This window comes from Leifsonia sp. McL0627 (assembly GCF_058244615.1).
In genome coordinates this window covers 615,123-725,958 of record NZ_JBZCGM010000002.1, presented here as the reverse complement: position 1 = coordinate 725,958, position 110,836 = coordinate 615,123, and the positions used below count along the sequence as shown (strand labels likewise).

Annotated in this window: 119 protein-coding genes, 2 tRNA genes and 4 pseudogenes (2 of these 125 only partly in view); 81 read left to right on the top strand and 44 right to left on the bottom strand. The window is 67.3% G+C overall.

Annotated elements, in window-relative coordinates; genetic code table 11:
* Positions 1–475: the 5' portion of a peptidylprolyl isomerase gene (locus AC37TH_RS04055; protein ID WP_490763062.1), read on the bottom strand. The gene continues 65 nt to the left of window position 1, outside the view; 475 of the gene's 540 nt are visible here — the first part of the coding sequence; its start codon is at positions 473–475; its stop codon lies beyond the left edge, outside the window.
* Positions 476–576: 101 nt separating this feature from the next.
* Here AC37TH_RS04055 and AC37TH_RS04050 point away from each other — a divergent pair, with 101 nt between their 5' ends.
* Together AC37TH_RS04050 and AC37TH_RS04045 are read left to right on the top strand one after the other, a co-directional pair.
* The gene (locus AC37TH_RS04050; RefSeq protein WP_490763061.1) at positions 577–1,119 is read left to right on the top strand and encodes a hypothetical protein; all 543 of its coding nucleotides are present in this window, start codon (positions 577–579) and stop codon (positions 1,117–1,119) included.
* A 144-nt stretch (positions 1,120–1,263) separates the two neighbouring features.
* Entirely contained in the window at positions 1,264–1,458 is a 195-nt protein-coding gene (locus AC37TH_RS04045) for a PspC domain-containing protein (RefSeq protein WP_490763060.1), read from the top strand.
* Positions 1,459–1,518: 60 nt separating this feature from the next.
* Here AC37TH_RS04045 and AC37TH_RS04040 read toward each other — a convergent pair whose 3' ends face one another.
* The gene (locus AC37TH_RS04040; RefSeq protein WP_490763059.1) at positions 1,519–1,935 is read right to left on the bottom strand and encodes an NUDIX hydrolase; all 417 of its coding nucleotides are present in this window, start codon (positions 1,933–1,935) and stop codon (positions 1,519–1,521) included.
* Between the two features lie 47 nt (positions 1,936–1,982).
* Here AC37TH_RS04040 and AC37TH_RS04035 point away from each other — a divergent pair, with 47 nt between their 5' ends.
* Positions 1,983–2,846, top strand: coding sequence for an Fpg/Nei family DNA glycosylase (locus AC37TH_RS04035; RefSeq protein WP_490763058.1), 864 nt, complete (start codon positions 1,983–1,985; stop codon positions 2,844–2,846).
* A gap of 18 nt (positions 2,847–2,864) precedes the next feature.
* Here AC37TH_RS04035 and AC37TH_RS04030 read toward each other — a convergent pair whose 3' ends face one another.
* Positions 2,865–3,305 (bottom strand): rhodanese-like domain-containing protein, encoded by a 441-nt coding sequence (locus tag AC37TH_RS04030; protein WP_490763057.1) that lies wholly within the window; start codon positions 3,303–3,305, stop codon positions 2,865–2,867.
* Positions 3,306–3,397: 92 nt separating this feature from the next.
* Here AC37TH_RS04030 and AC37TH_RS04025 point away from each other — a divergent pair, with 92 nt between their 5' ends.
* On the top strand, positions 3,398–3,862 hold the full coding sequence (locus AC37TH_RS04025; RefSeq protein ID WP_490763056.1) for an Lrp/AsnC family transcriptional regulator: 465 nt from the start codon (positions 3,398–3,400) through the stop codon (positions 3,860–3,862).
* Between the two features lie 51 nt (positions 3,863–3,913).
* Here AC37TH_RS04025 and AC37TH_RS04020 read toward each other — a convergent pair.
* From AC37TH_RS04020 to dnaA, 10 genes and pseudogenes are all read right to left on the bottom strand, one after another.
* Positions 3,914–3,986, bottom strand: a tRNA-Ala gene (locus AC37TH_RS04020).
* Positions 3,987–4,030: 44 nt separating this feature from the next.
* Positions 4,031–4,107, bottom strand: a tRNA-Ile gene (locus AC37TH_RS04015).
* Between the two features lie 80 nt (positions 4,108–4,187).
* A complete protein-coding gene (locus tag AC37TH_RS04010; protein WP_402853152.1) occupies positions 4,188–4,601 on the bottom strand; it encodes a DUF3566 domain-containing protein in 414 nt (137 codons plus the stop codon).
* The gene (gene gyrA, locus AC37TH_RS04005) at positions 4,591–7,128 is read right to left on the bottom strand and encodes a DNA gyrase subunit A (RefSeq protein WP_490763851.1); all 2,538 of its coding nucleotides are present in this window, start codon (positions 7,126–7,128) and stop codon (positions 4,591–4,593) included. Before gyrA ends, AC37TH_RS04010 begins: the two co-directional genes overlap by 11 nt.
* Positions 7,129–7,159: 31 nt before the next feature.
* Entirely contained in the window at positions 7,160–9,133 is a 1,974-nt protein-coding gene (gene gyrB / locus AC37TH_RS04000) for a DNA topoisomerase (ATP-hydrolyzing) subunit B (protein WP_490763055.1), read from the bottom strand.
* A 124-nt stretch (positions 9,134–9,257) separates the two neighbouring features.
* Entirely contained in the window at positions 9,258–9,773 is a 516-nt protein-coding gene (locus tag AC37TH_RS03995; protein ID WP_490763054.1) for a DciA family protein, read from the bottom strand.
* Complete coding sequence (gene recF / locus AC37TH_RS03990) at positions 9,770–10,954, bottom strand: DNA replication/repair protein RecF (protein ID WP_490763053.1); 1,185 nt, start codon at positions 10,952–10,954, stop codon at positions 9,770–9,772. The genes AC37TH_RS03995 and recF overlap by 4 nt, the downstream gene beginning before the upstream one ends.
* A 6-nt stretch (positions 10,955–10,960) precedes the next feature.
* Complete coding sequence (gene gnd / locus AC37TH_RS03985) at positions 10,961–11,848, bottom strand: phosphogluconate dehydrogenase (NAD(+)-dependent, decarboxylating) (protein ID WP_490763052.1); 888 nt, start codon at positions 11,846–11,848, stop codon at positions 10,961–10,963.
* 34 nt (positions 11,849–11,882) lie between these two features.
* Positions 11,883–13,027, bottom strand: a pseudogene (gene dnaN, locus AC37TH_RS03980) (DNA polymerase III subunit beta).
* 516 nt (positions 13,028–13,543) lie between these two features.
* Positions 13,544–14,965, bottom strand: coding sequence for a chromosomal replication initiator protein DnaA (dnaA, locus tag AC37TH_RS03975; protein ID WP_490763051.1), 1,422 nt, complete (start codon positions 14,963–14,965; stop codon positions 13,544–13,546).
* 444 nt (positions 14,966–15,409) lie between these two features.
* On the opposite strand from dnaA, the gene rpmH reads away from it, so the two are divergent.
* The 8 genes and pseudogenes from rpmH (at position 15,410) to AC37TH_RS03935 (ending at position 21,819) form a co-directional block, all read left to right on the top strand.
* A complete protein-coding gene (gene rpmH / locus AC37TH_RS03970) occupies positions 15,410–15,547 on the top strand; it encodes a 50S ribosomal protein L34 (RefSeq protein WP_223693057.1) in 138 nt (45 codons plus the stop codon).
* 9 nt (positions 15,548–15,556) lie between these two features.
* The gene (rnpA, locus tag AC37TH_RS03965; protein ID WP_490763050.1) at positions 15,557–15,910 is read left to right on the top strand and encodes a ribonuclease P protein component; all 354 of its coding nucleotides are present in this window, start codon (positions 15,557–15,559) and stop codon (positions 15,908–15,910) included.
* A complete protein-coding gene (gene yidD, locus AC37TH_RS03960) occupies positions 15,907–16,218 on the top strand; it encodes a membrane protein insertion efficiency factor YidD (protein WP_490763049.1) in 312 nt (103 codons plus the stop codon). The genes rnpA and yidD overlap by 4 nt, the downstream gene beginning before the upstream one ends.
* Before the next feature lie 7 nt (positions 16,219–16,225).
* Positions 16,226–17,193: pseudogene (gene yidC, locus AC37TH_RS03955) on the top strand (membrane protein insertase YidC).
* Positions 17,194–17,206: 13 nt separating this feature from the next.
* Positions 17,207–17,839, top strand: coding sequence for a Jag family protein (locus tag AC37TH_RS03950; RefSeq protein ID WP_490763048.1), 633 nt, complete (start codon positions 17,207–17,209; stop codon positions 17,837–17,839).
* 29 nt (positions 17,840–17,868) lie between these two features.
* A complete protein-coding gene (rsmG, locus tag AC37TH_RS03945) occupies positions 17,869–18,498 on the top strand; it encodes a 16S rRNA (guanine(527)-N(7))-methyltransferase RsmG (RefSeq protein WP_490763047.1) in 630 nt (209 codons plus the stop codon).
* 1,453 nt (positions 18,499–19,951) lie between these two features.
* The gene (locus AC37TH_RS03940; RefSeq protein WP_490763046.1) at positions 19,952–20,869 is read left to right on the top strand and encodes a ParA family protein; all 918 of its coding nucleotides are present in this window, start codon (positions 19,952–19,954) and stop codon (positions 20,867–20,869) included.
* Positions 20,869–21,819 carry a ParB/RepB/Spo0J family partition protein gene (locus tag AC37TH_RS03935; RefSeq protein WP_490763045.1) on the top strand — a complete coding sequence of 317 codons (951 nt, stop codon included), beginning with the start codon at positions 20,869–20,871 and terminating at the stop codon, positions 21,817–21,819. The genes AC37TH_RS03940 and AC37TH_RS03935 overlap by 1 nt, the downstream gene beginning before the upstream one ends.
* Before the next feature lie 67 nt (positions 21,820–21,886).
* Here the strand turns inward: AC37TH_RS03935 and AC37TH_RS03930 are convergent, their stop codons facing one another.
* The 6 genes and pseudogenes from AC37TH_RS03930 to AC37TH_RS03905 form a co-directional block, all read right to left on the bottom strand.
* Positions 21,887–22,843, bottom strand: coding sequence for a D-alanine--D-alanine ligase family protein (locus AC37TH_RS03930; RefSeq protein ID WP_490763044.1), 957 nt, complete (start codon positions 22,841–22,843; stop codon positions 21,887–21,889).
* 50 nt (positions 22,844–22,893) lie between these two features.
* Entirely contained in the window at positions 22,894–24,216 is a 1,323-nt protein-coding gene (locus AC37TH_RS03925) for an aminotransferase-like domain-containing protein (protein ID WP_490763043.1), read from the bottom strand.
* A gap of 133 nt (positions 24,217–24,349) precedes the next feature.
* On the bottom strand, positions 24,350–24,676 hold the full coding sequence (gene trxA, locus AC37TH_RS03920) for a thioredoxin (protein WP_055897216.1): 327 nt from the start codon (positions 24,674–24,676) through the stop codon (positions 24,350–24,352).
* Between the two features lie 13 nt (positions 24,677–24,689).
* Positions 24,690–25,676: a thioredoxin-disulfide reductase gene (gene trxB, locus AC37TH_RS03915; RefSeq protein WP_490763042.1), complete on the bottom strand. Its 987-nt coding sequence runs from the start codon at positions 25,674–25,676 to the stop codon at positions 24,690–24,692.
* Positions 25,677–25,751: 75 nt separating this feature from the next.
* Positions 25,752–27,339, bottom strand: a pseudogene (murJ, locus tag AC37TH_RS03910) (murein biosynthesis integral membrane protein MurJ).
* 19 nt (positions 27,340–27,358) lie between these two features.
* Positions 27,359–29,698: a DUF6049 family protein gene (locus tag AC37TH_RS03905; RefSeq protein WP_490763041.1), complete on the bottom strand. Its 2,340-nt coding sequence runs from the start codon at positions 29,696–29,698 to the stop codon at positions 27,359–27,361.
* Between the two features lie 111 nt (positions 29,699–29,809).
* Between AC37TH_RS03905 and AC37TH_RS03900 the strand changes: the two genes are divergently transcribed.
* The 7 genes from AC37TH_RS03900 (at position 29,810) to AC37TH_RS03870 (ending at position 35,890) form a co-directional block, all read left to right on the top strand.
* Positions 29,810–31,240 (top strand): CCA tRNA nucleotidyltransferase, encoded by a 1,431-nt coding sequence (locus tag AC37TH_RS03900; RefSeq protein ID WP_490763040.1) that lies wholly within the window; start codon positions 29,810–29,812, stop codon positions 31,238–31,240.
* A 284-nt stretch (positions 31,241–31,524) separates the two neighbouring features.
* Positions 31,525–31,914, top strand: coding sequence for a 30S ribosomal protein S6 (gene rpsF, locus AC37TH_RS03895; RefSeq protein ID WP_490763039.1), 390 nt, complete (start codon positions 31,525–31,527; stop codon positions 31,912–31,914).
* 4 nt (positions 31,915–31,918) lie between these two features.
* On the top strand, positions 31,919–32,428 hold the full coding sequence (locus tag AC37TH_RS03890) for a single-stranded DNA-binding protein (protein ID WP_490763038.1): 510 nt from the start codon (positions 31,919–31,921) through the stop codon (positions 32,426–32,428).
* 60 nt (positions 32,429–32,488) lie between these two features.
* On the top strand, positions 32,489–32,752 hold the full coding sequence (gene rpsR / locus AC37TH_RS03885; protein WP_055897232.1) for a 30S ribosomal protein S18: 264 nt from the start codon (positions 32,489–32,491) through the stop codon (positions 32,750–32,752).
* 11 nt (positions 32,753–32,763) lie between these two features.
* On the top strand, positions 32,764–33,216 hold the full coding sequence (rplI, locus tag AC37TH_RS03880) for a 50S ribosomal protein L9 (protein WP_490763037.1): 453 nt from the start codon (positions 32,764–32,766) through the stop codon (positions 33,214–33,216).
* A 502-nt stretch (positions 33,217–33,718) separates the two neighbouring features.
* Entirely contained in the window at positions 33,719–35,092 is a 1,374-nt protein-coding gene (gene dnaB, locus AC37TH_RS03875) for a replicative DNA helicase (RefSeq protein WP_490763036.1), read from the top strand.
* A gap of 78 nt (positions 35,093–35,170) precedes the next feature.
* Complete coding sequence (locus AC37TH_RS03870) at positions 35,171–35,890, top strand: GntR family transcriptional regulator (protein ID WP_490763035.1); 720 nt, start codon at positions 35,171–35,173, stop codon at positions 35,888–35,890.
* 84 nt (positions 35,891–35,974) lie between these two features.
* On the opposite strand, the gene AC37TH_RS03865 is transcribed toward AC37TH_RS03870, so the two are convergent.
* Positions 35,975–37,327 carry a family 4 glycosyl hydrolase gene (locus tag AC37TH_RS03865; protein WP_490763034.1) on the bottom strand — a complete coding sequence of 451 codons (1,353 nt, stop codon included), beginning with the start codon at positions 37,325–37,327 and terminating at the stop codon, positions 35,975–35,977.
* 3 nt (positions 37,328–37,330) lie between these two features.
* A complete protein-coding gene (locus AC37TH_RS03860; protein WP_490763033.1) occupies positions 37,331–38,257 on the bottom strand; it encodes an N-acetylglucosamine kinase in 927 nt (308 codons plus the stop codon).
* Positions 38,258–38,603: 346 nt separating this feature from the next.
* Between AC37TH_RS03860 and AC37TH_RS03855 the strand changes: the two genes are divergently transcribed.
* The 12 genes from AC37TH_RS03855 (at position 38,604) to AC37TH_RS03800 (ending at position 51,026) form a co-directional block, all read left to right on the top strand.
* On the top strand, positions 38,604–39,956 hold the full coding sequence (locus tag AC37TH_RS03855) for an ABC transporter substrate-binding protein (protein WP_490763032.1): 1,353 nt from the start codon (positions 38,604–38,606) through the stop codon (positions 39,954–39,956).
* A 4-nt stretch (positions 39,957–39,960) separates the two neighbouring features.
* On the top strand, positions 39,961–40,935 hold the full coding sequence (locus tag AC37TH_RS03850; protein WP_490763031.1) for a carbohydrate ABC transporter permease: 975 nt from the start codon (positions 39,961–39,963) through the stop codon (positions 40,933–40,935).
* Positions 40,932–41,744, top strand: a complete 813-nt coding sequence (locus AC37TH_RS03845) for a carbohydrate ABC transporter permease (RefSeq protein ID WP_490763030.1) — start codon at positions 40,932–40,934, stop codon at positions 41,742–41,744. The genes AC37TH_RS03850 and AC37TH_RS03845 overlap by 4 nt, the downstream gene beginning before the upstream one ends.
* Positions 41,745–41,795: 51 nt before the next feature.
* Complete coding sequence (locus tag AC37TH_RS03840) at positions 41,796–42,602, top strand: 6-phosphogluconolactonase (RefSeq protein ID WP_490763029.1); 807 nt, start codon at positions 41,796–41,798, stop codon at positions 42,600–42,602.
* Positions 42,603–42,628: 26 nt separating this feature from the next.
* Positions 42,629–44,989, top strand: coding sequence for a beta-glucosidase family protein (locus AC37TH_RS03835; protein ID WP_490763028.1), 2,361 nt, complete (start codon positions 42,629–42,631; stop codon positions 44,987–44,989).
* A gap of 89 nt (positions 44,990–45,078) precedes the next feature.
* A complete protein-coding gene (locus AC37TH_RS03830; RefSeq protein ID WP_490763027.1) occupies positions 45,079–45,579 on the top strand; it encodes a hypothetical protein in 501 nt (166 codons plus the stop codon).
* A gap of 255 nt (positions 45,580–45,834) precedes the next feature.
* Positions 45,835–46,605, top strand: a complete 771-nt coding sequence (locus AC37TH_RS03825) for an amino acid ABC transporter ATP-binding protein (protein WP_490763026.1) — start codon at positions 45,835–45,837, stop codon at positions 46,603–46,605.
* Between the two features lies 1 nt (position 46,606).
* Positions 46,607–47,245: an amino acid ABC transporter permease gene (locus AC37TH_RS03820; RefSeq protein ID WP_490763025.1), complete on the top strand. Its 639-nt coding sequence runs from the start codon at positions 46,607–46,609 to the stop codon at positions 47,243–47,245.
* Positions 47,242–47,928 (top strand): amino acid ABC transporter permease, encoded by a 687-nt coding sequence (locus tag AC37TH_RS03815; RefSeq protein ID WP_490763024.1) that lies wholly within the window; start codon positions 47,242–47,244, stop codon positions 47,926–47,928. The genes AC37TH_RS03820 and AC37TH_RS03815 overlap by 4 nt, the downstream gene beginning before the upstream one ends.
* On the top strand, positions 47,925–48,773 hold the full coding sequence (locus AC37TH_RS03810; RefSeq protein WP_490763023.1) for a substrate-binding periplasmic protein: 849 nt from the start codon (positions 47,925–47,927) through the stop codon (positions 48,771–48,773). Before AC37TH_RS03815 ends, AC37TH_RS03810 begins: the two co-directional genes overlap by 4 nt.
* 109 nt (positions 48,774–48,882) lie before the next feature.
* Positions 48,883–50,316, top strand: a complete 1,434-nt coding sequence (locus AC37TH_RS03805; RefSeq protein WP_490763022.1) for a DUF6421 family protein — start codon at positions 48,883–48,885, stop codon at positions 50,314–50,316.
* A complete protein-coding gene (locus AC37TH_RS03800) occupies positions 50,313–51,026 on the top strand; it encodes an SDR family NAD(P)-dependent oxidoreductase (protein ID WP_490763021.1) in 714 nt (237 codons plus the stop codon). The genes AC37TH_RS03805 and AC37TH_RS03800 overlap by 4 nt, the downstream gene beginning before the upstream one ends.
* 12 nt (positions 51,027–51,038) lie before the next feature.
* On the opposite strand, the gene AC37TH_RS03795 is transcribed toward AC37TH_RS03800, so the two are convergent.
* Together AC37TH_RS03795 and AC37TH_RS03790 are read right to left on the bottom strand one after the other, a co-directional pair.
* The gene (locus AC37TH_RS03795; protein ID WP_490763020.1) at positions 51,039–52,016 is read right to left on the bottom strand and encodes a LysR family transcriptional regulator; all 978 of its coding nucleotides are present in this window, start codon (positions 52,014–52,016) and stop codon (positions 51,039–51,041) included.
* 17 nt (positions 52,017–52,033) lie between these two features.
* Positions 52,034–53,332 (bottom strand): amidohydrolase, encoded by a 1,299-nt coding sequence (locus AC37TH_RS03790; RefSeq protein WP_490763019.1) that lies wholly within the window; start codon positions 53,330–53,332, stop codon positions 52,034–52,036.
* A 104-nt stretch (positions 53,333–53,436) separates the two neighbouring features.
* On the opposite strand from AC37TH_RS03790, the gene AC37TH_RS03785 reads away from it, so the two are divergent.
* The 3 genes from AC37TH_RS03785 (at position 53,437) to AC37TH_RS03775 (ending at position 55,683) form a co-directional block, all read left to right on the top strand.
* Positions 53,437–54,363 (top strand): LysR family transcriptional regulator, encoded by a 927-nt coding sequence (locus AC37TH_RS03785; protein WP_490763018.1) that lies wholly within the window; start codon positions 53,437–53,439, stop codon positions 54,361–54,363.
* Positions 54,364–54,478: 115 nt separating this feature from the next.
* Positions 54,479–54,955, top strand: a complete 477-nt coding sequence (locus tag AC37TH_RS03780) for a Rid family hydrolase (protein WP_490763017.1) — start codon at positions 54,479–54,481, stop codon at positions 54,953–54,955.
* On the top strand, positions 54,952–55,683 hold the full coding sequence (locus AC37TH_RS03775; RefSeq protein ID WP_490763016.1) for an aspartate/glutamate racemase family protein: 732 nt from the start codon (positions 54,952–54,954) through the stop codon (positions 55,681–55,683). The genes AC37TH_RS03780 and AC37TH_RS03775 overlap by 4 nt, the downstream gene beginning before the upstream one ends.
* Here AC37TH_RS03775 and AC37TH_RS03770 read toward each other — a convergent pair whose 3' ends face one another.
* Positions 55,684–56,376 carry a Pr6Pr family membrane protein gene (locus tag AC37TH_RS03770; RefSeq protein ID WP_490763015.1) on the bottom strand — a complete coding sequence of 231 codons (693 nt, stop codon included), beginning with the start codon at positions 56,374–56,376 and terminating at the stop codon, positions 55,684–55,686.
* Positions 56,377–56,509: 133 nt separating this feature from the next.
* Here AC37TH_RS03770 and AC37TH_RS03765 point away from each other — a divergent pair, with 133 nt between their 5' ends.
* A complete protein-coding gene (locus AC37TH_RS03765; RefSeq protein ID WP_490763014.1) occupies positions 56,510–57,097 on the top strand; it encodes an HdeD family acid-resistance protein in 588 nt (195 codons plus the stop codon).
* Positions 57,094–57,396, top strand: a complete 303-nt coding sequence (locus tag AC37TH_RS03760) for a hypothetical protein (RefSeq protein WP_490763013.1) — start codon at positions 57,094–57,096, stop codon at positions 57,394–57,396. Before AC37TH_RS03765 ends, AC37TH_RS03760 begins: the two co-directional genes overlap by 4 nt.
* 97 nt (positions 57,397–57,493) lie before the next feature.
* On the opposite strand, the gene purB is transcribed toward AC37TH_RS03760, so the two are convergent.
* On the bottom strand, positions 57,494–58,873 hold the full coding sequence (gene purB / locus AC37TH_RS03755; RefSeq protein WP_490763012.1) for an adenylosuccinate lyase: 1,380 nt from the start codon (positions 58,871–58,873) through the stop codon (positions 57,494–57,496).
* A gap of 60 nt (positions 58,874–58,933) precedes the next feature.
* Positions 58,934–59,320 carry a phage holin family protein gene (locus tag AC37TH_RS03750; protein ID WP_490763011.1) on the bottom strand — a complete coding sequence of 129 codons (387 nt, stop codon included), beginning with the start codon at positions 59,318–59,320 and terminating at the stop codon, positions 58,934–58,936.
* 89 nt (positions 59,321–59,409) lie between these two features.
* Here AC37TH_RS03750 and AC37TH_RS03745 point away from each other — a divergent pair, with 89 nt between their 5' ends.
* The 14 genes from AC37TH_RS03745 (at position 59,410) to AC37TH_RS03680 (ending at position 72,012) form a co-directional block, all read left to right on the top strand.
* Positions 59,410–60,519, top strand: a complete 1,110-nt coding sequence (locus tag AC37TH_RS03745; RefSeq protein WP_490763010.1) for a pyridoxal phosphate-dependent aminotransferase — start codon at positions 59,410–59,412, stop codon at positions 60,517–60,519.
* A 4-nt stretch (positions 60,520–60,523) separates the two neighbouring features.
* Positions 60,524–61,663, top strand: coding sequence for a pyruvate dehydrogenase (acetyl-transferring) E1 component subunit alpha (gene pdhA / locus AC37TH_RS03740; protein ID WP_490763009.1), 1,140 nt, complete (start codon positions 60,524–60,526; stop codon positions 61,661–61,663).
* 473 nt (positions 61,664–62,136) lie between these two features.
* Positions 62,137–63,096, top strand: a complete 960-nt coding sequence (locus AC37TH_RS03735; protein ID WP_490763850.1) for an alpha-ketoacid dehydrogenase subunit beta — start codon at positions 62,137–62,139, stop codon at positions 63,094–63,096.
* A 57-nt stretch (positions 63,097–63,153) separates the two neighbouring features.
* Positions 63,154–64,674: a dihydrolipoamide acetyltransferase family protein gene (locus AC37TH_RS03730; protein WP_490763008.1), complete on the top strand. Its 1,521-nt coding sequence runs from the start codon at positions 63,154–63,156 to the stop codon at positions 64,672–64,674.
* Positions 64,675–64,730: 56 nt separating this feature from the next.
* The gene (locus tag AC37TH_RS03725) at positions 64,731–65,264 is read left to right on the top strand and encodes a VOC family protein (protein WP_490763007.1); all 534 of its coding nucleotides are present in this window, start codon (positions 64,731–64,733) and stop codon (positions 65,262–65,264) included.
* 116 nt (positions 65,265–65,380) lie between these two features.
* Positions 65,381–66,289, top strand: coding sequence for a metal ABC transporter solute-binding protein, Zn/Mn family (locus tag AC37TH_RS03720; RefSeq protein WP_490763006.1), 909 nt, complete (start codon positions 65,381–65,383; stop codon positions 66,287–66,289).
* Positions 66,286–67,170, top strand: a complete 885-nt coding sequence (locus AC37TH_RS03715; protein ID WP_490763005.1) for a metal ABC transporter ATP-binding protein — start codon at positions 66,286–66,288, stop codon at positions 67,168–67,170. Before AC37TH_RS03720 ends, AC37TH_RS03715 begins: the two co-directional genes overlap by 4 nt.
* Entirely contained in the window at positions 67,167–68,048 is an 882-nt protein-coding gene (locus AC37TH_RS03710) for a metal ABC transporter permease (protein WP_490763004.1), read from the top strand. Before AC37TH_RS03715 ends, AC37TH_RS03710 begins: the two co-directional genes overlap by 4 nt.
* 9 nt (positions 68,049–68,057) lie before the next feature.
* Positions 68,058–68,447, top strand: coding sequence for a Fur family transcriptional regulator (locus AC37TH_RS03705; protein ID WP_490763003.1), 390 nt, complete (start codon positions 68,058–68,060; stop codon positions 68,445–68,447).
* Positions 68,448–68,631: 184 nt separating this feature from the next.
* Entirely contained in the window at positions 68,632–68,868 is a 237-nt protein-coding gene (rpmB, locus tag AC37TH_RS03700) for a 50S ribosomal protein L28 (RefSeq protein ID WP_055857759.1), read from the top strand.
* Complete coding sequence (gene rpmG / locus AC37TH_RS03695) at positions 68,868–69,035, top strand: 50S ribosomal protein L33 (RefSeq protein WP_027692168.1); 168 nt, start codon at positions 68,868–68,870, stop codon at positions 69,033–69,035. The genes rpmB and rpmG overlap by 1 nt, the downstream gene beginning before the upstream one ends.
* Positions 69,036–69,039: 4 nt before the next feature.
* Positions 69,040–69,345 (top strand): 30S ribosomal protein S14, encoded by a 306-nt coding sequence (gene rpsN, locus AC37TH_RS03690; protein ID WP_085367413.1) that lies wholly within the window; start codon positions 69,040–69,042, stop codon positions 69,343–69,345.
* A 287-nt stretch (positions 69,346–69,632) separates the two neighbouring features.
* On the top strand, positions 69,633–69,920 hold the full coding sequence (locus AC37TH_RS03685) for an HU family DNA-binding protein (RefSeq protein WP_490763002.1): 288 nt from the start codon (positions 69,633–69,635) through the stop codon (positions 69,918–69,920).
* Between the two features lie 181 nt (positions 69,921–70,101).
* Complete coding sequence (locus AC37TH_RS03680) at positions 70,102–72,012, top strand: bifunctional copper resistance protein CopD/cytochrome c oxidase assembly protein (RefSeq protein ID WP_490763849.1); 1,911 nt, start codon at positions 70,102–70,104, stop codon at positions 72,010–72,012.
* Positions 72,013–72,024: 12 nt separating this feature from the next.
* Here the strand turns inward: AC37TH_RS03680 and AC37TH_RS03675 are convergent, their stop codons facing one another.
* On the bottom strand, positions 72,025–73,095 hold the full coding sequence (locus AC37TH_RS03675) for a hypothetical protein (RefSeq protein WP_490763001.1): 1,071 nt from the start codon (positions 73,093–73,095) through the stop codon (positions 72,025–72,027).
* A gap of 91 nt (positions 73,096–73,186) precedes the next feature.
* Between AC37TH_RS03675 and AC37TH_RS03670 the strand changes: the two are divergent.
* Both AC37TH_RS03670 and AC37TH_RS03665 read left to right on the top strand, forming a co-directional pair.
* Positions 73,187–74,477 (top strand): annotated as a pseudogene (locus AC37TH_RS03670) (ATP-dependent DNA helicase).
* 36 nt (positions 74,478–74,513) lie between these two features.
* Positions 74,514–74,867: an FHA domain-containing protein gene (locus AC37TH_RS03665; protein WP_490763000.1), complete on the top strand. Its 354-nt coding sequence runs from the start codon at positions 74,514–74,516 to the stop codon at positions 74,865–74,867.
* A gap of 37 nt (positions 74,868–74,904) precedes the next feature.
* Here the strand turns inward: AC37TH_RS03665 and AC37TH_RS03660 are convergent, their stop codons facing one another.
* The 4 genes from AC37TH_RS03660 to AC37TH_RS03645 all read right to left on the bottom strand — a co-directional run bounded on the left by AC37TH_RS03660 (position 74,905) and on the right by AC37TH_RS03645 (position 77,071).
* Positions 74,905–75,552 (bottom strand): biliverdin-producing heme oxygenase, encoded by a 648-nt coding sequence (locus AC37TH_RS03660; RefSeq protein ID WP_490762999.1) that lies wholly within the window; start codon positions 75,550–75,552, stop codon positions 74,905–74,907.
* Positions 75,553–75,640: 88 nt separating this feature from the next.
* A complete protein-coding gene (locus tag AC37TH_RS03655) occupies positions 75,641–76,261 on the bottom strand; it encodes a hypothetical protein (RefSeq protein ID WP_490762998.1) in 621 nt (206 codons plus the stop codon).
* Between the two features lie 13 nt (positions 76,262–76,274).
* Positions 76,275–76,688 (bottom strand): DUF4383 domain-containing protein, encoded by a 414-nt coding sequence (locus AC37TH_RS03650; protein ID WP_490762997.1) that lies wholly within the window; start codon positions 76,686–76,688, stop codon positions 76,275–76,277.
* A gap of 83 nt (positions 76,689–76,771) precedes the next feature.
* Positions 76,772–77,071 carry a DUF2470 domain-containing protein gene (locus AC37TH_RS03645; protein ID WP_490762996.1) on the bottom strand — a complete coding sequence of 100 codons (300 nt, stop codon included), beginning with the start codon at positions 77,069–77,071 and terminating at the stop codon, positions 76,772–76,774.
* A gap of 86 nt (positions 77,072–77,157) precedes the next feature.
* Between AC37TH_RS03645 and AC37TH_RS03640 the strand changes: the two genes are divergently transcribed.
* Complete coding sequence (locus AC37TH_RS03640) at positions 77,158–78,429, top strand: serine hydrolase domain-containing protein (protein WP_490762995.1); 1,272 nt, start codon at positions 77,158–77,160, stop codon at positions 78,427–78,429.
* Between the two features lie 15 nt (positions 78,430–78,444).
* Here AC37TH_RS03640 and AC37TH_RS03635 read toward each other — a convergent pair whose 3' ends face one another.
* Genes AC37TH_RS03635 through flgN form a run of 5 tightly spaced genes read right to left on the bottom strand, consistent with a single transcriptional unit; the run spans position 78,445 to position 81,642 of the window.
* Positions 78,445–78,828, bottom strand: coding sequence for a flagellar assembly protein FliW (locus AC37TH_RS03635; protein ID WP_490762994.1), 384 nt, complete (start codon positions 78,826–78,828; stop codon positions 78,445–78,447).
* The gene (locus AC37TH_RS03630; protein ID WP_490762993.1) at positions 78,825–79,169 is read right to left on the bottom strand and encodes a flagellin; all 345 of its coding nucleotides are present in this window, start codon (positions 79,167–79,169) and stop codon (positions 78,825–78,827) included. The genes AC37TH_RS03635 and AC37TH_RS03630 overlap by 4 nt, the downstream gene beginning before the upstream one ends.
* Entirely contained in the window at positions 79,118–79,708 is a 591-nt protein-coding gene (locus AC37TH_RS03625) for a flagellin N-terminal helical domain-containing protein (protein ID WP_490762992.1), read from the bottom strand. The genes AC37TH_RS03630 and AC37TH_RS03625 overlap by 52 nt, the downstream gene beginning before the upstream one ends.
* Positions 79,709–79,710: 2 nt before the next feature.
* Positions 79,711–81,135: a flagellar hook-associated protein FlgK gene (flgK, locus tag AC37TH_RS03620; RefSeq protein ID WP_490762991.1), complete on the bottom strand. Its 1,425-nt coding sequence runs from the start codon at positions 81,133–81,135 to the stop codon at positions 79,711–79,713.
* 12 nt (positions 81,136–81,147) lie between these two features.
* The gene (gene flgN / locus AC37TH_RS03615) at positions 81,148–81,642 is read right to left on the bottom strand and encodes a flagellar export chaperone FlgN (RefSeq protein ID WP_490762990.1); all 495 of its coding nucleotides are present in this window, start codon (positions 81,640–81,642) and stop codon (positions 81,148–81,150) included.
* A gap of 394 nt (positions 81,643–82,036) precedes the next feature.
* Between flgN and AC37TH_RS03610 the strand changes: the two genes are divergently transcribed.
* The 5 genes from AC37TH_RS03610 to AC37TH_RS03590 all read left to right on the top strand — a co-directional run bounded on the left by AC37TH_RS03610 (position 82,037) and on the right by AC37TH_RS03590 (position 86,035).
* On the top strand, positions 82,037–82,852 hold the full coding sequence (locus AC37TH_RS03610) for a sigma-70 family RNA polymerase sigma factor (RefSeq protein ID WP_490762989.1): 816 nt from the start codon (positions 82,037–82,039) through the stop codon (positions 82,850–82,852).
* 92 nt (positions 82,853–82,944) lie between these two features.
* Positions 82,945–83,778, top strand: coding sequence for a flagellin N-terminal helical domain-containing protein (locus AC37TH_RS03605; protein WP_490762988.1), 834 nt, complete (start codon positions 82,945–82,947; stop codon positions 83,776–83,778).
* 112 nt (positions 83,779–83,890) lie between these two features.
* Positions 83,891–85,279, top strand: coding sequence for a flagellar filament capping protein FliD (gene fliD / locus AC37TH_RS03600; RefSeq protein WP_490762987.1), 1,389 nt, complete (start codon positions 83,891–83,893; stop codon positions 85,277–85,279).
* The gene (locus tag AC37TH_RS03595) at positions 85,276–85,692 is read left to right on the top strand and encodes a flagellar export chaperone FliS (RefSeq protein ID WP_490762986.1); all 417 of its coding nucleotides are present in this window, start codon (positions 85,276–85,278) and stop codon (positions 85,690–85,692) included. The genes fliD and AC37TH_RS03595 overlap by 4 nt, the downstream gene beginning before the upstream one ends.
* A complete protein-coding gene (locus tag AC37TH_RS03590) occupies positions 85,679–86,035 on the top strand; it encodes a hypothetical protein (protein WP_490762985.1) in 357 nt (118 codons plus the stop codon). The genes AC37TH_RS03595 and AC37TH_RS03590 overlap by 14 nt, the downstream gene beginning before the upstream one ends.
* A 229-nt stretch (positions 86,036–86,264) precedes the next feature.
* Here the strand turns inward: AC37TH_RS03590 and AC37TH_RS03585 are convergent, their stop codons facing one another.
* Genes AC37TH_RS03585 through AC37TH_RS03575 form a run of 3 tightly spaced genes read right to left on the bottom strand, consistent with a single transcriptional unit; the run spans position 86,265 to position 87,994 of the window.
* Positions 86,265–87,035 carry a DsbA family protein gene (locus AC37TH_RS03585; protein WP_490762984.1) on the bottom strand — a complete coding sequence of 257 codons (771 nt, stop codon included), beginning with the start codon at positions 87,033–87,035 and terminating at the stop codon, positions 86,265–86,267.
* 21 nt (positions 87,036–87,056) lie between these two features.
* Entirely contained in the window at positions 87,057–87,701 is a 645-nt protein-coding gene (locus AC37TH_RS03580; RefSeq protein WP_490762983.1) for a vitamin K epoxide reductase family protein, read from the bottom strand.
* Entirely contained in the window at positions 87,680–87,994 is a 315-nt protein-coding gene (locus AC37TH_RS03575) for a hypothetical protein (protein WP_490762982.1), read from the bottom strand. Before AC37TH_RS03575 ends, AC37TH_RS03580 begins: the two co-directional genes overlap by 22 nt.
* Before the next feature lie 548 nt (positions 87,995–88,542).
* Here AC37TH_RS03575 and AC37TH_RS03570 point away from each other — a divergent pair.
* The 12 genes from AC37TH_RS03570 (at position 88,543) to AC37TH_RS03515 (ending at position 98,625) form a co-directional block, all read left to right on the top strand.
* Positions 88,543–88,884 carry a flagellar basal body rod protein FlgB gene (locus tag AC37TH_RS03570; RefSeq protein ID WP_055897377.1) on the top strand — a complete coding sequence of 114 codons (342 nt, stop codon included), beginning with the start codon at positions 88,543–88,545 and terminating at the stop codon, positions 88,882–88,884.
* On the top strand, positions 88,884–89,276 hold the full coding sequence (locus AC37TH_RS03565) for a flagellar basal body rod protein FlgC (RefSeq protein WP_490762981.1): 393 nt from the start codon (positions 88,884–88,886) through the stop codon (positions 89,274–89,276). Before AC37TH_RS03570 ends, AC37TH_RS03565 begins: the two co-directional genes overlap by 1 nt.
* A complete protein-coding gene (gene fliE, locus AC37TH_RS03560) occupies positions 89,276–89,590 on the top strand; it encodes a flagellar hook-basal body complex protein FliE (protein WP_490762980.1) in 315 nt (104 codons plus the stop codon). The genes AC37TH_RS03565 and fliE overlap by 1 nt, the downstream gene beginning before the upstream one ends.
* A complete protein-coding gene (gene fliF, locus AC37TH_RS03555) occupies positions 89,590–91,179 on the top strand; it encodes a flagellar basal-body MS-ring/collar protein FliF (protein ID WP_490762979.1) in 1,590 nt (529 codons plus the stop codon). Before fliE ends, fliF begins: the two co-directional genes overlap by 1 nt.
* Positions 91,176–92,195 (top strand): flagellar motor switch protein FliG, encoded by a 1,020-nt coding sequence (gene fliG / locus AC37TH_RS03550; RefSeq protein ID WP_490762978.1) that lies wholly within the window; start codon positions 91,176–91,178, stop codon positions 92,193–92,195. The genes fliF and fliG overlap by 4 nt, the downstream gene beginning before the upstream one ends.
* On the top strand, positions 92,185–92,781 hold the full coding sequence (locus tag AC37TH_RS03545; RefSeq protein WP_490762977.1) for a FliH/SctL family protein: 597 nt from the start codon (positions 92,185–92,187) through the stop codon (positions 92,779–92,781). The genes fliG and AC37TH_RS03545 overlap by 11 nt, the downstream gene beginning before the upstream one ends.
* Before the next feature lie 20 nt (positions 92,782–92,801).
* Entirely contained in the window at positions 92,802–94,118 is a 1,317-nt protein-coding gene (locus AC37TH_RS03540; protein ID WP_490763848.1) for a FliI/YscN family ATPase, read from the top strand.
* Between the two features lie 142 nt (positions 94,119–94,260).
* Entirely contained in the window at positions 94,261–94,551 is a 291-nt protein-coding gene (locus tag AC37TH_RS03535; RefSeq protein ID WP_490762976.1) for a flagellar FliJ family protein, read from the top strand.
* On the top strand, positions 94,548–95,405 hold the full coding sequence (locus AC37TH_RS03530) for a C40 family peptidase (RefSeq protein ID WP_490762975.1): 858 nt from the start codon (positions 94,548–94,550) through the stop codon (positions 95,403–95,405). The genes AC37TH_RS03535 and AC37TH_RS03530 overlap by 4 nt, the downstream gene beginning before the upstream one ends.
* Positions 95,402–96,904: a flagellar hook-length control protein FliK gene (locus AC37TH_RS03525; RefSeq protein ID WP_490762974.1), complete on the top strand. Its 1,503-nt coding sequence runs from the start codon at positions 95,402–95,404 to the stop codon at positions 96,902–96,904. The genes AC37TH_RS03530 and AC37TH_RS03525 overlap by 4 nt, the downstream gene beginning before the upstream one ends.
* 68 nt (positions 96,905–96,972) lie before the next feature.
* Positions 96,973–97,425 (top strand): flagellar hook assembly protein FlgD, encoded by a 453-nt coding sequence (locus AC37TH_RS03520; protein WP_490762973.1) that lies wholly within the window; start codon positions 96,973–96,975, stop codon positions 97,423–97,425.
* A gap of 30 nt (positions 97,426–97,455) precedes the next feature.
* Entirely contained in the window at positions 97,456–98,625 is a 1,170-nt protein-coding gene (locus AC37TH_RS03515; protein ID WP_490762972.1) for a flagellar hook protein FlgE, read from the top strand.
* 203 nt (positions 98,626–98,828) lie between these two features.
* Here the strand turns inward: AC37TH_RS03515 and AC37TH_RS03510 are convergent, their stop codons facing one another.
* Positions 98,829–99,236, bottom strand: a complete 408-nt coding sequence (locus AC37TH_RS03510) for an arsenate reductase ArsC (RefSeq protein WP_490762971.1) — start codon at positions 99,234–99,236, stop codon at positions 98,829–98,831.
* 215 nt (positions 99,237–99,451) lie between these two features.
* Between AC37TH_RS03510 and AC37TH_RS03505 the strand changes: the two genes are divergently transcribed.
* Positions 99,452–99,802, top strand: coding sequence for an ArsR/SmtB family transcription factor (locus AC37TH_RS03505; protein WP_490762970.1), 351 nt, complete (start codon positions 99,452–99,454; stop codon positions 99,800–99,802).
* Between the two features lie 89 nt (positions 99,803–99,891).
* A complete protein-coding gene (locus AC37TH_RS03500) occupies positions 99,892–100,224 on the top strand; it encodes a YciI family protein (RefSeq protein WP_490762969.1) in 333 nt (110 codons plus the stop codon).
* Positions 100,225–100,263: 39 nt separating this feature from the next.
* Here the strand turns inward: AC37TH_RS03500 and AC37TH_RS03495 are convergent, their stop codons facing one another.
* Complete coding sequence (locus AC37TH_RS03495) at positions 100,264–100,695, bottom strand: VOC family protein (protein WP_490762968.1); 432 nt, start codon at positions 100,693–100,695, stop codon at positions 100,264–100,266.
* Positions 100,696–100,750: 55 nt separating this feature from the next.
* Here AC37TH_RS03495 and AC37TH_RS03490 point away from each other — a divergent pair, with 55 nt between their 5' ends.
* Complete coding sequence (locus tag AC37TH_RS03490; protein WP_490762967.1) at positions 100,751–101,500, top strand: ABC transporter permease; 750 nt, start codon at positions 100,751–100,753, stop codon at positions 101,498–101,500.
* 16 nt (positions 101,501–101,516) lie between these two features.
* Here AC37TH_RS03490 and AC37TH_RS03485 read toward each other — a convergent pair whose 3' ends face one another.
* From AC37TH_RS03485 to AC37TH_RS03475, 3 genes are read right to left on the bottom strand one after another with little or no spacing between them, the layout of a single operon-like run.
* Positions 101,517–102,329: a flagellar motor protein MotB gene (locus AC37TH_RS03485; RefSeq protein ID WP_490762966.1), complete on the bottom strand. Its 813-nt coding sequence runs from the start codon at positions 102,327–102,329 to the stop codon at positions 101,517–101,519.
* Between the two features lie 2 nt (positions 102,330–102,331).
* Positions 102,332–103,138 carry a motility protein A gene (locus tag AC37TH_RS03480; protein WP_490762965.1) on the bottom strand — a complete coding sequence of 269 codons (807 nt, stop codon included), beginning with the start codon at positions 103,136–103,138 and terminating at the stop codon, positions 102,332–102,334.
* A complete protein-coding gene (locus tag AC37TH_RS03475) occupies positions 103,138–103,476 on the bottom strand; it encodes a flagellar FlbD family protein (RefSeq protein ID WP_490762964.1) in 339 nt (112 codons plus the stop codon). Before AC37TH_RS03475 ends, AC37TH_RS03480 begins: the two co-directional genes overlap by 1 nt.
* Positions 103,477–103,622: 146 nt before the next feature.
* Here AC37TH_RS03475 and AC37TH_RS03470 point away from each other — a divergent pair, with 146 nt between their 5' ends.
* The 8 genes in view from AC37TH_RS03470 to AC37TH_RS03435 are tightly spaced (at most 6 nt apart) and all read left to right on the top strand, a layout consistent with a single transcriptional unit that may run on beyond the window.
* Positions 103,623–104,516, top strand: coding sequence for a flagellar motor switch protein FliM (locus AC37TH_RS03470; RefSeq protein WP_490762963.1), 894 nt, complete (start codon positions 103,623–103,625; stop codon positions 104,514–104,516).
* Between the two features lie 6 nt (positions 104,517–104,522).
* Positions 104,523–105,245, top strand: a complete 723-nt coding sequence (fliN, locus tag AC37TH_RS03465) for a flagellar motor switch protein FliN (protein WP_490762962.1) — start codon at positions 104,523–104,525, stop codon at positions 105,243–105,245.
* A 6-nt stretch (positions 105,246–105,251) separates the two neighbouring features.
* Positions 105,252–105,872, top strand: coding sequence for a FliO/MopB family protein (locus AC37TH_RS03460; RefSeq protein ID WP_490762961.1), 621 nt, complete (start codon positions 105,252–105,254; stop codon positions 105,870–105,872).
* Positions 105,872–106,726, top strand: coding sequence for a flagellar type III secretion system pore protein FliP (gene fliP, locus AC37TH_RS03455; protein ID WP_490763847.1), 855 nt, complete (start codon positions 105,872–105,874; stop codon positions 106,724–106,726). The genes AC37TH_RS03460 and fliP overlap by 1 nt, the downstream gene beginning before the upstream one ends.
* Complete coding sequence (gene fliQ / locus AC37TH_RS03450; RefSeq protein WP_490762960.1) at positions 106,723–106,998, top strand: flagellar biosynthesis protein FliQ; 276 nt, start codon at positions 106,723–106,725, stop codon at positions 106,996–106,998. Before fliP ends, fliQ begins: the two co-directional genes overlap by 4 nt.
* Positions 106,998–107,759, top strand: a complete 762-nt coding sequence (locus AC37TH_RS03445; protein WP_490762959.1) for a flagellar biosynthetic protein FliR — start codon at positions 106,998–107,000, stop codon at positions 107,757–107,759. The genes fliQ and AC37TH_RS03445 overlap by 1 nt, the downstream gene beginning before the upstream one ends.
* Positions 107,756–108,847: an EscU/YscU/HrcU family type III secretion system export apparatus switch protein gene (locus tag AC37TH_RS03440; protein ID WP_490762958.1), complete on the top strand. Its 1,092-nt coding sequence runs from the start codon at positions 107,756–107,758 to the stop codon at positions 108,845–108,847. Before AC37TH_RS03445 ends, AC37TH_RS03440 begins: the two co-directional genes overlap by 4 nt.
* Positions 108,844–110,836, top strand: the 5' portion of a protein-coding gene (locus tag AC37TH_RS03435) for a flagellar biosynthesis protein FlhA (RefSeq protein ID WP_490762957.1). The gene runs 56 nt beyond the window's last position; 1,993 of the gene's 2,049 nt are visible here — the first part of the coding sequence; its start codon is at positions 108,844–108,846; the stop codon falls past the right edge of the window. The genes AC37TH_RS03440 and AC37TH_RS03435 overlap by 4 nt, the downstream gene beginning before the upstream one ends.

The following is a 110,836-nucleotide window of genomic DNA, read 5'->3' as shown; positions in this document are numbered from 1 at the left end:
TGGGCAGCTCGGCGAGCTTGTCGACGACCTTGCGGGACGCCTCGTCTTCGACAGCGCCGAAGATGGAGTGCTTGCCCTGCAGCCACGTGGTGGGCGCGACCGTGATGAAGAACTGCGAGCCGTTGGTGCCGTGGCCGCCCTGGATGCCGGCGTTGGCCATCGCGAGGATGTACGGCTGCGTGAAGTCGAGTTCGGGGCTGATCTCGTCGTCGAACTGGTAGCCCGGTCCGCCGACGCCCTGACCGAGCGGGTCGCCGCCCTGGATCATGAAGCCGGGGATGATGCGGTGGAAGACAACGCCGTCGTACAGCGGGTCGGTGCTCTTGGCGCCCGTGGAGGGGTGCGTCCACTCGATTTCACCGGTCGCCAGGCCGACGAAGTTCCTGACCGTCTTCGGAGCGTGATTGCCGAAGAGGTTGACCTTGATGTCCCCGTAGTTAGTGTGGAGGGTGGCGACAGCGGTGTGCTTAGACATGGCACCAATTCTTGCACAGGGGTTCTAGGCTCTCGGGCCATCCACAGGCCTTTAGGTGGCAAGATGGAGTGAGTTCGCTACACGACGCAATGGAGGTCCAGATGAACCTGACACGGAAGCGGAAGAAGGAACTCGAGCGCTTGCGCAGTAGCGCCGAAGAGCTGTGGGGTCAGCAGCAGGACGTGCTGGCCAATGCCAACGCGATCGCCGCCGAGGCCCGCAAGCAGGCTGCCTACTACACACGCGAGGAACTCGCTCCGCGCGTGCGCGATGGGTACGACCAGTACGTGCGCCCTGCCACGCAGTCCGCCGGCCGGGTCGCCGGTGCCGCGCGCGATCGGCTGGTGGGCGATGTCATCCCCGCCGTCGGCACGGTGGTCGGTACGGCCATGTCCGTGGTCGACCACGCTCGGGATGCACGCGCACGAGCCTTCATCGGCGAGGTCAAGAAGGCAGGAAAGGACGTGTCGAAGAAGGCCAAGGCTGCCACCGACTCGTCCGGCCCCGGTGCCGGAACGGTGATCGCGGTCGGTCTCGGCATCATCGCCGCCGTCGGCCTGCTCTACGCCGTGTGGCAGACCTTCCGCGCCGACGACGAGCTCTGGGTGGCCGACGAGGAGCCCACGGCTCCCGTCGCCGAGTAGCGACGACTTCGAAAGGGGTGGTGCCACAGGGCGCCACCCCTTTTCGCGTTCCCGCTGCACGTCGCGGCAGCGGGTGCAGGCATCAGGGTCGATTGGGGGGATTCCCCGATGGTCCGTTCCGTGAACGCCGCTCAGACTTGATTCATGAACACTCTTTATCGCCCCACCTCCGGCCGTGTCATCGGCGGGGTGTGCGCCGGCCTGGCCCAGCGGTTCGGCTGGAGCGCGACCACGGTGCGCGTCCTGTTCCTGCTGTCCTGTCTGCTGCCCGGCCCGCAGTTCATCGCGTACATCGCGATGTGGATCGTCATCCCGTCCGAGGAGCCCAGACGCGCTTAGCGTTGCGCGCGCCTAGCGTTGCGCGCGCCTAGCGTTGCGCGCGCCTAGCATTACGCCAAGCTAGGCCAGTCCGGCCATCCCGAGCGCGACGTTGACGAGTTCGACCCTGCGCGACGGGATGCTGTGCAACGGGAACCAGCGCGCCTCGTCCGTGGTCCCGTCGAGCTCGTTCGCGAGCGTCCCGCCGACAATGGATGCACGGTAGACGATCCGGAGCGCGTGCAACGGGCCGGCGTCCTCCGCGAACCGCTGCTCGGCCGGCACGATGTGCGAGTCGATCCCGAGAAGGTCTCCGGCGACCGCCTCGTAACCGGTCTCCTCCGCGATCTCGCGGACCACCGCATCCACAGGGTCTTCGCCGGGGTCGATACCCCCACCGGGGAGCGTCCAGCCGGACCGGCCGCCCTCGTTCCAGTGCGCGAGCAGGATCCGGTCGTTGTCGACGATGACACCGTAGGCCGCAACCCGAATATCCATGCCGCCACCATACTGCGCTTGTCGGTCGCACGCGGCACACTGGAGGTGTGCCTGAACTCCCAGAAGTCACGGCTCTCGCGGCCGATCTCGATGCGCGCCTTCGCGGCCGCGTCATCGACACGCTCAGCATCGTCGCCTTCGCCGCGCTGAAGACGTTCGATCCCCCTGTCACGGCCGTTCGCGGCACGACGATCGGCGGAGTCACGCGGCACGGCAAGTTCCTGGACATCGCCGCCGGCGACCTGCACATCGTCATCCACCTGGCCAGGGCCGGCTGGATCCGCTGGCGGGATGCGCCACCCCCTCCGCCGACCGGTCGCCCCAGTAAGGGTCCTCTGGCCGCCCGGCTGGTGCTGGACGACGGGTCCGGACTCGATATCACTGAGGCCGGCACCAAGAAGAGCCTGTCCATCTCCGTCGTGCACGCCGCCTCCGATGTGCCAGGCGTCGCCCGTCTCGGTCCCGACCCTCTCGCGCCGGAGTTCACCGAGGAGGCGTTCGCGCGCATCCTGGCCGACGCCGGGAGGGCGCAGATCAAGGGGGTGCTGCGCAACCAATCGATCATCGCCGGCATCGGCAACGCATACTCGGACGAGATCCTGCACACCGCGCGCATGTCGCCGTTCAAACCAGCGTCGATGTCGCCGGAGGAGGTCACGCGGCTCTACTCGGCCATGCAGACGACGCTCCGGGATGCGCTGGCTCGCGCCGACGGACTGGCCGCCTCCGAGCTCAAGGGCGAGAAGAAGCTCGGGATGCAGGTCCACGGGCGCACAGGCCAGCCCTGCCCGATCTGCGGCGACACTGTGCGGCAGGTCATCTTCGCCGACTCCACACTGCAGTACTGCCCCACCTGTCAGACCGGCGGCAAGCCGCTCGCCGACCGCGTGCTGTCCCGGCTGCTCAAATAGTGCGCGCCGGCGGCCCGCTCAGCAGTCGCAGCTGATCGCTCCCACTGCGATGGGCGCCGTGAGCTCATCGGTCGCCCGTTCGATGGGCCCGCCGTCGTCCTCGATGCCGAGGCCTTCCCGCGCCCAGTACTCGAATCCGCCGATCATCTCCTTCACGGGGTAGCCGAGCAGGCTGAACTGCAGCGCGGCCCTCGTCGACCCATTGCAGCCCGGCCCCCAGCAGTACACGACCACGGGCGTTCCCTCGGGGATCAGTCCACCCGCGCGCTCCGCGATCCGGGCGGTGGGGAGATGGACCGCTCCCGGAATGCGCGCCTGCGCCCAGGCGGCGTCGCCGCGGGAGTCGACGAGCACGAACCGCTCCCCCGCATCCTGTGCCGCCTTGACGTCGGACGGGTCGGTCTCGAAGTCGAGCTTCGCGGCGAAATGGCGGGCTGCCTCTGCGGCTGTGATGGTCATGACCACAGATTAGGGATGAGCGGAGCCGGTTTGAAGAGACGATCCGCGGCATTCGACGCGTGGAGCCGTGGATCTGCTGACAGAATCGCCCCATGACCGCGAATTCCCCATACGTGACCGATTCCGTCGACGACACCCTGCTCGCCGAGCTGCAGCGCGACGGCCGCCAGTCCATCGCCGAACTGGCACGACGGGTCCACATGTCGAACTCCGCGGTCGCCGAGCGGGTGCGGCGCCTCGAAGAGTCCGGGGTGATCGGCGGCTATCGCGCCGTCATCGACCCCGAGCGGCTGGGATACTCCATCCTGGCGTTCCTGCGCCTGCGCTACCCCAGCAGTGTCTACACGCCGCTGCACGACCTGCTCGCGCAGACGCCCGAAGTCGTGGAGGCGCACCATGTCACCGGAGACGACTGCTTCATCCTGAAAGTGGTGGCGACGTCGATGCGTCACCTGGAACAGGTCAGCGGCAGGATCGGAACGCTGGGCAGCGTCACCACGAGCGTGTCATACTCCAGCCCGTTCCCGACGAGGGCGATCGTGCCGCCTCGCAGCTAGCCGCGGGCCGGCCGAAGAAGGATTCCTCGCCAACCGCGGGGATTCGAAATGTGGAGCCTAGGAGATTCGAACTCCTGACATCCTGCTTGCAAAGCAGGCGCTCTACCAACTGAGCTAAGGCCCCGGAGGGGCTGTGATCCCGTGAGAACTTCGTCTCACGGGACACAGTGGTGGGGATACGAGGACTTGAACCTCGGACCTCTTCGTTATCAGCGAAGCGCTCTAACCGCCTGAGCTATATCCCCGATTGGGCAGATTAGAGACTACCTGATCTGCCCGGCCAATGCGAAATCGGCGAGGTGCCGAACCGCATCGGACGGCCGTGCTAGTTGTTCGTGAAGCCGACGAGCAGGCCGCCGGTGATCTTCACAGAGAGGTTGTACAGGAGGGCGAAGACAGCGCCGAGCGCGGTGATCACGATGATGTCGAGGATCCCGACGACGAGCGAGAAGCCCATCACCTGGCCGAGGCCGAGGATCGACTTGAGGTCGCTTCCACCGGCGCCGGAGATGTCTTTGAAGAGGCTGTTCACCTGGTCGAAGATCCCGGTGCGGTCGAGGACCGTCCAGACGAGGAAGGTTCCGACGATCGCGATGATCGCCAGGCAGATTCCTGCGAGGAAGGACAGTTTCACGGTCGACCAGAAGTCGATGTACACCAGCTTGAGACGTACCTGCTTGGCGGACACGGGTCTCCGGGATGACTTCTTGGCGAGCTTTTCGGCAACACTACTGCTCATCTACGGTTTCTTCCTTCCCGACGTCCCCAGATTCTTCGTCATCTTCCTGAGAATCCAGGTTGCGTTCGGTGTTTTTGGCCAGAGCGATGATCTTGTCGGACTCGGCGAAACGTGCAAACACGACACCCATGGTGTCTCGGCCCTTGGCGGGTACCTCGGCCACGGAGGAGCGTACCACCTTGCCGCTGGCAAGAACCACAAGGACCTCGTCGTCGTCATCCACGATCAGCGCGCCGACCAGGTCACCCCTGTCGTCGCTCAGTTTCGCAACCTTGATGCCCAGACCGCCGCGGTTCTGCAGACGGTACTGGTCGGCGGCGGTGCGCTTCGCGTAACCGCCCTCCGTCACCACGAACACGTAGCCGTCGTCGGAGACCACCGAAGCGTCGAGCAGTTTGTCCTCGCCGCGGAAGTGCATTCCGATCACGCCGGAGGTCGAACGGCCCATCGGGCGCAGCGCCTCGTCGGAGGCGGTGAACCTGATCGACATGCCCTTGCGGGAGACGAGCAGCAGGTCGGAGTCCTCCTCGACCAGCAGCGCGGAGACGAGTTCGTCCTCTTCGCGGAGCTTGATCGCGATGATGCCGCCCGAGCGGTTCGTGTCGTACTCGCTGAGCGCCGTCTTCTTGATGAGGCCGTCGCGGGTGGCGAGCACGAGGTACTTGGCCGCCTCGTAGTCGGGAATGTCGAGGATCTCGGCGATCTCCTCGTCCGGCTGCATGGCGAGCAGGTTGGCGACGTGCTGGCCCTTGGCGTCACGGCCGGCCTCCTGCAACTCGTACGCCTTGGCGCGGTAGACGCGGCCCTTGGTCGAGAAGAACAGCAGCCAGTGGTGCGTGGTGGTGACGAAGAAGTGGTCGACCACGTCCTCACCGCGCAACTGGGCGCCCTTGACACCCTTGCCGCCGCGGTGCTGGCTGCGGTAGTTGTCGCTGCGGGTGCGCTTGATGTATCCGCCACGGGTGACCGTGACCACCATCTCCTCTTCGGGGATGAGGTCTTCCATGCTCATGTCGCCGTCGAAGCCGAACATGATCTCCGTGCGGCGGTCGTCGCCGAAGCGGTCCACGATCTCGGTCAGCTCTTCGCTGACGATCGTGCGCTGACGAACAGGGTCGGCCAGGATCGCCTGGAATTCGGCGATCTCGCGCTCGATCTGGTCGTGCTCGTCGATGATCTTCTGACGTTCCAGCGCCGCCAGGCGGCGCAGCTGCATCGCGAGGATGGCATCCGCCTGGATGTCGTCGACGTCGAGCAGATCCTTCAGACCGGTGCGGGCGTCGTCGACCGTGGCCGACCGGCGGATGAGCGCGATGACCTCGTCGAGCGCATCCAGTGCCTTGAGGTATCCGCGCAGGATGTGCGCGCGCTCCTCCGCCTTGCGCAGACGGTAACGGGTGCGCCGGACGATGACCTCGATCTGGTGGTCGACCCACGCGGTGATGAAGCCGTCGAGTGCCAGCGTGCGCGGAACGTTGTCCACGATCGCGAGCATGTTCGCGCCGAAGTTCTCCTGCAGCTGTGTGTGCTTGTACAGGTTGTTCAGCACGACCTTGGCGACCGCGTCACGCTTCAGAACGATCACGAGGCGCTGGCCGGTGCGACCGGAGGTCTCGTCACGGATGTCGGCGATGCCGCCGATCTTGCCGTCCTTGACCAGATCGGCGATCTTGATCGCGAGGTTGTCCGGGTTGACCTGATACGGCAGCTCGGTGACCACCAAGCAGATGCGGCCCTGGATCTCCTCGATCGCCACGACGGCGCGCATCGTGATCGAGCCTCGGCCGGTGCGGTAGGTGTCCTGGATGCCCTTGACGCCCAGGATCTGCGCACCGGTCGGGAAGTCCGGTCCCTTGATGCGCCTGATCAGCTCTTCGAGGAGCTCCTCACGCGGTGCATCCGGGTTGGCCAGGTACCACAGGGCTCCATCGGCGACCTCGCGCAGGTTGTGCGGTGGGATGTTCGTGGCCATGCCGACCGCGATGCCGACAGAACCGTTGACCAGCAGGTTCGGGAAGCGAGCGGGGAGGACGGCCGGCTCCTGGGTGCGACCGTCGTAGTTGTCCTGGAAGTCGACGGTCTCCTCGTCGATGTCGCGGACCATCTCCATGGCGAGCGGGGCCATCTTGGTCTCGGTGTATCGCGGGGCGGCGGCGCCGTCGTTGCCCGGAGAGCCGAAGTTGCCCTGGCCGAGTGCGAGCGGGTAGCGCAGGCTCCACGGCTGGACGAGACGCACGAGCGCGTCGTAGATCGCCGAGTCGCCGTGCGGGTGGAACTGACCCATTACGTCGCCGACCACGCGGGCGCACTTCGAGAACGCCTTGTCCGGACGGTATCCGCCGTCGAACATCGCGTAGATCACACGGCGGTGCACGGGCTTGAGTCCGTCACGCACCTCCGGCAGCGCGCGCCCGATGATGACGCTCATGGCGTAGTCGAGGTAGGAGCGCTGCATCTCCGACTGCAGATCGACCTGGTCGATCCTGCCGTGGATGCCGAAACCCGCTCCGGCGGTGTCGTCGGTCACGATGTCGTCTCCGGGGGTGCCTTCGGTGTTGTCAGATGTCAAGGAAACGCACGTCCTTCGCGTTCTTCTGGATGAAATTACGGCGCGACTCGACGTCTTCGCCCATCAGCGTGGCGAAGATCTCGTCGGCCGCAGCGGCGTCGTCGAGGGTGACCTGCAGCAGCGTGCGGGTCTCCGGGCTCATCGTGGTCTCCCAGAGTTCCTTGTAGTCCATCTCGCCGAGACCCTTGTAGCGCTGCACGCCGTTGTCCTTCGGGATGCGCTTGCCTGCCGCGATCCCCTCGGCCATGAACGCATCGCGCTCACGGTCGGAGTAGACGTACTCGTGCTCGGCATTGGTCCACTTGAGCCGGTAGAGCGGCGGCTGCGCGAGATACACGTAGCCGAGCTCGATCAGCGGACGCATGTAGCGGAAGAGCAGCGTGAGCAGCAACGTGGTGATGTGCTGACCGTCGACGTCGGCATCCGCCATCAAAACGATCTTGTGGTAGCGCGCCTTCTCCGGGTTGAAGTCCTCGCCGATTCCGGCGCCGAACGCCGTGATCATGGCCTGCACCTCGTTGTTGGCGAGGGCGCGATCAAGTCGTGCCTTCTCGACGTTGAGGATCTTGCCACGGAGCGGAAGGATCGCCTGAGTCTCCGGGTTGCGGCCCTGCACGGCGGAACCGCCGGCCGAGTCGCCCTCCACGATGAAGATCTCGGAGATGGACGGGTCTTTCGACTGGCAGTCCTTGAGCTTGCCTGGCATCCCGCCGCCCTCGAGCAGCCCCTTGCGGCGGGCGGTCTCTCGCGCCTTGCGCGCGGCGAGCCTGGCCGTCGCGGCTTGCAGAGCCTTGCGGATGATCTCCTTGGCCTGGTTCGGGTTGCGGTCGAACCAGTCGCCGAGCTGATCGCCGACGACCTTCTGCACGAACGCCTTGGCCTCGGTGTTTCCGAGCTTGGTCTTGGTCTGGCCCTCGAACTGCGGCTCGGACAGTTTCACCGAGATGACGGCGGTGAGACCCTCGCGCACATCGTCGCCGGAGAGGTTGTCGTCCTTCTCCTTCAGGATGTTCTTCTCGCGCGCATACTTGTTGACCAAGGTGGTCAGTGCGGCGCGGAAGCCTTCCTCGTGCGTTCCACCCTCGTGGGTGTTGATGGTGTTCGCGTAGGTGAAGACGCTCTCGTTGTAACCCGTCGTCCACTGCATCGCGACCTCGAGCGCGATCTTGCGCTCGGTGTCCTCCGACTCGAACGCGATGATCTCGTCGTGGACGACCTCGGCCTTCTTGGCCGAGTTGAGGTAGTGGACGTAGTCGATCAGACCCTGCTCATAGAGGAAGACTTCGAAGCGCGGCTCGGTCTGGTCCTCATCCAGACGCTCGTCCGTCAGTGCGATGCGGAGGCCCTTGTTGAGGAACGCCATCTGCTGGAATCGGGTGCGGAGCGTGTCGTAGTCGAAGACGACCGTCTCGAACGTGTCGGGACTCGGCCAGAACGTGATGGTGGTTCCGGTCGCGTCGGTCTCCTCGCCCATCTCGAGCGGAGCCTCCGGAACACCGTGGCGGTAGCTCTGACGGTAGACGTTGCCCTGCCTGCTGACCTCCACGTCGAGGCGGCTGGAAAGCGCGTTGACCACGGAGCTGCCGACGCCGTGCAGACCACCGGAGACCGCATATCCGCCGCCGCCGAACTTTCCGCCGGCGTGCAGGATCGTGAGGACGACCTCGACGGTGGACTTGCCCTCCACCGGGTGGATGTCGACAGGGATGCCACGACCGTTGTCGATGACGCGGACGCCGCCGTCGGCGAGGATCGTCACATCGATGTTGTCGGCGTGGCCGGCGAGAGCTTCATCGACGGAGTTGTCGACAATCTCCTGCACAAGGTGGTGGAGGCCGCGAGGGCCGGTCGAACCGATGTACATTCCGGGTCGTTTGCGTACGGCTTCGAGACCCTCGAGGACCTGGATCTCATTCGCGCCGTAGTCGTGTTCCGCCTCGGCCTTGTTCGGTTCCATCGTCATATGAAATTAGGCTCCTGACCGCACTCAGTAGTGACCTATTCATTCTACCAAGCACGAGGTGCCTAGATGGGCGAAAACGCTCGTCTGACGCGTTGTTTTCCATCGATTGACCTCTTTTGTGCACTCAACCGTAAGTATCGCGCGGGCCACGCCCTGGAATCGACCTGGGGCCTCTTTTCCAGGAGGGGGCGTCTGGGCCTTGAAAACGGATTGACTGGATGTCCGCGTCCGGGAACCGGTCCGCAATTCTCGCCAGCAGGTCGGAACGCATGATCCTGAGCTGGGTCGCCCATGCCGTCGACTCGCACCGCACGGTCAGCACCCCTTCGGTGATGCCTTCGGGGACGGCATGCTTCGCGGTCTCCTCCCCGGCCAGTTCGAGCCAGCCGGAGAGCAGATCCGACTGCGCGAGCGACGACGTCCAGCCGAGCTGGACAGCGAGCGCGTCGACCACGTCACCCAGACCGCGCGGATCGCGTCCCTTCCCGAACGGCTGGCTCTCCGACGGGTCGGCGTCCTTCTTCTTGACCCTGCGGCTGCGGGTGGTCGGCGCTCCTCCGAAGAGTTCGCGCATCCGGAGATAGGTGGCGGAGGCGTCGCTGAGCGGGGCGGCCTCGAACGGGGCGCGTGCATCGGTCATGCTTCCACTTCTCCGTCCTGGTCCTCATCCACCACAGCACCTGCTTCGATCCGCACGGTGTGCGCAGTCAGTTCTCCTGGCACGTCATCGAACACGGCCGCGGTGATCAGCACCTGCTCGTAACCCCCTACGGCGGTTGCAAGCATCCTACGCCGCGCCTGGTCCAGCTCGGCGAACACGTCATCGAGGATGAGCACGGGATCGCCGGTGTTCGACTCCCTCCGCAGCAGCTCGGCGGATGCGAGTTTCAGCGCGAGCGCGAACGACCACGATTCGCCATGGCTGGCGTACCCCTTCGCCGGCAGGCCGTTCAGCTCGAAGAGCACGTCGTCGCGGTGCGGCCCGATCAGCGTCTGGCCCCGGTCGAGCTCCTTACGGCGAACGACGGCGAGGGCCTGACGTAAGGCATCGGACGTCGAAACACCGGATGAGTCGGTTACGGGATCGGCGGAGTCCGCGTCGTCCGCATCCTCGACGTCGGCCCCGCGGATCGTCAGCAGCGGGAGCAACCTGGGATGGTGGTCGTCGCCGGCCACCGAGCGATAGGCGTTGGTGAGCGGATCGGTGAGTCGAGCGATCAGGTCGAGCCGCGCATCCACCAGTTCGGCGCCGAGCGCGACGAGTCGTTCGTCCCAGATCTCAAGCGTGCCGAGCTGGTTCTCTTTGACACCGGACGCTCTGGCCGACTTGAGCAGGGTGTTCCGCTGCTTGAGCACCCGCTCGTAGTCGGACAGCACGCCGGAAAAGCGCGGATTCCGCTGCACGAGCAACTGGTCGATGAAACGACGCCGGATGCTCGGCTCGCCCCGCACGAGGGCGAGGTCTTCCGGCGCGAACAGCACGCTGGAGAAGTAGCGCGGAAGCTCGCGGGTCTTGATCGCCGACCGGTTGACCTGCGCCCGGTTGGCTGTGCCGCGGTTCAGCTGCAACTCCACCAGCAGCTCACGACCGTCGTGCTGGATACGGGTGCGCACGATGGCGGACTCCGCATCCTTCCTGATCATGGCCTGGTCACTCGACACCCGATGCGACCCGAGGGTGCTCAGGTAGCCGAGTGACTCGACCAGGTTCGTCTTGCCCTGGCCGTTACGGCCGACGAAGAGGTTCGCGCCGGCCGCAAGCGGCACCTCCGCGGTGCGGTAATTGCGGAAGTCGGTCAGGGAAAGATGTGTAACTCTCAAAGAGGGTTAGTCCACGGCCTTCACGGCGTGACCGCCGAACTGGTTGCGCAGGGCAGCCACGGCCTTCATCGCAGGAGAGTCCTCCTGGCGGGAGACGAAGCGCGCGAAGATCGACGCGCTGATCGTGGGAACCGGAACCGCATTGGCGAGCGCTTCCTCCACGGTCCAGCGACCCTCGCCGGAATCCTGCACGTAGCCTTCGATGTGCTCGAACTCCGGGTCCTGCTCCAGCGCGCGCACCAGCAGGTCGAGCAGCCAGGAGCGGACGACCGTTCCGCGCTGCCAGGCTTTGAAAGTGCCCGTGACGTCTTTGACGATGTCTTTGCGGGTGTCGAGGAGTTCATACCCCTCGGCGTATGCCTGCATGAGCGCGTATTCGATGCCGTTGTGGACCATCTTGGCGTAGTGGCCAGCGCCGACCTCGCCCACGTGGACGAACCCTTCGTCGCGCGGACCCTCCGGACGCAGCGCGTCGAAGACCGGCATAACGCGCTCGACCTGAGCCTTGCTACCACCGACCATGAGGCCGTAACCGTTGTCGAGGCCCCAGACGCCTCCGGAGACACCTGCATCCATGAAGTCGACACCCTTGGGCGCGAGCTGCTCGGAGTGTTTGAAGTCCTCGGTGAAGCGGGAGTTCCCTCCGTCGATCACGAGGTCGCCCTTCTCGAGCAGCGGCTCGAGGTCGGTGATGACCGCGTCGGTGATCTTTCCGGCGGGGACCATGACCCACACGGTGCGCGGAGCGGGCAGCGCGGCGACGAGATCGGCGAGGGTGGCGACATCCGAGACCTCGGGGTTCGTGTCGTAGCCGGTCACCTCGATGCCGTTCTTCTCGAGGCGGGCGCGCATGTTGTTGCCCATTTTTCCGAGACCGATGAGGCCGATGTGCATGATTGTCCTTCTTCTCTGTTCGAGCGGACGGGTGTTACCTGAGCAGCAGGTTGGGCTGCAGGAGGTACTTGTAGTTGTCCGCGCCTGCCTGGTCCTTCGATGTCTGGCTCGTGATCAGCACAGGACCGGGCTTGTTGGGGTTTTCGGTCTTGGTGAAGGAGATGCGCACGAATTCCGAGTGCACGGCACCGAGACCATCGAGCAGGAACTGCGGCTTCAACGAAACCACCGTCTCCTGGCCAGTGAGGAGAGCGTCGATGCTCTCGGATGCTTGGGCCTGCTCCGAGCCGATGGCCTCGAGGGTGAGACCCTCTGCGGAGAAGGAGTACCGAAGGGCCGCCTCGCGCTCGAGAACGAGGGCGACGCGCCTCGTCGCCTCGATGAGCTCGGCGGTGTTGACGACCGCGTAGTTGTCGACCTGCTCAGGGAAGAGCCGGCGCACGGGCGGAAGTTGCCCTTGATGAGCAGCGACGTGACGGTCTTCTTGTCGGCGGTGAAGGCGATGAGCTCGCGATCGTCACGGTTCGTGATCGACACGGCGATGGTACCGCTGTGCCCGAGGGTCTTGCCGATCTCGGTGAGGGTTCGGGCAGGGACGAGGGCGGTCACGGGCTCACCGGACGTGGTGCCGTTGTCCCAGTTGATCTCCCGGACGGCAACGCGGTAGCGGTCAGTGGCGACGAGACCGAGGGTGTTGTCGCCGACCTCGAGCTGAACGCCGGTGATGACGGGGGTCACATCGTCTCTGGATGCTGCGACGCCCACCTGGGCGACAGCTTCGGCGAAGTCTTCGGCAGGAACGAGTCCTGCCTGCCCGCTGACCTGCGGAATGCTCGGATATTCCTCGACGGGCATGGAAAGCAGGGTGAAGTTGGCCGACCCGGCCCTGACGACGATCTTCGTGTCCTCCGTGGAGAACTGCACGGGAGCGTTCGGAAGCTTGGCGGCAATTTCGGCCAGGAGGCGCCCGGAGACGAGAACACGTCCCGGTTCTTCGACCTCTGCGGCGATCTCGGTCTGTGCGGAGACTTCGTAGTCGAACGAGGAGAGCTGTAGTCCAGTCTCGGTCGTCTCGATCAGTACACCACTCAGGATGGGGAGCGTCGTCCTCTGGGGAAGGAGTTTGACTGCGAAGGAGACGGCTTCACTGAATACATCCCGGTTGGCTTGGAACTTCACGAAGTCACCTCTGTCGTCGGCGGGAAATGGATCGTGACAAATCCTAGCGCTTGCCCCTGGCGCGAGAAATTGTGATTCGAGCGATCGGGGTTCAGGTTGTCGGCCTCCCAATTCAGAAGACTTAATGATTAATGGTGTTAACCGCTGTGGAAACTGTGGATAACTCTGTCGATGCCAGTCAACCACTGGGAACTACACGTTTGTGACTTGTTGATGACCTGGGGAATCCTGTTGTTTACAGGGGAACCGGCCTGTGTCGGAATAGGCCGCAATTCACAGGCATCCATGATTCGTCCCCATTAACGCTCCACCTTTAGGACTCTTCTCCACAAGTTATCCACAGGTGTTAATAATCGACTGTCCCCACTCTGGGGACAGATTTGTGGATAACTCGACCGATCGGATATGTCGGCGACCGCGTGTCGCGGGCGCGCCGGAGGGTAGGGGCGTGCATCCGGTGGGTGGTTCCGGTGCATCCGGTGGCGCGAGTTCCGCGGCTCCGGAGCCGCAGGGCGGCTACTTGCTGTAGCGGTGGTTCTGCTTGATGCGGCTGGTGAGCTCTGTGACCTGGTTGTAGATCGAGCGACGCTCTTTCATGAGCTCGCTGATCTTCTTGTTGGCGTACATCACCGTGGTGTGGTCGCGGTTGCCGAACAGCTGGCCGATCTTGGGCAGTGAGAGGTTCGTGAGTTCGCGGCAGAGGTACATCGCGATCTGGCGCGCGGTCGCGACGGCCTGCGAACGGCTCGAGCCGTAGAGGTCGTCGACGGTGAGCTTGAAGTAGTCGGCCGTGTTCGTGATGATGTCGGTCGGCGCGATGACGTTGTCGTCATCGAGCGTGATGAGGTCTTTGAGGACCGTCTGCACGAGAGGCATGTCGACCGGGGTGCGGTTCAGGCTCGCGAACGCGGTGACGCGGATGAGTGTGCCCTCGAGCTCGCGGATGTTGCTGGAAACCTTTGACGCCATGAACTCGAGGATGTCGTCGGGAACCTGGATCTTCTCGCTCTGTGCCTTCTTGCGGAGGATCGCGATGCGCGTCTCGAGGTCGGGGACCTGGACGTCGGTGATGAGGCCCCACTCGAACCGCGAACGCATGCGGTCTTCGAAGCCGGTGAGCAGCTTCGGCGGCAGGTCGCTGGTGATGACCACCTGCTTGTTGTGGTCGTGCAGTGTGTTGAAGGTGTGGAAGAACGCTTCCTGGGTCTCGACCGCTCGCTGCAGGAACTGGATGTCGTCGATCAGCAGGATGTCGATGTTGCGGTAGCGGGCCTGGAACGACGAGCCGCGGTTGTTCGCGATCGAGTTGATGAAGTCGTTGGTGAACTCCTCACTACTGACGTAGCGCACCCGGATGCCCGGATAGAGACTCATCGCGTAGTGCCCGATGGCGTGGAGGAGGTGGGTCTTGCCGAGCCCGGAGTCTCCGTAGATGAAGAGCGGGTTGTAAGCCTTGGCCGGTGCTTCGGCGACGGCGACCGCTGCAGCGTGCGCGAACCGGTTGGACTGGCCGATGACGAAGTTGTCGAAGCTGTACTTGGGGTTGAGGCGCGTGTCGTTGTTGCGCGCGGGCGCCGTGATCTCGGCCGGTGGTGTGAGCATTGCCGGCGCCTCGATGTATGCGGCATCGGCGGGCTCTCGAGGGCCGGCCATCGTCTCTTCCTGGATGTCCGGGTTGACGACGATCGCGAAGGTGTTCACAGCAAGTGACTCGTCCAGGCCGCCGATCGCGTTCAGGAGGGGCACGCGGCTGCGCTGCTCGATCATCCCGCGGGTGAATTCGTTGGGGACTTCGAGATAGAAGGTGCCGGCCATGATGCCCTTGGGCTCGACCAGGCTGAGGAATCCGTGCAGCTGGGGCGTGATGCGGTCGTCCGACTCCAATGAGTCGAGCACGTTCTGCCATGCCGCAGAAATGGACTCTTCGCCGCCTGCCATCGTTCCCCGTATTCGTCTCGTGTGGATGCCGTCAACCGATGAATCGCAGTCGACTCCATCGTTGACGTTGACATCGGGTCGGTTGCGCGTGCGCCGCCGTCAGGTATTCACAGGGTTATCCACCGCTGTGTGTCCAATACCGTAGCGATCTCCGGCCGATTTTGGGATGGGCTGGGGATAACTTTGGTCCTCACGGTAACTTGTCCACAGGTTGTGGATCAAATTCGTTTGCGGGCATACGGCGGCGCGTCGCTCCTCAGGTTCCTCCCATTCCTGTGCATAATCATTGGATTTGTCTCGTCTGGTTTGACCTCGTCCGTCCTAGGTCGTAGTTTTAATCAGTTGACTTCAGCCGTTTTGGCTGCCCAAAAACTTTTCACGGCCTCCCCGTGCTGGATCTTGCATCAGCACCGGCCTGTTAAGAGACCACACGGAGATAGAGATATGAGCAAGAGAACCTTCCAGCCGAACAACCGCAAGCGTGCGAAGACCCACGGTTTCCGCCTGCGTATGCGCACCCGTGCGGGCCGCGCGATCCTCGCCGCACGTCGCGGCAAGGGCCGCACGAAGCTCTCGGCCTAGCCTTCACCGGTGCTCGCCAAAGCCAATCGCATCACGCGGGGGGCGGACTACAAGGCGACTGTGCGCCGCGGCGCTCGCTTCACCGGAGCGAACACCGTGACGTACATCCGTCCTGGTCCGAACCCGGATGTGGTGCGATTCGGCTTTATCGCGGGCAAGACCGTCGGTGTCGCTGTGAAGCGAAACCTGGTGCGTCGAAGGTTGAAGGCAGTGGCTCACGAGCTGCTCCCTCAGCTGTCACCGGGAACCGACGTCGTGATCAGGGCATTGCCAGCGTCCGCTCATGCGGAGTGGGCTACCCTGCACGAAGAGATCTCCGCAGCAATCAGCCGATTCACCAGTAGAGGCAACGTCCGTCGATGAACACCGCATTCACTGCAGTGCTCCTTGTTCCGCGGAACTGTGCCGTTTTGCTGCTTCGTGCGTATCGCGCGGTCATTTCACCTTTGTATGGAGACGTCTGCCGGTACTACCCGTCCTGCTCCGCTTACGCGCTGCAGGCCATCCAAGAGCACGGACTCGCAATCGGGACTGTGCTCGGTGTTCGCCGAATCGCCCGTTGCCACCCGTGGGCTGCGGGTGGGGTCGATGATGTCCCCCTTAAGAAGAAGCGTCGCTACCGGGTGACTCCGTTCGGTTTCGTCGTCGCCACAAGCCAGGGAAAGGCCTAGCAACCACATGGACATCATCGGAACGATTCTGTGGCCCATTAAAAATGGGTCGTGGAGCTCATCCTCGTTGCGTTCCACTGGCTGTTCTCGCAGATCGGGCTCGACCCGGCCGCGGGCATCACCTGGGTCCTGTCGATCGTCGGTCTGACCGTGGTCGTGCGTGCCGCCCTCATCCCGATCTTCGTCCGCCAGATCAAGAATCAGCGCCGGATGCTCGAGATCGCGCCGCAGCTGAAGAAGATCCAGGAGAAGTACAAGGGCAAGAAGGATCAGTTCTCGCGTGAGGCCATGTCCCGCGAGACCATGGAGCTCTACAAGAAGACCGGCACGAACCCACTGAGTTCCTGCCTTCCGCTTCTGCTCCAGATGCCGGTGTTCTTCAGCCTCTTCCAGGTGCTGAACGGAGCACAGGGCGGGCACGCGGGCGTCGGCCCACTGAATTCCGAGCTCGCCCAGCAGTTCGGCGGCGCGACGTTGTTCGGCGTGGCCCCGCTGCACCAGAGCTTCCAAGGCGCGATGAACGCCCACCCGCAGCAGGTGGCCGTGATGGTGATCGCTGCCGTGATGGTCGTGCTCATGACGGGTTCGCAGTTCCTCACGCAGCTGCAGATCGTTTCCAAGAACATGTCGCCGGAGACCAAGGCGAGCCCCCAGTTCAAGCAGCAGCGCATCCTGTTGTACCTCCTCCCCTTCGTCTTCCTCTTCTCTGGTTTCGCCTTCCCCCTCGGCGTCATGTTCTACTGGCTCACCTCGAACCTCTGGACCATGGGCCAGCAGTTCCTCGTCATCCGTAACATGCCGACCCCGGGCTCCGACGCCGCGAAGGCGCGTGAGGCCCGCCTTGCTCGCAAGGGCAAGCTCGTTCAGGAAGACGGCGTCGTCGTGCTGACTGTCGAAGAGGACACGAAGAAGACCACCACTCAGCGCGTTCAGCCTGTGAGCAAGAACCGCGCTAAGAAGCAGGCCGGAAAGTAGTAGGGATTCCAGAATGACCGATGTGCAGCAGTCCGATTCCGTCGTTGAGCCAGTGACCCCGGAAGACGCCTCCCCCGCCTCAGTGACAGTGTCTGATGTCGCGTTCGTGGAGACGTCGGAGTCGACGTCCACGTCCACGTCGACCGAGTCGGGCGCGTCAGAGGGTCGCGAGTACGCGGAGCCGACGGCCGATCAGCTCGATCAGGAAGGCGACATCGCCGCCGACTACATCGAAGAGCTCCTCGACATCGCGGACATCGACGGCGACATCGACATCGATGCGCGCAACGGTCGCTCGTACATTTCGGTCAACGCGGACGAGAACGCGAACCTTCGCCTGCTCTCGAAGCCGGACACCGTCACTGCTCTCCAGGAGCTGACCCGCCTCGCCGTCCAGAACAAGACGGGCGCCTTCTCGCGCTTGATTCTGGACATCGCCGGCTCGCGGGACGCCCGCCAGGCGGAGTTGGCCACGCTCGTCGACCACGCGATCTCCCGCATCGAGGAAGGCTCCGCGCAGGCTGCCCTCCCAGCGATGTCGTCCTACGAGCGCAAGCTGGTCCACGACATCGTGTCGGAGCGCGGCTTCGTCTCGAACTCGCAAGGCGAAGGTCGCGACCGCCACACCGTCATCACCAAGGCATAGTTTCACGTGGAACGTTGGGTGTGTGTCGAGTGACTGACGGCCTCGAGGCTGAGCCGGCCGCCGCCGCAACCCTCTTCGGAGCGCAGCTCGCCGTGGCTCGGCAGTTCACCTCGAACCTCGCGTCGCAAGGCGAGGAGCGCGGTCTCATCGGGCCGCTCGAACTCCCCCGCCTCTGGTCGCGCCATATCTTGAACAGTGCGATCGTCGCTCCCCTGCTTCGTCCGGGGCGCGTCGGCGATATCGGGAGCGGCGCGGGACTTCCTGGTCTGGTGCTGGCGATCGCACGCCCGGATGTCACCTTCGTGCTGATCGAGCCGATGGAGCGCCGTGTCGCGTGGCTGAACGAGCAGGTCGCAGAGCTCGGGCTCACGAACGTGGAAGTGGTCCGCGCACGCGCCGAGGACGTACGACTGGAGGAGCCGCTCGACCAGGTCACCGCTCGCGCGGTCAGCGCCTTCCGGAAGCTTCTCCCCCTCACCGCTCCCCTGCTTCGTGATGGCGGCGAGCTTGTCCTCATGAAGGGCGCAGGCGCGCAGATCGAGGTGGAGGCCGCGTCGAAAGAGATTCGCAAGTACAAAGTGCACCAAATCGAGGTTGTGACGCTTGGCCAGGACGTCCTGGACGAGGTGACGAGGGTAATCCGCGCGTCTGTGCGGTAGCCTGACGCGCTTAGGATCGTTCCTGTGGCGCTGAAACGATGCGCTTTCGGGTGTTTATGCCCTGAGTTTAGGAGCATTGTTGCTTCTTGGACCTGTCTTATTGGTCTTTGGTGAGACTTGATCGGCGGCCTGCTGGCGTGGGCGCCTGTCTGGGCTGTCGCGAGTCGCTCACGGCTCAGATGAATTGGCTAGGTCGAAGTTGGTCGGCGCTGGTGGGGAACGTAGTTTCACGTGAAACTAGCCGGCACGGGAGACTGCCTGGGGTACGCCACTTGCAGGGAGGGCCCCTTCCCGGCGAGGTGCCGCTGCCTGGGCGTGCGCGGTCACCGGCCATGTTCTTGTGAGTTGCCTATCGGCACTCCCGGCACTGCTGTCGGTGACCACTGGCGCTGCTGTCGGTGACCGCTGGTCGTGCTGTTGATACCCGCTGGTTGTCTCCGTCTCCCGCGGTACGTGCTGGTTGCACTGTCGGCATTCTCTTCGCGCGGGGTATCGATGGGGTGCAGCCCTCGGTCCTAACCGTCACTGCGAGGCTTCTGACGTACCACCACAACAGTTCGCGACGACCCAAGTATGATGCCCCTCGCAGACTTCCTCACGCTGCGACCGCAAACCTGTCGCAGGGGTAGTCCACTCCCCCGGCGACTGTGGGCCCAGAGCCCTTGATCGCATTGGTACGCGTGCGTCGGCCGCCGCGAGTTGCAATGGTTTCACGTGAAACGCAGTCAACCTGAAGACAAGGATTCGAGGCGCTGGGTGAGTTGCCGACCCTGGGCACTCCATGTCTCCAAGAGTTGAGCTGGCCCAGGGGTATGGGTGCCGGATACTACACGCGAGAACTTCGCGTGATCTGAAGCGGGCTGAGCATACGAGAGCAGGCGTACTGGACAGCGGGAAACCGTGTGGGTGCTCGGTGCAAAGTCTCCGACCCGCCGGGGCCGACGCTTCCCACAGTGCCGCGTTGCTACACGATCGCAGCGCCGGCAGTGCAGGCATTCCAGGCAGCCCAGGCGATGCAGGCTGCGCAGCGCCTGCAGTGAAGTGATGTGCATTGCACTGCACGTAATCCATGCTGGGTCACTCAGGGAACAGGCGCGCACTGGTGCCCTTGATGTTGCGTCGGACCCACGCTCGGCACCCACGCCGTGGTTCGGACCGGTGACGCAGGCGTACCTTGCGGGGGCAACCTCGAGGCATGTTTCACGTGAAACCGAGGTAACTGCCGCTCCGCCGCGCTCGGCCCGTGCTCCATGGCGCTCGGCGAGGGACCGCATCCACATGCAAACCCGGCCACTGCCGAGTTTCCACACCCCTCCTCTATCCACAGCGCGCCGCCGAGCAGAACTGCGCGCTGTGTATCCAAGATAGAGTTGACTGATGGTCACAGAGCGCATGTGACCTCCGTACTCAGACACCCGGTGCCGTGCACCATGATCGAGCGACAAGGTTTCACGTGAAACAATCGGACCAGGATGCCCAGGTCGGAACGAGCCCTGCGAGCTTCGACGCATCCACGCCGTTGGCGCAGGAAATACACGACTTAACGCGGAGGCGCGAGGCTATCGCCTCAGAAACGCTTCCCCTTCCGTCGCGAACGCGCATCTTCACTATCTCCAACCAGAAGGGCGGCGTTGGGAAGACGACGACCGTCGTGAACCTGTCCGCCGCGCTGGCAAAGTCTGGGGCGCGGGTCCTGGTCATCGACCTCGATCCTCAGGGAAACGCATCCACTGCACTGAGTGTGGAGCACCGCGAGGGCACCCCGAGCGTGTACGACGTGGTCGTAAACGACAAAGAGCTCGACGAGGTCATTCAGAAGTCGCCCGAGTTCGACGGACTCTTCGTTGTTCCGGCGACGATCGACCTTGCGGGCGCGGAAATCGAGCTCGTTTCGATGGTTGCGCGCGAACAGCGCCTCGGGCGGGCGCTCACTCGCTTCCTGGACGAGTACGACTTCGACTACGTTCTGATCGACTGCCCTCCGTCGCTCGGACTCCTGACGATCAACGCCTTCGTCGCTGCCACCGAGGTGTTGATCCCCATCCAGTGCGAGTACTACGCGCTCGAAGGGCTCAGCCAGCTGCTCAAGAACATCCAGCTGATCGAGCGTCACCTCAACCCGAAGCTGCAGGTCTCCACGATTCTGCTCACCATGTACGACTCGCGCACCAACCTGGCGCACCAGGTAGCCGAGGATGTCCGTGAGCATTTCCCCAAGGAAGTCCTCAAAACGATCATTCCGCGCTCTGTCCGCATCTCGGAGGCGCCCAGTTACGGGCAGAGCGTTATCAGTTACGACACGAACTCGTCCGGTTCGCTCTCCTACTTGGAGGCAGCCGCCGAGATTGCACGCAGAGGAGCACCCCGCTAATGGCAGCGAAGCGCACAGGATTGGGTCGAGGAATCGGCGCCCTCATCCCGACGACCGACCAGTCGGCACGGCCGGTCGACGTCTTCTTCCCTGATTCCTCCGCCACCGCTGTCAGAGAGGAACTCGTCGCCGTGCCTGGTGCACGCCTCGCGAACCTCTCCCCCGCGGACATTGTGCCCAACGCCGCTCAGCCGAGAACCGAGTTCGATCGCGAAGCGCTGGACGAGCTCGTTGCGAGCATCCGCGAGGTCGGTGTGCTGCAGCCGGTGGTGGTGCGGCCGATCCCCGGACAGCCGGACAAGTTCGAGCTGATCATGGGCGAGCGGCGCCTGCGAGCGACGAAGGAGCTCGGGCTCGACACGATCCCCGCGGTCGTCAAGGACACGGCTGACGAGGACATGCTCCGGGATGCCCTCCTCGAGAACCTGCACCGGTCGCAGCTCAACCCGCTCGAAGAGGCGTCGGCCTACCAGCAGCTACTCGCAGACTTCGGCATCACCCAGGATGAGCTCGCGTCACGGATCGGGCGCTCCCGCCCACAGATCACGAATACGCTCCGCCTCCTGAAGCTGCCGTCGGCAGTGCAGAGCAGGGTGGCGGCGGGCGTCCTGAGCGCAGGGCACGCACGCGCGATCCTGTCGGTGGGCGACGAGGAAGCGATGGCGCGTCTCGCCGACAAGATCGTGAACGAGGATCTGTCCGTGCGTGCGGCGGAGGCCGCAGCGAGCAAGAGCCCCAAGCCGGCGAGGACCAAGGTCACGGCGGGCAAGCACCGCGGGCACCTCGACGAGATCGCCGAAAAGCTCGGAGACCGCCTGGACACTCGCGTCAAGATCTCACTCGGTGCGAGAAAAGGCCAGATCGTGGTGGATTTCGCGACGATTCAAGACCTGAACCGCATCCTGGACGAAATAGGGCAGCCGAGCTTCACACGCCCGACCTTCAACTGAGGTCAGCCCAGCGAAAATAGCGGAGAAGTAGCGGACAACTAGCGAAAGATCCGCGCGCCCGCAGTACTCACGCGTCGGCGATCGCCGCCAGCGCCAGCGCAGCGTACACGTCACCGAGGTCGCGTCCCGAGGCGGCGATCGCCTGCGGCATGATCGACGTCTCCGTCAGGCCGGGAAGCACGTTCGCCTCCAGGAACCACGGCACCCCGGCCGCATCTACGATCAAGTCGATGCGCGACAGGTGACGCAGGCCCAGGGCGACGTGCGCGGTCGTCGCAGCATCTGCGACCGCAGCGGCAGTCACATCGTTCACGCGAGCCGGTGTGTAGAACCGCGTCTCCCCTGCGTTGTACCGTGCATCGAAGGTGTACACGCCTCCGACCGGCTCGATCTCGACGGCGGGGAGCGCCTCCGGCCCCTCCCCCGTGTCGATCACGGCGACCGAGACCTCCACGCCGGTGACCTTACGCTCGATCAGCGCGATGTCGGCATAGGTGTACGCGTCGACCATCGCGCGCGGGAGCTCGTCGGCCAGCTCGACGATCGTCACACCCTGCGCCGAGCCGCCCTGCGCGGGCTTGACGACCAGGGGCGTGCTGAGACCGTCGCGCACGGTCGCAAGCACGCTGTTCGCGCCCAGCTCCCGGAACGTCTCCTTCGGCAGCGCAATGGATGCGGGCGTCGACACACCGGCACGGGCCACGATGGTCTTGGCGGTCGGTTTCGACCAGGCCAGGCGGGAGGCGTCCGTCTGCGAACCGACGAACGGGATTCCTGTCAACTCCAGCAATGCGCGCAAGGCGCCGTCCTCACCGCTGGCGCCGTGCAGTGCGGGCCACACCACATCCGGGCGGTTGTCGGTGAGATAGCCCAGCAGCGACGCATCCGGGTCGCGGAAGGTCACCTGGTGGCCGAGCGAGTTGAGAGCGTCGGCGACGCGGCGGCCGCTGCGGAGCGAGATGTCGCGTTCGTGCGAGATTCCGCCGGCCAATACCACGATGTTGAGAGCGGCTTTTTCTGCCATGATCAGCTCTTTCTTTGGAACCGGGTCGGGTGTGAAGTGTGAACCAGCGATCAGCGAAGGTCGGTCGGAGGGTTGGAGCTGTTCTGCTCACGCCGCGACGCATTCAGCGGGCCGGTGCCGGCGAACGTGTCGAGCAGGTCCTGCTCGCCGTTGATGACGTTCGCCAACCTCCGCACGCCGACCCGGATGCTCTCCGGGGTCGGGTAGCAGAACGACAGCCGGATGTTCTGGGCGCCGGAGCCGTCGGCGAAGAATGCCGTGCCGGGGGTGTACGCGACCAGTTCTTTCACCGCGCGCGGAAGCATCGCCTTCGAGTCGAGGTGCGACGGCAACGTCAGCCACACGTAGAAGCCGCCGTTGGGGTTCGTCCAGCTCAGTTCGGGCAGGTACTCCTCGAGCGCGGAGATCATCGTCTCCTTGCGCTCCCGGTAGACGCCGCGGAACGTGTCGATCTGCGCCTTCCAGTCGGCGTCACGCAGATACTCGGAGATCACCAGCTGACTGAACGAGCTCGGACTCAGCACGGCCGCCTCGTTGGCGAGGATCAGCTTCTCGCGGATCGCGTGGGGCGCCAGCGCCCAGCCGACGCGGAACCCGGGGGCGAGAGTCTTCGAGAAGGTGCCGAGATAGACCACCCCGTCCTGCTCAACCGAGCGCATCGCCTCGGGCGGACGCTCTCCGAAGTAGAGCAGGCCGTACGGGTTGTCTTCCAGCACCAGGATGTCGTTGGCCTTGGCGATCTCCAGGATCTCCAGACGGCGCTCCCAACTCAGCGTGACACCCGCGGGATTGTGGAACGTCGGCACCGTATACAAGAACTTCACCGTGCGTCCGGCCGCTTTGAGCCGGGCGATGTGCTCGCGGAGCGCCTCCGGGATGAGGCCGTGCTCATCCATCGGCACGTGGTCGACCTCGGCCTGGTAGGAGCGGAAGATCACCATGGCGGTGACGTAGCTCGGCCCCTCGGCCAGCACCACGTCCCCCGGGTCGATGAACAGCTTGCTGAACAGTTCGAGCGCGTGCTGCGAGCCGGTCGTCACGACCACGTCGTCCGCGCTCGCGCTGATGCCTTCGAGAGCCATCACGTCCAGGATCTGCTCGCGCAGGGCCGGAACGCCCTGGCCGGAGCCGTATTGCAGCGCGACAGGGCCCTGCTCGCGCATCACCCTGTCCATCGCGCCGACGACCAGATCTTCCGGAAGCGCCGCCACATACGGCATGCCGCCTGCCAGGGAGACCACCTCGGGCCTGCTGGCGACGGCGAACAGGGCTCGGACCTCACTGGCGGCCAGGCCGCTGGTGCGCTGCGCGTAATGGTTGTACCACGGGTCCAGATTGTTGCCGCGTGAAAGCGGGCTGCCCTGATCAGTCACTTGTCTTCCGTTTCTTACGCCGTTTGCCAATGCTATTTGTGTGGTGCGCTATGCCCGAAATCGAGGGATGCGCGGTGAGACAGAAAAGACCCGCCCGGCTGAGTGCCGGACGGGTCTGAGAAGGACTGGTCGGCTACGCGAGGTAGGCGGCCAGGTCGGCTTCGAGGGCGGGCTTCGGCTTGGCGCCGATGACGGTCTTGACGACCTCGCCACCCTGGTAAACCTTCATCGCGGGGATGGAGGTGATCTGGTACTTCGCAGCGGTCTGCGGGTTCTCGTCGACGTTGAGCTTCACGATCTCGATCTTGTCGGAGTGCTCCGCCGCGATCTGGTCGAGGATCGGGCCGACGGCGCGACACGGGCCGCACCACTCTGCCCAGAAGTCGACGAGGATCGTCTTCTCGCTGTTGAGGACATCGCTCTCGAAAGAGGCATCCGTGACCGAACGTGCTGCAGACATTTCTTGGTTCTCCTTATGCGGTGGTGGTGAGTTCGAGATCGCCGGACTCGACCTCAACGGTCTGGTCCAGCAGGTCTTTGGGGAGGGTCGAAAGGTATTGTTCCGCGTCGAGGGCGGCGACAGTTCCGGAGGCGGCTGCCGTGACGGCCTGACGGTAGTGCGGGTCGATGACGTCACCGGCCGCGAACACCCCGGCGACCTTGGTCTTCGACGAACGGCCGGCGACCGCGATGGTCCCATCCGGAGTCAGATCGAGCTGGCCGTGGACCAGGTGAACGCGCGGGTCGTTGCCGATCGCGATGAACAGCCCCTGGAGCTCCAGGTCGCTCTCCTCGCCGGAGTTGACGTCGCGGAGCGTGACGCTCTTCACGGTCTCTTCACCATTGATGGCGACGACCTCGGAGTTCCACACGAATTCGATCTTCTCGTTCGCGAATGCGCGGTCCTGCATGATCTTGGACGCGCGCAGCGAGTCCTTGCGGTGGATCACGTAGACCTTGTCGGCGAAGCGGGTGAGGAAGTTGGCCTCCTCCATCGCCGAGTCGCCTCCGCCGACGACCGCGATCGTGCGCTCCCGGAAGAAGAAGCCGTCGCAGGTCGCGCACCAGGACACACCGTGTCCGGACAGGCGCTCCTCGTCGTGAAGGCCGAGCTTGCGGTAGGCCGAACCCGTGGCGAAGATTACCGAGAGGGCTTCGTGCTTGGCGCCGGAACCCAGGGTGACGCTCTTGACGTCGCCGGTGAGATCGACGGACACGACGTCGTCGAGGACGACCTCTGTGCCGAAACGCTCGGCCTGAGCCTGCATCTTGAACATGAGGTCCGGGCCCATGATGCCGTCAGGGAAGCCGGGGAAGTTCTCGACCTCTGTGGTGTTCATGAGTTCGCCGCCTGCTTCGACGGACGAGGCGATCAGCAGCGGCCGGAGGTTGGCGCGCGCGGCGTAGATGGCCGCGGTGTAACCGGCGGGGCCGGAACCGATGATGATGATCTGCCGCACGGCGGGAGCTCCTTGCACTATCTGTAACGGTCCAGAACCGGACCGCTGAGGTGTAGAACACATCCTAGGCGGATGCTATTCCGTTTCACGTGTGAGTTCGGAGCGGACGCCCAACCGGTTCAGAATCGGCGCCAGACCGGCCATCAGGTCGCGGGAATGCAGCAGTGTGAGGACGCCGATGTAGACCACCAGCATCACAACTCCGACCACCGCGGACGACACGATCGCGCCGAAGATCCCGCTCACCGGGAACGAGCCGGCGTCGACACCGCCCATGATCACCAGGAAGCCGCCACCGGCGATCATCGCGGCGAGGGCGGCCACCGCGAAACGCCACAGACCGCTCAGGATGCGGCGACCATCCACTCCCCCGGTGGTGCGGCGGAGGAGCGCGAAGGCGAGGGCTGCTTGCACGACGCTTGCGATGGACACCACCAGGGCGACGGAGGCGGCGCGCGCCGGTGCGGGAACGGCCAGGCACACGAGCACACCGGCCACGATCAGGATCACCTGCGCCAGCGTGAAGAAGAACGGCGTGCGGGTGTTGCCGAGCGAGTAGAAGGCGCGCTGGGCCATGAACACGAGCGAGAACGGCACGAGTCCGACCAGGTAGGCGATCAGAACCCAGCCGAAGGCCTGATAGTCGACGGTGAACACGCGCGCCACAGGGAAGGCGACCACGATGAGTGCGGCCGCCGAGAACGTGATGAGCAGCATGATCGACCTGGTGGCCGCGGAGAAGTCCCCGCGGAACGCCGCGGCGTCCCTCGTGCGCGTGCTCGGCCATCCTGGTGTAGAAGCTGGTGACGATCGAGACCGCGATGATGCCGTGCGGGAGCATGAAGATCAGCCAGGCGTTGTTCATGATGAGCGGTCCGGCATTGCCGGTGCCCGCGGAGTTGGCGACGTTCGTCTCGACGAGGCCGGCGACCTGGGCGGCGATCAGCATGGCGAAGGTCCAGCCCGCCGCGCGGCCGGCGTGCCCGAGGTTGACGCCGCGCCAGCCGAAGTCGAATCGGAACCGCAAGCCGACGCGTCGCCAGAAGTAGAACAGGATGAACGCCTGCACGGCCACGCCGAGTGTCGCGCCACCGGCGAGGAGGGCGACCATCCCGCCCGACCACTCGTGGCTGCGGGTGCCGTTCGGGTCGGCACCGAACGTCAGGATGAAGGCGATGAGCATCCCGATCGCGATGATGTTGTTGACGACCGGCGCCCAGGTGAACGGACCGAACGACTTGCGCGCGTTCAGCACCTCGCCGAGGAGCGTGTATAGACCGAGGAAGAAGATCTGCGGGAGCGACCAATAGGCGAAAGCGGTCGCGAGGTCGGCCTTGGCGCCGCGCAAGCCGAACAGGGCGATCAGGACCGGTGAGAGCAGCGTCGCGACGAGCGCGACGGCCGCGAACACGACGATCCCGAGGGTGACCAGCTTGTTGATGTACGCCTTGCCGCCGTCGGCATTGACAGACGCACGCACGATCTGCGGCACCAGGATGGCGCTCAGGATGCCCTGCGCGATGATCGCGTAGATGCTGTTCGGCACGATGGTCGACGTCGCGTACGCGTTCGACGCGAACGCGACCGCGCCGATCGCCTGCAGCAGCAGCCACGCCTTCGCGAAGCCCAGGATGCGCGAGACCAGGGTCCCGGAGGCGAGCATGGCGCTGGCGCGACCGATGCTAGCCACGGGCGCCTCCGTCTGGCGGGGCGGCGGAGTCGTCCGGCTCGGTGGGTGCGTCGGTGGGTGCGGAGGCGTCGGTGGGCGCGGCGTCCTCGGCGGGTGCGTCGGGGTCGGCGGCCTCGGCGTCACCCTCCCCCGACTCCTCCTTCTTCCGCTGGTCGCGACGGCGCAGGATGTTGCGCACGATTCCGAATCCGAACAGCAGCACGAGCAGGATGCCGAAGATCAGCGCGCCGATGCCCTCCCAGTCTGCGTGCACATCCACTGTCACAGCGCTCGGGTCGCCGATCGGCACGCCGGTCGGGCTGTAGAGGCGCAGCGAAAGCACCACCTGACCGTTGCCGAGCTTCGCCTTGACGGGCACCAGCATCGTCGCGCGTGAATCCTGGGGGATGCGCTTGGTCGCGTTCTGGTCGATCTCCAGCCTGCTGTTCGACGGCGACGCGGTGAGGACGACGTTCGCGGCCTCGTCTTTCAGCTCGTTGCTGACCGTGAACGGGATGGAACCCTGCGCGCTCACCAGATTGACGTTCTCGGTGGGCAGGATCTTGATCGAGTGCAGCGTGTCGACCGTCGCCTTCCTGGAGGCGGCGACCGCGACCGACCAATCGGTGCGCGGGTTCTGCCACGACACGGCGAACAGGGTCAGCAGCTGCGCCCTGGTGCGTCCGGTCATCGTGTCCGGTTTGTCGAGCACCGTCGCGAACGAGTCGATCGACTGCTCGTCCTGAACCAGCGCCTTGAGGCTGTCGATGCGGGTCTGCGACTCCGGCGCATCCGTCAGCGAGAGCCCGGAGCTCGACGGAGCGGCCGCCGTCGACGACAGGGACGACGGCGTGGACCACGGCGAGGCGAAGAGCGATTCCAGGGTGCGGCGCAGCTGCGTGCCGCTGGACGGCCAGGAGCGGTCGAACGAGATCAGGAGCTGCTTGGACTGCGTCCCCTCGGCGCTGATCAGTTCGAGCTGGGCGTTCACCTTCGACATCGCCGTGTTCCAGGCGACATCGCTCGGTGCGGACTCCGCCTGGCGGATCGCGGTGGAGAGGGCCTCGTCCGACACCAGCAGCTTGCCGCCGTCGAACGGGAGGGTGGCGTTGGGGGTGCTCTCCAGGGTGGCCTGGTTGGTATTCGAGCCGGAGGCCACGACGGTGTGCAGACCAGCGGCCGCCAAGGGGGCGAGGTCGGCGGAACGCACGGTGTTGTCGCCCGGCCAGCCGATGCCGGTGAGTGAGTACTTCCACGCCACCAGTTCGTCGAGGGTCGGCAGCGTGACCCCGCCCGGTCCGGCGGTGGGTGTCGGGGTGGGCGTCTCGGCCGGCGGGGCGGGAGTCGCGGTGGACGGCTCGCCGACGGGCGTCGGCGACGGGGTGAAGTTCTTCGGGTCGAGCGCGTAGTCGAGCGAGGTCGGTGCGAGCGGCGCAGGGAGGCCGGCCTGCACCTGGCCGGTGACGTCGGCGTCGCCGAAGCCGAGGGAGAAGGTGTCGTTGGGCAGAGCGGCGAGACGGTTGAGCCAGTCGCTGGCGCTCGGCGGCGCCGCGTTGCCGAGCGCGCGGATGGACGCGATGATCATCGGGTCGATGCCGACGGTGACCGTGCTGTGGCCGATGAGGCCGTCCAGGTCGCGGGTGAGGACGCCGTTCGGTGCGGTGTACGTGGTGAGGTCGGCGGCGGTGATCAGCCCGTCGGAGGTCGACGGGCTGACGAGCGGCATGATCACACCGAGCGAGGAGCGGGTGCTCTCGACGCCGGGGTTCCAGACCACGCTGCCCCGCGCATCCACTGTCTTGCCGCCGACGGAGACGGTGGCTCCGATGCCGTAGACGGCGCCGGACGGGTTGGTGCCGAACGGGACGGCAGCCGCGGGAACGGTGACCCTGACGACGGTGCTGGTGCCCGGTTCGAGAGTGGTGACCTGGCCTTCGCCGATGGTGGCCTTGCCGGAGACGGCGGTGGTCGACGTGAGCCAGGACGAGAGGGCGGTGCGCGACTTCTGCGGCGACGGGTCGAGCCAGAGCGAGACGGAGCCGGGCGGGTATGAGCTGTCTGTGGGGTTGGTGACCGTGATGGAGACGGAGAGGTCTTGGATCGGTGCGAGCACACCGCCGTTGTCGGCGGCCAGAGAAGCGGAGATGTCGTCGCCCGTCGTCGCAGCCCGGACGAGCCCGGTGGATGCGTCCGATGCGCCGGATGTGGCCGAGACCCCGACCGCGCCCCGATCGGCTCCCTGCACGACGGCACTGGATGCTCCGGCCGGCACCAGTGCGATGGCTACGGCCGCGCAGACGAGCGCGGCGAGATTCCGCACCCCCTGCCGAAGGGTGAATCGGGGTGCGCTCATGCGTCGATGCACGATCCCGACTCGGCCTCCATGTCGACGATTCTAGAGGGGGCCCGCTGGGAGAGCCCGACGAGCGCGCCAAGCGGAGCACGCCTAATAAACTGGGGCACCATGCACAGCGTCGCCGAATCCATCGCTCGCCTCGGCGACCTCGCCCGCTCGGCGACCGTCTCCCGGCTGGCCTCAGCGTTCGCCGACGCCGGCTATGAACTCGCCCTGGTGGGCGGTCCTGTGCGGGATGCGCTGCTCGACCGGCCGGTGCACGACCTGGACTTCACGACCGACGCCAGGCCGGACGACATCCTGCGCGTCGTCTCCCCCCTGGCAGATGCCGTGTGGGACATCGGGCGCCAGTTCGGAACAATCGGTGCACGGTTCGGCGACGACACCGTCGAGATCACCACCTACCGCACAGACGTCTACGACGGGGAGACACGGAAGCCGGACGTCGAGTTCGGGGACACACTCGAAGGCGACCTGCTGCGCCGTGACTTCACCGTGAACGCGCTGGCCCTGCGCATCCCGGAGGTGAAGCTGGTCGACCCGTCCGGCGGTGTCGAGCACCTGCTGAGCCGCACGCTCACCACCCCGAGCAGCCCGGAGATCTCGTTCGGCGACGATCCACTGCGCATGATGCGGGCCGCGCGCTTCACCTCCCAACTCGGCTTCACGGTCGATGACGAGACCCAGGATGCGATGGCCGAGCTGGCCGGCCGCATCGAGATCGTGAGTGCTGAGCGGGTGCGCGACGAGCTGACCAAGCTGCTCTGCACCGATGACCCGCGGCCGGGGATCGAGTTGCTGGTCTCGACCGGTCTCGCTGCGCAGGTCATCCCGGAGATCCCGGCGCTGCGGCTGGAGATCGACGAGCACCACCACCACAAAGACGTCTACCAGCACAGCCTCACCGTGCTCGACCAGGCCATCGGATATGAGAAGGAGCGGCACGCGGGCGAGGCGCCGGATCTCGTTCTGCGGCTGGCGGCGATCCTGCACGACATCGGCAAGCCGGCCACGCGCAAGCTGGAGCCGGGCGGCGTCGTCAGCTTCTACCACCACGACGTGGTGGGGGCGAAGCTCGCCAAGAAGCGGCTGACGGCGCTGCGGTTCGACAAGGCGACCATCGACGCGGTGGCGAGGCTGATCGAACTGCACCTGCGGTTCTTCGGGTACGCGGACGCCAACTGGACCGATTCCGCTGTCCGCCGCTACATCCGGGATGCTGGGCCGGAACTCGAGCGTCTGCACATGCTCACGCGCGCCGACGTCACCACCCGTAACCGCCGAAAGGCGGACAGGCTCGGGTTCGCGTACGACGACCTCGAGACGCGCATCAGGGAGCTGAAGGAGAAAGAGGAACTGGATGCGGTGCGTCCGGACCTCGACGGCGAACAGGTCATGCGCATCCTGGGCATCAAGCCGGGCAGGGAGGTGGGGGCGGCGATGAGGTTCCTGCTGGAGCTGCGGCTCGACGACGGCCCGCTCGGCGAGGAGGAGGCGACCAGGCGGCTGCTGGCCTGGTGGGAGTCGCAGCAACACTGACGCATCCCTGCACAGGGTGCGCGGCAGGTGGGTTCTCCACAGATGCCTGACCGACAGGTCCGGGATGCGCCCTCCCCCGCGAGTGTGGAGGCATGACGAACACACTCCTTACGCCTCCTGCCACTGCATCCGTTGCTGTCCCCGCCGACGCCGACTGGCGCGACACGCCCGCATCCGTTACGCTGGACAGGTTGTCTGGGCAGACGTATGCCCGCACGACAGATGTAGAACCCTCCTGCTACAGACCGTCTGTAGCCGCCAAGTCCAAAGGAGGTGGGTTAGTCATGCATCAGTACGAGTTGATGGTCATCCTCGATCCAGAGATCGACGAGCGCACCGTTGCTCCCAGCCTTGACAAGTTCCTCAACGTCGTTCGCGACGCGGGTGGATCCGTCGACAACGTCGACATCTGGGGCCGCCGTCGTCTCGCCTACGAGATCAACAAGAAGACCGAGGGCATCTACGCCGTCGTTCAGTTGACCTCCAACGGTGAGACCACCAAGGAGCTCGACCGCCAGTTGAAGCTGAGCGAAGCCGTCATGCGCACCAAGGTCCTCCGTGCGGAAGAGGCGATCGCACAGGTCGCCGCCGCTGCGAAGCTCGCCGACGAGAAGGCCGCCCGCAAGGCTGCCGCTCCCGCCAAGGCTGCTGCCGCCGACAAGGCCGGCGTCTAGTCCCATGGCCGGCGAGACCGTCATCACCGTGGTGGGCAACCTCACCAGCGACCCGGAGCTGCGTTACACGCAGAACGGGCTCGCGGTTGCCAACTTCACCATCGCATCCACACCCCGCACGTTCGACCGTCAGGCGAACGAGTGGAAGGACGGTGAGGCTCTCTTCCTGCGCGCGAGCGTCTGGCGTGAATTCGCCGAGCACGTCGCCGGTTCGCTGACGAAGGGCTCGCGCGTCATCGCGCAGGGTCGCCTGAAGCAGCGTTCCTACGAGACGAAGGAAGGTGAGAAGCGCACCTCGATCGAGCTCGAGATCGATGAGATCGGCCCGTCGCTGCGCTACGCCACCGCTTCGATCACGCGCGCGCAGTCGTCTGGCCGTGCCCCCGGAGGTTTCCCCTCCGGTGGCGGTGCCGTCGAAGAGCCGTGGGCAGCATCGGCGCCTGCAGACGCTTCGTCCTCCGGGTCGGACGTCTGGAACACGCCGGGCAGCTACAGCGACGAGACTCCCTTCTAAGGGTCACCAACATTCACCAGCTCCATCGGCTTTCGATGAGAGCGGAAAGCAAAGGAAATCATGGCTGGAAAGTCGAGCGGCGACCGCCGCAAGCCGATCCGCAAGGGCAAGGACGGCAAGAACGCCGCTCCGGCGAAGTCGATTCGCGTCGGCGTCATTGACTACAAGGACGTCGCGACCCTGCGGAAGTTCATCTCGGAGCGTGGAAAGATCCGCGCCCGCCGCATCACCGGTGTCTCCGTCCAGGAGCAGCGCCTCATCGCCCGTGCCGTCAAGAACGCACGCGAGATGGCACTTCTCCCCTACGCCGGCTCTGGCCGTTAGGAGATACGGACATGTCGAAACTCATTCTGACGCACGAGGTCACCGGCCTCGGCTCTGCCGGAGACGTCGTCGACGTCAAGAACGGCTTTGCACGCAACTACCTCATCCCGCAGGGCTTCGCGATCGCGTGGACCCGCGGTGGTGAGAAGCAGGTGGAGCAGATCAAGGCGGCTCGCGTCGCTCGTGAGCTCCACACCATCGAGCAGGCTCAGGACCTCAAGTCCAAGCTGCAGGCCACCAAGGTCAAGCTGACCGTAAAGGCCGGCCGCGAAGGCCGCCTCTTCGGCTCCGTCAAGACGTCCGACATCGCGGACGCCGTGAAGGCCGCCGGAATCGGCGAGCTGGACAAGCGCAAGATCGAGATCACCTCGCCCATCAAGGTCGTCGGCGACCACGAGGCCACGGTTCGTCTTCACGACGACCTGTCCGCCGTGATCACCCTCCAGGTGGTCGCTGCCAAGTAGGCACGATAAGCAGAAAGTGTAGCGGCGGGCTTCGGCCCGCCGCTACACCTTTTAACAACTGATTCCGCAGTTTTGTACACAGGGCGAAACGCCCGGGAAACGCGTTTTCCCACACCAATGAAACTGTTTTCTACACACAGGGTGTGGAGAGATAAATCCCAGATCAAATGGCATATACGCGCCAATATTGATCTTTAGTCCACACCTTTCCCCACAGGTTGTGCACAAGCAGCGCGGCGTTTCGCGCAGATTCTCCCCAACGTTATCCACAGGGTGAGTTGTGGCCGGTCTGCCTGCTCCCTAGGGTGGAGCGAGGTCGGCGGCAACCGGCCGAGGAGAGAACCGACGATGTCGGTGGTCACCCGCAAGATCCTGATAGCAGCGAGCCGTGCCACGCAGTGTGGCGGTGAGCGAGGTTCACTGGAATCAGGCTGCTCGGGATGCGCGGAGCCATGAGCCCTGCCCTGCCGTGTACCCGTGCCGAAACGAAAGAGGAGAAACCGTGTCGATCGCCCATCTGGGTCTCGCTGACCAACGCGAACCGGGCGAAACGCGTACGTCGGAACGCACGCCGCCGCACGACCTCCTGGCCGAGCAGAGCGCCCTCGGCGGAATGCTCCTCAGCAAGGACGCGGTCGCCGACGTCGTCGAAGTCGTCCGCGGTCCCGACTTCTACATCCCCAAGCACGAGATCATCTACGACGCCGTCCTCTCCCTGTACTCGCACGGAGAGCCGACCGACGTCATCACCGTCACCGACGAGCTCACCAAGGTCGGCGAGCTGTCTCGCGCGGGCGGCGCCGAGTACCTGCACACGCTCACCAGCCTCGTGCCGACGGCCGCGAACGCGGGCTACTACGCCAACATCGTCGCCGAGAAGGCTCTGCTGCGCCGCCTGGTCGAGGCCGGCACCCGCATCACGCAGATGGGCTACAAGGCAGAGGGCGAAGTGCTCGACCTCGTCAACAACGCGCAGGCCGAGATCTACTCCGTCACCGGCTCCCAGGAGACGGAGGACTACGTCCCCCTCACCGACGCCGTGACCGTCGCCATCGACGAGATCGAGGCGGCCAGCCATAAAGACGGTTCGATGACGGGCGTCCCCACAGGCTTCGCCGAACTCGACGAGCTCACGAACGGGCTGCACCCCGGCCAGATGATCATCGTCGCCGCGCGCCCTGCCCTCGGAAAGTCGACTCTCGCGCTGGACTTCGCCCGCGCAGCCTCGATCCACCACGACATGCCCACCATCTTCTTCTCCCTCGAAATGGGTCGAAGCGAGATTGCGATGCGCTTGCTCTCCGCGGAAGCCTCCGTGCCCCTGCAGAGCATGCGCAAGGGCAAGGTGGAGAGCCGCGACTGGACGACTATCGCCTCCACCCGCGGCCGCATCAACGACGCCCCGCTCTACATCGACGACAGTCCCAACATGACCCTCGTCGAGATCCGCGCCAAGTGCCGCCGCCTCAAGCAGCGCGTCGGCCTCAAGATGGTCATCATCGACTACCTGCAGCTGATGACGAGCGGCAAGCGCGTCGAGAGCCGCCAGCAGGAAGTCAGCGAGTTCTCCCGAGCCCTGAAGCTGCTCGCGAAAGAACTGCAGGTCCCCGTGATAGCCCTCTCCCAGCTGAACCGTGGTCCCGAGCAGCGCGCCGACAAACTCCCCGCCCTGAGCGACCTCCGCGAGTCCGGCTCGATCGAGCAGGACGCCGACATGGTCATCCTGCTGCACCGCGAGTCCGCCTACGAGAAAGACAACCCGAGGGCCGGCGAGGCCGACCTCATCGTCGCCAAGCACCGCAACGGTCCGACCCGCACGGTGACCGTGGCGTTCCAGGGGCACTTCTCCCGGTTCACGGATATGGCGCCGGTGTAAGTCGCGACACAAACGCCGACCAGTTGTACCAAACACCGGCAGATATGCACCGCATCCCATGACTGGTACGGTGGGGCTGTGAAAACTCCCACCATCACCACGCGGGTCTCCCGGGAGCTCGGCATGGCCATCAACCATGGCATCTATCAGCCGGGCACGCGGCTGCCCGGTGAGCGCATGCTGGCCGAGAGCATGCATGTGAGCCGCAGCACCATCCGGATGGCGTTGGAGGATCTGGAGCGTCAGGGTCGCGTCGCGCGGTCTCCGCAGCGCGGGTGGTTCGTGCCGAGTCCGACCGTCGGGGAGCCGCCGAGCACCCTGGAGAGCTTCACCGAGATGGCGCGGCAGCGCGGGCACACGCCGACGGCTGAGGTGCTGGAGAAGTCCGTGCGGTCGGCGACACTGGATGAGGCCAACCGGCTCGGGATCGCGCCGGGCACCGAGGTGCTGGAACTGGTGCGGCTGCGGGGGATGAACTCGACGCCGATCTGCGTGGACAGGAACGTGCTGCCGCTCACCATCGCGCACGCCCTCGTCGAGCTGGATCTCACGGACGCGTCGCTGTACGAGATGCTGCAGACGCACTGCGACGTGAGCATCTTCCGCAGCGCGTACAGCGTTCAGGCGGAGACGCCGACCGCCGAGCAGGCCGCGCTGCTGCACATCCCGCCGGGGAGCCCGGTGCTCGTCGGCCGTGAGATCGCGTACGACCGGGGCGGGGCGCCTGTGCTCCTCGGGCTCAACACCTACCGGGGCGACGCGTACCGCTTCCACGCCGACCTGTACCGCGCCGAGTAGCCGCGCCACCCACGCCAGCCGCACTCAACGGCCAGAGGCCTCCGAACCCTGCACGGGTCGGAGGCCTCTGCTCGTCCGGTCGGCTCAGTGCAGCGGCGGCAGGATGTCCTTCTGCAGCTCCAGGAACTCGTCCAGCATCGCGACCGCACGGTTGTGCGAGTCGATCACCGGATCGAGCAGGATCGCCTGCAGCAGCTTCGCCTTGGATTGCTCGGCGTAGGCCTGCACCAGCAGCTTGTGGATGCTCCCCTGCAGCCGGACCATGGCAAGCACGCCCTCCGGGAACTCCTCCATCGGAACCGGCACGAGTTCGCCGTCGACGACCCTCGCAGGTACCTCGACCACCATGTCGTCCGGCAGGCCGGGGATGGCACCGCGGTTCGGAAGGTTCACGGCGGGGAGGTCGCGCTCCACACCGCAGGCCACCCACTCGATGATCGGGATGGCGAGCTCCTCCGAGGAGACGATGGGGCGGTCCTCCAGGGTGGCCTCCAGCGTCTTCTGCGCGTGCTTCGGCGGCTGGTACGGGCGGTCGGTGTCGGCGAAGCGGATCTCGTAGAACCACTCCGGCGTCGCTGCGCCGTCGCGCCACGGAGAACCGTCTGCCGGGTCGTGGAAGTACTGCAGCTGCGCCGGCACGTAGTCGTCCGCCCAGGAGATGTACTCGCCGAGGTGGTTGGCGCTCGGCGACGGCCACAGTCCGAAACGACGGAACAGGATGCGCGAGAGGCCGACCTCGTGCCAGTCGGAGACCCAGTTGGCGTCGTGTTCGAGTTCCCGCAGACGCGGGTAGAGGTCTTCTCCCGTTTTGCGGTCACGAATGCGCTGGAACCAGGTGAAGTGGTTGATCCCGCCAGCAGCGAGGTCGAGCTCGTCGAGCGGGGTGTCGAGCAGAGCCGCGATCTGGCGGGCTCCCTGGAAGTAGCCGTGGCACAGGCCGACGACCTTCACGTTGGTGAGGCGCGTGATGGCCTCGCAGACCTTGTGCTCCGGGTTGGAGAAGTTGAGGAACAGCGCGTCAGGTGCGAGCCGTTCGATCGCGCGGGCGATCTCCAGCAGCGGCCCGAACTGGCGGAGCGCGTGGAAGAGGCCGCCGGGGCCGCCGTTCTCGCCGTAGACCTGGCGGAAACCGTACTTCCTCGGCACCGTGAAGTCCTGGGACCAGTAGTGGTACCTGTTCAGCTCGATTGCGGTCACGACGAAGTCCGCACCCGTCACGGCCTCGTCGAGGTCGGTGGTGGTGGCGACGGTGGCCGCGTGGTTCAGCTCACCGATCACGTGCCGCGCGTAGCCCTCCATCTCGGCGAGGGGGGCCGCTGCGAGGTCCATGAGCACGATCTCGAGGCCCTTCTTGGCGATCGGCTCGCTCAACAGGAGGTCGCGAATGATGGTGCCCGCGAACTCGCGGCTGCCTGCGCCAATCAGTGTTACTTTCATCTGCTACTTGTCTCCGCTCTGGATGTGGTGGTTGTTCTGCTCCTGTGCGATCCGGCGAGCCACCGCGATGGCTCCGCGCACAGGCGGTCTGTCGAGGATGATCAGTTCGAGGCCGGGGTGGGCCAAGGCGAGGGCGGCACCGAACGCCTTCTGGAGCCGGGGCTGCCGTTCGATGACGGAGCCGCCCGCCACGACGGCGTCGGCGGGGATCCCCCGGCCGAGCAGCCGGTGGACGAGCGCGGCGAGGTGCTCGCCCGCATCCCGGATCACGTCGGCAGCGATGGCGGAGCCGTCGTCGGCCGCGGCGAAGACCTCGGGGGCATGACTGCCCCACTCCTCCGCCGACGCCGCCGTGGTGACGGCCAGTGCCAGTTCGTCGCCGTTCGTCGCGACGAACGAGGCCATCAGCCGCCGCGCGAGCTCGTCGCCGGAACCACCCTGGTCGAGGTCGCGGAGGACGGCCCTGGTGGCGTCCCGCACGAGGCCGGACGCGCTCCCCTCGTCGCCGAGGAGCCAGCCCCAGCCGCCTGCGCTCACCAGCTCGCCGTCGGCATTCCTGGCGGTGGCGATGGATCCGGTGCCGACGACGACGCCGATCGCCCGATCGTGGCCCATCGCCGGTGCGATGAGCTCGGAATCGTTCAGGACGACGACCGGGCCGTCGATCCCTGGCTGCAATGCCTGCTGGAGTTCGCGGCACTGGGCCGTGTTCTCGCAGCCGTGCGCTCCGACCGCGACGGCCGCAGACAGGATGTCCGACCCGAAGTGTTCGGTCAGAAGGCCGCGCAGTCCGACGGCATCGGCCGCGAAGTCGCCGAGTCCGCCGCGCCAGGACGAGGAGGGGACGACGATCTCCCGTCGGCCGGAGGCGAACTCCACGACGACGTGCGTCTTCGTTCCGCCGATGTCGACGCCGACCACTGTTCTCATGAAATCTTCCTCACGTCGATCTCGCGTCCGGCCCACCAACTCCGGCGGCCTATCCACGCTAATCACAACCAGCCCAGTTATGCCAGTTCGGGGGTGAATAACAACCAGATCGCGGACTGGTCCGGTTCCCGGAGAGGCATTCAGGGGGCTCCCAGGCGTGGTGACGCAGCGTTGAAGCCTCGAAAACGCTGGGCGGTTGCGGGATGTGGTGCGGCGAATACCGTACCAGTCGCGGGAATGGTTGTTATTTCGTCCCCAAGTGGACTAACTGAGCTGGTTAAGAATAGCGTTGCACCCGCGCCGCACATCGGCGTGAACGATAGGCGACGAGTTAAAGGAGACTCGCATGAAGAAGCGTCACCTCGCTGGAGCGATTGCTTTAGCGACCGGATTGGCCTTGGGCCTTGCGGCCTGTGCACCGGGCGGGTCCACGGCGGCGGACTCCTCCCGTCCCGTTTCGAAAGACGTCTCAGGCAAGGACGTCACGCTCAAGATCCTCGACTTCTGGCAGAACGACGAAGGCAAATGGATGGACGCCGTCGTCAAGGACTTCGAGAAGCAGCACCCCAACATCACCATCAAGCGCACCACGCAGGACTGGGGCCAGGTCAACAACACGGTCGCCCTGCGTCTGGCGGACCCGAGCGGGCCCGACATCGCGCTGGTCAACAACGGCTGGTCGTCGATGGGCACCTTGGCCAAGGGCGGCCGAATCCTGAACCTGGACGCGTACTCGAAGCTCTACGGGTGGGACAAAGAGTTCCCGAACACGATCGCCCGCCAGACGCAGTTCACGTCCGACGGCAAGCAGATGGGCACCGGTTCGCTGTACGCGACTCCGGCGGCTCGGTCATCGCTGATCGGCTTGTACTACAACAAGGCGATCCTGGACAAGCTGGGGCTCGCTGTGCCGACGACGCTCGCCGATTTCGAGAAGGACGCGGCGGCCGTCAAGTCGGCCGGAGAAGTGCCGATCGCCTACGGTTCCGTGGACAAGGGCTCCGCGACCTCGATCCTGTTCGCCACTCAGAACCTCTACGCTGCTGCCGACAAGATCGGCGACTTCGTCTACTCCAGCGGAAACGTGCCGATCTCCGACACGGGGATCGTCCAGGCCGCGGGTGACGTCAAGAAGTGGGCGGACGCCGGCTGGTTCACGCCGAACTACGCGGGTATTCAGTACGCCGACGCGCAGAACGATTTCCTGACCGGCAAGGCGGCGTTCCGGTTCGAGTACACCGGTTCGCTGGCGTTCTCCGACGCGCAGAAGCAGACCTTCGGGTACGTGCAGCTGCCGCAGGTGGACGGCGACAAGGTCGTGGGCACCGGCTCCTCCGCCGCGAACCTGGCGATCTCGGCCAAGTCGAAGAACCCGGATGCCGCCGCGGCATTCCTGGACTTCATGGCGAGCAAGACCGCCGCGCAGGAGGCAGTGGACCACGGCTTCCTGCCGCTGCTGCACTCCGGCCTGAGCGTCCCGAGCGGCAACCCGGAGCTGGCCAGCGAGATCACGGCACAGCAGGCGCTCGACAAGAGCAACGGGTACACGCCGTACTTCGACTGGTCGACCCCGACGATGCTCGACACCATCGGCGGCCAGCTGCAGCAGCTCTACGCGGGCCAGGTGACGCCGCAGCAGCTCTCTGACGCAGGTCAGAAGGACTACGACGCCTTCCAGGCGCAGCGGGCGAAGGGCTGAGTCGATGACCTCGTCCGATCTGGTGCAGCGGCAGGAGACCCCCGCCGCTGCACCGGCGGCGGCGCCACGGGCCGGCGGCACGTCGAAGCGGAGGCGCACCCTGTCGCCACTCGCCCGGCGTCGCCGCTGGCTCGGCCTGGCGTTCGCGGCTCCGGCGCTCCTGTTCTACGGGTTCGTCGTGATCGTCCCCATCCTGCAGAGCCTGAACTACTCGCTGTACAGCTGGGACGGCGTGAGCGCGGCCAAGTGGGTGGGGCTCAGCAACTACGTGTCGTTCTTCACCGATCCGCAACTGATCGAATCCCTGGGCCATGTGCTCGTGCTCGTGGTGTTCTTCTCGCTCATCCCGATCGCGCTCGGCCTGCTCTCCGCCGCTCTGCTCGGCCGGGGAAAGACGGCGGGCAGCGGCGTGTACCGCTGGCTGCTGTTCCTCCCGCAGGTGCTGACGAGCGTGGTCGTCGCCGTGATCTGGAAGCGCATCTACGGGCCGGACGGCCCCCTCAACTCCGCGTTGCGCGCCGTCGGTCTCGGCGACCTGGCGAAGAACTGGCTCGGCGACTTCACCTGGGCGCTCCCCGCGCTCGGCGTGATCGGCACCTGGACGGCGATGGGGCTCTGCATGGTGCTCTTCGTCGCCGGCGTCGCCGCCATCCCGAACGAGCTGTTCGAGCAGGCCCGCATCGACGGCGCCGGACCGATCCGCGAATTCTTCTCGATCACCCTCCCCAGCCTCAAGGGACAGGTCGCCGTCGCACTGACGCTCACCGTCACCGGCGCGCTCCGGGCCTTCGACCTGGTCTGGGTGACGACGCAGGGCGGTCCTGGCACGTCCACGACGACCCCGGCGCTGCTGCTCTACAAGAAGGCGTTCCTGAACCCGGACGTCGGGATGGCCGCGGCGATCGGCATCATCATCGCCGTCGTCTGCCTGCTCGTCGCCCTCGTCATCACCCGACTCTCCGAGGAGAAGAACGCATGATCTCCCGCGCAGAACGCCTCCTGAACCACACGGTGCTCATCCTGGTGTCGGTGTTCGTGCTCTTCCCCGTGGTCTGGTTCCTCTTCACGGCGCTCAGCCCGGAACGTAGTGGACAGCTCGATCTGCTCCACCCGCAGTTCAGCAACTTCGTCACGGCCTGGAACGCGGGCGGCTTCGGGTCGGCGATGCTGGCCTCCGCCGTGATCACGGTCGGTGCCGTGGTCGGTCAGGTCGTGCTGGCGGTGCTCTCCGGCTTCGCGTTCGGGGTGCTCGGGGTGGCCGGCCAGAAGGTGATCTTCCCGCTGGTGCTGTTCGGGCTGATGATCTCCGCCGAGGTCTTCATCATCCCGCTCTATTACACGTTCCAGTCGATGGGCCTCACCAACTCGTGGCTGGGCCTGATCATCATCCAGATCGGCATGGGCGTCCCGTTCGGCGCGTTCTGGATGCGAGCGACCTTCCGTGCCGTGCCGCCGTCGCTGATCGAGGCGGCCGAGATGGACGGCGCCCGGTCGTGGCGCATCCTGTGGCAGATCCTGATGCCGATCTCCAGGCCGGCGGTCCTGACCCTCGGGCTGCTCTCGTTCATGTGGACCTGGAACGACTTCTTCCTCTCGCTGGTCTTCATCGCCGACCCGTCCATCCAGCCGGCCACCCTCGCGCTCGGTGTCTTCCAGGGGAAGAACACGCTCGACGTGAACCTGCTGGCAGCCGGATCGCTGATCGTCGCCGTCCCCGTGCTCATCCTCTACGTGTTCTTCCAGCGCCACTTCATCAGTGGCGTGCTCAACGGCGCGATCAAGGAGTGAGCTGAGCCAGCTCAGCTCCCCCGCCCGTTCCTCAGACAAGGAGTCTCCCCTATGCGCATCGCGCCCGAAATCCTCAACACCCCCGACGAGGTCGGCCTCGCCGCCGCCGAGCAGATCGCCGACGCGATCGCAGAGACGGCCGCCGCCGGCCGGACGTTCGTCCTCGGCTGCCCGACCGGGCGGAGCCCGCTGACCACCTACGAGCAGCTCGCCAGGCTCGTCAGTGAGCGCGACCTCGACCTCAGCAGGGTGATCATCGCCCTGATGGACGAGTACGTGGAAGAGGAGCAGGGCGAGTACCGCGCGGTCGACCCCGCACTGAAGCACAGCTGCGTCGGGTATGGAAAGCGCGACATTCTCGACCGCCTGAACGCCGGGGCGCGACCGGAGAACCGCATTCCGGAGCAGAACCTCTGGTACCCGGATCCCCGCGCGGACGACGGCGAGTACGACCGGCGGCTGGCGGAGGTGGGCGGCATCGACATCTTCCTCCTCGCCTCCGGCGCCTCGGACGGCCATGTCGCCCTCAACCCGGTCGGCGCCGCTGCAGACACCGTCACCCGCGTGGTCGCCCTCGGCGATGACACCCGCCGCGACAACCTCAGCACGTTCCCCACGTTGCGCAGCCTGGACGAGGCGCCCCGCTACGGCGTCACCGTCGGGATCGGCACCATCCGGGAGCTGCCCCGCTCGGTGATCATGGTGGTCACTGGCGAGCACAAGCAGTCGACCGTCCGCCGGCTTGCCGCGGCGGATGCCTACGAACCGGACTGGCCGGCCACGGTGCTCACCCAGTGCGAGTCCCCCCGCTTCCTCGTGGATCGCAGCGCCGCCGGCCTCCTGCAGACCACGCTCTGACCCCGACCGTCCCGGAAGGTACCGCCATGCACGTCCCCCCGTTCGCTGTCGACGACGTCCTCGCCGCGCTGACCCTGGAGGAGAAGGCGTCGCTGCTCTCCGGCGTCGACGACTGGTTCACCCAGACGATCGATCGGCCGGGCCTGCCAGCGGTCGTCCCCGCGATCGAGGTCGGCGACGGACCGCACGGTCTGCGCAAGGAGACCGGCGTCGACATGGTCTGGGTTCCCGCGACCGGGTTCCCGACCGCCTCGGCGATGGGCGCATCCTGGGACAGAGAGCTGATGCGCAGAGTGGGCGCCGCGATCGGCGAGGAGGCACGGGCCGAGGGTGTGCAGGTCGTGCTCGGGCCCGGTGTGAACATGAAGCGCTCGCCGCTGTGCGGACGCAACTTCGAATACTTCTCCGAAGACCCGCTGCACTCGGGCGAACTCGGAGCCGCCTACGTCGAGGGCGTGCAGTCGACCGGCGTCGGCACCTCGCTCAAGCACTTCGCCGCGAACAACCAGGAAATCGAGCGCACGCGCATCTCGGTGATCGCGGACGAGCGCACGCTCCGGGAGACCTATCTGTCCGCCTTCGAGCGCGTCGTCCGCCGCGCCGAGCCGTGGACGGTGATGTGCTCGTACAACAGGCTTCTCGGCGTGCATGCGTCGGAGAACCGCTGGCTGCTGACCGAGGTGCTCCGCGACGAGTGGGGCTATCAGGGAGCCGTCGTCTCCGACTGGAACGCCGTGCACCACCGCGTCGCGGCACTGCAGGCAGGATTGGACCTGGAGATGCCGGGCACGCAGGGGCAGACGGATGCGGAGGTCGTCGCAGCGGTGAGGGACGGCTCGCTCGACGAGGCCGTGGTGGACGAGGCCGCCCGGCGCGTGCTGACGCTGGTGGCCCGTGCCTACCCGGGAGCCGACCAGGTCGACGGCGCGGTGATGGCTCTCGGTCACGCCGCCGGAGACCGACTCACCCCGGAGCAGTTGGCCGCGCTGCGCGCCGACGAGCACCACGCCATCGCCAGGGAGGCGGCGGCCGCGTGCATCACACTGCTGCGCAACCAGGCCGCTCCCGGAGCGGCCGGGCCTGCGCTGCCCCTCGCGGAGAGCGGCGGCACCGTGGCGGTGATCGGCGCGTTCGCCGAGCACGCGCGCATCCAGGGTGGGGGCTCATCCGGTGTCGACCCGACCCGTGTCGACGTGCCGCTGGACGAGATCCGCGCCATCGCGGGCGACAGGGTCGTCTCGGCGCCCGGATACGTGTATGCCACGAAGAACGCGTACCAGGACGACAACCTCGCCATCCTGGCCGCCCACGGCGTCACCCACGACGAGGACAAGCCGAAGGTCGCCCGGCGCTCGGCCACGCTGGCCAAAGAGCTCCAGCTCGCAGAGGCCGTCCAGCACGCCGGGAGGGGGCCGCTCTCCGAGACGGCGCTCCGGCTCATCAACGAAGCGGCCGCCGTGGGGGAGCAGGCGGAGACGATCGTGGTCTTCGCCGGGCTGCCGCTCTCCTACGAACAGGAGGCGAACGACAGGGACTCCCTCGACCTCCCGGCGGACCAGCTCGCGCTGATCGCCCGCCTGGCCGACGTGCGGGAGCGCACGGGCGCATCCCTGGTCGTCGTGCTCTCGAACGGCTCCCCCGTGTCGATGGACCCGTGGCACGACCGTGTCGACGCCATCGTCGAAGCCTGGCTGAGCGGCCAGGGGACCGGCCACGCCGTCGCCGACGTGCTCTTCGGTCGGGCGAACCCGTCCGGCAAGCTCGCTGAGACGTTCCCGTTCGCGGTCGAGGACACCCCCGGTTTCCCCAACTGGGTCGGCGAGCGCGGGACGGTGCTCTACGGCGAGGGCGTCTTCATCGGCTATCGCTGGTACGACGCGCTGAACCGTGCGGTGCGCTACCCCTTCGGGCACGGCCTGTCGTACACGACCTTCGCCTATCGCGACCTGGAGGTCGAGATCCTGGATGCGGCGGAAGGCAGCGTGCGCGTGTCCTGCACGATCGACAACACCGGCGACCGCGCCGGCGACGAGATCGTGCAGCTCTACGTCGGCGACCCGGATGCGGAGGTGCAGCGGCCGGTGCGCGAGCTGCGCGGCTTCGAGAAGGTGCGGATCGAGCCGGGGGCGTCGGCCAGGGTCGTCTTCGAGTTGGAGAACCGCGACTTCGCATACTGGGACTCCGCCGCCGAACGCGGGGACGGCCGGACCGGCGTGTGGCGCCGGGAGGGTGGGACGTTCCTGATCGAGGTCGGAGCGTCGTCGCAGGACATCCGTCTGGAGACGTCGATCGAGCTCCCCGACGACCACTCCATCCCGCCGCTGATCCCGGATGCGGAGCTGATCGACATCGCCGCGTCGCGGTTCGTGCAGGGGCACGCAGGCTGACGCCGAGCGAGGCAGGTTGCAGCGGGTGACCCCCGTTTGTCATTCTCCGGAATGATGCGAACGCATCCCGGGCGTCGTTGAATAGTCGTATGAACGTCAACCTGCTTCCGCTCGTCCAGGGCGCCGGCGCTGTAGCGCTGGCCGTCGTGGCGTTCTCGTTCGCGCTCACCTGGCCGTCGCTCATCGCCACGATCCAGGGGTTCCGGGCGGAGCGCACCCGGCTCGTCGCCTTCGCCGGTCTTGGTTCCGCGATGCTCGTCGCGGCCGGCCTGCTCTACTACGTGCCCGGGTTGCTGCTGCGCGACGAGCTCGCGTTGATCATCTCGTTCCCGCTCGCAGCGACGTGGCTGATCGCCGCGGCGGCGCTGATCGTGCGCGGGATGCTGCTGGAGGGCGCATCCAGGGTCATTTCGTATTCGTTCGCCGTCGTGTCCGTGAGCGGGCTCGCCGCCGGCATCGTGTCAGCGCTCTGCGCGCAGCACAGGATCGCCGACACCATCACGCCGACCGGCGCCTTCCTGCTCGCGCTCACGGCCGTGGCCGGCGTGGTCTTCTGGTCGAACAGCGTCGACCGGATGGCGCGCGCGTAGCCCGCACAAGCGCGCACTCTGCTCCCGCTGCGAGCAGCGAAAACAGTTCTTGTGCTGCCCCAACCGACGGCGGTGCTCATTCTGTAGCCTTCGGCCGTGCCTGATCGCACACTGGTCTCAGGACGATCCACGACAATGACGCCGCGTGTTCCAGTCCTGGCCGAACAGGCGAGACGCACCGACGCATCCGCCTGAACCTCCAGGGAACACGACCCAGGGTCATGGTCACACGAGACCCGAGGGACGAGTTCCACCATGCAGGAGTCAGACCACCGTGACGGCGTCGCCATTTCTCTGCGATCCGTCGTGAAACGGTACGGGGAGCACACCGTCGTCGACGACGTCTCGCTCTCCGTTCGCGAAGGAGAAGTCGTCGCGATCATCGGCCCGAGCGGCGCGGGCAAGAGCACCCTCCTCCGGTGCATCAACCTTCTCGAGGTGCCGGACAGCGGCTGTGTCACCGTCGAAGGCAACCAGGTGGATGCGGGAGCCGAGATCAGCAGGAAGGCGCTTCTGGCGCTTCGCCGCCAGGTCGGCATGGTGTTCCAGTCGTTCAACCTGTTCCCGCACATGACCGTGCTCCGCAACGTGAGCCTCGCGCAGCAGCGGGTCCTCGGCCGGAGCCAGAGCGAGGCGGACGCCCGCTCGCTGGCGCTGCTCGACCGCGTCGGCCTGGCCGACAAGGCGAGCCAGTATCCCGGGCGCTGTTCGGGCGGCCAGCAGCAGCGCATCGCCATTGCACGCGCCCTCGCTCTCGACCCGCACGTGATGCTCTTCGACGAGCCGACCTCGGCGCTCGACCCGGAGGTCGGGCTCGAAGTGCTCGCTGTGATGCGGGAGCTCGCGAGGGAAGGCATGACGATGGTCGTCGTCACTCACGAGATGCAGTTCGCGCGTGACGTCTCCGACCGCGTCGTCGTGATGGCCAAAGGCGCGATCCTCGAAGAGGGCGAGCCGGAGCAGGTGTTCACCGCTCCGGCGACGGAGCGGACCAGGCAGTTCCTCCGCGCGGTCCTGGAGCGCTGACATGGAACACCTCGCAGTCGTGGTCCAGGGCGTCCAGATGACGATCCTGGTGACCCTGAGCTCGTTCGCCATCGGCGCGGTCGGCGGGGTGCCCATCGCGCTCGCCCGCCGCTCCCGGTTCGGCCTCCTGCGTTTCGTCGCGAGGGTGGTCGTCGAGATCGTCCGCGGCATCCCTCCCCTGGTCTGGTTGTTCATCCTGTATTTCGGCATCGGGAGCGGCGCCATCAAACTGGACTCGTTCACCGCAGCGATCATCGGATTCGGCGTCGTCACCTCCGTGTACATGGCGGAGATCTATCGCGGCGGCCTGTCGGCGATCAGCGACGGCCAGTGGGAGGCCAGCGATGCGCTCGGGATGTCGCGCTCGGCGACGATCGCGACCGTGATCGGCCCGCAGGTGCTCCGCGTCTCCCTCCCGGCGGCTGCGACCTACGCCATCGGGCTGCTGAAGGACTCGTCCATCGCCTCGGTGATCGGTGTGCAGGACATCGTGTTCTTCGCCAACCAGGATGCGAGCCAGACGGCCAACGGCATCGTCCCGTTCCTCTGGGCGGCGGGCCTGTACATCGCCATGACCATCCCCTGCGCCTGGCTCACCCGGCGCCTCGACACGACGCTTCGGAAGAGGGTCGCACGATGAATCTCATCGAGGACTGGGTCGAGTTCTGGCCCCAACTGCTCGGCGGCCTGTGGGTGAGTCTGCGGCTCACCGCTGTCATCCTGCTGGTCGGCCTCCCGGCCGGGCTCCTGCTGGCGCTCGGGTCGAGCGTGAAGAGCAAGGCGCTGAGGGTCACGACCATCGTCATCGTCGAGATCGGACGAGGGACGCCGGCGCTCGTGGTGCTGCAACTCGTCTACTTCGGCCTTCCAACGATCGGCACCACGTTCGACTCGTTCACCGCCTCCGTCATCGCCCTCGGCCTGACCACCGCGGCGTACACCAGCGAGATCATCCGCGGCGGCCTCCAGGCCGTGCCGGAGGCGGAGGTCGAGGCAGCGGATGCGCTCGGCCTGACCCGCAGGGACACCCTGCGCTACGTGGTGATCCCGCAGGGCATCCGAATCGCGATCCCCCCGCTCGTCGGCTTCTCCATCATGATCTTCCAGGCGACGTCGCTCGCATACACGATCGCCGTGCCCGAGCTGATGTCGCAGGCGTACTCGATCGGGTCGACGACCTTCCGCTACCTGAGCATCCTGACCCTGGCCGGCATCCTCTACGCGGCCATCACGATCCCGGCCAGCTGGCTGAGCACCCGTGTTGAGAAAAGAATGGCGCGGCACCGCGCGCCGGTACCCACCCCCGAAGGAGCACGACCATGAGACACCGCACCGTCACAGCCACAGCAGCAACGGCCGCAGCAGCCGTCGCCGTCGCGACCCTCCTCACTGGATGCAGTGGCGCATCCACGGGGGGAAGCGTCGCGGCCGACTGCACGCCGAAGGACATGTTCAGCACGATCAACAAGGGAACGCTGACGGTGACGCTGTCGTCGCTTCCGCCGTTCATCACCTCGCAGGGCACGACGCTCAGCGGAATCGACGGGGATATCCTCAACGGCTTCGGCAAAGAGGAGTGCCTCACGGTCACAGCGACCCCGGTCGCGACCGCGGCCGTCATCCCCGCGGTGCAGACGCGCCGCTCGGACGTGGCGGCCGGTTCCTGGTGGCGGTCCGCATCCCGCGCGAAGATCGTCGGGCTCACCGGCCCCGTGTACCTCGACCAGATGGCGTTCGTCTCCAAGGAAGGCTACGACGCCCTCTCCCAGCTCAAGGGTAAGACCGTCGGAACCGTCGACGGCGACCTGTGGGTGGCAGAGGCCAAGGCGTACTTCGGCGACAACCTCAAGGTCTACAAGTCGACGACCGACATGTATCAGGACCTCAAGGCGGGTCGCATCGAGACGGTCATGGACAGCTTCGGTTCCGGTTCCTTCAACGCCCCGAACCTGAAGGTGAAGGTCGCGAAGCCCGACAGTGCGATCGGCGCCTCCCTGAAGCCGCCGCAGACGACGTTCCCCGTCTCGCTCGACAACCAGGAATTGCTGAAGGCCCTCGACGGCTACGTGACGACCATCAAAGAGAACGGGCAGCTGGCGAAGATCCTCGAGAAGCACGGCCTGCCAGGCTCAGCGGTGAACACCGGGGAACCCCGCCTCATCAGCTGACAGACCGGCGGCGGGCGATGTGACCCTCAACACCATCGCCCGCCGCCTTCCATTGACCGCAGTGACGTCGCGCAGAAGTCGCAGTGAAGTCGCAGTGAAGGAGACACCGATGAAGACCGAGACCACCCGCGAGCACATCGAGTCGTTCGGCCGCGAGCGTCTGCGGGAGCACCCCGATTGGCTCGCCCTCAAGCAGGCGGCGATCGACCTGCAGGTGCTGCAGGCGAAGGACGGCTCGCTCCCCGAGACGTCGAACCGCACGTGGGCGGCCGAGCGTGTGCGCTGCATCCTCGACTCCATCGAGGCGCTGGCGCCGCTCTTCCCGCACGATGCCGACTACCTGGATGCGCTCCAGGACGACTTCCGCCGCTGGGAGGCGGAGGACTTCGGGGTGCCGGACTTCCACGACTCGCTCGTTGCGTTCCAGCCGCAGCAGCACCGCGTCGACGGACTCCCCCACCTGGTGGTGTTCCCGATGTACACGCAGAACGGCTCGACCAACCGCTACGTCGAGGCCTTGCTGGTGGAGGTGATCTGGCCGGAGTTCATCGCGGCGCTCGAAGCGGGCGACTACGGCAACAAGCTGTTCGTCCCGCTGCGTTTCGTGGACTTCACGCCCGGCTACGACTCCAACTCGGCCGTGCTGTTCCCCGAGACAGTGGCGATGCGCGAGATCCCGACGTTCACGTGGGGTGCGATCTTCCAGGATCGTGAGGCTGCACGCTACCGGCGTGTGGTGCGGGCGGCGTCGCAGATCACGAAGCTGGAGCTGCCGGCGGATGCGGCGGCGATGCTGGAGGATCAGGCGCTGACGGAGGAGACCTTCGTGATGTGGGATCTGATCCACGATCGCAGTCACATGCGTGGGGATCTGCCGTTCGATCCGTTCATGATCAAGCAGCGGATGCCGTTCTTCCTCTACTCGCTGGAGGAGCTGCGTTGCGACCTGACGGCGTTCCGCGAATCGGTGCGGCAGGAGCGCGAGCTGTCGGCGCTGCCGGAGGCGGAGCTGTCGGAGGCGCAGCGTCAGATCCGTCACCACGCGAAGCTGGTGCAGTATGCGGTGATCTTCGACCGGATCTTCCGGTTCGCGATCACCGGCAGCCGGATCCGCAACTATGACGGGCTCGGCGGCCAGTTGCTGTTCGCGTGGATGCACCAGCACGACGTGCTGCACTGGACGGACACCCAGCTGACCATCGACTGGGACGGCGTGCCCGAGGTGGTCGTGGCACTCAGCGACCGGATCAACGACCTGTACTGGCGTTCCATCGACCGGCCCAAGGTGGCGCACTGGCTGGCCGCATACGAGATGCTCACCGAAACGCTCACCCCGAACCCCGCCTCCCAGTGGGCGCGCGGGCTGCCGGACGAGATCCTCGCCGGTGTGCCGAAGGGATACACCGACCAGGTGCTGGACGACGAGTTCCCGCTCTCGATGTTCTACGAAGCACTGAACAAGAAGATGGCCAGCGTCATCGAATCCACCGCCGGCATCACCCGCGACCGGGTCGACGTGGTCGCAGACGGAGCAGCCTCGTGACCCGCCCGGTCGTCGTGGTGGCCGGGTCCACGAGTCAGGCAGGGACGGCGGTGGTGAAAGCACTGGTGGAAGCCGGCTTCTGCGTCGCCGCCGTCGACCTCGACGCCGGGAAGGTGTCGGCGCTTGCCGAGGCCCTCCCGCCCGTGCGCGGGTTCGTCTGCGACCTCGCCGATCCGGTGGCGGTGGAGGCGCTCGCCGCCTCGGTTCGCGAGGAGCTCGGACCGGTGAGGGGGCTCATCCACCTGGTCGGCGGCTGGCGTGGTGCAGACGGCATCGCACAGCAGTCGGACGACGACTGGAGCGTGCTCGAGACCGGGATCATGACCACGCTGCGCAACACCAGCCGCACGTTCTACGACGACCTCGCGTCAGCCCCGGCAGGCCGCGTGGCCATTGTCTCCGCCACCACGGTCGCCACGCCGAGCGCAGGAATCGCCAACTACGTCGCCGTCAAGGCGGCGGCAGAGGCGTGGATGCGTGCCGTGGCCGCCGGCTTCCGCACCGAGGCGGCCGGGAGCGACGATGCGAGGCACGGTTCCGCTGCCGTCGTCTTCGTCGTGAAAGCACTCGTCGACGACGGGATGCGCGCGGCCCAGCCGGAACGCACCTTCCCCGGGTTCACCGATGTGAAGACCCTTGCGTCGGCCGCCGTCGATCTCTTCGACACACCAGCCCAGCTCATCAACGGGGCGCAGGTCCGGTTGCACTGACGGCGACGCCGCTCAGCCGGCGGCCGCCACCCGGTGCGCGAGGTATTCGACCTCCGCGATCCTCTGGCGGGGACGGGCGGCCGTGGAGATGCCGGGCAGCTCCTCGGCGAGCGTGTTGGCGGCGCCGATCATCACGGCGATCACGTCGACGGCGAGGGAGTTCTCATGCTCGGCACGGTGCAGCGCGAGCACGTGGCGGCGGAGGGCGCTGCCGTCCATGGTCACCGGAACGGCGTGTTCGGAGGGGAGTACCGAGAGCGCAGGGACGATGGCGATGCCGAGCCCGGCCTGCACCATCCCCCTCACCGCATCCGATTGGGTGCCCCGCAGCGCGACGAGCGGGTCGAACCCTGCTCCGGCGCAGAGCCTGGCGAGACAGCTGTCGGCCGCCGACCCCTCCTTGGTGGAGACCCAGGTCTCGGCCGCGAGGTCCTCGATCGCAACGGCCTCCGACGATGCGAGGGCGTGGGTCCCCGGAACCAGCAGCATCAGCTCCTCGTCGAGGATCGGGGTGACGACGACGCTCGCCGGCCACCGCTGCGGCACGAGGTCGTACTCGTACACGACGGCGACATCGAGCAGCGCGTCGCGCAGCTTCGAGACCAACTCGTCCGGCTCCCCGTCATCCAGGGTGACGTCCACCCGCGGGTGCGAGCGCACGTAGGAGGCCAGACTGCGGGGAAGCAGCCGCTCGCCCGCGGCCGGGAAGCCGCCGATCCTGAGCCGGCCGAAGCCGCCGGTGCTGAGGCCGCGCATGTCGTCTTCGAGCGCGCCGAGGGCCATCAGGATGTCGTGGGCGCGTTCCGCCAGGAACATCGCGGCGGCGGTCGGGCGGATGCTGTGCGCGTCCCGCTCGAACAGTGGAGCCTGCAGCGTGTGCTCGAGCGCGGCGACCTGCTGGGAGACGGCGGAGCCGGTGTAGCCGATCTGGCGTGCTGCGTCGGCGAACGAGCCGGTGCGGACCACCACGGAGAGTGTGCGGAGATGCACGGGATTGAGCATGACGGTTACGCTCCATCCTTCACGGGAGAGGCGGCGGGTGCCGCGAGAAGCCGCTCGACGTCGACGCGACCGCCTGCAGCGGCGAAGTCTCTGTCGACGGCGTCGCGCATCCACGGGTCGGCGAGGTAGTCGGCCATCGTGGATGCGAGGCCGATCGCGCTGTCGATGACGGCGGCGTCGCCGAGAGGGCTGATCGCGTGGCGGCCGAACTCCTCCGTGTGCATGGCGGTGGGGGTGGGGCAGATGCTCACCGTCGGGTGGATCGACGGGCGGCGGACGCTGACGTTGCCGAGATCGGTCGACCAGCCACCGCCGATCAGGCCCGGCTGGTCGAGCACGATGCTCCTCCCGCGCCCCAGCATGTGCGCGAAATATCGCTCGGCGAGGGCGGCGTTGCTCCGCACAGGCAGGTAGGCGGGGAACGGGTCCCAGCGTGCATCCACGTGGGTGTCGGTGAGGAGGGCGGCGCCATCGAGGACGCGCTGCACGCGCGTGGAGAGGGCGACGAGCTGGTCGATGTCCTGCGAGCGGACCTCGACGGTGATGCTCGCCCGGTCAGGGACCACGTTCGTCGCGGCGCCGCCGTCGGTGATGATGGCGTGCAGGCGGTCGGTGGACGGGATGTGCTGACGCAGGGCGGCGACGGCCTGATAGGCGGCGACCACCGCATCCAGAGCGTTGCGGCCCTCGTGCGGGGCGGAGGACGCATGGGCGGCGACGCCGTGGAAGGTCGCTTCGACGTCGCGGACGGCGAGGGACGTGAACGAGGCGACCTCATCCGGCCCGGTGAACGGATGCACCATGACCACGGCGTCGATGTCGTCGAAGGCGCCAGCGCGTTCCAGCACCTCCTTGCCGCCGCCGTTCTCCTCGGCGGGGGTGCCGATCAGCACGACCGATCCGCCGGATTCGCGGAGATGGGCGGCGACGCCGAGGAAGGCGCCGACGGCCGCTGCGCAGATGACGTTGTGCCCGCACCCGTGGCCGACGCCGGGCAGCGCGTCGTACTCGGCGAGGACGGCGATGCGGGGCGCGCCGTGGCCTGCTTGTGCTCGGAGCGCCGTGCGCATCCCGTGCAGCCCCACCGTCGCGGCGTGGCCGTGGCGGCGGAGCAGGTCGGCGACGGCGGCGACGGAGCGGTGCTCCTCGAGCCCCACCTCCGGCAGCGAGTGGATGCGGTGGCTCAGCGTCAGGAGTTCGTCGCCGACGCCCTCGATGGTGTGCGCAATGGCAGCGAGAACGGCGGACGGCGCACCGGTCGGGTGCGCTGCCGTGATGGTGGTCGGTGTGTCTTCGGTGGACATCGTCGTCCTCTCGATCAGGGGGGACACAGGGCACGAGATGAAGTTTTCACTTAAGATAACTCTGAAAGTGCCATAAGTATAGCTAAAGGTGCAAGAATGTGCCCATGACCGACAACTCCCTCCCGGACGTGCCCCGGCTGCGGCTTCTGAGCGAGGTCGCACGGCAGGGATCATTGGCCGGAGCCGCGCGCGTCATCGGCATCACATCGTCGGCCGTGTCCCAGCAGATCAGCATCCTGGAACGGGAAGCCGGCGTGAAACTCCTCGACAGATCCCCGCGCGGCGTCGGCCTGACCGGCGCGGGAGAGATCCTGGTCGAGCACGCCCGCGGAATCCTCCGGATGCTCGAGGTCACGCGGGCTGAGATGGACCAGTTGAGCGGCGAGCTCACCGGCCGGGTGCGCATCGGCGCCATCCCCTCCGTCGCCCGCATGGTGCTCCTGCCCGTCTCGGACACCCTCGGCGAGACCCTGCCGGACATCGACCTCACCGTCAACGTCATCGAGCCCGTCGACAGCATCGACGCCCTCCTCAACGGAGCGCTCGACATCGCGATCATCGACCTCTACGACAACGTGCCGATGGCCTTCCCCGACTACCTCCACACGACCGAACTCGTGAACGAACCGCTGATGCTCTTCGCACCGCCGTCGTACGACCTCCCTCCCCGGGTGCGCCTCGCCGATCTCAAGAACGAGCGCTGGGTGATGCCGGACGAACTCGGCGCGTGCGGGCAGGCCGTGCGCTTCGCCTGCCGCGCCGAGGGCTTCGAGCCGACGGTGCACTGGCACACCGCCGACCTGCTGCTGCTGGTCGAGGCGATCTCGCGCGGGCGCGGCATCTCGGTGCTTCCCCCGCTCTCCATCGACGGATCCGTCGCCCCGGTGAGCGTGCACGCCCTCGACCGGCCGCTGCGCAGACGGGTGCTCGCGGTGACGAGGGTCACCGACGAACGCCGGCCGATCGTGCGGGCCGTGCTCGACGAGATCGAGCGTGCGGCGGCACAGGCCTCCCCTCGGGCAGCCGGCTGAAGGATCTCTTTCGGCAGCGAAAGCGATCGTCGTCCTGAGATCGCCCCACGCTCCTGCTCCTGCTTGCAGACTCGAAGACGTCCCCGTCTCACGATGATGTAAGAGGAGAGAGATCATGACCGTCGAACGACGTATCGCCCAGGTGCCAGGGCACTGGCAGGTGCCAGGGAAGTTCACCATCAACCACAGCCACGGCATCCGCGTCGGCGACATGATCTGGGTCGGTGGGCAGGAAGACCTGGATGAGCACGGCAACGTCAGGCACCCCGGTGACATCGAGGCGCAGAGCCACGCCGTGATGCAGTCGCTGCAGGCGGTCATCGAAGACCTCGGCGGGACGATGGGCGACGTGGTCCAGTTCAACACCTTCTATGCCGGTGAGCTCAGCGTCGAGGAGTGGCAGCGCACCTACGACATCCGGTTCAGCTACTTCCCGGCGCCGGGACCGACGGCCACGGGCATCCTGATCGCCGAGGAGCTGAACATCCCCGGTATCCGGGTCGAGGTGAACGCGGTCGCCGTGGTCGGCAGCGCAGCCCGCAACGCCGAGTCGGCGAATGCGGAGCGCGCGGACGCGGAGCGCGCAGAATGACCGAGCGCAGCCTGGGCGTCGTCCTCTGCGACCTCGACTCGTATGCGGTCGACGACGTCGACGGCCGGGTCCGCGGCGCCGCCGCCATCAGCGACAACCCGGTCGGGTTCTTCGAGAATCCGGACAGCTGGCCGGGCATCCCCGTGTCGTACGCCGTGGCGCGTGGTGCGCGAGTGGAGCAGCTGGTCGCCGGTGATCCGACAGCCGTGGATGCGTTCTGGGCGGCCAGAGACAGGCTCTCGCACTGCTCGCTCGTCATCACCGACTGCGGCTTCTTCTACTACGCCAGGCGTTCCGGCCGCCCGACCGGGAACGCTCTGACCAGCAGTCTCGACCTGCTGCCGCTCGCGGCCTCCCTCACCGATGCGCCCATCGGCGTGCTGACGGTCTCCGAACCGCTCGCGCAGCGCCTGCTCGCGCCTGACCCGCTCCTCCCCCGGCTCTCCATCGTCGGGCTGGAGAGCGAGCCGGGGTGGAGCGGCATCCTCACCAACGACCACGGGTACGGCAACGGCTGGGATCTGGACGTGCTCCGCTCCGGCGTCGAGGCCGTGCTCGACCGCGAGTTCGCGCCGGGCGGGCGCTTCGCCGGCATCGGCGCGCTCGTCCTCGAGTGCACGCTGCTGCCCGAGTTCCGGCGGGAGATCGCACGCCGAACGGCTGTGCCGATCCTCGACGTCGCGTCGTTTGCGATCAGTGCGCTGGGCCCGGGCTTCGCCGCTGCGTGACTAGGCGGTCTGGGCGGCGGCGGTCCGGCCGCCCGGCCAGCGGCGCGACACCCACACGACGGCGAAGCCGACGCACAGGATGACCGCGGCGATCAGCAGCACGTAGAACGCCACGGAGAGGTAGCCGTTCGGCGACGTCTGCGGATTGAGGAACGGGTACGGATACCAGGGCTGCTTGCCGGTCACAGGGTCGGCACCGAACGGCGCCCGGATGAGTGTGTAGACCGCCCACACGATCGGGAAGCCGACCACCCACCAGAGCACCCTGTTGCGAAGGGCGGTGCGACCGGGGGCGAACAGCCAGTCGATCAGCAGGTAGGCGGGGCCGACCACGTGCAGCACCTCGTTCGACCACTCCACCGTCTGGCCCTGCGGCAGCGGGATGTTGCGCAGCAGCAGGTTGTAGACGACGCCGGTGGTGACCATGTAGGTGGTCACGGCTGCCCGCAGGCCGGTGAACCAGCCCGGGTCGTCGCCGGTGCGCGCGAACAGCAGATAGGCGCCGATCGCCAGCACGACCACGTAGCCGATATTCGAGTCGATCGTGAAGAAGCTGAAGAAGTTCACAACGTAGCTGGCGATGTTGCCGCCCTTGCCGGAGATGAAGTTCACGCTGGTCGCGAACTGCGCGATGATCGCCACGAGCGTGAGCAGAGCCATCGCGACGCGGACGATTCCGAAACCGATCCGCATCCGGACCCCTTCGCCTGGTGGTGCGCGGACAGAGACAGGGCGAGCATACCGAGCGGGCGGTCGCGCACGCGGCAAACGCGCAGGCGCACGGCGACTAAACTGGCGGGGAAACCCGTACGAGAGAGGTCGCCGCGTGGCACCCGCTGTTCCTGCACCGAAGTCCAACCGGTACTGGGTGGTCCCCGCCGTCCGAGCCGTGGTCGCACTGGCGGCGACCGCCGTCATCACCTTCACCCGTGACGCGCACACCGCCGAGTTCGGGCTGATCGTCTTCGGCGTCTTCGCGATCCTCGACGGCCTCGCCACGGCCGTCCTGACCGCGACCTCCGGTCTTCGAGGAACCTCGCGCACCCTGTTCATCGCGCAGGGCGCCATCGGCGTCGTCGCCGGCGTCCTCGCACTCGCGCTCATGAACAGCGGCCTCGGCTTCTACCTCTACGTCGTGACCGTGTGGGCGGCGCTCACCGGCTTCCTCGAGCTGTACAACGGCGTCCGCAACCGGGGCAAGGATGCGGCTGCGCGCGACTGGCTCATCACCGGTGCGCTGACAGCGGTGCTCGCCGTCGCCTTCCTCCTCATCCCGTCGGACGCCCTGCTCTCGATCGGACTGTTCGGGGCGTGGGCCGTGATCGTTGGCGTGTTCCAGGGGATCGGCGCGGTGTCGCTGCGGAGTGCATCCAGAGCGGTTGCCGCCGAGCAGAGCTCGGGGAGCGGATCGTGACCAAGCGCAACAAGAAAGACCCGAGCGTGACCTCCAACCTTCAGCCGAGCCGCAAAGACCGGTTCCTGCCCACCGAGCTTCTCGGCATCTCCGCGGCGCTCGCCGTGTTCGTCGGCCTCATCGTCCTCATCGCCACGCGCGAGTTCCTGCTCGCCGGCGTCAGCTTCGGGATCGCGTTCATCGTCGCCCTCGTCCTGATGGCCCTGTTCGCGCTGGCCTTCAAGCCGAACGCCGCCGAGGTCCACGACCTCGAGGAGCAGAACGGCGAGTCCCCCACCGACAAGCCCTCCACCCACTGACCCGCACCAAAAAAATCGAGTCGGGACTTATGCACGCGACACGCCGCGCGCCCCGTGCATAAGTCCGACTCGATTGCTTGGGGATCGGACTCGACGGCTAGAGGCGGTCGACGAGGGCGGAGGCCAGGCCGGTGTAGGTCTGGGGGGTGAGCTCCAGGAGGCGGTTCTTTGCAGCCTGGCCGATGTCGAGGCCGTTGACGAACGCGGTCAGGGCGGCGTGGTCGACGCGCTTGCCGCGGGTCAACTCCTTGAGCAGCGCGTACGGGTCGGCGATCTGCGAGCGGCCGGCGGAGACCTCCGCGCGGATGACCGTCTGGATCGCCTCACCGAGCACCTCCCAGTTGGCGTCGAGGTCGGCGGCGAGCAGCTCGCGGTCGAGCGCGATCTGACCGAGCCCCCGCTGGATGTTGTCCAGGGCCAGCAGGGAGTGGCCGAGGCCGACGCCGATGTTGCGCTGCGTGGTCGAGTCGGTGAGGTCGCGCTGCAGACGGCTGGTCACCAGGGTGGCGGCGAGCGAGTCGAGCACGGCCGAGCTGAGCTCCAGGTTGGCCTCGGCATTCTCGAACCGGATCGGGTTGACCTTGTGCGGCATGGTCGACGAGCCGGTCGCGCCGGGCTCGGGCGTCTGGCGGAAGTAGCCGAGCGAGATGTACGTCCACGCATCCGTCGCCAGGTTGTGCAGCACCCGGTTGGCGTGCGAGATCTTGCCGTACAGCTCCGCCTGCCAGTCGTGCGATTCGATCTGCGTGGTCAGCGGATTCCAGTCGAGCCCGAGGCTGTTGACGAACTCGCGGGAGATGCGCGGCCAGTCCGCCTCGGCGTCGGCGACGACGTGCGCGGCGAACGTGCCCGTCGCTCCGCTGAACTTGCCGAGGTATTCGTTGCTTGAGACCTGCTTGGCGATGCGCTCCAGGCGGTAGACGAAGACCGCGAGCTCCTTGCCCATCGTGGTCGGCGTCGCCGGCTGGCCGTGGGTGCGCGCGAGCATCGCGTCGTCGCGGTACTCGATCGCCTGCGCGCGCAGTTCGCCGATGACGGCGTGCAGTTTGGGCAGCCACACCTCGTTGACGGCGGCACTGACCGTGAGCGCGTACGAGAGGTTGTTGATGTCCTCGCTAGTCGCCGCGAAGTGCGTGAGCTCGGCGATGCTGTCGAGGCCAAGAGCGTGCAGGCGCTCGCGCACCAGGTATTCGACGGCCTTGACGTCGTGCTTGGTGGTCGCCTCCAGCTCGGCGAGCCTGTCGATCTCCGGCTGCCCGAAGTCGGCGACCAGGGCGCGCAGCGAGTGCACCTGCTGCTCGGTGAGCGGGGTCGACCCGAACATCCGGTGGCTCGTCAGATAAATGAGCCATTCGACCTCGACCTGCACGCGGGCCCGGTTCAGTCCGGCCTCCGACAGGTGATCGCCGAGGCCGAGCACCGCCGAGCGGTAGCGGCCGTCGAGTGGGCTCAGCGGCTGGGGAGGCAGCGCGGTCATGGGTCTCCTTGCGTGGTGGGGTCGGACCTATTCTCGCGCATCCACTGTGCTGGCGTGGCGTCAGCGCCGGGTGAGCGGGCGGAGGATCAGCCCCATCAGCCAGGCGATGACCGCGAGCACCAGCGCGCCGAGCACCCCGTTCCAGAACCCGTCGATGAAGAGGCCGAAGCCCATCAGGCCGCTGATCCAGGCCACGAACAGCAAGAGCAGGCCGTTCACGATGAACGAGATGAGCCCGAGCGTGAGGATGTAGAGCGGGAAGGCGACGATCCGGATGGCCGTGCCGATGATGGCATTGACCACACCGAAGATCAGCGCGATCAGCAGGTAGGTGACGATCGTCGCGAACGTGCCTTCCGCGTACGGGCGGACGGTGACGCCGGAGACGATGAACGTCGTGAACCACAGCGCGAGGGCGTTGATGATAAGTCTGACGAGAAATCTCATGCGCCCATGATCCCAGGCGGGGGAGGTCTGCGGGGAGGGGTGTCAGGAGAATTCCCGCCGCGGTATGCGGCCGCGGGTAAGTTAGGGGCGTGACGAACGAACATCCCCGTGGCGTGAGGCTGCGCCCCGAGATCGTGGCTGTCCCCGCATACAAGCAGGGACGGGCCGCGCCCTCCGACGGCTTCAAGCTGTCCAGCAACGAGAACCCGTTCCCTCCCCTGCCGTCGGTGGTGGATGCGGTCGGTCGCGTTCTCGGCGACCTCAACCGTTACCCGAACGCCGGGGGCGGCGACCTGCGCCAGCGTCTCGCCGACCGGCACGGTGTCGACGTGGAGCAGGTGCACCTCGGCAACGGCTCCGTCTCCCTGCTCGCCCAGCTGATCTCGGCCGCGGCCGGTGTCGGCGACGAGGTCGTGTACTCGTGGCGTTCGTTCGAGGCGTATCCCGGGCTGGTCACCGTTGCCGGCGCGACCAGTGTGCAGGTGCCGAACCGCGCCGACGGCAGCCACGATCTGGATGCGCTCGCCGCCGCGATCACGGACCGCACCCGCGCCGTCATCGTCTGCACCCCGAACAACCCGACCGGCACCATCGTCACCGCTGCGGACTTCGAGCGGTTCATGGCGGCTGTCCCCACCGATCTGCTCGTCCTGCTGGACGAGGCGTACTACGAGTTCGTCACCGACGATTCGGCCGTGGACGGCATCCCGCTGCTGGGTCGCTACCCCAATCTCGTCGTGCTCCGCACCTTCTCCAAGGCGTACGGCCTCGCCGCGCTGCGGATCGGCTACGCCGTCGGTCCTGCGCACGTGCTCGACGCCGCCCGTTCCGCCGCGATTCCGCTGTCGGTGACCGATGCTGCCCGCGTGGCGGCGCTCGCCTCCATCGAGGCGGAGGACGAGCTGATGGAGCGCGTCGCCCGCATCGCGATGCGCCGCGACCAGCTGCGCGACGCGCTGATCGCACAGGGCTGGGTTGTGCCGGTGGCGCAGGGCAACTTCGTCTGGCTGGCGACCGGCGAGCAGACCGCCGAGGCCAACGACGCGTTCTTCGACGCGGGTCTGACGGTTCGCGCGTTCGCGCCGGAGGGCATCCGGATCAGTGTCGGCGAGCAGGAGTCTGTGGACAAACTCCTTGAAGTGGCCGCAGATATTGTGCGGACCCTACCAAATGGCCACCCGGCCAAGCGGTTAGGTTAGACAGGTGGTTGCCACGAACGATACCCCGCGCCCGGCGAACACGGTCCAGCTGCTGACAGCAGACGGCCGTTTCCAGCCGAGTGAACTCGCAGCGGAATACCTGCCGTACCTCGAACGACTCGACGAGGACGATTACCGGCAGCTGTACCGCGACATGATCAAGGTCCGCGCCTTCGACCACGAAGCCGCCAACCTGCAGCGTCAGGGCCAGCTCGGCCTCTGGGTGCCCAGCATGGGCCAGGAGGGCGCGCAGGTGGGCTCCGCTCACGCCGCCCGGCCGCAGGACCACCTCTTCCCTTCGTACCGCGAGCACGTGGTCGGCATGATCCGCGGCATCGACCCTGTCGGCATCATGGGGCTCCTGCGCGGCACCACGCACGGCGGCTGGGATCCGACGGACCCCGCTGTGCAGAACTTCCACCTCTACACACTGGTGATCGGCTCGCACACGCTGCACGCCACCGGATACGCGATGGGCATCAAGTTCGACGGCAAAGTCGGCACCGGCAACCCGGAGTCGGACGAGGCCGCGATCGTCTACTTCGGCGACGGCGCCACCAGCCAGGGCGACGTGAGCGAGGCGTTCGTCTTCGCCGCCAGCTACCAGACCCCGCAGGTCTTCTTCCTGCAGAACAACCAGTGGGCCATCTCCGTGCCCGTGACGACGCAGTCGCGCTCGCCGCTGTATCTGCGTTCGAGCGGGTTCGGCATCCCCGGCGTGCAGATCGACGGCAACGACGTCCTCGCGTCATACGCGGTCACCGCGAAGCACCTCGACGACGCCCGCAACGGCGAAGGCCCGAGCATGATCGAGGCACTCACATACCGGATGGGCGCCCACACCTCCAGCGACGACCCCAGCAAGTACCGCACGGACGAAGAGACCGCATACTGGGGCGAGCGCGACCCGATCATCCGGTTCCGCGCGTTCCTGGAGGAGCAGGGCGTCGGCCAGGCGTTCTTCGACAGCGCGGACGAGGAGGGGGCCGACTTGGCCGCCGACGTCCGCCGTCGCACGCTGGAGCTCGAGGTTCCGCCCATCGAGTCGATGTTCGACAACGTCTACAGCGAACCGCACCCGCTCATGGACGAGCAGCGGCAGTGGCTCGCCGAATACGAGGAATCCTTCGGAGGCGACGCATGAGCGACGTGAGAAGCGAAGCAGGGACCGACACGGAGACCGGGACGGAGACCGACGTCGAGGTTGTCGAGGCTGAACTGGTGGATGCGCCGGACCACGACGACTCCGCCACTCCCGTCGGCGAAGATACCCAGGCCATCGATGTCGTCGAGATCGTTGAGAGTGAGCCTGGCTCGATCGTGCTCGAAGAGCACGTCGCCGAGCAGGAGTGGACGCGCGAGTTCACGATCGAGGACGCGGCCCCGACCCCGACCAAGATCGAGACCGCTCCGGATGCGCAGGACGTGCATCCCGAAGCCGCTGATGCTGCGGAGACGGACAGCAAGGACGAGGACTACGCGGACGAGGACTACGCGGACGAGGCGACCGCCGAGGATGCGGACGCAGACGCGGACGTCGAAGCGGACGTGGACGTGGCGGAGCCCGTGGTGCCCGCCGCACCGGTCGAGCCCGAGCCGCGCATCCAGTCGTTGCCGATGGTGAAGGCGCTGAACGCCGGACTGCGCAAAGCGCTCGCCGGCGACGACCGCGTGCTGATCCTCGGTGAGGACGTCGGCCCGCTCGGCGGTGTCTTCCGGGTGACCGAGGGGCTGCAGAAGGAGTTCGGTCCGCAACGTGTCATCGACACTCCGCTCGCGGAGGCCGGGATCGTCGGCACGGCGATCGGGCTGGCGATGCGCGGATACCGTCCGGTGCTGGAGATCCAGTTCAACGGCTTCATCTTCCCCGGCTTCGACCAGATCACCACCCAGCTGGCCAAGATGACCAACCGGCACGACGGCAAGATCTCGATGCCGATCGTCATCCGGGTGCCGCACGGCGGTCACATCGGCGCGGTGGAGCACCACCAGGAAGCGCCGGAGGCGTACTTCGCGCACACCGCCGGTCTGCGCGTCGTCGCGCCGTCGACCCCGCACGACGCCTACTGGATGATCCAGGAGGCCATCCAGTCGAACGACCCGGTCCTCTTCTTCGAGCCGATGAGCCGCTACTGGCCCAAGGGCGAGGTCGACCTGGTCGAGAACACCACGCCGCTGCACGCCAGCCGCGTCGTCCGCACGGGAACCGATGCGACCGTCGTCGCCTGGGCAGGCATGGTCAGCGTCGCACTGCGCGCCGCCGAGCTCGCCGCCGAGGAGGGGCGCAGCATCGAGGTCATCGACGTGCGTTCCATCTCCCCCGTCGACTACACGCCGATCGTCGACTCCGTGCGCAAGACGGGCAGGCTCGTCGTCGCGCAGGAGGCGCCGGGAAACGTCAGCGTCGGATCCGAGATCGCGGCGACCGTGACCGAGAAGGCGTTCTACTCGCTCGAGTCGCCCGTGCTGCGGGTCGCCGGGTTCGACACCCCGTTCCCGCCGGCGAAGCTGGAAGACATCTACCTTCCGGACGCCGACCGCATCCTCGAAGCCGTCGACAGGGCGCTCGCGTACTGAGCCGGCCGCCGAGCGCGCCGCCTCCCCACTGATCCCGCTTACCGAAAGAAGTCGCACATGAGCGAATCGAAGTTCCTTCTTCCCGACGTCGGCGAGGGTCTGACCGAGGCCGAGATCGTCGCATGGAAGGTCGCCCCCGGCGACCCGGTGGCCGTGAACCAGGTCATCGTCGAGATCGAGACGGCGAAGTCGCTCGTGGAGCTGCCGTCGCCCTTCGAGGGCGTCGTCGGCGAGCTGCTGGTGTCCGAGGGCCAGACGGTCGACGTGGGAACGGCGATCATCACCGTGTCCAGCGCGGAAGGCGCTGGCAGCGCTGGCGGCTCGGGCGGTGCTGGCGAGTCCGCCGCCGAGGCGGAGCCGCAGAGCGAGGTCGCTGAGGCCGCGGCCGACACCGCCGCCAGCGTGTCCCACGAGGTGGATGCGCCGGAGAAGCCGGGCGCTGTGCTCGTCGGGTACGGCGCTGCTGGGCATGGCGCCAGCAGGCGGCGGAGGGTGACCCACCCGGGCACGTCGGCGGTTCCGGTGGTGGCGAGTGGTGCATCCACTGTTGCTGCCCCTGCTGCCCCTGCTGCCTCGGCACCGAGCGCCGCCCCCGCATCCGCTGCGCCCGTTGCGCCTGCAGCAGCCGCGCCCGTCGCGCCTGCGCCCGCATCCGCTCCGGCCACGCCTGCCCCTGCTCCGCTCACGGTGCACAGCGACGCGCACGTCGCACCGAGCGTTCCGGTGATCGCCAAGCCGCCCATCCGAAAGCTGGCGAAAGACCTCGGCGTCGACCTCACCCTGGTCACGCCGACCGGCGCGATCGGCGAGGTCACCCGCGAGGACGTGCTGCGCGAAGCGACGCAGGCGAGCGTGTTCCGCAACATCCAGACGCCGGAGTGGCCGAACGACCGCGAGGACCGCATCCCGGTCAAGGGCGTTCGCAAGGCGATCGCGAACGCGATGGTGTCCAGTGCGTTCAGCGCGCCGCACGTCAGCTTGTTCGTCGACGTGGATGCGACCCGCACGATGGAGTTCGTCAAGCGCCTCAAGAACTCGCCCGACTTCAGCGGCGTGAAGGTGTCGCCGCTGCTGATCATGGCGAAGGCGATCATCTGGGCCGTGCGCCGCAACCCCACCGTGAATTCGTCGTGGACGGACGAGGAGATCATCGTCCGCCACTACGTGAACCTCGGCATCGCCGCCGCCACCCAGCGCGGCCTCATCGTGCCGAACGTCAAAGAGGCGCAGGAGATGTCGCTGCTCGAACTGGCGACGGCGCTCGAACAGCTCACGCTCACCGCCCGCGACGGCAAGACCACCCCGGCCGACATGTCCGGCGGCACCATCACGATCACCAACATCGGCGTATTCGGGATGGACACGGGCACCCCGATCCTGAACCCCGGCGAGGTCGGCATCGTCGCCCTCGGCACGATCAAGCAGAAGCCGTGGGTCGTCGACGGCGAGGTGCGCCCCCGGTTCGTCACGACACTGGGTGCGTCGTTCGACCACCGCGTGGTCGACGGCGATGTGGCGTCTCGGTTCCTGGCCGATGTGGCGTCGATCATCGAGGAGCCCGCGCTGCTCCTCGATTGAGGCCGGAACCTGACCGCTGCCCCGCATACCGTGGAGAGTGACGGAAAGGAACGTCCATGACTGAGGCCAACGGATACACGACGATCGCCCCCTGGATCGTCACCGACGACACCGGCGCGCTGCTCGACTTCGTGTCGGTGGCGTTCGGCGGCATCGAGCTCGCGCGGGTCGCCGTGGAGGACGGGAGCATCGGGCACGCCGAGATCCGCGTGGGAGACACGGTGCTGCTCGCCTTCGACCGGCGGGACGACTGGCCGGCCATGCCGTCGCTGCTGCGTGTCTTCGTGCCGGATGCGGACGCAGCGTTCGAGCGAGCAGTCGCCGCGGGTGCGCGCGTCGTCACGGAACTGGCCGACAGCGCGTGGGGAGACAGGGGCGGGCGTATTCGGGACCCGTTCGGCAACATCTGGTGGGTGATGGCCCATGTCGAGGATGTGCCGGCCGACCAGACCTGGGTGCGCATGGCCGAGCCGCGCTTCGTGGAGTCGATGCGGGTGGCGCAGGAGACGCTCGACGCCGAGCTGAGCGGGCGCGCGACGGGCAGGGCGAGCGCGCCGGTGACTCCGACACCCGGTGGCCGTGGAACGTGACGGGCGGGCAGTCGTCTTGGTTTTGACAATCATTATCAATAACGACTAACGTCGAAGGGTGCCGGTCAGACGGCGCACCCCATCGATCAGACAGCCCGAATTAGACAGGCCTTTTCATGAAGTCGCGCACCATCGCCACACTTCTCACCATCCCCATCGTCACCGCGCTCGCCCTCACGGGATGCTCGGCAGGCGCATCAGGAAACACCTCCGACGGCAAGATCTCCGTCGTCGCCAGCACCAACGTCTACGGCGACATCGCCTCCACCATCGCGGGAGACGCGGTCGACGTCACCGCGCTCATGGACAACCCGGCGCAAGACCCCCACTCGTTCGAGGCGAGCGCGCAGAACCAGCTCGCCGTCTCCAAAGCCGACATCATCATCGAGAACGGCGGAGGATACGACGACTTCATGGACACGCTGAGGAAGTCGGCGGGCGACAAGGCCACCGTGCTCAACGTCGTCGACATCTCCGGCAAGAAGGCCGAAGCGGGCGCCGACCTCAACGAGCACGTCTGGTACGACTTCCCGACCATCCAGGCGTTCACCGGCAAGCTCGTCGCCGCGCTGTCGAAGGCGGACCCGTCGCAGGCGGCCACCTTCACGAAGAACGCCGTCGCCTTCACGGCCGACCTGACGGCACTCGAACAGCGCACTGCCGACCTCAAGCAGAAGTACCAGGGCGAAGGCGCGGCCATCACGGAGCCGGTGCCGCTGTACCTGCTCGACGCCATCGGACTCGTCAACAAGACCCCGAAGGCGTTCAGCTCGGCCATCGAAGAAGGCACGGATGTGTCCCCCTCGGTGCTCAACGAGATGCTGCACCTGTTCAGCGGAAACGCCGTGAAAGTGTTCGCATACAATGAGCAGACCAGCGGCCCGGAGACCGAGAAGGTCCTCGCCGCAGCGAAGAGCGCAGGCGTCCCGGTCGTCCCCGTGACAGAGACCCTGCCGTCAGGCAAGGACTACATCAGCTGGATGACGAGCAACCTCGACGCCGTGGCCAAGGCCCTCTCCGAATGACGGAGGCCGTGCCAGAGCATGCGGCTGAGCCGCTGGAGCGCGTCGTCGCTCCCGACCGGCGCCCCGTCGTCCTCCGCCTGCGCAATGCGAACCTCGGCTTCGGCGACCGCACCCTGTGGAGCGGCCTCGACCTGGATGTGCACGCCGGCGAGTTCGTCGCGGTGCTCGGGCCCAACGGCTCGGGCAAGACCAGCCTGCTGAAGACCATCCTGGGTCAGCAGCAGCTCGACTCCGGCACGATCGAGTTCGACGGTCACGCCGTGCGGCGCGGCGACAGGCGCATCGGCTACATCCCGCAGCAGAAGCTGATCGCCGCAGGAACGCCGATGCGCGCCCGCGATCTGGTCGCCCTCGGCGTGAACGGCCACCGCTGGGGCGTGCCGATCCCCACCAGGGCCGACCGCGCTCAGGTGGAGCAGCTGATCGACTCGGTCGGAGCCAGGCGCTATGCCGACGTGCCCGTCGGAAGTCTCTCCGGCGGCGAGCAGCAACGGCTCCGCGTCGCCCAGGCGCTCGCCGGAGACCCGGCGCTGCTGCTCTGCGACGAGCCCCTCCTCTCCCTCGACCTGCAGCACCAGCGCGGTGTCAGCGAACTGATCGACAGGCGCAGACGCGACCACGACAGCGCCGTGGTTTTCGTCACCCATGACGTCAACCCGGTGCTCGGGATGGTCGACAAAGTCCTCTACCTGGCCGGCGGCCGGTTCCGCGAAGGCACTCCGGACGATGTCCTCCGCAGCGACGTCCTCACCGACCTCTATGGAACGCCCATCGACGTGATCCGCAGCCGAGGACGCATCGTGGTCGTCGGCATTCCCGACGCGGAGACGCACGACCACCACCATCACGGGCACGCCGCGCATCCGGAGCCTGCGGCATGATCGCGCACCTCGCAACCAGCACCGACCTGTGGTCGCAGCTGTTCGACTTCGCCAACTACGGCGAACTGCTCGCTCTCGTGAAGAACTCGATCTTCGCCGGGGCGGTGCTCGGCGTGGTCGGTGGGCTGATCGGCGTGTTCGTGATGCAGCGCGACATGGCGTTCGCCGTGCATGGGATCAGCGAGCTGTCGTTCGCCGGGGCGGCGGCTGCGCTGCTGTTCGGGGCGAACGTGGTCGTCGGGTCCGTCGCCGGATCGCTGATCGCGGCGGTGCTGATCGGGCTGCTCGGCGCGAAAGCCAGGGACAGGAACTCGATCATCGCCGTGCTGATGCCGTTCGGGCTCGGCCTCGGCATCCTGTTCCTCGCGTTGTATCCGGGCAGAAGCGCCAACAAGTTCGGCCTGCTGACCGGGCAGATCGTGTCGGTCGACGACCCGCAGCTCGGCTGGCTGCTCGGCATTGGCGCTGTCGTGCTGATCGGGCTGCTGGTCATCTGGCGCCCGCTCACGTTCGACAGCCTGGATGCCGATGTCGCCGCCTCCCGCGGGGTGCCTGTGCGATTCGTCGCCCTGGCATTCATGGTGCTGCTCGGGCTCGCCGTGGCGGTGTCTGTGCAGATCGTCGGCGCGCTGCTCGTACTCTCGCTGCTGGTCACTCCGGCGGCCGCGGCGATGCGCATCTCGTCGTCGCCGCTCGCGGTGCCGCTGCTGAGCGTGGGCTTCGCGCTGCTCTCCGTGGTGGGTGGGATCATGCTCGCGCTCGGGAGCGCGCTCCCGATCAGCCCGTACGTCACGACCATCTCGTTCGTGATCTACGTGGTCTGCCGGCTCGTCGGCGGACGCCAGGGTTCACGGCGACTCGTGAGCCGGAACGGCTAGCCTGAGCACGTGAAACGCAACACCTGGCAGCGCGAAGCCGTCCGAGAGGCCCTGACCTCCACGGAAGGCTTCATCAGCGCGCAGGGACTGCACCTCAGTCTGCACGAGACCGGCTCGCCGATCGGGCTCGCCACGGTGTACCGCGCACTCTCCGACCTGGCGTCGGAAGGCGAGGCGGACTCCCTGCAGTCGCCGGAAGGCGAGAACCTCTACCGCGCTTGCACCACCGGCGGGCACCACCACCACCTGATCTGCCGCAACTGCGGCCTCACCGTCGAGATCGAGGCCGACGCCGTGGAGCAGTGGGCGCAGTCCGCGGCCGCCGCGCACGGCTTCACGCAGCCGCAGCACGTTGTCGACATCTTCGGCCTCTGCGCCACCTGCTCCCGCGCCGCCTGACGCGGCGCGAGCGGGGCCGGTTTGGCGGAGGCGGGTGAGTCGCGTAGTATTGATGTTTGGCTGAGTGGGCCTCTCCTGCTCAGATCGTACGTGAAACCCACACATCCTCGGATTCGTGGGGACAACCGTGCCGACAAGTGACCTTGGGCGGAGCATCAGGCTCCGCGGTATTGGAGAAAAGACAATGGCAGCAGTGTGCCAGGTGACTGGAGCCGTTCCCGGCTTCGGACACAACATCTCGCACTCGCACCGACGCACCAAGCGTCGTTTCGACCCGAACATTCAGAAGAAGACGTACTTCGTGCCGTCGCTTCGCCGTAACGTCACGCTGACCCTGAGCGCCAAGGGCATCAAGGTCATCGACGCCCGTGGCATCGAGTCCGTGGTCAAGGACCTCCTTGCCCGTGGGGAGAAGATCTAATGGCAAAGCAGCAGGACGTTCGTCCGATCATCAAGCTTCGTTCGACGGCTGGAACCGGTTACACCTACGTGACCAAGAAGAACCGCCGCAACGACCCTGACCGTCTCGTGCTCAAGAAGTACGACCCCGTAGTGCGCAAGCACGTCGACTTCCGAGAGGAGCGCTAAACACATGGCTAAGAAGTCCAAGATCGCCAAGAACGAGCAGCGCAAGGTGATCGTTGACCGCTATGCGGCACGTCGTCTCGAGCTCAAGAAGGCCCTGATCGACCCCAACGGCACCGACGAGTCGCGCGAAGCGGCACGCCAGGGCCTGCAGAAGATCCCGCGCGACGCCTCGCCGATCCGCGTTCGCAACCGCGACGCCGTCGACGGCCGTCCCCGCGGAAACCTCAGCAAGTTCGGCATCTCGCGTGTGCGTTTCCGCGACATGGCGCACCGTGGCGAGCTGCCCGGTATCACCAAGTCCAGCTGGTAACCAGCGCGACAGCACCCTCGAAGGGGCGTCCGGCTTCGGCCTGGCGCCCCTTCGTCGTTTCTCCGGCGGCTGGATGGCAGGTCGATGGCAGGTCGATGACAGGTGGATGCGGTCCCTGAGCCTGCGCATCTGCGCCATAGTTTGTGAAAAACGCCGAGAATCCGCGTGTTTCCGCGGGTTTCTGATACATTCGAGGCGGTCAACCGACCAAACGTAACGGCCAGTTTGGCCTCAACCGTTCCATACAGAAGCTGTATATCCAGCACAAGGTCCGAGGAGGACACTCAATGGCTGACAAGTCGCTGAACAAGACCGAGCTCGTTGCCGCCGTCGCCGCGTCGTCGGGTCAGAGCCAGGCTGCCGTCGGTGGCGTGCTCGACGCATTCTTCGCCACCATCGCGGAGACCGTCGCCAACGGTGGCAAGGTCACCATCCCGGGCTGGCTCGCCGCAGAGCGCACCGAGACCGCTGCGCGCACGGGCCGCAACCCGCAGACCGGCGCCGAGATCAAGATCCCGGCCGGCCACCGCGTCAAGCTGACCGCCGGCTCGAAGCTCAAGGCTGCCGTCAAGTAGTCTCACCGGCTTGATCGAGGGCGGTGCCGCGTTGCGGCGCCGCCCTCGTCGCGTCTGCGCGCGGCCCCACGCATCCGGTGCTGTGTGCGGGCTCTCAGCGCGCGCGACGTAGGCTTGACCGGTGCCCCGACTCGTCCGCATCATCGGTCCTGCCGTCCTGCTGATCGTCGCGATCGTCTCCATGATCGCGGCCCTCGCGTTCGGCGGCGGCGCTGCGGCACCCCTCCTCGCCGACCCTGGTGCGCTGGTGCGCTGGGGGCTGCCGGCGTCGACCCTGATCGTCAACCTGAGCGCGGCCGGCGCCATCGGGGCTCTCGTGCTCGCCTGCTTCGCGTTCAGCCCGGAGAAGGACGAGTTCGGCAAGTCCCTCGACTTCGCGGCAGGCTCCGCCGCCGTGATGACAGTCGCCAGCGCCGCCACCGGCCTGTTCACCTTCGTGAGCGTCTCCAACGTTCCGTGGTCGTTCGATCAGGCGTTCAGCAACGGACTCAGCTCCTTCGTCACCAGCGTCTCCATCGGCCAGGCGTGGCTTGGCATCACCCTCATCGCCGCGACCGTCACCGTGCTCTGCTTCGCGGTGCGCAACCACACGGCGCTCGTCTTCGTCACGGCCCTCGCCATCGCCTCCATCATCCCGATGGCGCAGCAGGGCCACAGCGCGGACGCGTCCGGTCACGACGCGGCCGTCACCTCGTTCGGCCTGCACGTGTTGTTCGCGGCGATCTGGCTTGGCGGTCTGGTGACCCTGATCGTCGCCCGGCGCTACCTGGGCGGCGACCGCCTCGTGGCGGTGCTCGAACGGTACTCCTCGCTCGCCCTGATCGCGTTCATCGTCGTCGCCGCCTCCGGATACGTCAACGCCGAACTGCGCGTCGGGACGCTCGCGCAGCTGGCGACCCCGTACGGCATCCTGGTGCTGGTGAAGGTGGCAGCGCTCGGTGCGCTCGGCATCTTCGGTGTGATGCAGCGGCGCATCCTGATCGGCCGGCTGAAGGCGGGAGGCAAGCGCAGCACGTTCTGGTGGATCGTCACCGCCGAGCTCGCGTTCATGGGGATCGCCTCCGGTGTCGCCGCCGCCCTCGCGCGCACGGCCACCCCCGTGGCGCAGCAGCTGGGGCAGTCGCCGACGCCCGCCCAGATCCTCACCGGCGAGAAGCTGCCGCCTGAGCTCACCTGGGGTCGCCTGGTCACGCTGTGGAACTTCGACCTGCTCTGGGTGCTCGCCTGCGGCTTCGCGATCTTCTTCTACCTCGCCGGGGTGTGGCGGATGCGCCAGCGCGGCGACGCCTGGCCGATCCACCGCACGGTGTTCTGGATCCTCGGCATCGTGCTGCTGTTCTACATCACGTCCGGCGGCGTGAACGTGTACGAGAAGTACCTCTTCTCGACCCACATGCTCGCGCACATGGTGCTGACGATGATGGTGCCGCTGCTGCTCGTCCCCGGCGCGCCGGTCACGCTCGCCCTGCGGTCCATCCGCAAGCGCACGGACGGCTCGCGCGGCGGGCGTGAGTGGATCCTGCTGGCGGTGCACTCCCGCTTCGCGAACTTCATCTCGCATCCACTGGTCGCCGCGGTGCTGTTCGCCGCGTCGCTCTGGGCGTTCTACTACACGCCGCTGTTCCGCTGGGCGACCACCGACCACATCGGCCACGAGTGGATGATCATCCACTTCCTCATCACCGGCTACCTCTTCGTGCAGTCGCTGATCGGCATCGACCCGGTCAAATACCGGCTGCCGTACCCGTTCCGCTTGCTGCTCCTCCTCGGAACGATGGCCTTCCACGCCTTCTTCGGGCTCTCGATCATGCAGAGCACCGGCCTTCTCCTCGCCGACTGGTTCGGTTCGATGGGCCGCACCTGGGGAGACACCCCGCTCGTCGACCAGCAGACCGGCGGCGGCATCGCCTGGAGCGTCGGCGAGATCCCGACGGTGATCCTGGCGATCGTGGTGGCCATCCAGTGGAGCCGCAGCGACGACAGGGAGACCAAACGCCGCGACCGCAACGCCGACCGCACGGGCGAGGCGGAGCTGAATGCGTACAACGCCCAGCTGCAGAAGCTGGCGTCCCGGGATGGGGCGGGGCGGTAGGGAGGCTCTCCCCTACTGCGCGACCACCAGGTCGATCCCGCCGTCCTCCCGGAGCGTGATCTTCGAGACCGACATCGCGAAGGGCTCGTCGCTCTCCCGTTGCGATACTGAGCCGTCGAAGAGCGACTGCACCGTCACCGACAGGTGCGCGGAGCCCGTGGCGCTCGGCACCGTCCAGCCGTGCTCGCCCGCCTGGACGGTCACGGCCGGATACTGGGTGATCGACCAGGCGGGTAGACCTTGCACGCGGTCGTCGATCACTGCGCCGAACGGGCAGCCGGCCGGTTGCAGCACCTGCTGCTTCGCACACTCGTCGAGGAAGTCGTGGAGTTGCTTCTGCACGACGGCGGTGAACGCCGGGTTCGGTTGCGCATCCACTGCCACCTGGACCCGCCGGCTCGCCGCTGCGGAGAACGCCACCGTCTCGGCGGTGAGGTAGCGGGAGTGGTGGCCGAGCTCGTAGCGTGCGGGCGCGAACATCAGGTAGTCGGCGGCGACCGAGAACGCGTCGGCCGCTTGCTGCTCGGTCGCGCGCGGTTCGAGGGTGTGGCCGGCGATGGTGAACGTGTCGGCGTGCTGCACCTGGATGCGCGCGACCGTCAGCGGTGTCTTCGCGAACTCCCAGAGCGGGAGCACCCCGAGCACGGAACCGGTCTGGCGGAGTGTGAACTTCGCTGTGACCCGGTGGCCGTCCGCCAGCGCCGCGACCTCCACCAGATGCTCCCCCGACGCGAGCTGGTCGTCGCTGACGACCCGGATGCCGGTCAGGCGAGGGAGCACATCCGGTCGGAGCAGCTCGCGGGACGGCTGCGATGGCAGGCCTTGCGCCGAGAGGGAGGCGGCGCTCGGGTCGGCGCCGGGCATCGCCAGCGCGGCGTGCACGTCGTGGGAGGCGAGCGATTCGACGTACGACGTGGCGAAGCCGCCCGGACTGTAGAACGCGCGTTGCACGGCGCCGAACGCCGCGAGGAAGGCGAGGACCAGCAGAACAGCCACGCCCGACCAGATCAGGACGAGACGCATCCGGGGGCTGAGGGCTGCGAACGGGTGCGACGCTGCTTCGCCGGAATCATCCCCACCCATGCCGCCATCCTATGGGCCTGTGGAGAACCGCCGCCCGAGCCCACGGCCGCGTTAGAGTAGTTCGGCAGGTCGCTCGACGGAAGGGAATCGGATGGGCCGAGTCTCCCTCACGCCCGAACAACAGCGAGTGTTCGAGCTGATCGAGCACACCCGTGAACACGTGTTCGTCACCGGCAGGGCCGGCACGGGAAAGTCCACGCTGCTCAACCACCTCTCCTGGAACACGGAGAAGTCGCTTCGTCATCTCCGCGCCGACGGGCGTCGCTGCGCTGAACGTCGGCGGCCAGACCATCCACTCGCTGTTCCGGCTGCCGATCGGCGTCATCGCCGACCACGACATCGAGCAGAGCGCCGAACTGCGCAAACTGCTGAACAGCATCGACACGCTCGTCATCGACGAGGTCTCGATGGTCAACGCCGACCTGATGGATGCGGTCGACCGCAGCCTGCGCCAGGCCAGGCAGCGCAAAGGCGAGCCGTTCGGCGGCGTGCAGGTGGTGCTGTTCGGCGACCCGTACCAGCTCGCCCCTGTGCCGGGCGACCCGGAGGAGCGGGCGTACTTCGGCGACAACTACCGGTCCATGTGGTTCTTCGACGCGAAGGTGTGGCTGGAAGCCGACCTCAAGATCGTGGAGCTCGTGGAGGTGCACCGGCAGCACGAGTCCGACTTCAAATACATGCTCAACGCCGTGCGGCACGGTCAGGTCACCAAGGAGATCGCCGACCGCCTCAACGAGATGGGGGCGCGGCCGGCGCCGGACGACGGCACGATCACGCTCGCGACCCGCAACGACGCGGTCAACCGGATCAACGCGGAGGCGCTGCGTCGCCTGCCCGGGCGTGCGCTCACCGCGAAGGCGGAGGTCAGCGGCGACTTCGGCGGCCGGACATACCCGGCGGACGAGTCGCTCGAACTGAAGGTCGGCGCGCAGGTCATGTTCCTCCGCAACGACGTCGGCCAGGGCGGGGAGGGGCCGCGCTGGGTCAACGGCACCATCGGCACCGTCACGCGCATCGACTCCAACGTCTACGTGGAGGTGGACGGCGAGATCCACGAGGTGGAGCCGGCGATCTGGGAGAAGTTCAAGTACGCATACTCCCCCGCCACCAAGAAGCTCACCAAAGACGTCGTCGCCGAGTTCACGCAGTTCCCGCTGCGGCTGGCGTGGGCGGTCACCATCCACAAGTCGCAGGGCAAGACGTACGACGCAGCGGTCGTCGACCTGGGCCAGCGGGCGTTCAGTCCCGGCCAGACCTACGTGGCGCTCAGCCGCATCACGTCCCTGGACGGGTTGTACTTGTCGCGGCCGCTGCGGCCGAGCGACATCATGGTGGATGCGGACGTCGAACGATTCATGCGCACCCGGCCGAGGGAGAGCTAGGCGCGCTCGGCGGACCTCACGCGACAGGAGATTCAAATGGCGGTGACTTTCGTGCTCGACTTCTCGGACGGGCAGCACGTGGAGACCAGTGGCAACGGCGTGATCGGGCGCAACCCGGTCTCGCACACCCCCGGCACGGAGCTGGACGACCCGGCGCACGTCGAGCTGATCACGGTGGAGGACGACGCCAAGTCGATCTCGCGGGCGCACCTGGCCTTCGGTCAGTACGACGGCGTGTTCTGGGTGTTCGACCTCGGCTCGGCGAACGGCACCACGATCGTGTACCCGGGCGACGGCGCATACGCTTGCGATCCGAAGACCCGCCACGAGGTCGACCCCGGCTCGACGGTGCGCTTCGGCAGCGCCTCGTTCGTGCTCTCGCGTCGCTGACGCGCGGACGGGCTGGCGCGCGTCGCGCTGAGACGCGTCAGGCGGCGAGCTTGGCGGCGGCGAGGTCCTCGAAGAGTGCCGTGTTGAAGGCGTAGGCGACGATGACCTCGTCGATGACGCGGTCGCGTTCGGCGTCGTCCCAGTCGACGGCGTCGAGCTGGGCGCGGTAGACGTCTTTGAACTCGCGCGGCTTCGCGATCTCGGCGAACAGGTAGAAGCCGACGCCGTTCGTCTCGAAACCGAACTGCCGCTGCATCAGCGTTCGGATGATCTGGCCGCCGGACAGGTCGCCGAGGTAGCGCGTGTAGTGGTGCGCGATGAACCCGCCCGGCCAGTCGGTGCCGACCTCGTGGATGCGCGCAACATACCGGATGGTCGTGGGCAGGGGGGTGATCTGGTCGCGCCAGTCCTGGCCGAGCAGGAACTCCAGGTCGGCCTCGATGGCGGGAAGGCGGGTGAGTTTGGGGGTGATGAACGCGGCGGCGACAGGGTCGCCGGTCATCCGGGTGGACACCGCTTCCAGGGCCTGGTAGATGAAGTAGTGCTGGGCGACGAGCGCGATGTAGTCGTCGCGGTCGCCCTTGCCGCTCATCAGGTCTTGCATGAAGCCGGCGCCCTCGCTCGAGCCGTGGTCGGTTCGCGTCCGTTCGCGGAGTGCTTGGGAGAAGGGGATTATTGCTGCCACGATGCTCCAGCCGGGTCGGGATGTAGTTAGGTAGTCCTAACCAAGGGTGCCCTAAGTGTATGGCAGCGAACCGGGGAAAGCCACCCGATCAGTGGTGGCCCGCGTGCTGGAGGTGAACGCTCACGGCCGCGACACCCGCATCCGTGAGACCGAGAGCCGGGATGGTGACAGCACAGACCGCGGCGGCACTCAGCAGCAGCGCGAGGACGAACCGCAGCGGCCCGGTGGGCCGAACGGCGGGAACCTCATCCCGGGTTGTCGCAGCCGACCGGCGCCGGAGCACCACCGCGACGGTCGCCGCGATCGCGAAGTCCAGCAGGGCGGCGACCCCGATCGGCAGCGGCGGGAGTGCCAGGATCGTCCCGGCCTCAGAGGTGGCTCCGACGGTCGCGACCAGCGCCCACGCGCCGACGGGCACCAGCGCGACCCCGAGCGCGGCGCGGAAGAAGGGGGGACGGTCGCGCCGGAAGGTCACGACCGCCCACCCGAGCTCCGCGGCCGCGAACGCCAGCAGGACGATCGCGGCCGGGACGGGTGCGCTGGCGGCCAGCGCTGCGTGCAGCAGGCCGGCCCCCAGTGCGGCCACGGCGAGCCAGGCCCGTGTCGCCGCCGAGACCTCGATGGTCCTCGACTCCCCCTGAAGTGCCCCTGTCACTGTGCGCACGGACGCGGTGCTCTCCAGCAGTTTGCTCGTTCGCACGATGCTCACCGTGGCTCGTCGATCAGGCGACGGCCGAGCGCGAGCGGACGGTCTTCTCCGCGCCGAGGCCGACACCGAGGAGCACGATCGCGCTCACCAGGTGCAGGAAGTGGTCCGGCGTATTCAGGGCGAGGATGTTCGCCCCCGTGCCGACCAGGAAGAATCCGACGATGCCGAGCAGCAGGTAGACGGCGCCGACCGTGGCGTTCACGGCCTTCGCGGCGGCGAGCCTGGTGAGTCCGGCGATGAGCAGCGCAGCGCCGATCAGCAGGTGGGCGATGTTGTGCAGCGGGTTGACCTCGAAGATTCCGAGGATGAGTCCGCCGCTCGTGGCGACGAAGCCGACGCCTCCGGTGTATGCGAAGCCGAGCAGGCCGACGAGAAGATAGACAGCGCCGAAGATCGTCGCGACCAGGCGATTAGGTGAATTGCGCATTTCGTTTTCCTCCTGTTATGGCGACGCGGCTGTCGCTGCGCCTCATCCACGTGTTCGGAGGGCGCGGAGGAACGGATTGGCGGCTACTCGGAGCGGGGCTCGATGCCGAGGGTCCGACACGCCGAACGGTAGAGCAGCACGACTGCTTTGCGGAGGTCCGCACGCTCTGCCACCGGGATCGTCCACGGGATGCGCAGCTCGCTCCCGGCGCCGGAGGCCGTGGTGACTCTCCACACCCCGCCGGCCGCATCCAGGCCGGTCATGCCGGCCTCCGCGGCATCCGGCGCACCGTTGGCGCGCACGATCACGAGGCTGTCGTCCGTGTGGTCGCTGTTCATGTGCCGGAGGACGGCGTCGACCACCTCGGGAGGAAAGCTCTGCATGCCTCGATCGTATGCTGCGCTGTCCGTCCCCCGTGAGCGGTTAGAATCCTTGGACCAGGGACACCGAACCATCGGGGGATGGCAGTATGCGACGACGAACGAGTGGGGCGAGACGGTTCACCGTCGTCGCACTGGCGAGCGTCGTGGCCCTCATCCTCTCGGCGTGCACGCCCAATGCGGGCGCGGCCCCCGATCTCCCCCAGCAAGTCGCAGGCGGCTTCTCCTCCGCGATCACGGGCAAGCTCAAAGCAGCCGTGACGGATGCGATGAAGCAGGCGGGCGCATCCGGTGCGATGGTCGGTGTGTGGGCGCCGTGGGCGGGCAGCTGGACGGACGGGATCGGCACCACCACCCTCACAGGGTCGAAGCCGGTCACCGCGAACATGACGTTCCGTGTCGCCCAGAACACGATGCCGATGACCTGCACCGTTCTGCTCTCGCTGGTCGACGCCGGGAAGGTCGATCTCGACGACGCACTCACCAAATGGCTGCCGGGGATCGTCGGCGTCGACGGTGTCACCCTGCGCGAGCTCTGCCAGAACACCTCCGGCATCGCCGACTTCCAGGGCGAACTGAACCCGACTTTCCTCAACAACCCCACCAGGCAGTGGCCTGCACTAGAACTCGCCAGCGACGGCATCGCGACGACGCCGATCGGCAAACCGGGCGAGAAGCTCGGGATGTCGATGACCAACTTCGTCCTCCTCGGCATGGCCCTCGAGAACGCCACGGGCAGAAGCTGGCAAGACCTCTACTCCAGCTACATCTTCGGCAAGCTCGGGATGCAGTCGAGCGCTTTTCCAGGGCCGGCCCAGCTCACCGTGCCCGGCGCGCACCCGACCGGTTACTCAGTGGGCATCGACGCCGCGGGCGCTGTGGTGTGCACGCCGATGCGGGATGTGACGCACCTGTCGCCGTCGATGGGCTGGACCGCATCCGGGGTCGTCTCGAACGTTCCGGACCTCAAGTCGTACGTGCAGGCGCTCGCGACAGGGTCTCTGTTGTCCAAGGCGTCGGCGAAGGCGCAGGCCACCGGCATCCCGAACGGCTCCGACTGGCAGAAGTACGGACTCGGGATGCAGATTCTCGGCCCCCTGCGCGGCAGCAGCGGGGCGATCCCCGGCTACCTCTCCGCGATGTACAGCGACCCGGCGTCCGGTCTGACCATCGTCGTCGCCCTCAACAACTCGACGCCGGGGCCTGCGTTCGCGCAGTATCTGGCGCAGCGCCTCGCCTCCATCGCGTCGAAGGCGCCCGCGAAGGTGAAGGGCGCCAAGGTCGTTGCCGGGCTGCCGTGGTCGGAGGGGCAGATGACCGAGGCGATGGGCAAGACGGTGCCCTGCCCGCCGGCCAAGTAGGAGCGGACGGGCTGCTCAGGCCCCCGCGAGTGCGGCCAGCTCGGCCTGCACGGGGAACACGTCGTCGTCGAGCACCAGCTGGAGTCCGGCGCCCGTTGCGCGGTTGACGAGCACGGGAGCGGCGAGGTTGACCGTGCTGCCCTCTCTCGACGGCGTGACGACGACCAGGGCGAGGATCTCCTCCGCGGTGGTGACGCCGAGCTCGGCGGCCCTGTCGTCCGGGAGCTCCGGCGAGTATCCGGGCAGGTGCCTGGCCACGTCGATCGTGAACAGGCGGATCTCCGGACGCTCGGACGCCTGCAGCGTGTAGAGACCCTCCGCGCCTGCAACGGCTGTGAGCTCGAAGTCGACGAGCGGTTCGAGGCCGGGAGGCGGGGTGAGGAAGCTGACGGCGCTCATCGGAGGAAGTCCATCAGCGTCGGCTGGAGCACGCGGGCCGTGACGGCGATCGCGGTCTGGTAGTTCACATCCTGGGTCTTCAGGTCGAGGAGGACCTTGCTGAGGTCGACGTCCTCGATGCCGGCGCGCTGCGCTTCGAGCGAGTTGCTGCTCACCGCAAGGGTGTCCTTCGCCTTGTCGATCCGGGTCTGTCGCCCGCCGATCTCCGCATGCTCTCCCACGATGGCCTTCATCCGATCGTCGATCTCCCCGAGGCGCGGCCCGGTGTTCACGCCCGTGCGCAGGTCGCTCACGGTGTTGTCGATGAGGGCGAACACCGAGTTCGCGCCCGTGCCGAACACCGCAGAACCGTCCGAGTCGACGCGAACCGTCGTCCCAGGGCCGACCATGCGGTCGACTGTACTCCCGGCGACCCCGGTGAAGGAGTAGTCGGGCTGGAACGCCACACCGGCGTTCGAGTTGCCCGCGAAGACGTTGCGGCCGAGGTAGGTGGTGTTCGCGAGCGAGAGCAGGCTTTCTTGAGGCCGTCGAGCTCGGTGGCGACGGATTCCTTCGCCTCCGGAGACAGCGCGCCGTCGTTGGAGCCCTGCACCGTGAGGTCGCGGACCCTGTTCATGATCGCCTCGACGGAGGTGAGCGTCGAGTCTGCGGTGGTGAGCCACGCGTCGCCGTTGTTCGCGTTGCGGGCGTACTGCGCGGTGGCCGCCTGATCGGAGCGGACGCTGAGGGCGCTCGCCGTGGCCGTCGGGTCGTCCGACGGCTTGTTGATCAGGCGCCTGCTGGTCGCCTGATCGTAGAGCGCCGCCTGGCGCTGCAGGTTCGCCTGCAGGTTGTTCTGCGCGTTGAGCGTCTGGGTCGCATTCGTCACACGGGTGAACACGGTTACCTCCCGACCAGTCCGGTGTGGTTGATGAGCACGTCGAGCGCTTCGTCGACCGCGGTCATCACGCGGGCGGCGCCCTGGTACGCATGCTGGAACGCCAGCATGTTCATGTTCTCTTCGTCGAGGTCGACGGACGAGGTGGAGAGCTGCGCGTTGACGGCGCCCTTCGAGGCGAGGTCGGCGAGGTCGGACTGCTGCTGCTCCGACTTGCTGGCGACGCCGATGCGAACGACGAACGCCGACCACTGCTTGTCCACCGCGTTCGGGCCCGTGCCGAGCTGCGCGATGGCGCCCGCCAGGCTGCCGTCGCTCCCGCCGGCTCCCGGTGTCCCTGTCGCGATCTGGCTGATGTTCGTCGGCACGACGGAGAGGCCGAGGGCGGCGGGCTTGGTCGCGTCGATCGCGAAGAAGTCGAGGCCGGTCGCGCCGGTCGGGGTCGCTCCGGTGCGGTGCAGGTCGTTGACGCGCTGCGCGAGGGTGACGGCGAAGGCGTTGTAGCCGGCGGCCGCCTCCGCGAGCACTCCCCCGGTTCCGGAGGCGTCGGCCGGGGCCAGAGTGGACAGCGCGCCGCCGATCGACCCGCCCTCCATCGCGATCGCCGAGCCGGGGCGCTGCGCCCATTCGAGGCGAACAGGGGCCGACGTGGCGTCGCCCATGGTGCGGGCACCGGCGGCCTGGACGGCGTTGAAGGTGGTACCGGAGACGATCGCGTTGCCGCCGATCAGCACATCCACTGTTCCGTCGTCCTTCGGGTGGACGACGCCGCCTGCGAGGTTCGCGATCTGGGTGGTGAGAACGTCGCGGCGGTCCATCAGCTCGTTCGCGGAGCCTCCGGCGGCGAGCGTCGACCGGATGCGGCCGTTCAACTCGGCGACCTGGCTCGCGGCCCCGTTGAGGTCGGTGACCATGCCGTCGACGTTGGTGCGCAGCGCGCTCCACTGGTTGTCGACGGCGGCGTAGCCTTGCGAGATCTGCGTGACGAGGGTTCCTGCCTGGCCGAGCAGCACGCCGGCCGGAGCCTGCTCCCCCGCTTGGTTGGACACATCCGACCAGGCGGACCAGAACTTCTGCAGCTGGGCAGAGATGCCGTTCGTGCCAGGCTCGTTGAGCGACGATTCGAGCGTGGCGAGGGCCGAGGCCCTGGTGTTCGAGTATCCGGAGAGTGCCGTGGTGGTGCGGACGCGGGCGTTCAGAGCCGCGTCGTCCAGGCGCTGGATGCCGTCGACGCTGACGCCCTGGCCCGGACGGACGCCACCGGTGAACAGGCCGGCCTGGTTGAGTGCCGGGACGCCGGAGGTGGTGATGCGCTGCCGGGTGTACCCCTGCGTGTTGGCGTTGACCAGGTTCTGGCCGACCACGTCGAGGCCCGCCTTGGCGGCGACGAGGCCGGTGTATGCGGTGTTGAGTCCGCTGAAGGTGCTCATCCTGGTGCCGTCCTACGCTTCCGTGTCGAAGAGCCTGGCGGTGGATGCACCGGGCCGGCTCTCGCCGCCTGAGCCGTAGACGCCGGGGTCTCCCCCGCCGCCGGCCAGGCCGTTGATGGTCTCCTGGGCTGAGCGTGCCGCTTCGCGCAGCAGGCGCTCGTTGGTGTCGCGCACCTCGGCGATCTGACCGGTGAGTTCGATCATGGCTGCGAGGTGCGACGAGAAGATGTCCGACCAGATCCCGTCCGGTGCTGCGACAGCGAGTTCGCGGAGGCTGGAGTCCGGGCTGATGCCCCACTCCTCGGCCAGCGTCGCGACCTGCACGGTGCGTGCGAGGCCGACGGAGCGCATGCGCTCCATGACCTGCTCGACCTCGCGGGTCGCGTGGGAGATCCAGCGCGACTTGCCCGCGGTGAGCAGCAACTGCTCCTCTTCGAGCTTGAAGAGGAGGAGCTCGAGAAGTTCGCGTTCTTTCCAGAGTTGCGCTGAGAGTTCGCTTGCCGCCATGTCGCTGCCAACCTCCTCGTGAGTCGTCGTGCGCACATGGTCCTCTCGGGTCGTCGGCGCACGGTCTGCGCCGTCACCAGGGACCATCGGCACGGTTGGCCTCGATGTTAGGGGCGTTGAGCATTGAGTTCGCTGGGACGCCTAGCGCTTTTCACATGAATGTCAGTATTCCCCGTACTGGGGGTAGGTCCTGCCCCATAGTGGGGGCGCGACACACGAGTGCTGAGTTACTTGCAATTGTTACCGTAAACACGAGCACGACCCCTAGCACCTGTTCGGCACCCGAAGTAAGTCCGGACATCCATTGCACCTCCCGAGCACCACCCGCACCGAAACCGCCGGCGAACGCCGGACCGATGCGGGCGCTCGGCAGACCAAGACAGGGGCCGCCCGCGTGAACCGGACAGAACGCAACACGCTCGTCGTCGAGAACCTGCCGCTCGTCGGCTATCTCGTCTCCGATCTGTGTTCGCGCGCGACGCACTTGTCGCGCGACGACCTGGCCTCGGCCGGCGCTCTCGCCCTCGTCCAGGCGGCGGGCGCATACGACCCGACCCTCGGCATCCCGTTCGGCGCGTACGCCCGCACCCGCATCGTCGGCGCCTTCGCCGACGAGATGCGAGCGAGCGACTGGGCCACCCGCTCCGCACGCAAGCGCATCAAAGAGACGATGGCCGTGCAGGAGAGCCTCACCGCCGGTCTCGGCCGCACGCCGAACGTCGAGGAGATCGCGAACGCGCTCGGCGTGGACCGCGACACCGCCTCCGCGGCACTCGCCGACGCCTCCCGGACGGTCACCACCATCGACGAGACCGTCGAGACGATCCTCGTCTCCGACGCGGTCTCCCCCGAAGACTCGTTACTGGCCGGCGAGCAGACCGCGTACGTGCGGGCCGCCGTCTCCGCCCTCCCCGAGCGGATGCGGTACGTGGTCGAGGCGATCTACTTCGACGACCGCACGGTGACCGAGGTGGCGGAAGAGCTGGGCATCACCCACTCGGCCGTGTCGCAGCAGCGCTCGGAAGCGATCCGCCTCATGCGCGAGGGGATGGCGACCCACTACGCCGACGAGGGCGACCCCCAGGTGATCGAGGCCAAGACGTCGCAGGCCCGCCGCAGCGCGTACCTCGCGCGTCTCGCGCAGCACGCCGTCGCGAACGTCGCCCGCCTCTCCCCGCCCCCCACATCCACGTCCGTCCGCGCATCCTGAGTCGTTGCTAACGGGACGCACGAAACGGCCGATAGAAGACGTTGCGGGCCACGGATGGGCCGCACGAACCCAATCACGGAGGAACAGTAATCATGGGTATGCAGATCAACACCAACATTTCGGCACTCAACGCCTACCGCAACCTGAACAACACTCAGAGCGACCTGTCGAAGTCGCTCGAGAAGCTGTCCAGCGGCCTCCGCATCAACCGTGCGGCGGACGACGCGGCCGGCCTGGCCATCTCGGAGGGCCTGAAGTCGCAGGTCGGAGGCCTCACGGTCGCCGCCCGCAACGCTCAGGACGGCATCAGCGTCGTGCAGACCGCTGAAGGTCAGCTCACCGAGGTCCACTCGATCCTGCAGCGCGTGCGTGACCTGGCCGTCCAGGCCGGCAGCGACTCGAACAACGCCGACTCGCGCACCGCCATCAAGACCGAGGTCGACCAGCTGACCAAGGAGCTCACGCGCATCTCCGGAAGCGCGAACTTCAACGGCATCAACCTGCTCGACGGCTCCAACGCGACGCTGACCTTCCAGGTCGGCGCCGGTTCCGTCGCCGCGAACGACCAGATCGCCGTTGACCTCTCCGGAGCCAACGTCGCCACCGTCGCCACCGCGGTCGGCACGCTCACCTTCGACAGCGCTGCGAACGCGCTGACCTCGATCGCTGCTCTGGACACCCAGATCACGTCGGTGTCGACCGCTCGCTCCAACCTCGGTGCGGTCCAGAACCGCTTCGAGAGCGCCATCCGCAGCCTCAACGTCTCCAAGGAGAACCTGTCGGCCGCGAAGTCGCGCATCACCGACACCGACATGGCGGACGAGATGGTCAAGTACACCCGCTCGAACATCCTGTCGCAGGCCGGTACCGCGATGCTCGCGCAGGCCAACCAGTCCAACCAGGGCGTTCTGCAGCTGCTTCGCTAGCAGTGACGCGGCCGGGATGCGCAACCCCAAAGCGCATCCCGGCCGCACCATCGGCTGAGCCTCCCCGCGACGCGGAGATGCGCCCGGCCGGAAGAGACGAAGGGAGACGCTCATGGCCGGAATGGCTGTCGACGGGCTCATCAGCGGTCTGAACACCACCCAGCTGATCGACCAACTGATGCAGGCGGAAGCCGTCCCGCAGACCCTGCTGAAGAACAAGGTCACCGACTCCACCACATACATCACGGCGATGCAGGCCCTCAATGCCAAGGTCGCTGCGCTCACAGACGCCGCGACCAAGGCGTCGAAGCCCGCGGGCACCGACCTGCACCTCGCCACCAGCAGCTCCACCACCGTGACCGCGACCGCCGGAACAGGCGCCGTCGACGGCACCATCGACTTCACGGTCGACAAGCTCGCGCAGTCCCAGGTCACCGTCACCGGTCCGCTCACCCAGTGGCCGGACCAGCCTCCTGTGCTCACCTTCGTCGGCTCGGACGGGAAGACGACGCAGGTCACGGCCGCCAGCTCGTCGCTCGCCGACGTCGCCGCCGCGATCAACAAGGCCGGCGTCGGAGTCAGCGCCACGCGCGTCTCCGCCGGACTCGACCCGGTCAACGGACAGCAGCTCTACCGGCTGCAGCTGAGCTCCACCACGACCGGCGCATCCGGATCGTTCACCGCATACCGCGGCACCCCCGCCGACGTCACGGCCGGAACGGCCACCAACCTGCTCTCCGAGCCGGGCGCCGCTCAAGTGCGTGCGGCCCAGGATGCGCAGATCACCCTGTGGAGCGGCACCGGCGCCGCCCAGGCGGTCACCTCGTCCACCAACGCGTTCACGGATGTGCTCCCCGGCGTCTCCATCACGGTGAGCGCCGCCTCCACCACTCCTGTCACGCTGACAGTGGCCCGCGACGACAAGTCGATCAACGACCTCGCGAACTCCCTGGTCACCACGCTGAACGACATCTTCACGTACATCGGCCAGAAGCAGGCTGTCGCGACGACCACCAACTCGACGGGCGGCACCGTCGTCACGGCCGGCGCCTTCACGGGCGACTCGACGGTCAGGGATGCCAACCAGAAGCTGATGTCTGCGGCGTCCGCGCCCATCAACGGGGTCTCCCCCTCGGCATACGGCATCAACATCACCAGCGACGGCCAGCTCACCTTCGACAAGGACAAGTTCGCGACGGCGCTCGCCGCCGACCCTGAGAAGGTGAAGGCGGCGATCGCGACGGTCGCCGGTCGCGTGGCCGAGGCTGCCACGAACGCGAGCGACAAGTACGACGGAACGCTCACCACGAAGATCTCTGGTGAGCAGAAGACCGTGAAAGGTCTCAACGACCAGATCAGCGACTGGGACACCAGGCTCGCCGACCGCCGCTCGACGCTGGAGAAGACCTACGCGAACCTCGAAGTCCAGCTGCAACAGCTGCAATCCCAATCCTCATGGCTGACCGGTCAACTCGCCTCGCTCTCATCGAGTTCTGCGTGAGCCTCCTGAGCGGCACGGCCGCGAAACTCAATGCGTACAACAGGGATGCGGTCCTCTCCGCCTCCCCCGTGCGACTCCTGACGATGCTCTACGACAGGCTCGTCCTCGACCTGACCCGCGCAGAGACGGCGCAGGCGGAACAGAACTGGCCGGTCGCCTGGGAGAACCTGCGGCACGCCGACCAGATCGTCGCCGAGCTGGCCTCGTCGCTGCGCCTCGACGCCTGGGACGGTGCTGACGGGCTGCTCCAGCTCTACACCTACGTGGCCGACCTGATCGTCTTCGGCAACATCGAACGCGACCCGGAGAAGGTGCGCGAGGCGATCACCCTGATCGAACCGCTCCGCCAGACCTGGCACGAGGCGGCAGCACTGCTCCCCACCGAGACGGGCGGAAACCTTGGCACAGCCTGACGACTTCGCCCAGTGGGAGGCCGACTCGGTCCCTCCCGTGGAGGCGCCGGCGGACGACGCCCACTCCCCCTCCGGATGGGACGAGGCGCTGACCAGCATGGAGCACGACCTGCAGGGCGCGCTGGCGACCATCGACCCGGTGCCGTGGCGCCCGCCGATTGCGCTCGGTCCGATCCCACCGGAACTGATGGAGCGCGCGGCGCGCATCCTGGAGGCGCAGATGCACACGATCCGCTACCTGGAGGACGTGCGCCAGACGACCGCGAAGCACTTGGCCGCGGTGCGCGCGGTGCCCGCGACCGAGGTCGGCCCGCATCCGGTGTACTTCGACCTGATCGGCTGACGGGTTGACTTTCTGTTTCTGAAACTGATTCAATGGTTACACATCACCCGGTGCATCGCCGCCGGGTTTTAGGGCCTCTTCGGAGGCCCTATTTTTGTTGCGGATGGCCTCGAATCCCTGGGTCTAACCCGTCGATATGGACGGTCACGTGTCACCTCGCGGCAATGTGCGCGGTTCCGTCGGCGGTCTGGCCGTATCCGCCCTACTCTGACCGGATCGGCTGGATGGATCAGCGCTTGAGAAACGCGGCGAAGGCGTCCGGGTCGCTGATGTCGCCCGTGAATGGTATCCCGTCGACGAGGATGGTCGGAGTCGACGTGACCCGCTCAAGCTTGGATCCCGGGACAGGAGAGGTCGTGGCACGATTCGTCTCGGACTCAACCCAACGAGTGAATGTGCCATTGTCGATGCAGCTTCCGATCGCGGTGGTGGCGCCTGATTTCGGAACGAGATCCGTGAGCTCAGCGTTCGTGAGGCCCACGGAGTTCTCTTCGGGTTGGTGGGCGAAGAGTGCCTGATTGAATTCCAGGAATGTCGCGGGTTCGAGATCGGCCACGCAGGCGGCCGCGTTCGCCGCCCGCAGCGAGTACTTGGTCCCCGACGACATGGTCGTGAGGATGGCCAGCGGATGAACCTCGAGCGCAACTGCATCCGACGCGACTAGGGAAGCCAACTGCTCCCCGTTCGCAGACTCGAAGGTGCCGCAATGGGGGCAGAGGTAGTCCTGAAAGATCGTGACGCGCGGCGAATCGCTCCTGCTGTTGCCGACGAGGATCGCACCGGAGTGGGTGTTACGTGGGACGGCGGGCGGTTGGACGGCTGCGACGACTGCCATCGTCACGGCGAGCCCGCCGACCAGCGCGCAGATTGTCACTGCACCGATGCCAAGTACTCTTCTGCGTCGTGAGCGCCGTCGGTCCTCTTCGCGAAGCGTGCGAGCCGCTGCTCGGACCGCCTCGCGGCGGTCGCGTTTCGGGTCGAGCTGGTGATGGTCGGTCATGGTCTTTCCGGATTGCGTAGGTCAGAGGCTGGTAAGGAATGGCAAGAGGAGTGGGAAGTTTACGAGCAGCACGACGGAGACGACGAGATAGCACGCAATTGCGAGAGGCCACAACCACACGCGAAGCACTCTTCTGCCGACGGATTGCGCTGAGGACGTGCCGAACGCCCCGCTGGACGCGGCCCACGATATCGCTGCGAGTGTGAGCGGGATCATCGCAGCCCAGACGACGAGGCAGTAAGGACAGAGGGCGCCGATCGACAACACCGTCTGCGCCATCAACCAGACGATGAACACCATTGCCAGGCAGATACCGGCGACGAAAGACAGTGCGAACCATCGTGCGAATGTCGCTCCGCTCAGGATGCTTACACCGACAGCGATCGGCGCAACGAAACAGGCGACTCCGATGAGCGGATTCGGGAAACCGAGCAGCGACCCCTGCCACGAGTCCATTGCGGGAGCGCAGGTGACGAAAGGGTTCACGCTGCACGCGAGCTGCGCGCTCGGCGACTCCAGGTGTTTCAACTTCTCGAGGACGAGGGTGAAGGATGCGGTCCAGCCAATAAGGCCGAGCACGACGAAGAGCGCACCACCGTATTTCTGCGAATGCTTACTGATGATGCGCTCCCTATCGTTGATTTCTAGCGGCGTTCGACGAACCATTTCGCGTTATTGGTCGTCAGATTGCACGAGGCCGAGAAAGCACCGCTCAGGGGTGCCTTCATCCAGCCGCTGTACTTGGTCCAGGTGGACTCCCACGGCCACGCCGCATAGCACGTGACGCCCAAGCGGAATTCGCCGCTACCGCTGCAACTCGTTGAGGCGATGCTGCCGTTGTAGTTGACGCCGCTGCATGTTGGTGCGGCGCTCGCGGCGGGAGCAGCTGCCAAGGCGACTCCGCCCAAAACAGCCAGGCTGCCCGCGAATGTGATGATTCGACGCTTCAGATGATTCATATTGTATCTCTTTCTGCCACGCAGCTTCGCGCGGCAGAATAAACGTAACATTACGTATAAATCATATATTAATCAGGCGAGCTTGTGCTTTCGGAAAAGCATTGGGTCGCCGCAATGCCGCAGTCGCGGTGGGAGATGCCCGCGCGTCATGAGTGGCTCGTGCGCGGTGACGCGCCCACTTCAATACCTGTGGATAACCCTGGGGAAAACAGGTGGATGAGTACCCCAAACGTGTGGAGGACACGCGCGAGATGTGTGCACTCACAGATCGCGTCAAGGTTCAAAACTACCGCTGACCAGGCTTTCTGAACGCCATTCACATCTTTCGAACGCGTCTTCGAAACTACCGCCGTGTAATTCCAGGGGTGTGCAGAGCTGTGGATGAAGCTGTGCACGAAGACGGTTACACGGCCGTTCTCCGCAGACGGATCCATCGAATCGCTAACGTCCGCGGCGCACCTGCCGATAACAGAGAGTGAGCACGGATCGCTCGCAGACAAGGCCACGGATCGGCCGCCACACCAGACGACTTCCGATGGGATGCAGCTGTGCTCGAATCCGTGACCAGTGCCGCACTCGCGAGCGCCCTCGACGGCCTCGCCGCCCGGCAGCGTGCGATCGCCAACAACATCGCCAACGTGAACACCCCCGGATACACCGCCGAGCGGGTGTCGTTCGAGGATGCGCTCGCCCGCTCCGTCGCGCAGGGGGACGGCCACGCCGCATCCACTGTCGCCCGTTCGCTCGAACCGACCAGGCTCGACGGGAACAACGTCAACCTCGACACAGAGACCCTGTCCAACGTGGACACCGTGCTGCGCTTCCAGTTCGCCTCGCAGGCGGCAGGCGGCCAGTTCTCGTCCATCCGAGCGGCATTGAGGACCAGCTGATGACTTTCGACGCGATCGGCATCGCGGGCACGGGAATGACCCTGCACCGCAAGTGGCTCGACGCCATCTCCGACAACCTCGCCAACATCAACACGGCGAAGCCGACCGACGGCGCTGCGTTCCAGGCGCGCTACGTCGTCGCGCAGGAGGGGGAGGGCACCTCCGGCGTGTACGTCGCGGGCGCTGCGTACGGCAGCGCGGAGGGCCGGATGGTCTACGAGCCGGACAACCCCATCGCCGACGCGAAGGGCTATGTGCGGTACCCGGACATCGACCTGTCGTCGCAGATGGGCGCCCTGATCATGGCGCAGCGCGGCTACCAGGCCAACGCCGCCGTGGTGGACAGGGCCAAAGAGTCGTACCAGGCAGCACTCGAGATCGGACGCAACTGATGCCCATTCCCGCCATCGGCGGCGTGACCGCCGTCGACACCACGGGTGCCGCCAACGCGCTGTCCGCCGCCTCTGGAGCCACCGGAACCGGGGGAGCGGCCTTCGGCAACTCCCTGACCGGCGCCATCGACAACCTGCAGGGGCTGCAGGGCACCAGCGACTCGCTGGCGATCAAGGCCGTCACCGGCAACCTCACCGACATCCACGACGCCACCATCGCATCGTCGCGCGCCCAGGTCACCCTTGAGCTCGTCGCCGGCGTCCGCAACAAGGCCGTGGATGCGTTCAACGAGATCATGCGGATGCAGGCCTGATGCCACAGCAGGTCACGAGCTTCTTCCGGCGGATCGGCGACTCGATCCGCGGGTTCTCGATCGCGCAGCGCGTCATCGCGATCATCGGCGTCGCCGTGGTCGCGCTCGGGATCACCGGGCTGACGATGTGGGCGTCGCAGCCGGCGTACACGCCGCTGTTCTCCGGCCTGCAGGCGACGGATGCGTCCAGCATCGTCGACCAGCTGCGCACCGACGGCGTGCCGTATCAGCTCACCGATGGCGGGGGGACGATCCTCGTGCCGCAGCAGAAGGTCTACGACGAACGGCTGAAGGCGGCGTCCGCCGGGCTGCCGACGTCGAACACGGGCGGGTACTCGCTGCTCGACAAGATGGGCGTCACGTCGTCCGAGTTCCAGCAGTCGGTCACGTACAAGCGGGCGATGGAGGGCGAGCTTGGCTCGACCATCAGCGCGATGAAGGGCGTCAAGACGGCCTCCGTGCGCCTGGCGATCCCGCAGGACACGGTGTTCGTGTCCGAGAAGAAGGATCCGACAGCCTCCGTGTTCGTGGAGACGCAGAACGGCGTGACCCTGTCCGCCGACCAGGTCCAGGCCATCGTGCATCTCACCAGCGCGGCCATCACCGGCATGAAGCCGACCGATGTCGCGGTGATCGACGCCTCCGGAACCGTGCTCAGTGCGGTCGGGTCCGGAGCGGTCGGGGGAGCGGACAAGCAGGCCGGCGACTACGAGGCCCGCGTGAAGACCGCTCTGCAGGACATGCTCGACAAGGTCGTCGGTCCCGGCAACGCGACGGTCGCCGTCGCGGCCGATGTGAGCACCGAGTCTGCGCAGCGCACGGAAGAGTCGTACACGACGCCGACGAACGCTCCGTCGCTCAGCGAAACCACCCAGTCGGAGACGTACACCGGCTCCGGCGGCTCGGCGGCGGGCGTGCTCGGACCGGACAACATCGCCGTGCCGAACGGCTCGAACGGCAACGGCACCTTCAACTCGCAGTCCGCCACCAAGGACAACGCGGTGGACAAGGTGACCGAGCAGCGCACCATCCCGGCCGGAGCGGTGAACAGGCAGACCGTGTCCGTCGCGCTCAACAAGGACGCGGTCGGCGGCGTGAGCGCCAACGAGATCCGCAACCTCGTCAACGCCGCGGCCGGCATCGACGTGAAGCGCGGCGACTCGGTGAGCGTCGAGATGGTCAACTTCAGCAAGGCGGGCGCCACCGAGGCGGCGAAGGCGATCAAGGAGGCGAAGGACGCGGCGGCGGCCGATCAGCTCACCGGGATCATCCGCACCTCCATCATCGGCGCGGCCATCCTCGCCGCCGTGATCATCGTCTTCGCCCTCATCCGCCGCAGCCGCAAGCGGGCGGCGGAGGACGCGCTGGAGGCGGCAGACACGGTCGAGCTCGACGCCGCTGCGTTCCCGATCGCGCTCGAACAGGCGCTGCCGACCGTCCCGATGCAGCTCGACCCGCTGCCGGACCCGAGCGCCCCCGAGCTGGAGGCGGAGCGTCGCCGTGCGGAGATCGAGGCGCTCGCCGAGCGCGACCCGCAGAAGACCGCGGAGTTCCTCCGCAACCTGATGGATGAGCGGCAGGGCGTATGAACGAGCTCAAAGCGCCGCTGACCGGCGCCCAGAAGGCCGCCATCGTGCTGATGAACATGGATCAGCAGCGCGCGGCCCAGGTGATGAAGCAGTTCTCCGAGGAGGAGGCCGACGAGATCACCGCCGAAATCCTGCGGCTGCGCAGGGTCGACCCGGCCATCGCCGAGAAGGCGATCAGCGAGTTCCACGACATCACCGTCCGGGGCGGGACGAGCACCCGCGGCGGACGGGACATCGCCGTCGGGCTGCTGGAGGCGTCGTTCGGCGCCGAGAAGGCCACCGGTGTGCTCAACCGCGTCGCGTCCAGCATGGCGGGCAAGCAGTTCGAGTTCCTGGATGCGGTGGAGCCCGGCCAGGTGCAGATGCTGCTGACGGGGGAGCTGCCGCAGACCAGCGCCTTGGTGCTCGCGCATCTGCGCCCAGACCACGCCTCCCGCATCCTCGCCGGGCTCGACGAGACGGCCCGCGCCGACGTCGCCCACGCCATCGCGACGATGGGGAGCGCCAGCCCGGATGCGGTGCGCGTCGTCGCCGACACCCTCAAGCAGCGAGCGGGCGCCGTCGTCGGCGCTCGCGACTCGTCCGACGTGGTCGGGGGCGTGCAGCCGCTCGTCGACATCATCAACCGGGCGGATGCGAGCACAGAGAAGGCGCTTCTCGAAGCCCTCGAACGCCGGAACCCGGAGCTGGCCGAGGAGGTCCGCTCCCGGATGCTCACCTTCGCCGACATCGTCAAGCTGGAGGACCGCGACGTGCAGCAGGTGCTGCGCGGAATCGACGCGGCCATGCTCGCCGTGGCGATGAAGGGGGCGACGGAGCAGGTCATCGAGACCATCACGACCAACCTGTCCGAGCGCAACCGGGAGATCCTGATGGACGAGATCCGCGTGCTCGGCCCCGTGCGGCTCTCGCAGGTCGAGGACGCCCGTGCGGAGATCGTCCGTGCCATCCGCGACCTCGAGGCGACCGGTGCGATCACGGTGCAGCGCAGCGACGAGGACGCATATGTCGAATGACGCCGTGTTCGCTCCCGTCACGATCCCGGTGATCGCCGAGACCGCAGAGGCGGTCGCCCAGGTCGGCGTCGCGCGTTCGCGCGGGTACGCCGCCGGGTACGCGGACGGGCTGCGCGCTGCCGCCGAGGAGCAGCGGGCGTGGCGCGAGGCGGCGGAGGCCGGCCGTGCAGCGGACGACGCCGCGGCGGCGGAACGGCTGGCGGTGCTGGCGTCCGCGCTGCGGAACGCGGCAGTTGAGCTGCGCGAGGCGACGGTGCCGGTGCTGACAGAGGCCGAGGACGCGCTGATCGAGGCCGCGTTCTCGCTGGCCGAAGCCGTGGTGGGGGATGCGCTGGCCGACCGCACCGCGGCCGCGCACGCCGCCGTGGCGCGCGTGCTCAGCGCGGATATCGCCGGAGCGGTCAGCGTCGTACGGCTGAACCCGGACGATCTCGCAGCGATCGGCGCCGGCGCGGCCGGGGATGCGGTGCGTCTCGTGGCCGACCCGTCGCTCGCGCCGGGCGACGGGGTGGGCGACCTCCCGGACGGCTGGCTGGATGCGCGCATCCGGTCGGCGCTCGACAGGGCGAGGGAGGCCCTGGGGTGAGTGCTGTGATGACGGACGGGATGGCCGCTGCGACGCTTCCACGCATCGCGGAGGCCGTGCGCGCCGCGCGGGTCGAGAAGGTCGGCCGTGTGGTCGGCATCGTCGGACTCGGCGCGGAGATCGAGGGCGTTCCCGCCGCGATCGGAGACATCGTCGTGGTCGGGGAGCGACCTGGGGTGCACGCGGAGGTCGTCGCGACCTCGGCGGAGCGCATCCGGGTCATGCCGTTCGGTCGTCTGACCGGCATCGGCGCCGGTGCGCCTGCCCGCGCACTCGGCGCACCGCTGCTCGTCCCGACCGGCAGGGGGATGCTCGGCCGCGTCATCGACTCGCTCGGCCGTCCCGTCGACGGCAAGGGACCGATCGAGCCCGACGCGTTCGTGCCCATCGACCACCGGGCGCCGGAGGCCATGCGGCGGGCGCGCATCCAGAGCCCGTTGGGACTGGGGGTGCGCGTGCTGGACACGCTCGTCACCGTCGGCAGAGGGCAGCGTCTCGGACTGTTCGCCGGATCCGGTGTGGGCAAGTCGTCGCTGCTGTCGATGATCGCGCGCGGCACGGAGGCGGAGATCTCGGTGATCGCGCTGGTGGGGGAGCGTGGCCGCGAGGTGCGCGAGTTCCTCGAAGACGACCTCGGGCCGGAAGGGCTGGCACGCTCCATCGTGGTCGTCGCCACGTCGGACGAGCCCGCCGTGATGCGGCTCAGGGCGGCGTTCACGGCGACGCGCATCGCCGAATCGTTCCGCGACGCCGGCTCGCACGTCGTGCTGATGATGGACTCGCTGACCCGCGTCGCGATGGCGCAGCGCGAGATCGGCCTGTCGGTCGGCGAGCCGCCCGCCACCCGCGGATACCCGCCGTCGACCTTCTCTCTGCTCGCGCAACTGCTCGAACGCGCGGGGACGGGCGAGGTCGGCTCGATCACCGGGCTGTACACCGTGCTCGTCGACGGCGACGACCACAACGAGCCCATCGCCGACGCCGCGCGCTCGATCCTCGACGGCCACGTGGTCATGGACCGCCGCCTCGCCGTGGTCGGGCACTTCCCGTCCGTCGACGTCCTCGGCTCCATCTCGCGCCTCGCCTCCCGCGTCACGACGCCGGAGCAGCGCGCCGCCGCCGTCGCCTTGCGCAGCATCCTCGCCGCCAAGGTCGCGGCCCAGGACCTGCTCGATGTCGGCGCATACAAGACGGGCACCAACCCGCGCGTGGATGCGGCGGTCGCCCACGAAGACGCGATCAACGACTTCCTGCGGCAGAACCTCGGCGAGAGCGCCGACCCGGCCGAAGCGTGGCAGCGCCTCGGCACCCTGGTGACCATGCTCGGAGGTGTCTGATGGCTCGGGCGTTCCAGTTGGCCGGTCTGCTGCGACTGCGCCAGATCGAGAAGGACCACGCGGCGAGCGACCTCGCGGCCGCCAACGCGTTCCGGCGGGATGCGGGGAGCGGCAGGCGAGAGCAATCGCCGCACTCCACGCGGTGCCGGTCGAAGCCACAGACGCGAGCACGCTGTTCGCGATGGCGGCGGCACGCGCCTCCAGTCGCAGTATGCTCGCCGACCTCGCAGCGCTCTCCGAGAAGGCCGAGGCGGAGGTCGCAGACGCGCAGACCGCGTTCGGCGAGGCGAAAGCCCGTGCCGTCGGCCTGGAGAAACTCGAAGCACGACACACCGCCGGCGTGATCGCCGGGGAGCTGAGCGCCGAACAGGCCGCCATCGACGAGATCGCCACAGGCGCCTGGGTGCGCGAACGGGAAGGGAACGACGCATGACAGTCACCGACGCACTCACGAGGATCAGCCAGATCCAGGCGACGCTGGTGCAGATCGACAACCCCACGGCAGCGTCGTCGGCGTCAGGCGCCTCCGGAGCGTCCGGGACCTCAGCCACCTCGGGCACCGACTTCGCGAACGCGCTCGCCGGAGCCGTCGGGGAGACGTCCGGTGTCGGGGGCGCGGCAGGGGGCGGCTCTGTGACGGGCGCGGACGTCGTGGCCGACGCGAAGAAGTACCTCGGCGTGCCGTATGTGTTCGGCGGAACGTCGTCGAGCGGCCTCGACTGCTCCGGCCTCGTCCAGCGGGTCTTCAAAGACCTCGGCATCGACGTCCCCCGCCTCGTCTCCGGCCAGTCCACCCTCGGCACGGAGGTGCCGTCGCTCGCGCAGGCGAAGCCGGGCGACCTCATCGTCACCAACGGCGGCGACCACATCGTGATCTACGCGGGAGACGGGAAGGTCATCCACGCGCCGAGCGAGGGACGCAACGTCAGCCTGGTGAACAACTGGATGGACGACTCCGACATCGTGACGATCCGTCGCGTTGTGCCGGAGGCGAGCCCGGCACTGGCGAGCGCGCCCGCGTCGTTCAACGGCGCCGGCGGGTTGTCGGCGGCTGGGTTGTCTGGGTTGTCTGGGCTGTCCGGCCTGTCTGGGCTGTCCGGCTTGTCGGGTCTCTCTGGTTCGTCCGGGTTGGCCGGGCTTGCAAGCCTCTCGGGACTGTCGGGCCTCTCTGGACTCTCCGGCCTCTCGGCGCTGGCCGGGCAGTCGTCCTCCGGTTCGTCCGCCGCTGCGCAGGCCGCGCAGCTGCGGGCGCTCCTCGCATCCATGCTCGGCGGGGGAAGCGAATGAGCCCCTCCGTCGCGCCGGTGACCACCGCGCCGCCCGCCGCGAGCAGTACGCGCACGCACTCGAAGGGCGGGGACGCCTTCCAGCAGTTCCTTGCGGGCGCGAACCAGCAGACGCCTTCGCGGTCCGACACTCGGGATGCACGTCCCGCCTCCCGCGATGAGCCATCGTCGTCCGAGCCGCGGCCCCGCAAGCCCGCGAAGGCGAGCACCGCCGATCGGGCGGACACGTCGACGACGCCGACCGACGCCGCGGGGGCCGCTCCGCGTCCGACCTCGCGTCCCGCCCCGGGGGACGGCTCGTCGCCGGCAACGCCGGTTGCCGACCCGGCCGACCAGGCCGCCGCACAAGCTCCGGTCGCACCGGTCGCGCCCGGGCAGCTTCCGCTCCCTGCTGTCGCAGCCGCTCCGGCGCAGACCGTGACGCCGACGGCAACAGTGGCGGCGCATTCGACCGTCTCGCTGACGACGGCAGCTGCTCCGGCTGTGCCCGCTGCGGTCGCCGCCACCGACGCACCCGCTCCGACCACCCCGCCCTCCGCTGCGACGGGCGTCTCCGGAACGACGGCCGCCGTCACGCCCACCGTCACGCCGACGGAGGCCGGTGCCGGCTCGGGAACCGGCTCCAGAAGCGGCGACCACCCCGACCAGCCGATGCCGACCGTCGCTCCGTCGGCCACCACCGACGCTCCGGCACCCGCCGTGACCGCCGCGGGGCCCGCCGCTCCGGTCGCTCCGAGCACCGCATCCTCGACGTCGAGCCCGGTCGCCGCCTCGGCTGCCGCTCCCGTCGCTGCGGCACTCGCGCCTGCCGTCACGCCCGCCGCGCCTGCGGTCAGTGTGCCAAGCGCATCCACTGCCGGAGCGTCGGCATCCACGTCGGTCTCGCCCGCCACCGCTCCTGCAGCCGCCCGCCCCACCGACGACGCTCCGGTCGCACCCTCGGCACCCATCGCATCCACCCCCGGTGTCACAGCCCCGACGCCACCCGTCGCCAGCGCGCCCACCGCGCCGGCCTCCGCACCCACTGCCTCCGCACCGGCCGCCCACACTCAGAACACCCAGCCCGCTCTGCCGCAGCAGCTCGCGCGTCCGATCTTCACGCTCGCGTCCGCCGGTCGAGGGGACCACGTGATGACGATGCACGTGACGCCGGACACTCTCGGCCCTGTCACCGTCCGCGCCCACGTCGGTGCCGAGGGCGTACGCGTCGAACTGTTCGCTCCCACCGACGGCGGACGGGACGCCCTGAGAGCGATCCTTCCCGACCTGCGGCGCGACCTCACCGGCGCCGGGTTGTCCGGCAGTCTCGACCTGTCCAGCCAGAATCAGCCGCAGGCCGAAGACAGGCGCGGCGGGGCGGCTGGCCAGCAGGGCAACGCGTCCACCGCATCCCGAGCGGAGCCGTCGTCGACCGACACCGTCGCCGACCGGCTCGCCGCCACCGACCGCCAGAGCGCCGTGCGCTATGGCGGCGGCCACACCATCGACCTCGTCGTCTGACCGACGACGGCACCCCGCATCCACCATCACCGGACAACCAACCAGCCTCACAACAGAAGGGAGCCACCGTGGCCGTCGACCCCATCACCGGAGCAAGCGACACCGCCGCCACAGGCGGCATCTACTCCACCCTGCCCACCCGGCAGCCGAAGCAGTCCCTCGACAGTGAGGCGTTCATGCAGCTCCTGGTCACCCAGTTGCGCAACCAGGACCCGAGCTCGCCGATGGACACCAACCAGATGATCTCCCAGACCACGCAGCTGGCCACCATGGAGAAGCTCACCAACCTGGACACCACCAGCCAGGAGAACTTCGCTCTGCAGATGCGCATGGCGGCGGCGGCCCTCGTCGGGCACACCGTCAGCTACCTCGACAAGGACGGCACGGCGAAGACCGGCCTCGCCTCCTCCGTCTCCTATGCGGGGGCGGTCCCGGTCGTCACCGTCGGCGACCAGAAGATCAACCTCGACGCGATCTCCGGAGTGGTCTCCCCTCCGCCGGTCCCCGCGCCGACCGCCTGACATCACCGAACCTCACAGAAAGGCAGCATCGTGCTCCGTTCCCTCTACTCCGGAATCTCCGGCCTCCGCTCGCACCAGACCATGCTGGATGTGACCGGCAACAACATCGCCAACGTCAACACCACCGGCTTCAAGTCGTCCGCCGTCCAGTTCGAGGACACGTTGTCGCAGCTCGTGCGTGGCGCGGGCGGCGGTCAGGGCCAGGCGGGCGGCACCAACCCCGCCCAGATCGGCCTCGGCGTGCTGGTCGCCGGCATCTCCACCAACTTCACGCAGGGCGCAGCGCAGGCGACGGGCCGCGCGACCGACATGATGATCAACGGCGACGGCTTCTTCGTCACCAAGGTCGGCGGCGAGACCCTCTACACCCGCGCCGGCTCGTTCGACCCGGATGCGCAGGGCCGCCTGGTCGGTCCTGGCGGGGCGATCCTGCAGGGCTGGAACGCCGTCAACGGCGTCATCCAGCAGGGTGGAGCGCTCGGCGACGTGACGATCCCGCTGAAGGCGGTCGCCCCGGCATCGGCCACGACCACCGGCACCGTCTCCGGCAACCTGCCGTCCGGCGCGGCGGTCGGCGACCAGCTCGTGCGCGACGTGAAGGTCTACGACTCCACCGGCGCCGCCCGCACGCTGTCGCTCACGTTCACCAAGACGGGGGCTGGCTGGAATGTGGCGGGCACCGACGGTGCGGCCACCGGAAACAGCACCCTCGCCTTCACCAACGGTGTATTGACCACGGGAGGCAGCATCACCGTCGGCGGCGTCGCCGTCGACCTGAGCTCCGTCACCGGATACGCGGACCTCACCACGGTCGCGTTCAAGGACCAGAACGGCCGCCAGGCCGGAACGCTCGAGTCGTTCAGCCTCTCCCCGGACGGCACCCTGATCGGCCTGTTCTCGAACGGCGACAAGCAGGCGGTCGGCCGCATCGCGCTCGCCACGTTCGTCAACCCGGGCGGCCTCGAGAAGGCGGGCGGCTCCGGCTACCGCGCCTCGGTCAACTCCGGAAACCCGCAGCTCGGCGGCCCGGGCGACGCCGGACTCGGCTCCATCCAGGGCGGCTCTCTCGAAATGTCGAACGTCGACCTGTCCCAGGAGTTCACCAACCTGATCGTCGCCCAGCGCGGCTTCCAGGCGAACGCCCGCATCATCACCACCTCCGACGAGGTGCTGCAGGAGCTGACGAACCTGAAGCGGTAACCGCGCAGGGTCGGGCACAACCAGGCCCCACGGCGGCAGTCGCGATCGTCGTGGGGCACGGTTGTAGCATTCAGCCATGCGAGCAACCGCGAAGGCCGGGGCGACGGGTCTTCTCGGTGCCGCCCTGTGCCTCGCGCTCGCATCGTGCGCGTCGGCTCCGCCGCCCCAGCGAGACGTGTAGGTGCCCGGAACCTGACGCGTTGTCAGACGTCGAGTTCGGCGAGCAACCCCTGCACGCGGCGCTTGATCTCGTCCCGGATGGGCCGGACCTCCTCGATCGGCCGTCCGGCCGGGTCCGTGAGCTCCCAGTCCTCGTAGCGTTTGCCTGGGAAGATCGGGCAGGTGTCCCCGCAACCCATCGTGATGACGACGTCGGAGTCTTTGACCGCCTCCGTCGTGAGGATCTTCGGGGTGCTTCCGGCGATGTCGATGCCGACCTCGGCCATCGCGTCGACGGCGATCGGGTTGAGCTGATCCTTCGGCTCCGATCCGGCCGAGAGGACCTCGACGCGGTCGCCCGCGAGTGCGCGCAGGAAGCCGGCTGCCATCTGGGACCGGCCGGCGTTGTGCACGCAGACGAAGAGGACGGTCGGGGCGGTGGTGTCTGTCATCGTGGTCTCCCTGGATTCGGTGGGCCGCCGCCCGCGAGGAGCGACGGCCCAGAAGGTGTCAGCAGCAGTCGGGCGAGCAGGAGCCGTCCGGCAGAACCTGACACTCGTCGTCGCAACATCCCATGATGATTCTCCCTTCTTCATCGACGGTTGTCGATGAACCCAGGATGAACGCATACATTGACGCCTGTCAATATATGCCGCAGAATCGACGCATGGCGATCACCGAGCTCATCCCGTTGCGCGACCTGCAAGCCTGCTGCGCGCCGATCACGAAAGAAGTGATCAGCGACGAGAACGCCGCGTGGGTCGCGAAGGCGATGAAGGCGCTCGCCGACCCTGCCAGGCTCCGGCTGCTCTCGATGGTCGCCGCGCACGAAGACGGCGAGGCCTGCGTCTGCGACCTCACCGAACCGCTCGGCCTGTCGCAGCCGACGGTGTCGCACCACCTGCGGATCCTGGTCGAAGCCGGCTATCTCAGCCGCAGCAAGCGCGGCACCTGGGCCTACTACCGGATCGTCCCCGGTTCGCTCGACACCGTGTCATCGTTCCTCGCGACTGTGTGACTGTGTGACTGTGTGACCCGGTGAACGGTTAGTCGAAATCCCTGTCGGCCGTTCGACGTGTTCACGTAACGTCACTCAAGGAGGCTGACATGCAATTCCTGTTCCTGATCCACACCGACCTCGACGCCGAGCCGTACCGCGAGAGCGAGGACAATCTCGACGAATGGGCCGCCGAGGTCGACGCCCGCGATGGCGCCGCCGAGGGCGACCGCCTGCGCCCGATAGAGGAAGCGAAGACCGTCCGGCTGCGCCACGGGCGACTAGATGTGGTCGATGGCCCGTTCGCTGAGGCGAAAGAGTGGGTGGCCGGCTACGACCTCATCGAGTGCACGTCGATCGACGACGCCGTCGACCTCGCCTCCCGGCACCCGATGGCACGCTTCGGCCGCATCGAAGTGCGGGAGGTCTGGCCGCTGCGCTGACACTCTGCGATCACTGCGGCGCGGAGGGCGCGAGTCCTGTCACTGCAGGCAGAACTCGTTGCCCTCCGGGTCGCGCATCATGATCGCGTACTCCTCGTAGGGCCCCCACGCCCCGGTGAGCGTCTTCTCCACGGTCGCGCCCAGGGCCACGATCCTGTCGCGTTCCGCTTCCAACTCCTCGATGGAGGCGCTGCGATCCTCGAACGGGGTGATGTCGATGTGCATCCGGTTGCGTTGCCGCCGCTCGTGCCGGTAGCGGGTGAAGTAGAAGCGCTGATGGGTGGGGTCCTCATCCCACGCCTCCGCGCGCGACGCGATGTCGTCGTCGTCCAGTCCGGCGGCCTTCAGCTCGGCGATCTCCTCCTCCGCCCACCCCGCCGGCTCCGGATAGCCCATCACGGCGCTCCAGAAGCGGGCGAGCGCCGTCGGATCGGCCGCGTAGAAAGTGACGTTGGCGATGCGCGCTGTCATGCGTCGAGGATAACCGGATGCCCGGCCAGGCGGGAGTGCCTCGTACACTCGTCCCGTGCCCATCATCAGCGAGCTCGTGCCGACGCTCGTCGGCATCCTGCTGCTCGCCGCGCTGGCGACGGTCGTCCTCACCGTCTACCGGGTGCCACGACGGTGGGCGCCGCTGCTCGCGATTCTGCGGGGTGCGCTGCAGCTCGCGATCATCAGCGTGATCCTCGCCGGCGTCATCACCAGTCCGGTGTGGGTGGCGCTCGCGCTGCTCGTCATGTTCTCCGTCGCCGCCTCGACCGCGACCAGACGGATCGGCTGGTCGGTCGAGCACGCGACCATGATGGGCGTCGCGATGGCGACCGGGATCCTGGTGACCCTCACGGTGGTCTTCCTCACCGGCGCCATCGAGTTCTCCGCCCGGTATGCACTGGCGATCGGGGGCATCGTCATCGGCAACGCGATGAGCATCGCAACCCTCACCGGGCGCCGCTTCACCGAGGGCACCATCGACCACTGGGATGAGGTCGAAGGCTGGCTCGCGCTCGGCGCGACCCCCAGGCAGTCCACGCTCGAGCTCGCGCGCGGCGCGGTGTACTCCGCGCTCATCCCGTCTGTCGATCAGACCAAGACGACCGGACTGGTGACGTTGCCGGGTGCATTCGTCGGGGCGATCTTCGGCGGGGTGTCCCCGCTGGAGGCCGGGCGATTCCAGGTGGTCGTGCTCGCGGCGATCATGGCGGCCGGGTCGATCACGGCCGTCATCGTGGCGGCCTGGCTCGCGCCGGTGCGCACGCGTCCGGTCAAGCTCGACTGAGCCGAGCGCGCCGCGCCTACCCGGTTGCTGTCGTCGTCGAGCCGAGCGCCTGCGGGATGAGCGCCCGGATGGTGTCCGGCTGGTTGGACAGGACCACCACATCCACCCGGCGGTTGAGCGCGAGGTCGGCGTCGGTCGTGCCGGTGGCGCTGGCGAGCGGGCGCGCAGAGCCGTAGCTGAGCGCGACGATGCGCTCCTGAGGGAACGCGTCGACCTCCACCAGATGCCGCAGCACACTGGTGGATCGTCCGGCCGACAGCTCCCAGTTGGTCGGGTAGGGCGCGCCCGGCTGGCGCAGGTCGGCGTGCCCTTCGACGGACACCTGATACCTCGTCGGCGCGAGAACGGGACCGATGTCGTTGAGGACCTGGGTCGCTGCCAGGCTCAGTTCCGCCCGGTTGGAGGCGAAGAACGTCTCGTTCCCGACCAGGCCGATCGTGAGGCCGCGCTTGTCGATGCGCATCCGGACCGCATCCTGCAGCCCGTCCTTGGTCAGCGAGGCCAGGATGCGCTCCTTCAGCTCCTTGAGGTTCTGCGCCTCCTGCTGGGCGAGGGCCAGATCGGTGTTCTTGCCTTTGTCGTCGACCTGCGACGGCGGGACGATCACACCGGTCGCCGTGTCGACCTTCTGCGACTTCACCTGGCCGAAGCCGGTCGCCAGCGAGTCCTTCAGCTCGGCGAACTTCTTCTGGTCCACTGTCGACATCGCGAACAGCACGATGAACATGCACATCAGCACGGTGACCATGTCCATATAGGAGGCCATCCAGCGCTCTTCGTTCTCGTGCTCCTCCTCTGGCTCGTGTTTGCGACGGCGGCGGGCGGACATCGCTACGCGGCTTCCTTGAGCTTCTCGGGCTTCGGCTCTTTGGCATCCTTCGACTTGCCGCTGCCGGCGTCGGGGACCATCGCGCGCAGGCGCTCGCCGAGGAGGCGGGGCTGGCTGCCGGCCTGGACGGCGAGGACGCCCTCCATCAGCAGCACCATGCGTTCGACGTCCAGTTCGGACAACCGGCGGAGGCGCGCGCCGAGCGGCAGCCAGAGGAAGTTGGCGGACAGCAGACCCCACAGTGTCGCGACGAACGCGCTGGCGATCATCGGGCCGAGCTGGCCGGGGTCCGCGAGGTTTTCGAGCACGTGGGTGAGCGACACGACGGTTCCGATGATGCCGATGGTCGGCGCGTACCCGCCCATTCCGCTGAAGAACTTGGCGGCGACCCTGTCCTTCTTCACCTTCGTGCCGATCTCGTCTTCCAGCAGGATGCGCAGCTCGTCGCCGTCGGTGCCGTCCGCGATGTTCTGCAGCGCACGCTTGAGGAACGGGTCGTCGACGTTGTCCGCTTCCTGCTCCATCGCGAGCAGCCCGTTGGCTCGCGCCTTCTCGGCGAGGTCGACGACCTGGTCGATGACCTGCTGCGGAGGGTCGATCTTGCCGCGGAGCGCCCGAGGGAGGGCCTTCATCGCGACGAGGAAGTCTTTGATCGTGCCGCTGGCGATGCCGACGGCGAACGTGGCACCGAAGACGAGCACCATCGGGGCGGGAAGGACGAGGGCGCTGAGGTGCGCGCCCTCCATCGTCACCATGGCGACGACGGCGCCGAACGCCAGAACGATGCCGATTATGGTTGCGGGATCCATTACTTCTTCCTTGCGCGGAGGGGGACGGTCCGAGCTTCGGGATGCTCGCGGGGCGCATCCGGGGCCTCGTCGTCACGGCCGCTGTCCGCTGGGGGGACGAGGCCGAGTTGCGGGGCGCCGATGGGACGCGCGGTTGCGGTGGGCAGATCGTGGGCGAGCGCGATGACCCTCGCCCGGTATGCGGCGATCTTCTCGATGACCTCGGACATGCTCTCGGTCACGATGAACTTCGCCCCGTCGACCATCACGAGGGTGGTGTCCGGGCTCGCGTGGATGCGCTCGATGAGGTCGGGGTTGACCGCGAACTGGCTGTCGTTCAGTCGGGTGACGACGATCATGGGCGCGAATCCTGGTCTCGGCTCCGGGTGAGCCGTCACAGGGGCACTATCGGCCGGTGGCGCCGGGGCGTAAGGGGTGCACGGCGCAGAACATTCACTGACGCCCACCCCTAACGCATCCCCGCACCCGGCCGATAGTCGGCACCGTGACCACCCTGTACGCCCCCGAGACCGCGCCTGAGGCGCTCGTCTATGACTTCCGGCGTCCCACGACGCTGGCGCGGGAGCATTCTCGTGTCCTGGAGCTCGCGTTCGAGACGTTCGCGCGGCAGTGGGCGACCCAGCTGACCGCGAAGGTGCGCGTGCTCAGCCAGGTGGCGTGCCAGTCGGTCGCCATGCAGACGTATGACGAGTACGCCGCGTCGCTGCCCGCCACCACCGCCATGGTGCTGTGCGAGCTCGACGGCGTCGCGCCGAAGGGGGTCATCCAGTTCCCGACCGTCGCCGCCCTGTCGTGGGTGAACGCGATGCTCGGCGGCACAGGCAACCCCGTCGACGCGGAGCGCACCTTCACGCAGATCGAGCACGCGCTCGTGCGCAGGCTGATGGACGACGCGCTCGAAGATCTGCGGTATTCGCTCGGCTCTTTGCTCTCGGCACCGATCGCGGTCGACGCCATCCAGTACAACTCGCAGTTCGCGCAGGCCGCCGCGACGGCTGAGCTGATGATCGTGGCGACGTTCGAGCTGCGGGTGGGGGAGAACGTCGCGCAGGCGACGCTCGCGCTGCCTGCCGCCGTCCTTCTTCCTCAGCTCGGGGAGACCAACCCGACCAGCAGCGCCGACGACGCCCGCGAGCTCCTGGATGCGCAGCTCGCCCACGTGCCCGTCGACGTGTCCCTGCGGCTCACCCCCGCGCGGGTGAAGCCGAGCGTCGTGCTCGGGCTCGCCGTCGGCGACCTGCTGCCGATCCCGCATCCGCAACACCGACCGTTCGATCTCGCCGTCGGGGGTCACCCCGTCGCCGGTGCAGCGCTGGGTTCCAGCGGCTCGCGGCTGGCGTGCGTGATCGTGAACCCCATCGCCACCACAGAGGACTGACAGACCATGAGCATGACCACCACCGGAACGGCCGCCGCCCTGAGCGCGTCCGACGCGCTCGCCGCGGCGCACGCCCTCGTCGGCGTGCTGCCCACCGGGACGCCGCTCACCCCGCGCCTGCACACCGTCGGCGCGTTCGCGGGTTCGACCGGGGGCGCCGTCGTCGCGAGCTTCGTCGGCGCCGTGTCCGCCGACCTGGCCGTCGTGCTGCTGGATGCGCCGAGCATCATCGACGACGCCGCAGACGGTTCGCCCGTGGTCGCCATCCAGGATGTGCTGCAGCCGGCCATCGAGGCCGCGAGCGACACTCTCGGCGCCGGCGTGCTGGACGATGCGCGGGTCGAGGATGCGACGCTGCTGTTCGAGGACGCGGACACCGTCGTGTTCGAGCTGGCCGGAGCATCCGGGATCGTCGGCTGGTTCGCCATCCGCGGTCGCGCGAACGGTGCAGGGCGTGAGGTGAGCGCCGGGTCGATGGCGGGCAAGCTGGGTCGTATCAGCAACGTCGAGATGGCGTTGACCGTGGAGATCGGCCGCACCAGGATGCCGGTGCGCGACGTGCTCGCGATGGAGCCGGGCGCCGTCATCGAACTCGACCGCTCTGCCGGGTCTCCCGCCGATGTGCTGCTCAACGGGCGCCTCATCGCGCACGGCGAGATCGTGGTCGTCGACCAGGACTACGCGGTGCGCATCACCAAGATCCTCGACGCCTCGGAAGACCTGGACTGACGCTTCGTGGACACTGTGTTCGTCGCCCTCCGGGTGCTCGTCGTGCTCGGCGTGATCGTCGCGCTGCTCTGGTACGTGCAGCGGCGCGTCACCAAGGGCAAGCGCGGCGCGCGTGGCGTGCGCCGGGGGAACGCGGTGACCGTGGTCGGCCGGCAGGGTGTCGGCTCGAAGGCGTCCGTCGTGGTGGTGGACGTGGACGGGACGCGTTTCGTGCTCGGCGTGACCGAGCGGAACGTCAACGTGCTCGCCTCCGGTGAACGCCCGGTCGATCTGGAGGCGGAGGTCACCCCGATCGCGCGGGTGCGCCAGACGTTCGCGAAGCCGCTCGGCGGCCAGAACCAGCCCACGGCGCAGGCCAAGGCTCAGAGCAACACCATGACCCAGACCCTTGAAATCCAGGACGACGCGCAGGATGCGCTCCCGTCCGCGACCGCTGCCACAGCAGCAACCGCTGCGACAGCAGCACGGCCGGCGGGCGCCGCGAAGCCCGCGAAGAACGACAGGCAGGATGCCGATTACCTGACGGCGCAGGGACGCGCCTCCGTATTCGACGAGGCCCTCAAGGGCTCGATCCTGTCACCGGCAACGTGGAGGCAGGCGAGCTCGGCGGTGCGGCCCAAGAGGTGATGGCCGCGGCCGGGCGGCTGATCCGCTCCCCACGGTTCGTGGTCGCGATCGTGCTCGCCGTCATCACGGCGGTCGCCATGGTGCTCCTCACGGCGAACGTCGCGCACGCGGCGCCGCTGCCGATGGTCCCGGATCCCGTCCCCACCCCGACCGGTCCGGCAGGCCCCGCCGGCGGCGGCACGGGCGGCCTGACCATCGACATCAACGGCCCGAACGGCACGCCGTCGGCGGCCATCCTGACCCTGCTCGGCATCACCCTGCTGTCGGTGGCTCCGGCGCTGCTGCTGATGATGTCGTCGTTCACGAAGATCTTCGTGGTGCTCGCACTGACCAGAAACGCCCTCGCCCTGCCGTCGATCCCGCCGAACCAGGTGCTCGCCGGTCTCGCGCTGTTCCTCAGCCTGTTCATCATGAGCCCGGTGCTGGTCGACATCAACAACTCCGCCGTTCAGCCGTACCTCAACGGCCACATCGACTTCACCGCGGCCGTCCACCTCGCCGAAGGGCCGCTGCGGGGCTTCATGCTGGCGCACGTCCGCGAGGAGGACATCGCGCTGATGACCCGCGCGGCCGGGCGGCCGAACCCGGCGAGCCCGTCCGCCGTGCCGATGCTCACCCTCATCCCGGCGTTCATGATCTCGGAGCTGCGGGCGGCGTTCATCATCGGGTTCGTGATCTTCGTGCCGTTCCTGGTGATCGACATGGTCGTCTCCGCCGCGCTGATGTCGATGGGCATGATGATGCTCCCGCCGGTGATGATCTCGCTGCCGTTCAAGATCCTGCTGTTCGTCCTGGTCGACGGCTGGGGGCTCGTGATCACGAGCCTCATCACGAGCTATCGGGGTGGCGGATGAACGCGAACGCGGTCCTCGACATCGCCGTGCAGGGCCTGATGATCACGGCCAAGCTGGCTGCCCCCATCGTGATCACCGCGCTCGTCGTGGGCTTCGCGATCTCGCTGGTGCAGTCGATCACCCAGATCCAGGAGGTGACGCTCTCGTTCGTCCCGAAGGCCGCGGCCGTCGGGGTCGCGCTGATCGTCTGCGGGCACTGGATGATCTCCGAGCTGATCACCTTCACGAACGTGCTGTTCGAGAAGATCCCGTCGCTGCTGGGCGGCGGCTGATGTACATCCCGATCGACCTGTCCACCATCGAGGCCGTCGCGCTGGCGTCGCTGCGCATGGTCGCGTTCCTGGTGATCGCGCCGCCGTTCTCGTACAACGGCATTCCCGCCCAGATCAAGGGGATGCTCGCGATCGGCCTGGGCGTCGCGGTCGCGCCGCGCGTAGCGGTCGGCTACCACTCCGGCGACATCGGGATGTTCCTGCTCGACCTGCTGAAAGAGCTCGCCGTCGGTGCGACGCTCGGCTTCCTCGTCTATCTCGTGTTCGCCGCCGTGCAGTCGGCCGGCAGCCTGGTCGACCTGTTCGGCGGGTTCCAGCTGGCGCAGGCGTTCGACCCGCAGTCGATGATCAACGGCGCCCAGTTCACCCGGCTGTTCCAGATGACGGCGCTGGCGCTGCTGTTCGCATCCGGTGCGTACCAGTTGATCATCGGCGGCCTGGTGCGCTCGTACGACGCCATCCCGTTGGCGGCGGGCATCGACCTCGCCGATCCGGTCAAGCAGATGGTCGGCGGCGTGACGCAGATGTTCGTGTCGGCCGTGCAGATCGCCGGTCCGCTGATCGTGGTGCTGTTCCTGGCGGATGTGGGCCTCGGCCTGCTCACCAGGGTCGCCCCGGCGCTCAACGCGTTCTCGCTCGGCTTCCCGCTGAAGATCATGCTCACCGTCGTGCTGTCCGCCGTGCTGTTCGTGGCGCTGCCCGGCGTCGTCGAAGGACTGACCGGCACCGCCGTCAAAACCATGCTGGGGGTGGGCCGATGAGCGACGCGCAGGAACGCACAGAGCAGGCGACCGACAAACGGATGAAGGAGGCCCGCGAGAAGGGCCGCCTCGGCAAGTCCACCGACCTCACAGCCTGGGTCGGCGTCGGCGCGGCGGCCGTGATGCTGCCGTTCACCATCGGGCTCGGCACCAGCGCGGGCATCGACCAGGTGTTCACCGTGCGTTCGATCATCGAGAACCCGGACCCCGCCGCCGCGCTGCAGGCCCTCGGCGACGGGCTCGGCAGCATCCTGGCCACGATCGGCCCGCTGCTGGCGGTGGCCGCCGTCGCCATCATCGCCACGGCGGCGGCGCAGGGCGGTGTGCACCTCAAGAAGCTCGAAGGCAAGTACGAGCAGTTCAACGTCGTGAAGGGCGTCGCCAGGGTGTTCGGGATGCGCGCGCTCTGGGAGGGCGCGAAGACCCTGCTCAAATCGGTGGTCGTCGCGATCGGCCTGTACCTCGTGGTGCAAGGCCTGATGCCGGTGCTGCTGACCGCCGGCAGCCTGTCGCTCAGCGCGCTGCTCGCCGCGGCGACCAGCGGAGCGACCGGTCTGCTGCAAGCGGCGGTCGGCGCCGGCCTCGTGCTCGCCGGCCTCGACGTGCTCGTGGTGATGCGCCGCAACCGCAAGCAGACGCGCATGACCAAGCGCGAGGTACGCGACGAGCAGAAGAGCGCCGACGGCGACCCGCTGATCCGGTCGCAGCGCCGCTCCCGCCAGCTCGCGATGAGCCGCAACAGGATGATCGCGGCCATCGCCATGTCGGATGTGGTGCTCGTCAACCCGACGCACATCGCCATCGCGATCAAGTACGAACCGGGCAAGTCGGCCCCCCGCGTCGTTGCGATGGGCTCGGGGAACATCGCCCAGCGCATCCGCGAGAAGGCGGAGGAGGAGCGGGTGCCGATCGTGAAGGACATCCCGCTCGCCCGCGCCCTGCACGCGGGTTGCCGCCTCGGGGACGAGATCCCCGTCGAGCTCTACAACCAGGTCGCGCGCGTGCTCGCGTTCGTCATGTCCCTCAAGGCCCGCGGCTCCGCATACGGAACCCACACCATGACCCCGATTCTGGGAGGCGTCTCATGAAATCGACCACTGCCAAGGTCGCCGTCCCCATCGGGGTCGTCGGCATCATCATGTTGCTGGTGGTGCCGGTGCCCGCCTGGTTGCTGGACACGCTCATCATCGTCAACATCATGCTGGCGCTGGTCATCCTGCTCACCACGATGTTCGTCAAGAAGCCGCTCGACTTCTCGGTGTTCCCCTCGCTGCTGCTCGTGGCGACGCTGTTCCGGCTGGGCCTCAACGTCGCCTCCACCCGCCTGGTGCTCGGCGAGGGATACGCGGGTCAGGTCATCCAGGCGTTCGGGCACGTCGCCGTCGGCGGCTCGATCATCATCGGCGCTGTGGTGTTCCTCATCCTCATCGTCATCCAGTTCATCGTGGTCACCAAGGGTGCTGAGCGCGTCGCCGAGGTCGGCGCGCGCTTCACCCTCGACGCGATGCCCGGCAAGCAGATGGCCATCGACGCCGACCTCAACGCGGGCCTCATCACCGAGGACCAGGCCCGCACCCGCCGGGCCGAGGTCTCTGCGGAGGCGGACTTCTACGGTGCGATGGACGGCGCATCCAAGTTCGTCAAGGGTGACGCGATCGCAGGCATCCTGATCATCATCATCAACGTGGTCGGCGGCATCGCGATCGGCATGATCCAGCGCGGGATGCAGCTCGGCGACGCCGTCAACTCGTACACGCTGCTGACCATCGGCGACGGCCTGGTCACCCAGATCCCTGCACTGTTGATGGCGGTCTCCACCGGCATGATCGTGACCCGCTCCAACGCGGAGACCGACATCGGCACGACGGCGAGCGGCCAGCTCAGCCAGTCCCGCAACGCACTCACCATCGCCGGATGCGCGGCCATCGTCATGGCGCTCATCCCCGGGATGCCGCCCATCCCGTTCGTGCTCGTCGGCGGGTTCCTGATCCTCGCCGCACAGCGGTTGAAGAACTCGCAGGCCGCGGCGAAGAAGGCGCAGGCGGCGCAGACCGCGGTCGCCAACGCCGGCAAGGGCGAGACCACGGACGACCTGCTGGAGCAGATGCGCGTGCACGCCCTGGAGATCACGCTCGCGCCCGACCTGGTCGACATCGTCAGCGGGGCGTCGGACGACCTCCTCGCCAGGGTGCGCGCGCTGCGCCGCAAGATCGCGCTCGAACTCGGCATCATCGTGCCGCCCGTGCGCACTAGGGACAGCGCCGACCTGCCGCCGTCGACCTACGTCATCAAGATCGCGGGCGTCGAGGCCGGACGAGGGCAGGCGCCGGGCGGCCGGGTGCTCGCCCTCGGCGACGCTCTGGAGGGGCTGCCGGGCACCCCGACGGTCGAGCCGGTCTTCGGACTGGGCGCCAAGTGGATCCCGAGCGAGATGCGGCACAGTGCTGAGCTGGGCGGCGCGACCGTGATCGACCGCGTCTCCGTGCTCATCACGCACCTGTCGTCCATCATCACGGCCAACGCCGCCAGGCTGCTCACCCGGGAGGACGTGCGCCAGCTCACCGAGGGCGTCAAGCAGGTCAGCCCGTCCGCGGTGGACGAGCTCATCCCGAACCTGCTGACGCTGGCCGAGGTGCAGCGGGTGCTGCAGGGGATGCTCGTCGAGCAGGTCGCGATCAACGACCTGCCGCGCATCCTGGAGGCGCTCGCGCTGCGGGCGAAGGTGTCGAACGATCCGGAGGGGCTGGTCGAGGCCGCGCGCGGCGCTCTCGGCCCTGCCGTGGTCGCGCCGCACCTGGACGGCGCGACGCTGCGGGTCATCATGATCGACCCCGGTCTGGAGCAGGCGATGCTCGAAGGCTTGCGGCCCTCGGAGTTCGGCACCCAGATCGTCCTCGACCCTGTGCGGCTCGAAGCGGTGCTCAGCTCGCTGAAGCACACCGCGTCGCAGCTCGACGACGCGGGGGTATCGGCGATCCTGGTCTGCGCTCCGGCCCTCCGGCCGGCGATCAGGAGGCTCGTGGCCGGTCAGCTGAGCGGGTTGCCGGTGCTGTCGTACCAGGAGGTCACAGCGGTGC

Bases quoted from the DNA above. Each gene is read 5' to 3' on its own strand.
- AC37TH_RS03785 (WP_490763018.1), top strand. From the start codon at position 53,437: ATGACCGACAACTCCCTCCCGGACGTGCCCCGGCTGCGGCTTCTGAGC.
- fliP (WP_490763847.1), top strand. From the start codon at position 105,872: ATGGCCGCGGCCGGGCGGCTGATCCGCTCCCCACGGTTCGTGGTCGCG.
- AC37TH_RS03900 (WP_490763040.1), top strand. From the start codon at position 29,810: ATGCACAGCGTCGCCGAATCCATCGCTCGCCTCGGCGACCTCGCCCGC.
- AC37TH_RS03565 (WP_490762981.1), top strand. From the start codon at position 88,884: ATGACTTTCGACGCGATCGGCATCGCGGGCACGGGAATGACCCTGCAC.
- AC37TH_RS03845 (WP_490763030.1), top strand. From the start codon at position 40,932: ATGATCTCCCGCGCAGAACGCCTCCTGAACCACACGGTGCTCATCCTG.
- trxA (WP_055897216.1), bottom strand. From the start codon at position 24,676: ATGTCTGCAGCACGTTCGGTCACGGATGCCTCTTTCGAGAGCGATGTC.
- rpsF (WP_490763039.1), top strand. From the start codon at position 31,525: ATGCATCAGTACGAGTTGATGGTCATCCTCGATCCAGAGATCGACGAG.
- AC37TH_RS03750 (WP_490763011.1), bottom strand. From the start codon at position 59,320: ATGAGATTTCTCGTCAGACTTATCATCAACGCCCTCGCGCTGTGGTTC.
- AC37TH_RS03485 (WP_490762966.1), bottom strand. From the start codon at position 102,329: ATGTCCGCCCGCCGCCGTCGCAAACACGAGCCAGAGGAGGAGCACGAG.
- AC37TH_RS03440 (WP_490762958.1), top strand. From the start codon at position 107,756: ATGAGCGACGCGCAGGAACGCACAGAGCAGGCGACCGACAAACGGATG.
- gnd (WP_490763052.1), bottom strand. From the start codon at position 11,848: ATGCACATCGGCCTCATCGGTCTCGGAAAAATGGGCAACAACATGCGC.
- AC37TH_RS03815 (WP_490763024.1), top strand. From the start codon at position 47,242: ATGAATCTCATCGAGGACTGGGTCGAGTTCTGGCCCCAACTGCTCGGC.
- rpmB (WP_055857759.1), top strand. From the start codon at position 68,632: ATGGCAGCAGTGTGCCAGGTGACTGGAGCCGTTCCCGGCTTCGGACAC.
- AC37TH_RS03585 (WP_490762984.1), bottom strand. From the start codon at position 87,035: ATGACCGACCATCACCAGCTCGACCCGAAACGCGACCGCCGCGAGGCG.
- AC37TH_RS03640 (WP_490762995.1), top strand. From the start codon at position 77,158: ATGCGACGACGAACGAGTGGGGCGAGACGGTTCACCGTCGTCGCACTG.
- purB (WP_490763012.1), bottom strand. From the start codon at position 58,873: ATGACCGCGCTGCCTCCCCAGCCGCTGAGCCCACTCGACGGCCGCTAC.
- AC37TH_RS03865 (WP_490763034.1), bottom strand. From the start codon at position 37,327: ATGAAAGTAACACTGATTGGCGCAGGCAGCCGCGAGTTCGCGGGCACC.
- AC37TH_RS03445 (WP_490762959.1), top strand. From the start codon at position 106,998: ATGTACATCCCGATCGACCTGTCCACCATCGAGGCCGTCGCGCTGGCG.
- flgN (WP_490762990.1), bottom strand. From the start codon at position 81,642: ATGGCGGCAAGCGAACTCTCAGCGCAACTCTGGAAAGAACGCGAACTT.
- AC37TH_RS03480 (WP_490762965.1), bottom strand. From the start codon at position 103,138: ATGGATCCCGCAACCATAATCGGCATCGTTCTGGCGTTCGGCGCCGTC.
- AC37TH_RS03605 (WP_490762988.1), top strand. From the start codon at position 82,945: ATGGGTATGCAGATCAACACCAACATTTCGGCACTCAACGCCTACCGC.
- AC37TH_RS03505 (WP_490762970.1), top strand. From the start codon at position 99,452: ATGGCGATCACCGAGCTCATCCCGTTGCGCGACCTGCAAGCCTGCTGC.
- AC37TH_RS03855 (WP_490763032.1), top strand. From the start codon at position 38,604: ATGAAGAAGCGTCACCTCGCTGGAGCGATTGCTTTAGCGACCGGATTG.
- fliG (WP_490762978.1), top strand. From the start codon at position 91,176: ATGAACGAGCTCAAAGCGCCGCTGACCGGCGCCCAGAAGGCCGCCATC.
- AC37TH_RS03650 (WP_490762997.1), bottom strand. From the start codon at position 76,688: ATGCGCAATTCACCTAATCGCCTGGTCGCGACGATCTTCGGCGCTGTC.
- AC37TH_RS03770 (WP_490763015.1), bottom strand. From the start codon at position 56,376: ATGCGGATCGGTTTCGGAATCGTCCGCGTCGCGATGGCTCTGCTCACG.
- fliF (WP_490762979.1), top strand. From the start codon at position 89,590: ATGCCACAGCAGGTCACGAGCTTCTTCCGGCGGATCGGCGACTCGATC.
- AC37TH_RS03930 (WP_490763044.1), bottom strand. From the start codon at position 22,843: ATGGCAGAAAAAGCCGCTCTCAACATCGTGGTATTGGCCGGCGGAATC.
- yidD (WP_490763049.1), top strand. From the start codon at position 15,907: ATGAACACCGCATTCACTGCAGTGCTCCTTGTTCCGCGGAACTGTGCC.
- AC37TH_RS03540 (WP_490763848.1), top strand. From the start codon at position 92,802: ATGGCCGCTGCGACGCTTCCACGCATCGCGGAGGCCGTGCGCGCCGCG.
- AC37TH_RS03805 (WP_490763022.1), top strand. From the start codon at position 48,883: ATGAAGACCGAGACCACCCGCGAGCACATCGAGTCGTTCGGCCGCGAG.
- AC37TH_RS03820 (WP_490763025.1), top strand. From the start codon at position 46,607: ATGGAACACCTCGCAGTCGTGGTCCAGGGCGTCCAGATGACGATCCTG.
- AC37TH_RS03825 (WP_490763026.1), top strand. From the start codon at position 45,835: ATGCAGGAGTCAGACCACCGTGACGGCGTCGCCATTTCTCTGCGATCC.
- AC37TH_RS03680 (WP_490763849.1), top strand. From the start codon at position 70,102: ATGATCGCGGCCCTCGCGTTCGGCGGCGGCGCTGCGGCACCCCTCCTC.
- rpsR (WP_055897232.1), top strand. From the start codon at position 32,489: ATGGCTGGAAAGTCGAGCGGCGACCGCCGCAAGCCGATCCGCAAGGGC.
- AC37TH_RS03890 (WP_490763038.1), top strand. From the start codon at position 31,919: ATGGCCGGCGAGACCGTCATCACCGTGGTGGGCAACCTCACCAGCGAC.
- AC37TH_RS03780 (WP_490763017.1), top strand. From the start codon at position 54,479: ATGACCGTCGAACGACGTATCGCCCAGGTGCCAGGGCACTGGCAGGTG.
- AC37TH_RS04010 (WP_402853152.1), bottom strand. From the start codon at position 4,601: ATGAGCAGTAGTGTTGCCGAAAAGCTCGCCAAGAAGTCATCCCGGAGA.
- AC37TH_RS03775 (WP_490763016.1), top strand. From the start codon at position 54,952: ATGACCGAGCGCAGCCTGGGCGTCGTCCTCTGCGACCTCGACTCGTAT.
- AC37TH_RS03525 (WP_490762974.1), top strand. From the start codon at position 95,402: ATGAGCCCCTCCGTCGCGCCGGTGACCACCGCGCCGCCCGCCGCGAGC.
- rplI (WP_490763037.1), top strand. From the start codon at position 32,764: ATGTCGAAACTCATTCTGACGCACGAGGTCACCGGCCTCGGCTCTGCC.
- AC37TH_RS04045 (WP_490763060.1), top strand. From the start codon at position 1,264: ATGAACACTCTTTATCGCCCCACCTCCGGCCGTGTCATCGGCGGGGTG.
- AC37TH_RS03715 (WP_490763005.1), top strand. From the start codon at position 66,286: ATGACGGAGGCCGTGCCAGAGCATGCGGCTGAGCCGCTGGAGCGCGTC.
- AC37TH_RS04030 (WP_490763057.1), bottom strand. From the start codon at position 3,305: ATGACCATCACAGCCGCAGAGGCAGCCCGCCATTTCGCCGCGAAGCTC.
- AC37TH_RS04050 (WP_490763061.1), top strand. From the start codon at position 577: ATGAACCTGACACGGAAGCGGAAGAAGGAACTCGAGCGCTTGCGCAGT.
- AC37TH_RS03840 (WP_490763029.1), top strand. From the start codon at position 41,796: ATGCGCATCGCGCCCGAAATCCTCAACACCCCCGACGAGGTCGGCCTC.
- AC37TH_RS03675 (WP_490763001.1), bottom strand. From the start codon at position 73,095: ATGGGTGGGGATGATTCCGGCGAAGCAGCGTCGCACCCGTTCGCAGCC.
- flgK (WP_490762991.1), bottom strand. From the start codon at position 81,135: ATGAGCACCTTCAGCGGACTCAACACCGCATACACCGGCCTCGTCGCC.
- AC37TH_RS03665 (WP_490763000.1), top strand. From the start codon at position 74,514: ATGGCGGTGACTTTCGTGCTCGACTTCTCGGACGGGCAGCACGTGGAG.
- AC37TH_RS03635 (WP_490762994.1), bottom strand. From the start codon at position 78,828: ATGAGCGCCGTCAGCTTCCTCACCCCGCCTCCCGGCCTCGAACCGCTC.
- AC37TH_RS03850 (WP_490763031.1), top strand. From the start codon at position 39,961: ATGACCTCGTCCGATCTGGTGCAGCGGCAGGAGACCCCCGCCGCTGCA.
- fliD (WP_490762987.1), top strand. From the start codon at position 83,891: ATGGCCGGAATGGCTGTCGACGGGCTCATCAGCGGTCTGAACACCACC.
- fliN (WP_490762962.1), top strand. From the start codon at position 104,523: ATGAGCATGACCACCACCGGAACGGCCGCCGCCCTGAGCGCGTCCGAC.
- AC37TH_RS03835 (WP_490763028.1), top strand. From the start codon at position 42,629: ATGCACGTCCCCCCGTTCGCTGTCGACGACGTCCTCGCCGCGCTGACC.
- AC37TH_RS03935 (WP_490763045.1), top strand. From the start codon at position 20,869: ATGGCAGCGAAGCGCACAGGATTGGGTCGAGGAATCGGCGCCCTCATC.
- gyrB (WP_490763055.1), bottom strand. From the start codon at position 9,133: ATGACGATGGAACCGAACAAGGCCGAGGCGGAACACGACTACGGCGCG.
- AC37TH_RS03905 (WP_490763041.1), bottom strand. From the start codon at position 29,698: ATGAGCGCACCCCGATTCACCCTTCGGCAGGGGGTGCGGAATCTCGCC.
- AC37TH_RS03995 (WP_490763054.1), bottom strand. From the start codon at position 9,773: ATGACCGATGCACGCGCCCCGTTCGAGGCCGCCCCGCTCAGCGACGCC.
- AC37TH_RS03735 (WP_490763850.1), top strand. From the start codon at position 62,137: ATGGTGAAGGCGCTGAACGCCGGACTGCGCAAAGCGCTCGCCGGCGAC.
- AC37TH_RS03790 (WP_490763019.1), bottom strand. From the start codon at position 53,332: ATGTCCACCGAAGACACACCGACCACCATCACGGCAGCGCACCCGACC.
- rpsN (WP_085367413.1), top strand. From the start codon at position 69,040: ATGGCTAAGAAGTCCAAGATCGCCAAGAACGAGCAGCGCAAGGTGATC.
- AC37TH_RS04025 (WP_490763056.1), top strand. From the start codon at position 3,398: ATGACCGCGAATTCCCCATACGTGACCGATTCCGTCGACGACACCCTG.
- AC37TH_RS03500 (WP_490762969.1), top strand. From the start codon at position 99,892: ATGCAATTCCTGTTCCTGATCCACACCGACCTCGACGCCGAGCCGTAC.
- AC37TH_RS03810 (WP_490763023.1), top strand. From the start codon at position 47,925: ATGAGACACCGCACCGTCACAGCCACAGCAGCAACGGCCGCAGCAGCC.
- AC37TH_RS03830 (WP_490763027.1), top strand. From the start codon at position 45,079: ATGAACGTCAACCTGCTTCCGCTCGTCCAGGGCGCCGGCGCTGTAGCG.
- AC37TH_RS04040 (WP_490763059.1), bottom strand. From the start codon at position 1,935: ATGGATATTCGGGTTGCGGCCTACGGTGTCATCGTCGACAACGACCGG.
- AC37TH_RS03725 (WP_490763007.1), top strand. From the start codon at position 64,731: ATGACTGAGGCCAACGGATACACGACGATCGCCCCCTGGATCGTCACC.
- AC37TH_RS03475 (WP_490762964.1), bottom strand. From the start codon at position 103,476: ATGATCGTCGTCACCCGACTGAACGACAGCCAGTTCGCGGTCAACCCC.
- AC37TH_RS03710 (WP_490763004.1), top strand. From the start codon at position 67,167: ATGATCGCGCACCTCGCAACCAGCACCGACCTGTGGTCGCAGCTGTTC.
- AC37TH_RS03645 (WP_490762996.1), bottom strand. From the start codon at position 77,071: ATGCAGAGCTTTCCTCCCGAGGTGGTCGACGCCGTCCTCCGGCACATG.
- fliQ (WP_490762960.1), top strand. From the start codon at position 106,723: ATGAACGCGAACGCGGTCCTCGACATCGCCGTGCAGGGCCTGATGATC.
- AC37TH_RS03730 (WP_490763008.1), top strand. From the start codon at position 63,154: ATGAGCGAATCGAAGTTCCTTCTTCCCGACGTCGGCGAGGGTCTGACC.
- AC37TH_RS03860 (WP_490763033.1), bottom strand. From the start codon at position 38,257: ATGAGAACAGTGGTCGGCGTCGACATCGGCGGAACGAAGACGCACGTC.
- AC37TH_RS03950 (WP_490763048.1), top strand. From the start codon at position 17,207: ATGACCGATGTGCAGCAGTCCGATTCCGTCGTTGAGCCAGTGACCCCG.
- AC37TH_RS03530 (WP_490762975.1), top strand. From the start codon at position 94,548: ATGACAGTCACCGACGCACTCACGAGGATCAGCCAGATCCAGGCGACG.
- rpmH (WP_223693057.1), top strand. From the start codon at position 15,410: ATGAGCAAGAGAACCTTCCAGCCGAACAACCGCAAGCGTGCGAAGACC.
- AC37TH_RS03575 (WP_490762982.1), bottom strand. From the start codon at position 87,994: ATGAATCATCTGAAGCGTCGAATCATCACATTCGCGGGCAGCCTGGCT.
- fliE (WP_490762980.1), top strand. From the start codon at position 89,276: ATGCCCATTCCCGCCATCGGCGGCGTGACCGCCGTCGACACCACGGGT.
- AC37TH_RS03720 (WP_490763006.1), top strand. From the start codon at position 65,381: ATGAAGTCGCGCACCATCGCCACACTTCTCACCATCCCCATCGTCACC.
- AC37TH_RS03580 (WP_490762983.1), bottom strand. From the start codon at position 87,701: ATGGTTCGTCGAACGCCGCTAGAAATCAACGATAGGGAGCGCATCATC.
- AC37TH_RS03510 (WP_490762971.1), bottom strand. From the start codon at position 99,236: ATGACAGACACCACCGCCCCGACCGTCCTCTTCGTCTGCGTGCACAAC.
- AC37TH_RS03685 (WP_490763002.1), top strand. From the start codon at position 69,633: ATGGCTGACAAGTCGCTGAACAAGACCGAGCTCGTTGCCGCCGTCGCC.
- dnaA (WP_490763051.1), bottom strand. From the start codon at position 14,965: ATGGCAGGCGGCGAAGAGTCCATTTCTGCGGCATGGCAGAACGTGCTC.
- rpmG (WP_027692168.1), top strand. From the start codon at position 68,868: ATGGCAAAGCAGCAGGACGTTCGTCCGATCATCAAGCTTCGTTCGACG.
- AC37TH_RS03545 (WP_490762977.1), top strand. From the start codon at position 92,185: ATGTCGAATGACGCCGTGTTCGCTCCCGTCACGATCCCGGTGATCGCC.
- AC37TH_RS03495 (WP_490762968.1), bottom strand. From the start codon at position 100,695: ATGACAGCGCGCATCGCCAACGTCACTTTCTACGCGGCCGATCCGACG.